Origin of the sequence: Oceanimonas marisflavi, from assembly GCF_003049725.1 — a bacterium.
In the GTDB taxonomy this organism is placed as follows: domain Bacteria; phylum Pseudomonadota; class Gammaproteobacteria; order Enterobacterales; family Aeromonadaceae; genus Oceanimonas; species Oceanimonas marisflavi.
Window position 1 is genome coordinate 57,672 of the sequence record NZ_QAGM01000008.1, and the last position, 81,387, is coordinate 139,058.

Below are 81,387 nucleotides of genomic sequence, written 5' to 3' on the forward strand. Positions count from 1 at the left end.
GCACCGGCTTCACATAGATGCGGGTGGGGGCCATCAGGGCGTCGGCCAGGGTGGCGTCGCCCAGAGGCTGGTTCAGATCTGCCTGGCTCACTTCCAGGATCTTGCGGATCAGGGAATAACCGTTGGAATGCGGGCCGCTGGAGGCCAGGGCGATCAGGGCATCACCTGAGGCCACTTTGGAGCCGTCGATAATGCCGCTTTTCTCAACCACACCCACACAAAATCCTGCCAGGTCGTAGTCGCCGGCTTCGTACATGCCGGGCATTTCCGCGGTCTCGCCGCCGATCAGGGCGCAGCCGCTCAGCTCGCAGCCTTCACCAATGCCGGTGACCACGTCGGCGGCGGTGTCCACGTCCAGCTTGCCGGTGGCGTAATAGTCGAGGAAAAACAGCGGCTCGGCACCCTGCACAATCAGATCGTTAACGCACATGGCCACCAGATCCACGCCCACGCCCTGGTGGCGCTTGAGGTCAATGGCCAGGCGCAGCTTGGTGCCCACACCGTCGGTGCCGGCCACCAGTACCGGCTCCTTGTAACCGGTGGGCAGCTGGCACAGGGCGCCAAAGCCCCCGAGACCGCCCATGACTTCCGGGCGCTGAGTGCGGCGGCTGACGCCCTTGATGCGTTCAACCAGGGCGTTACCGGCGTCGATGTCGACACCGGCGTCTTTGTAGCTCAGGGGTTTGTTCTGCGTCACGTGTTGATACCTTGTCATTGGTGTTGAGCCCGCTCGGTGCTCTTCGGCTCCGTGGCCGGCCCGGGTAAGTGTTTCGCCGGCTATTCTAATTTAATGCGTGGGTCAGTGCCACTGGCAACGCCGTTTGAGGAGCCCTTTGAAACCGTTACAGCAAGCCTGGTCATGACGGGCGCCGTCCCGGCTCCGTGTTTGCTAAAATTGGTGCTGAAAGTATGCCGCCGGGCGCTATTTTATGCTAGAGTTCCGCGGTTTTTTGTGTCCGTTATTTCAGTGGTCGGGAGAAGTTGTCGATGAAAGTCGTTGAGGTCAAGCACCCTTTGGTGAAACACAAGCTGGGTCTGATGCGGGAAGCCGATATCAGCACCAAACGCTTTCGTGAACTGGCGAAGGAAGTCGGCAGTCTGCTGACTTATGAAGCCACTGCCGATTTTGAAACCGAGAAAACCACCATCAACGGCTGGACCGGCGCCACCGAGGTGGATCAGCTCAAGGGCAAAAAGGTCACGGTCGTGCCCATCCTGCGCGCCGGCCTCGGCATGATGGACGGTGTGCTCGAGCATATGCCGAGCGCCCGGGTGAGCGTGGTGGGGGTATACCGGGATGAAGAAACCCTGCAGCCGGTATCCTACTTCAACAAGCTGGTGAGCCACATCGACGAGCGTCTGGCGCTGATCGTGGATCCCATGCTGGCCACCGGTGGCTCCATGATCGCCACCATCGATCTGCTCAAGCAGCACGGCTGCACCAATTTCAAGGTGATCGTGCTGGTAGCCGCCCCCGAAGGCATCAAGGCGCTGGAAGCGGCCCACCCGGACGTGGAGCTGTACTGTGCTTCCGTGGACGAACGGCTCGACGAGCACGGCTATATCATTCCCGGCCTGGGCGATGCCGGCGACAAGATTTTTGGTACCAAGTAAGTTCATGTAAAACCGGCGCAGGCCGGTTTTTTTCTGTTGTTTGAGGTTATAGCAAATGAATCCCGCTGAACGCACTCAGGAGCTGGCGTCCGGCCAGCCGGCGGTGCACACTCCCCTGCGCCAGGCTCTGGCCGGTTCCCAGATGTTGTTTGTGGCCTTTGGTGCCCTGGTGCTGATGCCGCTGATCACCGGCCTGGATCCGAACGTGGCACTGTTCACCGCCGGCATTGGTACTCTGGTGTTTCAGATCTGTACCAAACGCCAGGTGCCCATCTTTCTGGCATCGTCCTTTGCCTTTATCGCGCCCATTCTCTACGGCGTGCAGACCTGGGGCATTCCCGCCACCATGAGCGGCCTGATGGCGGCGGGCATCATGTATGTGCTGCTCAGCCAGCTGGTGCGCTGGCGCGGTACCGCCCTGCTGACCCGGTTGCTGCCACCCGTGGTGGTGGGCCCGGTGATCATGGTGATTGGTCTGGGTCTGGCGCCCATGGCGGTGAACATGGCCATCGGCAAGAGCGGTGACGGCAGCGCCGTGCTGGTGGAGCACGACACCGCCCTGTGGTTGTCGCTGGCGTCCCTGATTACCACTTTGCTGGTATCCACTCTGGCCAAAGGCGTGTTCCGGTTGGTGCCCATTACCGCCGGTATTGCCGTGGGTTACGGTCTGGCGCTGGCTTTTGGCGTGGTGGACTTCACCCCGGTGCGGGATGCGGCCTGGTTCTCGGTGCCCGACTTCGTGGCACCGGAATGGAACTGGCAGGCGGTGCTGTTCATGCTGCCGGTGGCCATTGCCCCGGCCATTGAGCATATCGGTGACGTGCTGGCCATCGGCTCGGTCACTGGCAAGGATTACCTGAAAAAGCCCGGCCTGCACCGCACCCTGCTGGGTGACGGCCTGGCCACCGGCGCCGCCTCGCTGTTTGGCGGTCCGCCCAACACCACCTATTCCGAAGTGACCGGTGCTGTCATGCTGACCAAAAACTTCAACCCGGTGATCATGACCTGGGCCGCCGGTTTTGCCATTGCCCTGGCCTTTGTGGGCAAGTTCGGTGCCCTGATGCTGAGCATTCCGGTGCCGGTGATGGGCGGCATCATGATTTTGCTGTTCGGCTCCATCGCCACCGTTGGCCTGAACAGCCTGATCAAGCACCAGGTGGATCTGTCCCAGGCCCGCAACCTTTGCATCGTGGCGGTGATCCTGGTGTTCGGTATTGGCGGCATGGCCTTTGGCATCGGCGACTTCAGCCTGCAGGGTATCAGCCTGTGCGGCATTGTCGGCATTCTGCTGAACCTGGTGCTGCCCAGGGAGCGGCCCCATTGATTCTGGCATGAGTCCCGGTCAGTGGTTATCATGAGCGCCCGATTTTCGACAATGGTCACGTCATGCTGAAACAACTGCTGCTGTCGCTGATGCTGCTGGGGGTTACCGGTGCGTCGGCCGCGTCCGTGTTTGAGGTACAACTTGATTCTGCCCCCTACAGCCGGGCCCAGGCCCGGGAGCAGGCGGTGGATCTGCTGCTGGATCGTCTGGTGGGCGAGCCGGGCAGGGCGTCCTGGGTGCGTGACGAAATGATTGAGAACTGGTCCCGCTACCGCCAGGACGAACACACCCGGGGCGGCTACCGGGTGCAGTTTGATCAGGCCGAGCTGTTGCCGCTGCTGGACAGCGCCGGATTGCGTGCCTGGACCGGTGAGCGTCCGTCGCTGCTGGTATGGCAGGTGGACGGACAGCATGCTCTTGATGGTATGACTGCCGGCTGGCGGCAGGCGTCGCTGGATTACGCCATTCCTTTGTTGTGGCCGCTATGGGATCTGCAGGAGCATATGCAGATAGACAAGGACAGTCTGGCGAAAGACACCCTGTCCGAGGCCAGTCGTCGATATGGTGCCGCGGCCTGGCTGGCGGTAGTCAAGCAAGACGGCAGGTTGCGCTGGCGCCTGTTCTCGCAAGACAGTGAGCAGGCCCTTGCCCAGGGCGATGCCGGCACCCCGATGGAGCTGCTGGCGGCAGTCAATGGCTACTGGATCAGCCATAAAGGCGCGGAGACGGCAACCCGGCCAGGCAATACGGCCCCGGCCGAGGCATTGCCGGCGGGTACCGATGCGCCTGGTGAGCTGACCATAGTGGTCAGCGGTCTGGAACGCTTTACCGATATGGTGCGGCTGGAGCAGCGCCTTGGCCGGCTTGAAGGCGTCAGTGATATCCGGCTGCTCGACAGTGCCGGCGACCAGGCCCGTTTTCGCCTGGTGCTGTCCACGCCGGTGGTGGAACCAGCCCTGAGCAGCGCCGGCCTGTCATCGCTCGGTGAGCGCCGTTACCGGCTGACGGAGACAGTCCGTTGAGCCGGGACGGCGATGACGAGCAGCAACCGGCCCAGCTGGCGCTGGCGGTGCAGCTGCCCGATGATGAAACCTTTGCCAGTTTCTATCCGGGCGACAATGCCCAGCTGATCACCGCCCTGAAGAATGCGGCTCTGGGGCAGGGCGACGAGGTGATTTATCTCTGGGGTCAGCCCGGCTCCGGTCGCTCCCATCTGCTGCATGCGGCCTGTGCCGACGTCAACGCCAGCGGCGAGGCGGCCACCTGTCTGCCATTGCACGCTTACCGGCGCATGTCACCGCGCCTGCTTGACGGCATGGAGCTGCTGCCGCTGGTGTGTCTCGACAATCTGGATGCCATTGCCGGGGTGGATGAGTGGGAGCGGGCGGTGTTCAACTTCTTTAACCGCCGGCGGGAGCGGGCGGCGGGCAGCCTGGTGATCAGCGCCTCGGCCCCGTCCCGCAATCTGGGGCTGGGGCTGCCGGATCTGGCCTCGCGACTGGACTGGGGGGTGGCCTATCAGCTCAAGACCCTGGACGATGAAGGCAAGCTCAGTGCTTTGCAACTGCGTGCCGAGCTGCGCGGTTTCAAGCTGCCCACGGATGTAGGCAGGTTGCTGCTGAGCCGTTTGTCCCGGGACATGAGCACCCTGCTGGCGGCGCTGGACCTGCTCGACAATGCCTCGTTTCAGGCAAGGCGCAAGCTGAGCCTGCCTTTCACCCGGGAAATATTGGGACTTTAAATCGGGGACTTGGGAATAGGGATTGGGGAGTTGTAAACGCCGGGCCAGACGATTCCCTAATCCCCAGTCCCTATTCCCTCACATCAATCCTTTTTCTTCTTGCGAATGCTCAGGCCCAGCTCGCGGCCGCGCAGCTTGGCGTAGTAGCTGTTGCCCACAAACATGGTGGTGGCGAACAGCAGCTCCACCAGCGCCAGCCAGCGCTCTCCTTCATCCACCCACAGCAGGGTCAGGGAATGAAGAAAGTAGGGCATGATCAGAAATACCGCCCAGGCGTGGGTGTAGGGATTGCCTTTGAGCATGCCCGGCATGGGAATAAACAGCCAGGGCAGCCACATCAGCAGCATAAAGCGGGCACCCAGCTCCGGATGGGGCGAAATCACACCATGCCAGAGGGCGACCCAGGCAATCAGCCCCAGATAGCCGGTCAGTGCCAGTTTGCGGGCAAAAGCGGTGGTCATTCCAGAATATCCAGTACTTGCTCGGGCGGGCGGCCCAGGGCGGCCTTGCCGTTGCATACCACAATGGGGCGCTCGATCAGTTTGGGATTGGCGACCATGGCGGCGATCAGGGCGTCCTCGTCGGTGACGTCTGCCAGCTCAAGGGTTTTGTAGATATCTTCCTTGGTGCGCATCAGCTGACGGGCCGAACTCATGCCCAGCTGCTTGAGCAGGACTTTCAGTTGCGCTGCATCAGGGGGCGTGTCCAGATATTTGATAATCTCGGGCTCAAGGCCTTTTTCCTGCAACAGGGACAGGGTTTCCCGGCTTTTGGAACAGCGGGGATTATGGTAGATAAGCAGACTCATTATTCACTCCTGTGGCGTGGCTGCGGGCATTGTATAGAAGGAAAAGCGCAATGGGCAAACTTCGCATCGGGTTTTTGACGGCGCTGCTGGTATTGGCTGGCTGCCGTGAGGCGGCTACCCTCACCCTGGCCGACGGTGAGCAGCAACGGCTGAAGGATTACCGGGGCGAGTGGCTGGTGGTGAACTACTTTGCCGAGTGGTGCGCGCCCTGTTTGCGCGAGCTGCCGCTGCTGAATGAACTGGGGCAGGCTGCCGGGCCGGCGGTGCTGGCGGTCAGTTTTGATACCATGCCGGCCCAGGCGTTGCAGGCAATGCAGCAACGGCTGGCGATAACGATACCTGTGGTGACCAGTCTGAAGGGCCCCTGGCCCTTTGAGTTGCCCCGGGTGCTGCCCACCACCTTTGTGATCGATCCTGACGGCAAGCTGGCCGCGCGTCATCAGGGCGAGCTCAGGGCCGAGGATATTGCCCGCTGGCGGGAAAACTATTGGGGAAATAAAGGGGGCTCGTAGCTGCCACTTTAGTCGGCAGGGCCTGCGAAGCAGGCCAGATAAGCAGACCTGCTACGCAGGTCCCGCCAGCTGAAGCGGCGGCTACAAGAGGAGGCAGCCCTCATTTTCGCTTATCAGTTCCTCAGCGCTTCCCACTCCTGCTGTTGCTGGCGCAGCTGTTCCAGCCGGGCGCCGAGGCGGGCCCGCTGCATGGCATCCTGTGACAGGGTGGCGGCGAGTTCCATTTGCTGCACGGCCACATCATAGCGGCCTTGCAGTGCGGCCAGCTCGGCCTGAGCCCGGCGAAAGGCTGATTCGTCTCCCAGCGGACGCAGGGACTGGGCCAGCAGCTCCCATACCAGCGCATTGTCACCCTGGCGACGGGCATACTCGTCGAGCAGGATGGCGGCCTCCTGATGTCGCCCGGCCTGCAGCAGGGTATCGGCCAGATTGATGACCACCACCCGGTTGTCGGGCAGGCGCTTGTGAGCCTGCTCCAGCCGCTTGATGGCAGCATCATGGCGGCTTTCGGCGTTATCGAGATCGGTCAGGGCATCGAGTACGAACAGGTTATTGCCATGGCTTTTGGCCAGCTGCGACAGCAGCGGCCGGGCCGCCTCGGGTTTATTGATGGCCATCAGGCCGAGGGCCTGGCCGTAACGGGCGGCATCCGGCAGCCAGGTATTCCCGCTGGCGGCTTCCTTTTCAAAATATTTGTGCAGTTCCCGTGTGCTGGCCTGCTGCAGGCGCACCATAATACGGGCTTTGGCCAGCTGAAAGTTCAGGGACGGCGGCAATGGGCGTACGGCGTATTCCGCCGCCCGGCTGCGGGCCTCGGCAATCCGGCTGGCGGGCAGAGGGTGGGTAAGCAGTATTTGTGGCGGTGTGCTGGCAAACTGGTACTTGTCGGCCAGTTTCTGAAAGAAGCTGGCCATGGCGTTGGGGTCAAAACCGGCGTTGTACAGTAACCGCAGTCCCAGCCGGTCGGCCTCAAATTCGTTATCGCGGGTATAGTTGATGGCAGACTGCATTTTCAGACCGAGGGTGGTCTGCAGCGCGGCCATACCCGCCTGAGGGTTAACCACCGCCAGTGCCACCGAGCCGACCAGGCCGGCAATGGTCAGCGGCGTACTACGGGACTGGGATTCCAGGTAGCGGGCAATATGGCGCTGGGTGACATGGGTAATTTCGTGAGCCATGACCGAGGCCAGTTCACTTTCGTTTTCTGCGTACAGGAACAGACCGGTATGCAGCTGCACCACGCCGCCCAGAAAGGCACTGGCGTTGATGCTGTCGTCCCGGATCAGCAGAAAGCGAAACGGAAAGCGTACCGAATCGGCCTGAGAGAGCAGTTTCAGTCCCAGATCGGTGACGTATTCATTCAGTACGGGATCGTCCACCACCGGCTGGTTGGCCCGGGCAAAGCGACTGAAGGCGTCGCCAAAACGCACCTCCCGCTCTACCGACATGGCGCTGACCCCGGCGGTGCCGATATCGGGCAAACTGTTGTCGGCCCGGGCGGTCAGAAGCGTGGGCAGAACGAGAGCCAGTATCAGGGGCGCGGAGCGTAACCTCATGGGGTAAACCTTTTTGCCGGTGTGGGGCTGGCAGAATAACCGGCCGTATCGGGCGTCACAAGCATTGTTTGCGGACCACAGGAGGGGGATAATACTTTCTTTTTTCAGGGTATAAGGAATGGATCAACTGGATGTCAGCACTCTGCGCTGCCCCCTGCCATTGCTTGAGGTCAAGCTCTGGCTGAAGTCGGCCGAGGACGGCCGCCGGCTGTGGCTGGTGCTGGCCGACCCCGGCTCACGCCAGGATATACCCGCCTATCTCGAGCGCATCGGGCAGGGAGTCGAGGTGGTAAAGGAGACTTCGCACCGGCTTGAACTCATCGTAACCAAACACCCATAAGGACACTCTGCATGTTGGATGTAATCAAGCGCTGGTATCGGCAGCGGTTTTCCGATCCGGGAGCGGTTGTGCTGTTTTTGCTGTTACTGTTCGGCTTTGTGGTGGTGTATTTCATGGGCCATATACTGGCGCCATTTTTCGCCGCCATCGTCATTGCCTACCTGCTGGAGTGGCCGGTGGGGCGACTGCGCCGGCTGGGACTGGGCAGAGGGCCGGCTGCGGGACTGGTGCTGCTGATGTTTGCGATGCTGCTGGTGCTGTCGCTGGTGAGCCTGGTGCCTTCCATTCTGACTCAGAGTGCCAATCTGGCCCGGGAAATTCCCGCCATGATCAATCGGGCCCAGGAGGTGTTGCTGACCCTGCCCGAACAATATCCGGAGCTGGTGGATGTGACCCTGATGCAGAATTTGCTCAACGATCTGCGGGGCCGGCTGGTGGGCTCGGCAGACGCCATTCTAAGCGTGTCCATCAGCTCGCTGACCAATGTGGCGGTGCTGCTGGTGTATCTCATTCTGGTGTCGGTGCTGGTGTTTTTTATGCTCAAGGACAAGCCGGCGCTGCTGCACAGCATGAGCCGCTTTCTGCCGGAAAACCGGGAATTGATCTCCCGGGTCTGGCACGAGATGAACGTGCAGATCGCCAACTATGTGCGTGGCAAGGTCATTGAAATCCTGATCGTCGGTGGCGTCAGCTATGTGACCTTTGCCCTGCTGGGGCTCAACTACGCGCTGTTGCTGGCGGTGCTGGTGGGGTTTTCGGTGCTGATCCCCTATATTGGCGCCGCCGCCGCCACCGTGCCGGTGGCCATGGTCGGGCTGTTTCAGTGGGGCTTTACCCCGGCGTTTTTCTATCTGATGGTGGCCTACGCCATTATTCAGGCGCTGGACGGCAACGTGCTGGTGCCGGTGCTGTTTTCCGAGGCGGTCAACCTGCATCCCATCGCCATTATTGTGGCGGTGCTGGTGTTTGGCGGCTTCTGGGGCTTCTGGGGGGTATTTTTTGCCATTCCCCTGGCCACCTTGGTCAAGGCGGTGATCAACGCCTGGCCTCATCACGATACGGCCCCCGCCGGGCCGGCCTGATTCAACCATCAAGATAATTCAAGGAATAAAGAGTGAGAGAACATTTCGCTTCCCGCTTCGGGTTTATCATGGCGGCCGCGGGAGCAGCGGTAGGACTGGGCAATATCTGGGGTTTTCCCACCCAGGCGGCCAGCAATGGGGGAGGGGCCTTTCTGGTGGCCTATCTGGTGCTGGTGCTGATCCTGGCCTTTCCCATGCTGGTGATGGAAGTGGCCATCGGCCGCCATGGCCAGGCCAACCCGGTGGACTCGGTGCGCAAGCTGGGTAAAAGCCCGTTGCAAAAGTGGCTGGCTGGTCTGGTGGGCTATGCCGGCATGCTGGTACCCAGCCTGGTACTGTCGTTTTACGCCATAGTGGCCGGCTGGCTGCTGGCTTTTCTCGCCGCCAGCGTCACCCGCATGCTGGGCTGGCAGGCGGCCACCGACTGGCTGGAAGCCTTTGGCCTGGGCCGCAATATCGTCTGGACCCTGGTGTTTTATCTGCTGACCATTCTGGTGGTGCAGGCCGGGGTGCGGCGGGGCATTGAGCGCTGGTCGGCCCGGCTGATGCCGGCGCTGTTTGTGCTGTTCCTGCTGCTGTTCTGCTACATCCTTACCCAGAATGGCGCCATGGCAGGGCTGCGTCACTATCTGGTTCCCGACTTCAGCAAGGTGATGGATGGCCAGCTGTTGATCAGCGCCATGGGCCAGGCCTTTTTCTCCCTTACCATAGGTGGCTGCTCCATGCTGATGTACGGCTCCTACCTGAGCCGTCAGGAAAGCATACCCACCACCGCCTTTCAGGTGACTCTGATCGACACCGGCGTGGCCTTTCTGGCGGGCCTGGTGATTTTGCCGGCCATGTTCGTGGCCATGCACAATGGCGTGACCATTTACGGGGAAGACGGCAGCCTGCTGAGCAGCGACACCCTGGTGTTCCAGGTGTTGCCGGCGCTGTTCGACACCATGGGACCGCTGGGCCTGGTGATGGCGCTGGTGTTCTTTGTGTTGATGGGCATCGCCGCCCTGACCTCGTCCATTTCCATGCTGGAAGTGCCGGTGTCCTACGCCACCGAGCGTTTCGGCACCTCGCGACCGCGCATGACCTGGCTGCTGGGCGGTGCTCTGGCGTTGTTCAGCGTGGTGATCTGCCTGAATTTCGGCAGTCTGTTCGGCTTGGTGATTCGGCTGTCCACCCAGAATATTCAGCCTCTGGTCGGTCTGGGGTTCTGTGTGCTGGGCGGCTGGATGTGGGGCCGCGCCAAATTGTTTGAGGAGCTGGTGAAGGGCACTCCGGCGCTGGCCGACAGCCTGTTCTGGCGTATCTGGCCCTGGTATGTGCGGCTGGTGTGCCCGCTGCTGGTGGTGCTGGTGATCGGCGCCAGCTGGTAACCCCCTTCGGGGAGCCGTAAGCTGTCAGCTTTAAGCTGTAAGTAGCCCGGCGTTGACTGGCATCATACAGACAACGTCGGTGTTGCCCGAAGAAGAGTAGGTTGGGATGAGCAGCGCGAATCCCAACACTGTCACGGCTTGCTCGATTGTTGGGACTCGCTTCGCTTATCGCCAACCTACAATATCCCGAGTCCCTGGTCCCGATCAGTACAGCATGCTGTACAGCTTGCGGCGGTAGCGGGACGCCACCGGATCGGCGCCCATGCTGGTGAGCATGTCGAGCAGATGCTTTCTGGCTTCGCCAAAGGACAGATCTTTTTGCAGGATCTCGGTCAGCAGCTGCAGCGCTTCTTCCTGACGACCGGCCTGAAAATACTGTACCGCCAGCTCTTCCTTCAGCTCCAGATCGTCGGGAGAAGCCGCCAGTTTCTGCTCCAGCTCTCGCAGCTCGGGGCTGTCGGCGGCTTCTTTCGCCAGCTCCAGCCGGGCCAGTACATGCTGATACTGGCTGTCCTGATCCGCCATGCCGATGGTATCCAGCAATTGTTGTGTTTCTTCCAGCTTGTTCAGGGCCAGGGCGGTTTCGGCCAGGGTCAGGCGAATGGCCGGGGTGTCTTCCAGGGCTCTGGCCTGCTGCAGCAGGCCGTAGGCGGCTTTCGGATCCATGCCCAGCATCTGCTTGGCCTGATCCAGCAGCAACTCGGCCTCATTGGGCAGGTAGGGCTTGAGAAAGGTTTTCAGGGCGGCTTCGTCCTGAGGGCCTTCCAGCATGTCCACCGGCTGACCCTCCTTGAAGGCCACGAGTGCCGGCAGCGCCTGCAGGCCCAGCTGCATGGCCAGGCTCTGCAGTTGCGGATCCGCCACGTCCACCCGGGCCAGATCCACCTGGCCATTATCGGCACCGATCAGCTGCTCTGCCAGCGCACTCATGGGTTTGCACTCGGGCACCTGGTCGGCGTGGAAGAAAATCACCACCGTCTTGCTCATGGAAGCCTGGATCAGTGACTGCTGAAAGTTTTCTACCGTAATATCAACGATCATTAAAAACGTCTCTTTATGGGTTTATGGCTAGATTGGGTTGCGGTCCCGTGATTTCAAGCTCAGCGCTGCAATCTGCCGGGGTCAGCCGGCGCAGCCGGCAGTGTCGGGCTGCTATCGCCAGCGTCAGGCTGGCGGCTTCAAGTCTGCCCTGGTAAAGCCGGTAGTGAAGACCGTTAAAGCGAGCCTCGGGCTGGCCAGGATGCCATTCAACCCGGTCGAGGTTGTTGGCGATGCCGCTGCCGTCGGCCTTGAGCACGGCCTCCTTGATAGTCCACAGTTGCTGAAAGTCGTTACCGGGCTGAGGACTGCTGGCAAGCCAGTGTTGCTCTTCGGCGGTCAGGTAACGCCGGGCCAGCCGGTCGATGCCATTGCGCTCAAGTTTCCGGCTTTCCAGATCCACGCCCACCGGTGCCTCGGGGCTGATTGCCAGGGCCAGCAGGGAGCTGCTGTGACTCAGGTTGAACTGCCAGTTGCTGCCGGCAAGCCCGGGTTTGCCTCTGGCGCTCAGGCCAATCTCGAGGGCCGCGGGGGATTTTCCGAGCAATATCCCCAGACGCTGGCGCAACAGGTAGCGTCCCAGCAGAAACAGCTGGCGCTGAAGCGGGTTGGTCATGCGCTCCAGGCGTTGCCGTTCGGCTTCGGAGAGGATTTTATACGCAATTTCCGGCGGTTTTATCGCCATGGCGTCGCAAATCAGCAACTCGGCAGTAATATCGTTGTTTTCACTCATTTTTCGCTTTGCAAAATACTCCGGAACTGGACTATGCTGAGACCCATTCTTCGGTTGCCATTATTCATAATGCTTAAACATATCATTGTTGTCGGCAGTCTGCTTGTGATGGCCGGATGCACTACTGTTTCCGATCACAAGTCAGGCAAAAGGATGACTGGTAATAAGCCGTCCTCTTCCCTGACTTACAGCATCAGCACCGAGCCCATGAAGCCCAAACGCTCGCTGGCCACGATCAGTGACTTGCAGCAGGTCTATCAGCGCTGGCGTGGTGTTCCCTACCGGTTTGGCGGTGAAAGTGAGCAGGGCATTGACTGCTCTGCTTTTACTCAGGCCCTTTACCAGGAAGCCTTTGGCATGGATCTGCCGCGCAGCACTTATGAGCAGGTGCAGCTGGGGCGGGAAGTGGAGAAGGACGAACTCAGGCCCGGCGATCTGGTGTTTTTCCGTACCGGACGCAGCATGCGCCACAATGGCGTTTATGTTGGCAATGGCAAGTTTGCCCATGCCTCATCCAGCGTGGGAGTGACCATCTCCAGCCTGGACAATGTCTACTGGCGCAGCCGTTACTGGCAGGCCAGGCGGGTACTGGACTAAAAGCAGTATCCGGAGAGCAGCAAATTCGGGGTAGGTTGGAATGAGCGAAGCGAATTCCAACATTTGGCTGCCGGCGTCGCCAGTGTTTGTTGCGATTCGCTGCGCTCATCACAACCTACAACCGTATTATTTACCAGTCCCCAGTCCCCAGTTACCAGTCCCGGTTATTTCCCCTGAAACCGGTTCAGCTCGTTCATCACCTGCATCAGCAGGGTCAGCTCCGGGTTGCTTCCTTCCCGCTCATGGTAATCACCGGCACTCAGCAACTGCAGATCCCCGCGCCGGTTGAACAGGGTGATGTCATCATTCTGGTAAATGGCATACTCCTCTTCATCGGAAGCCAGCCGCCAGCGGTTTGGACGTTCGCTGAACAGCGACTGGCCGCTGGCATAGCTGCGCAGCGGGTTTCTTACCCCCAATGCCTGTTGCAGCAGGGTAGGAGCCAGATCCAGGTGGCTGGTAGGGTGCGTAAAGCGCTCCGGCATGGTTCTTCCCGGCCAGGCGACCACCAGCGGCACCCGCAACTGGGCCGGTGAATAGGCATTGCCAAAACCCCAGGTGTTGTTGCCACTGTCGTTAAATTCGATGCCGTGTCCCGAGGTAATGACCACGATCGTATCCCGTTCAACTCCCTGCAGCAGGCCAAGCAGACCGCCCAGCAACTGATCGGTATAAAACACGGCATTGCGGTAGCGATTAAGCAGGGCGTCGTGCTGCTCGCTGTGAAAGGGCGCCGCCGGATTCAGCTGTTTCAGCGAGGGCTGGAATGGCCCGCTCATGCCCTGGGGTAATGACAGGGTGTTGAGCGCATCGAGATAGACATAGGAAAACCAGGGGCGATCGTCCGGCTGCTCACTCAGCCAGCCGGCAAAACGGCTCAGTATCTGGCGATCGCCGTCGGCACCGCCGGGAGCAGCTTGCATGCCCGGGTTGCGCAGGGTGGTAAAAATGGTGTCCTTGTACAGGGCGGAGTCGGTGCCACCGCTGACAAACAGTCCAAAACGGTAGTCCTGGCGCTGAAGCTCGTCGACCAGCACAGGGGCGGTCCGCTCCAGCTCGGCTTCGCGCCGGTAGTGAGCGGGCAGACTGTAGAACAGGCTGAACAGCGCCGGCTCGGGCCGGTTGCCGGCGCTGAGGTGATTGTCAAAGCGCAGGTGGCGGTCGGCAAAGCGGCTCAGATTGGGCATGGTAATGGCATCGAGCTGATCGGCGCGCAGGCCGTCTGTCACCACCAGCAGAATATTGGGGGCCCGCTCCGGCGGCTGCACCGACAGGGAGCGCAGCGGATAGTTAAGCCGCTGTTGTGGTTTGTCGGCCACGCGCTCCGAACGCTCCCGGTATTCTTCTTCATCCAGCCAGCCCTGCTTGATCAGAAAGCTTTTGGCGGTCATGGGATAGGACAGCGGAAAGTTGGCCTTTTGCAGGGTTATCGGCGTATACAGGGTGGCATCGGCCCAGATGTGCACACTGTGGGTCAGGAAAAAGCACACCAGCAGAGGCAGGGTCAGCGGACGCGACAGGCTGCGCGAGCGCCCCCGGCTCCAGCGCCACAACCAGGCCCCCAGCCACAGCTCCACCAAAAACAGCACAGGTACCCAGGCGAACAGCCAGCCCCAGCCCGGCGCGCTTTCTGCCTGGGCCTGATCCAGCAGCAGCCGCCACACCGAAGGATTAAGGTGAAAGCCAAACAGGCTGAACACCTGAGTATCCACCAGCAGCAGGGTGAGCGCGCTTGTCGCCAGCCCGGCTCCGAGGAATTGTACTGCCCTGAGTCTGGGAAACAGAAACGTCAGCGGGAACAGGGTCAGCAGGTAGGTGCAGAAGGTGAGAAAGGCAAAATGCCCGACCCAGCTGACCAGCATATAGCCAATACCGAGGAGAGTATCGGGCAGGCCGGCCGCAAACAGATAGCGGACAGACACCGCCATGGCCAGAAGAATGTTGAAAAATACAAACCAGTGGCCCCAGCCGATCAGGCGGGATACATGGTCACGATACTGGGGGCCGGTTTCAACCATGAGGGTGGTGGATCTCGGTGAATGAAAGGGCGCTCAGTGCGCCCCTTTTTGTGTGTCGACGGAGGAGGTCAGCACACTGGCAAACTTGTCGGCAATGGCCTTGCGCTGACCGGGTGCTATCTGGTGATTGATGATATGGGTGGCCAGGTTGCCCAGTACCATGAGTCGCAGATCTGCCGGGGCCTGGTGTTTGTCCATCACCGCCTCCAGCTCACTCAGCAACTGGTCGAATTGTTTGTCGTACTTGGAAATAACAGGCATGGGCGTTCAATCGTTTAACTTGATAACAGGGCGTCTATAATACCCCACCCCATTCGGCAACTCTATGGCAATCTGACATGAGCCTGGACATCGAACACATCATAGTGCATTCCCTGTTTCTGAATGAACAGGGGCAGACCGAGCTTGCCAAGCGCGACGACGAGCTGGCCACGGGCTCGGCGGTGACGCAGCTGATGAGCGAGCTGCACCATATTTACAATACCAAGGCCGGCAAGGTGTTTGGCTATTTCAGCGACGAGGACACCGGCTTTCGCGATCTGGTGCGGCGCATGGAAGATCAGAGCCTGGGCTTTGCGCCTTTTTCACACCAGGCCGCCGAGCGGTTGCTGGGCGAGCTGAACCGGCTGGACATGCAGGAAGAAGGCGTGCTGCTGTTTGTGCGTTATCAGTGGCTGGGGGCCCGTTATCTGCTGATCGCCCTGCTCGATAATAAAGACAGCGTGACCGTCACCGAGCAGCTGGATGTGAGCCGGGCCAGTTATCTGGACCTGGGACGCATGCAGCTGGCGGCGCGGCTGGATCTGACCGAGCTGCAGACCCGGCCCGAGTCAAAGCGGTACTTTTCCTTTATCAAGGGCCGGGCCGGTCGCAAGGTGTCGGATTTCTTTCTCAACTTTCTGTCCTGTGTCGAGGGCATGGATCCCAAGGCCCAGAGCCAGGGACTGATGAAAGCGGTGGATGAGTACTGCGATGCCCGCCAGCTGAGTCAGGAAGAAAAACTGCAGAGCAAGGCCACCATCAGCAAGTATTGCCGGGAGCAGTTAAAGGAAGGGGAAGAGCTGGAGCTGCGCGAGCTGTCGGCGGAGCTGGGTACCGACGACGACCTCGACTTTTATCAGTTTGTGAGCGAGGAATACGCCCTGGAAGAGCGTTTTCCGGTGGATCGCTCGTCTCTCAAGGGCCTGACCAAATACGTGGGCTCCGGCGGCGGCCTGACCATCAGCTTCGATCAGAAGCTGCTGGGAGAGCGTATTGACTACGATCCGGCCACCGATACCCTGACCATCAGGGGCACCCCGCCCAACCTCAAGGCGCAATTGCAGAAAGGCTGAAAAATCGTGAGGAGTAAGGTGTGAGGAGTGGAATCGCCTCACCCCTCGCCCCTCACGCTGTTACGAGCGGATCAGGTGATCAAAGGCCCCCAGGGCGGCGGTGGCGCCGGCTCCCATGGAGATAATGATCTGCTTGTAGGGCACGGTAGTGGCATCGCCGGCGGCAAACACGCCCGGCATGGAGGTGGCCCCCCGGTTGTCGATGATCACCTCGCCAACGCGGCTCAGCTCCACACTTGAGCCCTGCAGAAATTCTGTGTTGGGCACCAGGCCAATCTGCACAAAGATGCCCGCCACATCGAGCCGCTTGCTTTCACCGCTGCTGCGATCGGTATATTGCATGCCGGTCACCTTGTTGCCGTCCCCCAGCACCTCGGTGGTCCGGGCATTCATGATAATATCGATATTGCCCAGTGAACGCGCCTTGCGTTGCAGTACCTCGTCGGCACGCAGACTGTCGGCGAATTCCACCACGGTGACGTGCTCGACGATGCCCGCCAGATCGATGGCGGCTTCAATGCCGGAGTTGCCGCCGCCCACCACGGCCACCCGCTTGCCCTTGAAGAAGGGGCCGTCACAGTGGGGGCAGTAGGCCACGCCCTTGTTGCGGTACTCGGCTTCGCCGGGCACCTTCAGCTCGCGCCAGCGGGCGCCGGTGGCCAGAATGACCGACTTGCTTTTAAGCACGGCACCGCTTGCCAGCGGCACTTCAATCAGCTCGCCCTGCTGAATGCCGGCGGCGCGCTGACTGGTGACAAGCTCGACGTCATATTCCTTTACATGCTGCTCCAGGCTGGCGGCCAGTTTCGGGCCTTCGGTATAGGGCACGGAAATAAAGTTCTCAATGCCTACCGTGTCCATCACCTGACCACCGAAGCGCTCGGCCACCAGGCCGGTGCGCACCCCCTTGCGGGCGGCATAGATGGCGGCTGCTGCGCCGGCGGGGCCACCGCCCACCACCAGTACATCAAAGGGATCCTGTTCGCCGAGGGCGGCGGCCTGACGCTCGGCGGCACCGGTATCCAGCTTGCCGGTGATTTCTTCCAGCGTCATACGGCCCTGGCCAAAGTGTTCGCCGTTCAGATAAACCGCGGGCACGGCCATGATCTGGCGCTCGTTCACTTCATCCTGAAACAGGGCGCCGTCGATCATCACATGGGTGATATTGGGGTTCAGGGTGGCCATCAGGTTCAGCGCCTGCACCACATCCGGGCAGTTCTGGCATGACAGCGATACATAGGTTTCAAAGTGGTATTCCCCCTCGAGGTTGCGGATCTGCTCCTGCAGCGCCGGATCGGCCTTGGACGGATGACCGCCGGTCTGCAGCAGCGCCAGCACCAGGGAGGTAAACTCGTGTCCCAGGGGAATACCGGCAAAACTGATGCGCGGGGCCTGGCCGGCAGCGGCCATGCTCATGCTCGGTGTACGGCTGGCGCGGGCTTCCATGAGTTCGATCTTGCCGGACAGCTCACTGATTTCAGTGGCCAGCTCCAGCAATTCCTTTGATTTCGGACTGTTATCACCGGACACGCTGATCGCTACCGGCGAGACGATGTGCTGCAGATAGGTGTCCAGTTGCTTTTTAAGATTGGTATCTAACATGGGCGTGTCCTGTGCTGAATGTGAGGTACAAAAAACCCGGCCCGCCGACCGGATAGGGAGGTTATCGCGGCGGGCCGGGGAAGTGCGTTCAGATCTTAGATTTTGCCAACCAGATCCAGAGACGGGGCCAGGGTGGCTTCGCCTTCCTGCCACTTGGCGGGGCAGACTTCACCCGGATGGGCAGCCACATACTGGGCGGCCTTGATCTTGCGCACCAGATCGGAGGCGTCACGGCCAATGCCTTCGGCGGTGATTTCCATGGCCTGGATCACGCCCTGGGGATCGATGATAAAGGTGGCGCGGTCGGCCAGGCCCTGACCTTCGCGCATCACGCCAAAGTTGTTGGTGATGGTGCCGGTCTGATCGCCCACCATGTAGTAGTTGATCTTGCCGATGGTCTCGGAGCTGTCGTGCCAGGCCTTGTGAGTGAAGTGGGTGTCGGTAGACACGGAATACACTTCCACACCCATGCTCTGCAGCGCTTCGTAGTGATCGGCCAGATCACCCAGCTCGGTGGGGCACACAAAGGTGAAGTCGGCGGGGTAGAAGAACACCACGGACCACTTGCCCTTGAGATCGGCCTCGGTCACCTGCACGAAGTCGCCCTTGTAGTAGGCCTGGGCGGTAAAGGGTTTGATTTCGGTATTGATGGAAACAGCCATGAATAGCTCCTTTGGGTTGTCGGTAAATGTGTGTCTCGAACGCCGTTCATACTAGGGTCTGTCTTTTGTTAGTTAAAATCATTTATTTCTACTTTATTGATTGGTTTTATCAATCAGTTGGATCCGAAAACACTCATCCACCAGAAAAAAATTTCTGCCGTTGTCAGTCACTCATGCTGCCTTTTCCACCCTGCCGAATAGGGGAGCCTCAGGGTCCGATGGCACAGTGGGGCAGCAAACCTGAACATGACAAAACAACGACACCAGCGAGGAAATCACGGTAAGGGGATGTTGGGTTTCATGATTTTTTTTTGCGTTCGCAAAAAAATCTGCCCGAGAGCGCAGTGCCCGATGAGGCCGCTTCTGAGCTTTGCTGGTGCAGGTCTTTCGGGCTGGCCCAATAAAAACACAAAGATTGGACTTAACTTTAATCTATATCGGTTTTTTGATTTTATTTTACGTAATTAAATTACATTTATGGCGTTTTAAGCGTGTTTTTGATCCTGGTAAATGTGGCTTTTTTCAATGGGGTGAAAGGGGTAATGCTTTGGTCTAAGGCCGGCGAGGGAATGTGATGCATGTTGTGTTTTAGTTAAATTGGATCTTGATCGAACCGGTTTTTTTGCGCAACGTAATAGCCACACCGCAACACGAAAGGAAAAGCGGCAACTGTTCGGTAAAACCACTTTGCTGTAACAAGCCAAACAAACGGAAACGAGCTGCAGTGCAGCTTTAAACATAAAAACAACAAAGTACTGCCAAGCCAGCCGAACGGCGGTGTCAACGCTGGTTTGACAGGGATGTGTAACGGTTTGAGACACACGATTGCTCAACAACAACAAGACAGGACTGGAACCATGCCATACGCCAACGAGATCGATACCCTGACCACGCTGCTCAAGCAGAACCCGACCTGGGGTGCCATTAAACCCGAACATGCTGCCCGCATGCGCGTGCAGAACCAATTCAAGACCGGCCTCGATATCGCCAGATACACCGCCAAAATCATGCGCGAAGACATGGCCGCCTACGATGCCGACCCGGCGCAGTACACCCAGTCTCTGGGCTGCTGGCATGGCTTTATCGGTCAGCAGAAGCTGATTTCCATCAAGAAGCACTTTGGCAGCACCAAGCGCCGTTACCTCTATTTGTCCGGCTGGATGGTGGCCGCGCTGCGCTCCGAGTTCGGTCCGCTGCCGGATCAGTCCATGCACGAGAAAACCTCGGTACCCGGCCTGATTGAAGAGCTGTATACCTTCCTGCGTCAGGCCGACTCCTGGGAGCTGAACCACCTGTTCCGTGCCCTGGAAGATGCTCAGCAGGCCGGTGACACCGCCAAGGCCAGGGAAATTGAAGCTCAAATCGACAATCACGAAACTCACATTGTGCCGATCGTGGCCGACATCGATGCCGGTTTTGGTAACGCCGAAGCCACCTACCTGCTGGCCAAAAAGATGATTGAAGCCGGTGCCTGCTGTATTCAGCTGGAAAACCAGGTATCCGACGAGAAGCAGTGTGGCCACCAGGACGGTAAAGTGACCGTGCCTCATGCCGACTTCCTGGCCAAGATCAACGCCGTGCGTCTGGCCTTCCTCGAGCTGGGGGTGGATGACGGTGTGATTGTGGCCCGTACCGACTCTCTGGGTGCCGGTCTGACCAAGCAGATTGCCGTGACCAGTGAGCCGGGGGATCTGGGCGACCAGTACAACAGCTTCCTTGACGGCGACTACATCAACAGCGCCGACGAAATCGACAACGGCGATGTGGTGATCAAGTCCAACGGCAAGCTGAAAAAGGTCAAGCGTCTGGCGTCGGGCCTGTTCCAGTTCAAGGCCGGCTCCGGTGAAGACCGGGTGGTGCTGGACTGCATCACCAGCCTGCAGCACGGTGCCGACCTGCTGTGGATTGAAACCGAGAAGCCCCATATCGGCCAGATCAAGGGCATGGTGGACCGCATTCGCGCCGTGGTGCCCGATGCCAAGCTGGTGTACAACAACAGCCCGTCCTTCAACTGGACCCTGAACTTCCGTCAGCAGGTGTTTGATGCCTGGGCCGCCGAAGGCAAGGATGTGTCCGGCTACGATCGGGATCGCCTGATGAGCGCCGACTACGACGCCACCGAGCTGGCCCGGCTGGCCGACGAGAAGGTGCGTACCTTCCAGGCCGATGCCGCCCGGGAAGCCGGCATTTTCCACCACCTGATCACCCTGCCGACCTACCACACCGCGGCCCTGTCTACCGACAACCTGGCCAAGGGCTACTTCGGTGACGAAGGCATGCTGGCCTATGTGGCGGGGGTACAGCGTCAGGAAATTCGTCAGGGCATTGCCACCGTCAAGCACCAGGACATGGCCGGCTCCAACATCGGTGACGATCACAAGGAATTCTTTGCCGGTGAAGCCGCCCTCAAGGCCGGTGGCAAGGACAACACCATGGGTCAGTTCGAAAATATCTGAGTCTCTGAGTCGTCCATAACAATAACATTGCAAGGTCCATCTCGTTTTTGGCAGCCCGTGAGGCTGCCTTTTTTCGTTTTGGGCTCAACCCGGGCCGCTCGACTAGACTTAGCCTCGAGGTTCCAGTCTGGACTGTGAGGGCGGCATGACCAATCCCAATAACGCCACCATTACCCTGGTGCACCGGGCCCGGTTCGTGGACGGCCACGGCCTGACCATTCCCACCTTTCGGCTGTTAAAGGACGACGGCCACCTTTACGCCGATGCCACGGCACCGGAGCTCGACAAGAAGCAGGCCCTGGCCATGTATCGCAGCATGGTGACCACCCGCTTGCTGGATGAGCGCATGCTGGCGGCGCAGCGCCAGGGGCGCATCAGCTTTTATCTGCAAAGCCTGGGGGAAGAGGCCCAGGCGGTGGCCAGTGCCGCAGCGCTGGCACCGGAAGACATGATCCTGGCCCAGTACCGGGAGCAGGGCGCCCTGCTGCACCGGGGCTTTACCCTGGATCAGTTTATGAACCAGCTGTTTTCCAACGAAGACGATCTGGGCAAGGGCCGGCAGATGCCGGTGCACTACGGCTGCCGAGAGCTTAACTTTATGACCATTTCCTCGCCTCTGGCCACCCAAATTCCCCAGGCCGCCGGCTACGCCTATGGCCAGCGGCTGGCCGGCGATGACGCCATTACCCTGTGCTATTTCGGAGAAGGGGCGGCCTCGGAAGGGGACTTTCATGCCGGGGTGAACATGGCGGCAGTGCTGAAAGCGCCGGTCATCTTCTTTTGTCGCAACAACGGCTATGCCATCTCCACCCCGGCCAGCGAGCAGTTTGTGGGCGATGGTATTGCCAGCCGCGCCGTGGGCTATGGCATTCGTACCCTGCGGGTGGACGGTGCCGATGCCCTGGCGGTGTATGAGGCCACGCGCCAGGCCCGGCAGCTGATGCTGGAAGATCCCCAGCCGGTGTTGATTGAAGCCATGTCTTACCGGCTGGGGGCGCATTCGTCCTCGGATGATCCCAGTGGCTACCGCTCGCAGCAGGAAGAGGAGCGCTGGCGCAAGCGGGATCCCATCGGTCGCTACCGGTTGTGGCTGCAGCATCGCGGCTGGCTCAATGAAGACGAGGATCGCCGGCAGCATGATGCCCTGCGCCGGCAGATACTGGAGGCCCTGAAACAGGCCGAAAAAAAGCCAAAACCGACTCTTGAGAGCCTGGTGGAGGATGTGTACGCGGCGGTGCCAGTCCACCTGCAGCGCCAGCTGGAAAGGCTGAAAAAGCAGGATGGGGCCAGCCGGAAAAGGGAGCGCTCATGAAACAGATGAACCTGTTGCAGGCGGTCAATCACGCCCTGGATCTGGCCATGGAAAGAGAGCAGGAAGTATTGTGCTTTGGTGAGGACGTGGGCCACTTTGGTGGCGTGTTCCGGGCCACCAGCGGGCTGCAGGACAAATACGGCGAAGACCGCTGTTTCAATACGCCGCTGACCGAACAGGGCATTATCGGTTTTGCCAATGGCCTGGCGGCAAAGGGACTGAAGCCGGTGGCGGAAATTCAGTTTGCCGATTACATCTTTCCCGCCTTTGATCAGCTGGTGAATGAAACCGCCAAGTTCCGCTACCGCTCCGGCAACCAGTTCAATGTGGGTGGCCTGGTGGTGCGGGCGCCTTACGGTGGTGGCATTGCCGGCGGCCATTATCACAGTCAGTCGCCGGAAGCCTATTTTGTGCATACCCCCGGATTGCGGGTGCTGGTGCCCCGCGGCCCGGTGCAGGCCAAGGGGCTGTTGCTGGCGGCCATCGACTGTCCGGATCCGGTGATCTTCTTTGAGCCCAAGCGGCTGTACCGGGCGGCGGTGGCCGAGGTGGACGAAGGCTATTATCAGCTGCCCCTGGACAAGGCCGAGGTGGTGCGGGAAGGCTCGGATATTACTCTGCTGGGGTGGGGCGCCCAGATGGAGTATCTGCAAAAAGCGGCGGAAATGGCGGAAAAAGAGGGCGTTTCCTGCGAAGTGATCGATCTGCAAAGCCTGCTGCCCTGGGATGAAGACACAGTGGTGGCCTCGGTGCTGAAAACCGGACGGCTGCTGGTCAGCCACGAGGCGCCGCTCACCTGTGGTGTGGGAGCGGAGATCGCCGCCACCGTGCAGGCGCGCTGCTTTTTGTATCTGGAAAGTCCCATCGCCCGGGTATGCGGGCCGGATACGCCCTTTCCGCTGGCGCTGGAAAAAGTATATATGCCCGATCAGCACAGAATTTTCGATGCCATTAACGCCACCGTGAACTTTTAGGAGTGCGCCATGAAAAAGGACTTTCTGCTGCCGGATATCGGCGAGGGCATAGTGGAATGCGAGCTGGTGGAGTGGCTGGTGGCCGAGGGCGATCGGGTGGAGGAAGATCAGGCCATCTGCGATGTAATGACCGACAAGGCGCTGGTGCAGATACCGGCGGTGGATGCCGGCATCATCACTCGCCTGTATGTAAAAAAGGGGGACATGGCCCGAGTGGATGCGCCCCTGTTTGAAATGGCGCTGGCGAAGGAAGACGAAAACGAAAAAAATGCCGGCGCTGAGCCAACATCCGAAGTGATACCGGAGCCGGAACCAAAACCCGAGCCAAAACCGGAGCCGAAGCCAGCAGTGACATTCACACCGGCAGCCAGTACCGGCCAGCGCGCCGTGGCCAGCCCCGCGGTGCGCCGGCTGGCCCGGGAGCACAATGTGGATCTGATGCAGGTGCCCGGCTCCGGCGACAAGGGCCGGATCTACAAGGAAGACGTGGAAGCCTGGCTCAGGGCACGAAAAACATCTTCGGCAAGGCAGGAATCGGCCTGGCGGGAGCCGGTAACGGGGGTGCGTGCCGCCATGGCCCGGCACATGACCGAGAGTCTCACCGTTCCCCGCTTTACCTACTGCGAGGAGTTTTGTCTGGATGAGCTGGTGGCGCTCAAACACCGGCTGGCGCCCGAGTTTGAACAGGAAGGGGTAAAACTGACCCTGTTGCCGTTTTTTATCAAGGCGCTGTCCCTGGCGTTGTCGGACTATCCGCTGCCGGGCGCTCATCTGGAAGACGAAGGGCATACCCTGGTGTATGAAGACGGTCACCACGTAGGGGTGGCGGTGGACACGCCCGCCGGCCTGCTGGTGCCGGTGCTGCACCATTGTGAAGACAAGTCGTTGCTGACCCTGGCGCAGGAGCTGGCCCGGCTGACCGAGGCGGCCCGGGCCGGCCGGCTGACTCAGGCCGAGCTCGGCGGGGCCGGCATCACCCTGTCCAATATCGGCGTGCTGGGGGGCACAGTGTCCACCCCCATCGTCACGCCGCCGCAACTGGCCATTGCCGCTCTGGGGCGGCTGCAGCGGTTGCCCCGCTTTGACGAGCAGGATGCCGTGGTGGCCCGGCACATCATGACGGTGTGCTGGTCAGCGGATCACCGGGTGATCGACGGCGCCAGCCTGGCCCGCTTTAACCGCTGCTGGCAGAGTTATCTGGAGCAGCCAGGTCGCATGCTGGCCCGGCTGCACTGACACCGGCCATGGATGCGCTGGGCAACTTCTATATTCCCGAAGAGCAGTCCATCTACCTGCTCAGTGCCAATGATGCGCAAAAACTGAAAGACTGGATTGCCCTGTGCATTACCGAGCTGGAAAAGCTCGGTTACCGCCATATCAGTCTGGTGGGCAAGGGGGTTTACGGCTTTACCTTTGCCGGCACCGGCGAAAATGGTGAGCAGGTGGCGTTCAAGTTTTCCCGACTCGACCTGCCCGAGGCGGTGCGGGAACGGCTGGCCGATGAGGCCTATATGCTGTCCTGCGTACAGCATCCGCTGGTGCCTAAGTACCTGGCCTATGCCCTGCGCGGCCGTCAGGGCATATTGCTGATGAGCCGGGCGCCGGGAGAAGATCTGGAGCACTACAGTCTGCGCCAGGGCCGGCTCTCTGCCCGGGAAGTCATCGATATTGCCGCCCAGCTGGCGGACATACTGCAGGCATTGCGTGAGCATACTCAGGGCGGCGAGCCGGCCCCCGTGGTGCACGGCGATATCAAGCCGTCGAACATCATGTATGAGCCTGAAAGCGGGCGCATCAGCCTGGTGGACTGGGGCTCGTCGGTGTTTGCCCAGCTGGACGCCGCAGGCAACTGGACAGGGCCTCAGGGGCTGGCGCTGCTGTCGGGAGATCTGCAGCAGTCCAATGCCCGTATGGGGGATGTGTATTTTATCGGCCCGGAGCAGCTGGCCGGGGCGCTTTCGAGCCCCCGCTTTGACGAGCAGGGCGTGGCCGGCACCCTCTATGCCCTGGCCTCGGGCCAGGCCTGCCGCTTTGGCCGCAGGGTCATACCCGCCACCAGCCTGGGGCTGCCGAAAGAGTTTGCCCGGTTGCTGGATGCCCTGCTCGATGACGACCCCGACCATCGCCGCCGGGCCGGGGATTACTGGCTGAAGGCCATGCCCCGGCTCAGGCAACTGGTGCTGCCCGAGCTGCCGCTGTTTGACGACAGTCCGCAGTTACCGGTGTGGCCCGGCAGTGGCGGGCGGGATATCGATACCGTGGTGTATTCCTCGCGCAAGTCGTTTTTGCGCGAGCACAGCGAGCAGGAAGGCATTCATCAGGTGGCCGACGCCCAGCTGGAGCGTTACTACAAACAATATCTCGAAGGCATGGGCGAGACCGAAAAGGCCTTTGTGGCGGCAGTGAGCCGGCTGGGGCGCTATCCGGTGATGGGGGGGCTGGCCATTCACTGGCGCGAACAGGGCGTGGACATCGACTCCAGCCTTAATCTGTACGATGACAGCCTGCTGCCGGCCTTTGCCGTGGCGATCAACAACGTGGTGACCCTGGCCCGGGCCATTACCAAAACCGGCGTGTTCAAGGCCTGCCTGTTCAATGCCCGCAATACCCTGCATCTGAGTCGCAGCGGCCCTGGCCAGCCCTTTGTGCCGCCAGCCGGTATGGTTATTCCCTACCGGCTGGCGGACCGGCCCGATACCGTCGCTGATCGTCAACCCCATTCCTATTTTGAAGACGGCCGGGATCCGGATGAACAACTGGTGCTGCCCGCGGAGATCATGGCGGTGATCGCCAGACTGAATCACATTCATCACAGCGGCTGCATCATTTTTGAAGTGACGCCCGAGCATCTGAAACTGCACAGTTACTACCGGCTGCTGGACGCCGCCGCCGAGGCCGGGTTCGCCGCCCTGCTGGCGCAAATTGTCGAGCATATTCCGCTGATCACCGATCAGGGGGTGGGCGGCTTTATGAAACTGCCCTGCAAGAACACCCGCTTTTTTACTCACCAGCCGGTGCAACCCGACTGCTTTTACCCCGCGAACCCCCGGGCCTGGCGCAAAACGTAGTGCTGCAACTCGGGATAAAAAACCAGAAAAGCCTGTTCAAAGCCGGTGTAATGCTTCTCCAGCAGTGGCCGGCAGTAAGGCAGGGGCGTGGGCCGTTTAAAGCGCCGGTCGATACGGGTGAGGGCAGTGATAATGCCGTCAAACTCCCGGTAGTGCAGCAGCAGCCCGCTTTGCTGCATGCGGGTGACCAGCAGCACCATGGCCTCGGGCCAGTGCCGGTCTGGCTGAAGTTCGGCATGAGCCTGCTGCACAAAAGTCTCGAGGGGCAGGGGATGAAAGCGCGGCCAGTGCCGGGCCAGACAGTGATCGAACATCATGTCGGTAATAATGCCGCCAAAGCGGCGAAAGGGGGGCGGCAGGGCGCGCACTCTGGCCGCATGCAGCGGGTGGGCGTCGGTAAAGCTGTCGATACGCCGGTGCAGCACAATGCCGGTTTGCAGCCGCTGCGGCAGAGTCGTATCCACTGTGCCCCGGGCATATTCTCCCAGCAGGGCGCCGGCCAGGCTGGTGTTGCTGATGTCGGCCAGGTGCAGATGAGCCAGGTAATTCATTCAGCGAGGGGAATCATCCCGGTACTCAAATTCATCGGACTCGGCCTGCAGCTCGTCGATTTCGCTGGCGTCGGGTTCGTCGTCCTGCTCGTCCAGCTGATTGTCGAGCACTTCCAGCAGGTGAATGGCCACCGCCACAAAGTCGCTGTCGGTAACAATGCCCACCAGTTTGCCCTTGTCCACCACCGGCAGACAGCCGTACTTGTGCTTTTGCAGATACAGGGCCGCCTCGCGAATGCCGGCTCGAGGGCTGACCGTGGTGACCCCGGTTTTCATGATTTCCGACAGCCTGTGCTGCTCCAGAAACTGGCCGTTTCGGCCCCGCTCCAGGCTGGACTCCTGAGCGGCCAGAATGTCCCGCTGGCTGATCAGTCCCACCAGTTGTTCATGCTCCAGCACCGGCAGGTGGCGAATATGATGGCGCTGCATCAGGGTGCGGGCTTCGGCCAGGGTGGCGGAAGGAGGCAGCCCCAGAACGCGGGATGACATTATTTCGGAAACAATGGCCGGCATGATGGTTCTCCTCTTTTTATATCAAGATAGCCCAACAGAGTGTGCCAGTAACCTGAGCGGGATCATGCTTGTGGCCACAATTGCGCATTTTCCCCGTCCACGGGTAAATTGCTTCAACATCGAATTGCCTTGATCCCTCGAGGGGCCCTCACTAGACTAGCGCTCGTCCGACACAGAGGTAGTTATGCAGGTCCAAGATTTTTCCTTTGAGCTTCCCGATGAGCTCATTGCCCGTCACCCCATGCCCGAACGTACCGCCAGCCGGTTGCTGCAGCTGGACGGTAATTCCGGAAACCTGGTTCACGGCCGTTTTGGCGACATACTGGACCTGATCAATCCCGGCGATCTGCTGGTGTTCAACAATACCAGAGTCATTCCGGCCCGGCTGTTTGGCCGCAAGGCCAGCGGTGGCAAGCTGGAAGTGCTGGTGGAGCGCATGCTTGACGACAAGCGGGTGCTGGCCCATGTGCGTGCTTCCAAGGCGCCGAAGCGGGGTACCGAGCTTGTTCTCGAGCCCGACGTTCGCGCCACCATGGTGGCCCGTCACGACGCCCTGTTTGAAATTGAATTCCACGACGACCGTACCGTGCTGGAGATCCTGGAGGCGGTGGGCCATATGCCGCTGCCGCCCTATATCGACCGGCCCGACACCGACGCCGACAAGGAACGCTACCAGACCGTTTACAACGCAAAGCCCGGCGCCGTGGCGGCGCCCACCGCCGGTCTGCACTTCGATGAGCCGCTGCTGAACGCCATTCGCGCCAAGGGGGCGGAACTTGCCTTTATTACCCTGCATGTGGGCGCGGGCACCTTTCAGCCGGTGCGGGTCGACAACGTGCTCGAGCACAAGATGCACGCCGAGTACATCGAAGTGCCCCCCGAGGTGGTAGAGCAGATCGACGCCACCCGCGCTCGGGGCGGCCGGGTGATCGCAGTGGGCACCACCTCGGTGCGCTCCCTGGAAAGCGCCGCCCAGGCCAGCCTGGCCAAAGGCGAGCCACTGGCGCCCTTCTATGGCGATACCGACATCTTTATCTACCCCGGCTACCGTTTTCAGCTGGTGGACGCCATGGTGACCAACTTTCACCTGCCGGAGTCGACCCTGATTATGCTGGTCAGCGCCTTTGCCGGCCGGGATCATATTATGGAAGCCTACCGGACGGCGGTGGCCGAGCGTTACCGTTTCTTCAGTTACGGCGATGCCATGTTTATTACTCGACAGCAGGGAATGGGGACTGGGGAATAGGGACTGGTTAAGGGGTTTGTAGGCCCCACTTTAGTGGGGCGAAGTGGCAGCCGCCAACGGTATTGCCCGAATAAATTCGGGCCTACAGACACCCATAACTAATCCTGGCTCCCTAGTCCCCAATCCCTGATATTAAAGGTCGGACTGTTTCTCCGGCCAGTGAGGTAAAGAATGAAATTTGAACTGGATACCACAGACGGACGCGCCCGCCGTGGCCGGCTGATCTTTGACCGGGGCGTGGTGGAAACCCCGGCCTTTATGCCGGTGGGCACCTATGGCACCGTCAAGGGCATGACCCCGGAAGAAGTGGCCGCCACCGGCGCCCATATTCTGCTGGGCAATACCTTTCACCTGTGGATCCGTCCCGGGCAGGACGTGATGAAGCTGCACGGCGATCTGCACGACTTTATGAACTGGCAGGGGCCCATCCTCACCGACTCCGGTGGTTTTCAGGTGTTCAGCTTAGGGGACATTCGCAAGATCACCGAAGAAGGCGTGCATTTCCGCAATCCGGTCAACGGCGACAAGATCTTCCTGTCGCCGGAAGTGTCCATGGAAATTCAGTTCGATCTGGGCTCCGACATCGTGATGATCATGGACGAGTGCACCCCGTATCCGGCCACCTGGGAAGAAGCCAAGAAGTCCATGGAAATGTCCCTGCGCTGGGCAAAGCGTTCCCGGGATCATTTCGACAAGCAGGGCAACAAAAATGCCCTGTTCGGCATTATCCAGGGCAGTGTTTACGAAGATCTGCGGGATCAGTCCCTCGAGGGCCTGCTCGAGATCGGCTTTGACGGCTATGCCGTGGGCGGGCTGGCGGTGGGTGAGCCCAAGCACGAGATGCACAAGGTGCTGGAGCACACCTGTCCGAAAATTCCCGAAGACAAGCCCCGTTACCTGATGGGCGTGGGCAAGCCGGAAGATCTGGTGGAAGGGGTGCGCCGGGGCATCGACATGTTCGACTGCGTCATGCCTACCCGCAACGCCCGCAACGGTCACCTGTTCACCACCGACGGTGTGGTCAAGATCCGCAACGCCAAACACAAGACCGATACCGGTCCGCTGGATGCCGACTGCGATTGCTACACCTGTAAAAATTATTCCCGCGCCTACCTGTACCATCTCGACAAGTGCAACGAGATCCTGGGTGCGCGTTTAAACACCATTCACAACCTGCGTTTCTATCAGCGGGTGATGGAAGGTTTACGCGGCGCCATTGAGCAGGGTAAATTAGATGACTTTGTGGCAGAGTTCTATCGCCGGCAGGGCAAGCCCGTGCCGCCGCTGGACCAGCCTGAGCAAGCAGGCGCATAACGGTTTTTAACCATCAACGAGGAAACTGCAAGAATGGATATTATCTCCAACGCTTACGCCCAGGGTGGCGGTGCCGCCGGTGGCGGTATGGAAATGATCATCATGCTGGTCGTGTTCGGCCTGATCTTCTACTTCATGATCTTCCGTCCCCAGTCCAAGCGGGTCAAAGAGCACAAGAACCTGATGTCCTCCCTGAGCAAGGGCGACGAAGTACTGACCAACGGTGGTCTGGTGGGCAAGATTGCCAAAATCTCCGCCGAAAACGACTATGTGGTACTGAGCCTGAGCGAGCAAAACCAGGTGACCATCAAGAAGGACTTCATCACTGCCGTCCTGCCCAAGGGCTCCATTCAGTCCCTCTAATTCTTTCCTGTCGAGGAGCACAGCGTGTTAAATCGATATCCGCTGTGGAAATACTTGATGGTGGTCCTGGTGATCACCATCAGTTTTCTTTATGCAGCACCCAACCTGTTTGGTGAAGACCCGGCACTTCAGGTGTCCGGCAGCCGCGGTACCCAGGTTTCTTCCGACATCCTGGTCAAGGCCCAGCAAAGCCTGACTCAGGCCGGCATCGATGTAAAAAGCGCCGCCCTGGAAAACGACCAGCTTCTTATTCGTTTTCGTAATACCGATGATCAGCTCAGAGGCAAGGACCTGGTTGCCGATGCCCTGGGCGACAATTATGTCACCGCGCTTAACCTGGCACCGTCCACCCCTGCCTGGCTGGAAGCCATCGGCGCCGGGCCGCTCAAGCTGGGGCTGGATCTGCGGGGTGGTGTGCACTTCCTGATGGAAGTGGACATGGACGAGGCCCTGAACCGGGTGCAGGAGCAGACGGTACAGGACTTTCGTACTGAACTGCGTCAGGAGCGCCTGCGCTATTCCGGTGTGCTCAACCGTGATGGCGGCACTCTGGTGATGTTCCGTGATGAAGGCACCCGGGACAAGGCCATCAGTCACCTGCGCCAAAAGAACCCGGATCTGGTGTTTACCACGCAGGACAATGGCGACAGCTTTGGTCTGCTGGCGGTGATGAGCGAGCAGCGGCTGAAGGAAGTGAAGGAATATGCCCTGCAGCAGAACATCACCATTATCCGTAACCGGGTGAATGAACTGGGTGTGGCCGAGCCGCTGGTACAGCGTCAGGGTGCCGACCGCATCGTGGTGCAGCTGCCGGGCATTCAGGACACCGCCCGCGCCAAGGAAATTCTGGGTGCCACCGCTACCCTGGAATTCCGTCTGGTGGACGAGCGCGCCGATGCCGCCGCAGCGGCCGCAGGCCGGGTACCGCCGGGCTCCGAGCTGTTTACCGATCGCAGCGGCCGTGCCGTGGTGCTGCAAAAGCGGGTGATCCTCACCGGTGAACATATCGTTGATGCCAACTCCGGCATGGACGAGTTCAGCCGCCCGCAGGTGAACATCAGCCTGGACGCCCCCGGTGGCAGCCGCATGGCCGACTTCACCAAGGACAATGTGGGCCGTGCCATGGCCACGGTGTTCACCGAATACAAGCCCGGTGACGAGCCCGGTGCCGATGGCAAGCCGACCCTGCGCAAGGAGCAGGAAGTGATCAACGTGGCCACCATTCAGTCCCGGCTGGGCCGCAGCTTCCGTATTACCGGTATCGACTCCATGGCCGAGGCCCAGAATCTGGCCCTGCTGCTGCGGGCCGGCGCCCTGATTGCGCCCATTCAGATCGTGGAAGAGCGCACCATAGGTCCGAGCCTGGGCCAGCAGAACGTGGAAAACGGCCTGATGGCCATGATCTACGGTCTGCTGGCGGTGGTGCTGTTTATGAGCATCTACTACCGCAAGTTTGGTCTGGTGGCCAATCTGGCGCTGCTGGCCAATCTGGTGATCATTATCGGGGTCATGTCCATGGTGCCGGGGGCAACCATGACCCTGCCGGGCATCGCCGGTATCGTGCTCACCATCGGCATGTCGGTGGATGCCAACGTGCTGATCTTTGAACGTATTCGCGAGGAATTGCGGGACGGTCGCAGCATTCAGCAGGCCATTCACATGGGCTATGAAAAGGCCTTTGGCACCATTACCGATGCCAATATCACCACCTTTATTACCGCCATCATTCTGTTCGCGGTCGGCACCGGTCCCATCAAGGGCTTTGCCGTGACCCTGATGATCGGCATTCTGGCCTCCATGTTTACCGCCATTGTCGGTACCCGGGCCCTGGTCAACCTGCTCTGGGGCGGCAAGCGCCTCAAGAAGCTGTCGATATGAGGAGACTGAGCGATGTTTGAGATCCTCAAGACCAAAGAGCCGCTGCCCTTTATGCGTTTTTCAAAGGGCGCGACCGTGCTGTCGCTGGTGCTGATTGGCCTGTGCTTTTTCAGCCTGGCCACCCGGGGGCTGAACTGGGGCCTGGACTTTACCGGCGGCACCGTCGTGGAAGTGGCCTTTGAACAGGCGGTGGAACTGGACGGCGTGCGCGAGCAGCTGGACGGCGCCGGCCTGAGTGGGGCCACCGTGCAGCACTTCGGCACCAGCCGGGATCTGCTCATTCGCATGCCGCCCCAGGAAGGCGCCAATGTGCAAGAGCAGGGTGACGCCGTGCTGGCCGCTATGCAGCAGCTGTCGGCGGACGCCGAAATGAAACGGCTGGAGTTCGTCGGCCCGTCCATCGGCAAGGAGTTGGCGGAGCAGGGCGGTCTGGCCATTCTGGTGGCGCTGCTGTGTATTCTTTTTTATGTCGGCGTACGCTTTGAATGGCGACTGGCATCCGGCGCCGTGCTGTCCCTGGCCCACGATGTGATCATCACCCTGGGGGTGTTTTCCTGGCTGCAAATCGAGGTGGATCTCACCATAGTGGCGGCTTTGCTCACCGTGGTGGGTTATTCCCTCAATGACACCATAGTGGTGTTTGACCGGGTGCGGGAAAACTTTCGCCGGGTGCGCGAGGCCACCACGGCCCGGGTATTTGACGAGGCCATTACCGATACCCTGAGCCGGACCCTGATCACCTCGGCCACAACCCTGGTGGTGGTGGTGGCGCTGTTCCTCAAGGGCGGCGCGCTGATCCACGGATTTGCCACCGCACTGCTGCTGGGCATCGGTTTTGGTACCTATTCCTCCATCTATATCGCCAGTGCCTGGGCCATGATGCTCGGGGTAAAGCGGGAGCACATGCTGCCGCCGCCGGTGGAAAAGGAAGGAGCGGATCAGGAATCCCTGATGTAAGCACCGTCATACAGAAAAGAAGCCTTCGGGCTTCTTTTTCTTTTTAAGTCCCTTTCTGGTGATTGATTGCATTTGCAGCATGACAAACGCGCTGCGGCTGCATAACATGGGGACATAGAACAAGACAAGTTCGGAGCCGACTTGAAACACAGATTTTTGCCTGGTGCGCTGGCCTTGCTGGGCATGATGCTGACAGGATGCAGTGCGCCCAAGGTCGTCACACCGACTCTGGTACTACCTGTGCCCATGCAGGTGTCTTACCAGAGTGAACTGGGGATTGCCCGTCTGGGGCAAATGCTGAACGCCCCCGGGCTGACCCCGGAGCAGCGTGCCGAGCTGTTCTTTCAGCGCGGCGTGGTGTTTGACCGGGTGGGGCTGCGGGCCATGGCCCGGCTGGACTTCAACCGGGCGCTGCGGGAGCGGCCGGACTTTGCCGATGCCTATAACCTCAACGGCGTTTACCTGACCCAGAATCAGGAGTTTGACGAGGCCTATGAGGCCTTTGACTCGGCGCTGGAGCTGGCACCGGACTATGTTTACGCCAACCTTAACCGGGGCATCGCGCTCTATTACGGCGGCCGCCCCGAGCTGGCGGCGCGGGATCTGAAAATCTTTCTGGACGAAGAGCCCGGCGATCCCTACCGCCTGTTGTGGTGGTATCTGGCGCTGGAGCAGATTGATGCCGACATGGCGCAGGAACGCCTGGCCGCCCATCGCGCCCAATATGGCGGCGAAGAGTGGGCCTGGGATATTGTGGATGTATATCTTGGCACCCTGACGCCGGAAATGCTGCTAAGCCGGATTTCCGAGCGCAGTCAGGACAATCAGGAGCTGGCGGAGATGCTGTGCGAGGCCTACTTCTATCTGGCCAAGCGGGCCCAGCGCAACGGCGAGCCGGAGCAGGCCGAGGTCTACCTCAAGCTGGCGCTGGCCACCAATATCTACGATTTTGTCGAGCACCGCTACGCCCTGCTGGAGCTGGATCTTATCGGCCAGCAGGCCCGCCTCAAACGCTGACGGGCCACTCCTTTCTTTCGGTCAGGCTTCAATGCTGGCGGGAGCCGGCAGCCACTCCATGCCCGGCAGCTGGTTCCAGTAACCGTTGCAATAGCGGGATGCCAGCGGCCAGGGCTTCCCGTTGGGAGCCTTGAAGCGGGCAATCCATTCCAGGCACGCCGGACTATGGGCGCTGATGCGAACCGCGTCCACCCAGCCGGCCATGCCATCCCGATCGTTAATCAGGTTATAGCAGTAACCGGACTGGGTCTGAATGCCGTTCAGGTTGAATGCCGGCTGGCCTTCCTGAGTGTTGGCGCGAAGCCCGCCAGGGTACTTGATGCACACCAGCTCGCACTCGTCCTTGGGCCGGTTTTCTGCCCGGGCGGTAAAACAGCGTGCCGACCAGGCTAGAGGCAGGTGGCCGTAGCCGAACACTTCCAGCTGAAAACGGTCACGTACTCCGGCCGCTTCCGCCGCCCGGTGAATGCGTAACAGCCAGTCCCGGGACAGTTCCACCGGCGGTACCCAGGTGGTCATGCCCTTGTCCAGCAAAATGCGCAGTGTGTCCAGGTTGTAGACGTTAAGTGCCGGTCCGCCCACAAAGGGCAGGCCGTGCTCGTGGGCCAGCTGCACCGCGCCCAGATCATTGGCTTCAATTTGCAGCTCGCCCTGTTCGCACAGTTTTTTGATGATGCTCAGCTCGGCCGGTGCCTGGATCAGCGTCAGGGTCGACAGCACCACCTCCTTGCCGGCGGCGGTCAGCGCCTGAGCCAGGGCCAGCCAGTCGCCGGTTTTCAGCTCCCGGCGTTTGGGACAGACGGTTTCTCCCAGATAAATACGCTGGCAGGGCGTCTCGAGCGCGGCACGGTAAAAATCCTCAACCTGCTGGCGGGGCCAGAAAAACAACAGTGGGCCCAGATGAACGTTCATGCGTACTCCTATTGCCATTTACGGTGATAGGCACCCAGGGTGGTCTGGCTGCCTTCCGACAGGGCACCGAGCTGCTGTTGCCAGGCGGGCTCGATTTGAAAATCCCCGGCATTGCTCAGGCAGGCATCCAGCGCCTGGCGCCAGACCCGGGCGACCTTGCCGGCGTAGGCCGGGCTGCGCTGCCGGCCCTCAATCTTGACCGACTTGACCCCCAGCCGGATAAGCTCGGGCAGCAGGCTCAGGGTGTTGAGGCTGGTGGGCTCTTCCAGAGTGTGGTAGGGGCGGCCGTCCACCTCAAAACGCCCCTTGCACAGGGTGGGGTAGCCGGCCTGTTCGCCGTCGGCAAAGCGGTCGATAAGCACATTGTTAAGGCGGGACTCGAGCTGTCCGTCTTTTTCTTCCCAGCGCACAAAGCGGGCGGGAGAGCAGGCGCCCACGGTATTGGGGCTTTCACCGGTGAGATAGGAAGACAGGTAGCAGCGGCCTTCTGCCATGATGCACAGGCTGCCAAAGGCGAACACCTCCAGCTCGGCGTCGGTTTCCTTTGCTATCTGGCGTACCTGCTGAATGGACAGTACCCGGGGCAGCACCACCCGCCGTACCCCGAAGTTCTCCTGAAAAAAGCGAATGGCGGCGGCGTTGGTGGCGCTGGCCTGCACCGACAGGTGCAGCTCGGCCTCGGGATAGCGGCGGGCGGCGTAGGCCAGGATGGCGGTATCGGCGATGATAAGGGCATCGGCGCCCAGCGCCATGGCCTGATCCACCGCTCCCTGCCACACCGCCTCCTTGCCCTGATGGGCAAAGGTATTGATGGCCACATGCAGCTTTCGGCCATGGCGACGCAGATAATCCACGCCTTCGCGCAGCCCCTGAGGCGTGAAGTTAAGGCCGGCGAAATGACGGGCGTTGGTCTGATCCTTGAAACCGATGTACACCGCATCGGCACCCTGATCGACCGCAGACTTCAGTGCCGGCAGGCTGCCGGCAGGACAGAGCAATTCCATGATAATGGCTCCCTGGTTCAGAAGGGCGCCAGTGTAGATGGGATGGCGTCACGGGAGTTTGATTTGAAACAATTGCGGCCGATTTGATTTGGCGCAGGAACCGGCCGGTCATGGCATGGTGAGATAAGGCCTTTTACAAGGGAGACGTTATGTTGCCTGTTATTTGCCAACAGCTCAGTCAGCGAGGACCCGGCTGGCTGAAAAGACCGCTTGCCCATATGCCGGTATGGCTTCATGCGCCCTTGCTGGAGCCGCTGCTGCGCCGGGTGCTGGCCGAGCCCCTGCACCAGGGTGAACTGGGGTTTCTGGAAGGGCGCCGGCTGCAGATATTGGTGCCGGATATTGAATACCGGCTGACCCTGACGCTGGCCGGCAACACCCTGCGGGTGCTGCCCGATGCCAGTGCCGATGTGGTGATTCGGGCCGCCTTCAACGATCTGATCCGGCTCAGCAACCAGGATTGTGATCCGGATACGCTGTTCTTTCAGCGCCGGCTGCTGATCACCGGCGACACCGAGCTGGGCCTGGAGTGCAAGAACCTGCTCGACCGGCTGGAGCCCGGGCTGCAGCCGGTGTGGTTTCGTCGTTTGCTGGCACTGATGGCCAGGGTACTGCAACAGGCCGAGCAACGGCCTGTGCGCCAGTCCACAGAGCTAGAAGGATAAAACCTGATCCAGCCATACGACTGTGTTAAAATCCTGCGCCCTGAGCGCAACGGAACTAAGTGAACATGCTTGAGCAAGTACGCATCGTGCTGGTAAACACCTCTCATACCGGCAATATGGGATCTGCGGCCAGGGCCATGAAAACCATGGGCCTGAGCGATCTCTGCCTGGTGGATCCGGTCAGCCCGCCCGATGGTCAGTCGGTGGCGCTGGCCGCCGGCGCCAGCGATATTCTGGCCAATGCCCGCACTGTGCCGACGCTGGCCGAAGCGGTGGCCGACTGTGGTCTGGTGATCGGCACCAGTGCCCGTTCCCGCACCTGGTCCTGGCCCATGCTCAATGCCCGCGAGGCAGGGGAAAAGGCGATGGCGGAAGCGCCCAAACACAAGGTGGCGCTGGTGTTCGGCCGGGAGCGCACCGGCCTGACCAACGAAGAACTGCAGCTGTGCCACTATCATGTGGCCATTCCCGCCAACCCGGAATACAGCTCACTGAACCTGGCCATGGCGGTGCAGACCCTGAGTTATGAAGTGCGCATGGCCTGGCTGGCCGGCACCCAGGAGCAGCCGGTGGCAGAAGATTACCCGCTGGCGTCGGATCTGGAACGGTTCTATGAGCATCTGGAACAGACCCTGCTGGACACCGGCTTTATCATCAAGCCTCATCCGGGGCAGGTGATGACCAAGTTGCGCCGGCTGTTCAACCGGGCCAGGCCGGAAGATCACGAGCTCAATATATTGCGCGGTATCCTCACTTCGGTGCAGCGTCGCATTGTGAAAAAAACCACGGAATAACCGACTGCTGCGCTGGGTTAAATACTTGACTGAAACACTCGGGTATGACACCCTGACGCCATGTTCGAAAACGGTTTGAATCCATGAGACTGACATCGAAAGGGCGTTATGCGGTGACCGCCATGCTGGATGTGGCGCTGCATGCCAATGGAGGTCCGGTATCCCTGGCCGACATCTCGGAGCGGCAGGGCATTTCCCTGTCCTATCTTGAACAGCTGTTCTCCCGTCTGCGCAAGCAGGGGCTGGTGAGCAGCGTGCGCGGCCCGGGTGGCGGCTACCTGCTGGGACAGGACGCCGGCGATATTTCCGTGGGCGCGGTCATTGCCGCCGTGGACGAGTCGGTGGACGCCACCAAATGTCAGGGCAAGGGAGATTGCCATGGCGGTAACCAGTGTCTGACCCACTCCCTGTGGTGCGCCCTGAGTGAGCGGATCAGCAACTTTCTCGATGCCATTACCCTGGCCGAGCTGGTCAGCCAGAACGAAGTCCGGCGCATATCCGGACAGCAAGACAAACATCTGAGCATGCTGAACCTGGAAGAGAATCAGGATCGGTCTGTGAGCGTTAAAGTTCAACTTTAAAATGTCGATGACAAGACTGCCGTACAGGGCAGCGTTGGAACGGAGAATATGATGAAACTGCCCATTTATCTCGACTATGCGGCTACCTGCCCGGTAGACCCTCGCGTCGCCGAAAAAATGATGCAATACCTGACCCCGGACGGCTTTTTTGGCAACCCGGCTTCCCGCTCCCACCGGTTTGGCTGGCAGGCGGAAGAGGCGGTGGATATTGCCCGTAACCAGATTGCCGATCTGATCAATGCCGACCCGCGGGAAATCGTGTTCACCTCCGGTGCTACCGAGTCCGACAACCTGGCCATCAAGGGCATTGCCCACTTCTATGGCAAAAAGGGCAAACACATCGTGACCTCCAAGACCGAGCACAAGGCGGTACTGGATCCCTGCCGCCAGCTGGAGCGGGAAGGCTTTGAAGTCACCTACCTGGAGCCTCAGCCCAACGGCCTGTTCACCCTGGAACAGATCGAAGGCGCCCTGCGTGACGACACCGTGCTGGTGAGCATCATGCACGTTAACAATGAAACCGGTGTGATCCAGGACGTCAAGGCCATCGGCGAGCTGTGCCGCAGCCGCAAAATCATGTTCCACGTGGATGCCGCCCAGAGCGCCGGCAAGATCCCGGTGGATGTAAAAGACATGAACATCGATCTGCTGTCCATGTCCGCCCACAAGATTTACGGCCCCAAGGGCATCGGCGCCCTGTATGTGTGCCGCAAGCCGCGGGTGCGTCTGGAAGCCCAGATGCACGGCGGCGGCCACGAGCGCGGCATGCGTTCCGGCACCCTGCCTACCCACCAGATCGTGGGCATGGGCGAAGCCTTCCGCATTGCGAAAGAAGAAATGCAGGCCGAGGGCGAGCGTATTCGCGCATTGCGTGACCGCCTCTATAACGGCGTGAAGGACATCGAAGAAGTCTATGTCAACGGCGATCTGGAGCAGCGGATACCCGGCATCCTCAACATCAGCTTTGCCTATGTGGAAGGCGAGTCACTGATGATGGCGCTGAAAGATCTGGCGGTGTCCTCCGGCTCGGCCTGTACCTCCGCCAGCCTGGAGCCTTCCTACGTGCTGCGTGCCCTGGGCCTGAACGACGAGCTGGCGCACAGCTCCATTCGTTTCAGCATCGGCCGCTTCACCACCGAAGAAGAAGTTGACTACGCCGTGCGTCTGGTTAATGAGGCTATCGGTCGCCTGCGGGAAATGTCCCCCCTGTGGGAGATGTTCAAGGATGGCGTGGACCTGGAAAAAGTTGAGTGGGTACACCATTAAGGTGTCGATGGACTGCAGAGGAATTGAATCATGGCTTACAGCGAAAAAGTAATTGATCACTATGAAAACCCCCGCAACGTGGGTGGTTTTGACAAGAATGACCCGAGTGTGGCCACCGGCATGGTGGGTGCGCCGGCCTGCGGCGACGTGATGAAGCTGCAGCTGAAGATCAGCGAAGAAGGCATTATCGAAGATGCCAAGTTCAAGACCTACGGCTGTGGCTCCGCCATCGCCTCCAGCTCGCTGATCACCGAATGGGTGAAAGGCAAGAGCCTGGACGAAGCCGCCAGCATCAAGAACACCGACATTGCCGAAGAACTGGCCCTGCCGCCGGTGAAGATCCACTGCTCCATTCTGGCGGAGGATGCCATCAAGGCGGCCATCGACGACTACAAGCAGAAAAAGAACCTGGCGTAAGACGGAGACATTATGGCGATCACCATTACCGACGCGGCCGCCCAGCGGGTGCAGACCTTTCTCAACAACCGGGGCAAGGGCCTTGGCTTGCGGCTGGGGGTAAAAACCTCCGGGTGCTCCGGTCTGGCCTATGTGCTGGAGTTCGTGGATGAGCTGTCCGAAGGGGATCAGGTGTTCGAGCATGGCGAGGTCAAGGTGATCGTCGACAGCAAGAGTCTCGTTTATCTGGATGGCACTGAGCTGGATTTTGTCAAGGAAGGCCTGAATGAGGGCTTTCGCTTCAACAACCCCAATATCACCGGGGAGTGTGGCTGCGGCGAGAGCTTTAACGTTTAAGGAAAGCGGCATGAACTATTTTGAGCTGTTTGATCTGCCCGCACAGTTCCAACTCGATGGTCAGGCCCTTTCCGGGGCCTACCGCCGGCTGCAGATGCAGTTCCATCCCGACAAATTCGCCTCCCGCCCCGAGCGGGAGCGTTTGCAGGCGGTACAACAGGCCGCCCGCATCAACGACGCATTTTCCACCCTCAAGGCTCCCCTGAGCCGGGCCGAGTATCTGCTGTCCCTGCAGGGCGTGGATATTCGCGGCGAGCAGCAGACCCTCAAGGATCCCCTGTTTCTGATGCAGCAAATGGAGTGGCGCGAGCAGCTGGAAGATATTTCCACCGCTGCCGACGTGTTTGCCGCCATCATGGCCTTTGAGCGGGAGCTGAAGCAGGCTTCTGACGATTATTACCGCGAGCTGGAGCAACAGCTTGACGCCGGTCACTGGGAACAGGCCGCCGATACGGTGCGCAAACTCAAATTTATGGCCAAGCTGCACGCCGAGCTTGAGCGAGTGGAAGACGCCCAGCAGGAATTCTGAATCTCATGGCATTGTTACAAATTTCCGAGCCGGGCCAGAGCGCGGCTCCGCACGAGCACAAGTGGGCCGTAGGCATTGATCTCGGTACCACCAATTCACTGGTGGCCGTGGTGCGCAGTGGTCTGGCCGAAACCCTGGCCGACGAGCAGGGCCGTGATCTGTTGCCGTCCGTGGTGCATTACACCGCCGATGGCCTGCGGGTGGGCTTTGACGCCAAACACGAAGCCGAATTCGATCCGCAAAACACCATCGTCTCGGTCAAGCGGCTGCTGGGCAAGGCCCTGGCCGATGTGCCCCGCCACCGGTTGCCCTATGACTTTCGGGATACCGACGCCGGCATCATCGAGCTGAATACCCCGCAAGGCGCCGTCAACCCGGTGCAGGTCTCTGCCGAAATACTCAAAACCCTGGGAGAGCGGGCCGAGTCTGCTCTGGGCAACCCCATTGAAGGCGCGGTGATCACAGTGCCGGCCTATTTCGATGACGCCCAGCGCCAGGGCACCAAGGACGCGGCTCAACTGGCCGGTCTGAATGTGCTGCGGCTGCTCAATGAACCTACCGCCGCCGCCATCGCTTATGGTCTGGATTCCGGTCAGGAAGGGGTGATTGCGGTTTACGATCTGGGCGGCGGCACCTTTGATATCTCTATTCTGCGCCTGCACAAGGGGGTGTTTGAAGTGCTGGCCACCGGCGGCGACTCGTCGCTGGGCGGAGATGACTTTGACCACGCGCTTGGCGACTGGATTCAGCAACAGGCCGGTGTGGCCGAGCTGACCCCGGCCCGGCAGCGCAACCTGCACGATGCCGCCACCGCCGCCAAAATTGCCCTGACCGACAGCGACAGTGTGACCGTCAGCTGGGAAGGCTGGCAGGGCGAGCTCAGCCGCGACCAGTTCAATGCCCTGATCCAGCCCTGGGTCAACAAGACCCTGATGGCCTGTCGCCGCGCCCTGAAAGACGCCGGCGTGAGCCAGGACGAGGTGCAGGAAGTGGTGATGGTGGGCGGCTCCACCCGGGTGCCCCTGGTGCGGCAGCGGGTAGGGGAATTCTTTGCCCGCGAGCCACTGACCAGCATTGACCCCGACAAGGTGGTGGCCATCGGCGCCAGCATTCAGGCGGATATTCTTATCGGCAACAAGCCCGACAGCGACATGCTGCTGCTGGACGTGATCCCGCTGTCTCTGGGCCTGGAGACCATGGGCGGTCTGGTGGAGAAGGTGATTCCGCGCAACACCACCATTCCCGTGGCCCGGGCCCAGGAGTTCACCACCTTCAAGGACGGTCAGACCGCCATGGCCATTCATGTGGTGCAGGGCGAGCGCGAGCTGGTGGCCGACTGCCGCTCCCTGGCCCGCTTCGAACTGACCGGCATTCCGCCCATGGCTGCCGGCGCCGCCCATATACGCGTGACCTTTCAGGTGGACGCCGACGGCCTGCTGTCGGTGAGCGCCATGGAGAAATCGTCAGGGGTACAGGCCAGCATTGAGGTCAAGCCCTCTTATGGCCTGAAGGAAGAGGATATTTCCACCATGCTCAAGGCTTCATTTGAGTATGCTCAGGAAGACATTGCCGCGCGCATGCTGGCGGAGCAGCGGGTGGAAGCGGCCCGGGTGGTGGAAAACATCATCAGTGCCCTGCACGCCGACGGCGACGAGCTGCTCAGCGAGCAGGAGCAGGCCGAGGTGGTGGCCAGCCTGGAAGCACTGCAGCAGGCGGCACAGGGGAATGACCCGGACGCCATCAAGCGCGCCATTGAACAGACCGACAAACAAACCGCCGACTTTGCCGCCCGCCGAATGGACGCTTCCATTCGCAAGGCACTGGCCGGCCAACGAGTGGACAAGGTGTAACAATGCCGAAAATTGTATTTCTGCCCCATGCCGATCTTTGCCCCGAGGGCGCAGCCGTTGAGGCCGAAACCGGGGAAACCGTGCTGGATGTGGCGCTGCGCAATGGTATCGACATTGAGCACGCCTGTGAGAAGTCCTGTGCCTGCACCACCTGCCATGTGATCGTGCGGGAAGGCTTTGACTCGCTGGAAGAAAGCACCGAGCTGGAAGACGACATGCTGGACAAGGCCTGGGGCCTGGAGCCGGAGTCCCGCCTGGGCTGTCAGGCCAGGGTCGACGATGAGGATCTGGTGGTGGAGATCCCGCGGTATACTGTGAACATGGTGTCTGAAGGCCACTGATCACGGAAAAGTTGACGTGGAGGCGAAACCCATGAGCCTGAAATGGACCGACAGTCTGGACATTGCCCTGGCGCTGATGGAGCAGCATCCTGAGGTGGATCCCAAAACCGTGCGCTTTACCGATCTGCATCAGTGGATCTGCGAGCTGGACGAGTTCGATGATGAGCCCGAGCATTCCAACGAGCGCATTCTGGAAGCGGTGATCCTCGCCTGGATGGATGAGTACGATTAACTGAAAGCTGTCAGCTTTAAACCGTAAGCGTTAAGCGGGGGTAGGTTGGGATGAACGGAGTGAATCCCAACAAGCCGCAGCCGTCTGCTTGTTGGAATTCGCTTCGCTCATTCACAACCTACACAGCTGATAGCTCACCGCTTATAGCTTTATTGAGAGCCACAGTGATACTGTGGCTTTTTCCGTTTTTGACGAGCAAACAAGGAGTCATGATGTCCGCGACCATGAAGGTAATGCTGACCACCGATGCCGCCCCGGCCTGCTGGGGCGACAAGGCGCTGCTCAGCTTTCAGAATGACGAGGTGCGGGTGCACCTGGGTGAAAACGGAGATCCGCTGCGCCGGGTGCAGCAGGCGGGGCGCAAGCTCGACGGTATGGGCATCAAGAACCTGGCCTTGTGTGGTGACGACTGGACGCTGGAAAGCCGCTGGGCCTTTGCCCAGGGCTTTTACAACGCCAAGGGCGGCCAGCAGCTGGAGCTGGGCGAAATGAGCGCCGACGAGCAGGCGGAATTTGACGCCCGCCGCACCGCGATCAACTGGGTGCGGGAAATGATCAACGGCACGCCGGAAGACGTGTATCCGGCCTCCCTGGCCACCGAGGCCGGCAAGTTTCTGCAGTCACTGGCCCCCGAGGCGGTGAGTTACCGCATCTACAGCGGCGAGCAGCTCAAGGATCTGGGCCACGTGGGCATTTACGAAGTGGGACGGGGCAGCAGCCGTCCGCCCACGCTGCTGGAGCTGGACTTCAACCCCACCGGCAACGCCGATGCCCCGGTGGCGGCCTGTCTGGTGGGCAAGGGCATTACCTTTGACTCCGGCGGTTACAGCATCAAGTCGTCCGATGGCATGTCGGTAATGAAGTCCGATATGGGCGGCGCCGCCACCGTCACCGGTGCCCTGGCCCTGGCCATTCAGCGAGGTTTGAGCCAGCGGGTAAAACTGTTTCTGTGCTGCGCCGAAAACCTGGTGTCGGGCCATGCCTTCAAGCTGGGTGACATTCTCACCTACCGCAACGGCCTGAGTGTGGAGATCCTCAATACCGACGCCGAGGGCCGGCTGGTGCTGGCCGACGGCCTGCTGGCGGCCTCGGCCACCGGTGCGCCCTTTATTCTGGATGCCGCCACCCTGACCGGCGCCGCCAAAATGGCCCTGGGCCGGGACTACAATGCCGTGTTCAGCATGAACGAGGAGCTGGCGCTGCAGACGGTGCAGGCGGCCAAAGAAGAGGGCGAAAAGGCCTGGCCGCTGCCCCTGGAACCCTTCCACCAGGGGCTGCTGACCTCGGCCTTTGCCGACATGGCCAACATTCACGGCGGCGAAGGTCAGGCCGGGGCGTCTACCGCGGCGGCGTTTCTGTCGCGCTTTGTGCCCGACAACGGCCGTAACTGGGTGCACATGGACCTGTCCGGTTCCTATCAGAAGGTGCCCAGCGATCTCTGGGCCGCCGGTGGCAAGGGCCACGGCGTGCGCACCATTGCCGCCATGCTGGCCCGGGTGTGTCAGGGCTGAACAGCAAGAAAAATACCTGCAGGCGGTGTTAACTCGCCGCCGCTTTTCGTATAATCCGCGCGTTTTTACTACCGAAAACAGAACCTGTTGATTTAAAGGATACCCCTATGGCTATCGAACGTACCTTTTCCATCGTCAAGCCCGACGCCGTTGCCAAGAACCTGATCGGTGCCATCTACGGCCGTTTTGAGTCTGCCGGCCTGAAAATCGTTGCCTCCAAAATGGTTCACCTGAGCCGCGAGCAGGCCGAAGGTTTCTACGCCGAGCACAGCGAGCGTCCCTTCTTCAAGGCCCTGGTTGACTTCATGACCTCCGGTCCGGTGATGGTTCAGGTGCTGGAAGGTGAAAATGCCATTCTGCGCAACCGTGAAATCATGGGCGCCACCAACCCCGCCGACGCCCTGGCCGGCACCCTGCGCGCCGACTACGCCGACAGCATCGACGAAAACGCCGTGCACGGCTCCGATGCTCCCGAGTCTGCGGCTCGTGAAATCGCCTATTTCTTCAGCGACGAAGAAATCTGCCCGCGCACTCGTTAAGTTCGAGTCAAACGGCAATAAAAAAGGCGCTTCGGCGCCTTTTTTATGGTCTGAAGAAAGCTGTTCAGCCACTGAGTGTTATTTCGGTATACACAAAATGTAAATATTGTTCACATTGACTGCAACAAAAAAGCTGATATCGTCCTTGTTGTTGTATACATCGATTAACATTTCAGGGAGTGAACATGAGCACAAAACCTCAGGGCAGCGCTGCCGGCCCTCGTCCGGAAGATGAAAATCTCGGTATCGCAGCCAATATCGCCTATGGCTTTCAGCATGTGCTGACCATGTATGGCGGCATTATTGCGGTGCCGCTGATCGTGGGGCAGGCCGCCGGTCTGCCCTCGGCGGAAATTGGCATGCTGATCGCCGCCTCGCTGTTTGTGGGCGGGGCCGCCACCCTGCTGCAGACCCTGGGTATTCGTTTCTTTGGTTGTCAGCTGCCCCTGGTGCAGGGCGTGTCCTTTGCCAGTGTGGCCACCATCGTTGCCATCGTCACCTCCGGCGGTGGCCTGCCGTCCGTGTTTGGCGCCGTGATCGGCGCGGCCCTGATCGGTCTGCTGATCACGCCCGTCTTTTCCAAGATCATCAAGTTCTTCCCTCCGCTGGTGACCGGTGCGGTGATCACCACCATCGGTCTGACCCTGATGCCGGTAGCGGCCCGCTGGGCCATGGGTGGCAACAGCAAGGCCGAAGACTTTGGCAGCATGACCAACATCGGCCTGGCCGGTGCCACCCTGGCCATTGTGCTGCTGCTGAGCAAGCTGGGTAACGCGGCCATCAGCCGGCTGTCCATTCTGCTGGCCATGGTGTTCGGCACTTTGCTGGCCTGGTCCATGGGGCTGGTGGACTTCTCCCGCGTGCTGGAAGGTCCCATTTTTGCCTTTCCCACGCCGTTCCATTTCGGCATGCCGGTATTTGAGCTGGCCGCCATTATCTCCATGCTGATCGTGGTGCTGGTGATCCTGGTGGAAACCTCCGCCGACATTCTGGCGGTGGGCGATATCATCGACACCAAGGTGGACTCCCGTCGTCTGGGTGACGGCCTGCGTGCCGACATGATCTCCAGCGCCATCGCCCCCATGTTCGGCTCCTTTACCCAGAGCGCCTTTGCCCAGAACGTGGGCCTGGTGGCGGTCACCGGCGTGAAGAGCCGTTACGTGGTGGCGGCAGCCGGTGTGATCCTGGTGACCCTGGGTCTGATGCCCATCATGGGCCGGGTGATTGCCACCGTGCCCACCGCGGTGCTGGGCGGCGCCGGTATCGTGCTGTTTGGCACGGTCGCAGCCAGCGGCATTCGTACCTTGGCCAAGGTGAACTACACCAACAACATGAACCTGATCATCGTGGCGACCTCCATCGGCTTTGGCATGCTGCCCATCGCCGCGCCCAGCTTCTATCACCACTTTCCGGACTGGTTTGCCACCATCTTCCACTCCGGCATCAGCTCCACCGCCATCATGGCCATTCTGCTCAACCTGCTTTTTAACCACCTGAGCTGGGGCAATTCCGACAGGCAGTCGGTGTTTGCCGCGGGCACCGAACGCACCATTCGTCAGGAAGACATCGCCTGCCTGAACGACGGTGACTACTTTATGGACGGCAAGCTGTTCGATGCCGAAGGCAACGAGGTGACTATTGAAGTGTGCAAGGGCCGCTCTTCCGGTAAACAACCCGAGCTCAAGCCGCTGGCCCACGGGCATTAACCGGACTTGAGAGGGACATTCAGGCCGCCTTCAGGGCGGCCTTTTTTTGAGGCTCGCACAGCGCCGGATCAGGCCGGCACTGGCAACCGAATGCTAAACTCTGTACAATTTCGCGCCCTGTGGGCTCTGGTCATAACGCGTGAGGCAACCGATGAGTGAAACCAAAATAAATCTGCTGGATCTGGATCGTGACGGCATGCGAGAACTCTTTCAGGAAATGGGAGAGAAACCCTTTCGGGCCGATCAGGTGATGAAGTGGATTTACCATTTCGGTTGCGACGACTTTGATCAGATGACCAACATCAACAAGGTATTGCGTGGCAAGCTCAAGGAGCGGGCCGAGATCCGCGCGCCCGAAATCAGTGTGGAGAAAAAATCCGCCGACGGCACCATCAAATGGGCCATGATGGTGGGCGGCCAGGAGGTGGAAACCGTCTATATTCCCGACGGCGACCGCGCCACCCTGTGTGTGTCATCCCAGGTGGGCTGCGCCCTGGACTGCAAATTCTGCTCCACCGCCCAGCAGGGCTTTAACCGTAACCTCAAGGTGTCCGAAATCATCGGTCAGGTGTGGCGCGCCGCCAGCCGGGTGGGCTTTGTGCGCGATTCGGGCCGCAAGCCCATTACCAATGTGGTGATGATGGGCATGGGCGAACCCCTGCTCAACCTCAACAATGTGGTGCCGGCCATGCGGCTGATGCTGGAGGACTACGGTTTTGGCCTGTCCAAGCGGCGGGTGACCCTGTCCACATCCGGTGTGGTGCCCGCCCTCGACAAAATGGCCGGCATGATTGACGTGGCCCTGGCAGTATCTCTGCATGCCCCCAACGACAAGCTGCGTTCCGAGATCATGCCGATTAACGACAAGTACAATATTGCTGAATTGATCGCCAGCATTCGTCGTTATCTGGCGGTCTCGAATGCCAACCACGGTAAGGTGACCATCGAGTATGTGCTGCTCGATCACATCAACGATGATATGCAGCATGCCCACGAGCTGGCCGAGTTGCTCAAGGACCTGCCCTGCAAGATCAACCTGATTCCGTTTAATCCGTTCCCGGGCAACCCCTATGGCAAGCCCAGCAACAGCCGCATTGACCGTTTCAACAAGGTGCTGATGCAATACGGCAATACCGTCACCATTCGCAAGACCCGGGGCGATGATATCGACGCCGCCTGTGGTCAGTTGGTAGGCGATGTGATCGACCGTACCAAGCGCACCATGAAAAAACGGATGCAGGAACAAAATATATCCGTCACAATGGTTTAACTTCAAAAAACACTGGCGGGGAAGGGAATGGGAAAGGCCGTTCTGTTACCGGCAATGCTGATGGTCAGTGCTCTGGCCGGCTGCGTAAGTGAAACCGTTTATCTGAGTCAGGGCAGAAAGACCGGGGAGGTGATGTTTCAGCCATCCCAGGCCGCTCTGACGCGAATGAATCTTGGGTTGGAATATTTACGCCGGGGAGATACCGGTCAGGCCAAATTCAATCTGGAGCGCGCCTTGTCTCAGGATGGGCGCAATCCCGATATTCATCTGGCATTGGCTTACTTTTTTCAGTCGGTATCGGACCACGATAAAGCGGAACAGCATTACCGGCAGGTGCTGCAACTGGACCCGCAACATGGTGACGGACTGAATAACTACGGCGCCTTTCTGTGCGATCGGGAACGATTTGATGAAGCCGATGTCATGTTCAGGAAGGCAATTTCGGTGTTTGGCTATGCCAAGGTGGCGGATACCCTGGAAAATGCGGCCCTGTGTGCCCTTGAAGGCGGCCAAAGTGAGGCGGCGCAGGGGTATTTTCAGCGTGCTCTGGAATACAGCCCAAACAAGCCCCGGGCTCTGCTTGGCATGGCCGGGCTGGAGCTGGAGCGGGGCGATCCGGTGTTTGCCCGGTTGTACCTCGACCGCTACCGGCAACGGCATTCACCCAGTGCTCAGAGTTTATGGATGACAGTGCGTACCGCCCGGGCGCAGGGCCTGGAGTCAGAGGCTCAACAGGCTGGAGCCGAGCTGGTACATTTATTTCCGGATTCAGAACAGGCCAGGCGATTCCTGACACATGACTATTAATGAAGAACAGCCCCAAAACGGGGAAAACCTTGATATTACCGCCAGTGAAGGCCCTGGCATTCTGCTGCGTCAGGCGCGTGAAAGCAGAGGCTGGAGTCAGCATGATGTGGCGCGCCGGCTCAACCTGAGAGTGGCGGTGATCGAGGCGATTGACGGAAACCACTACAAGGCCGGCGTAGCGCTGACCTTTCTGCGTGGCTATGTCAAGGCCTATGCCAAACTGGTTGGGGTGAGTGAGCAGCAGGCGCTGGCCGCCTTTGATGGCATGGCGGGAATCGAGCAGATGCGCAGTGCCGGCACGGCGCCCATGCAGAGCTTTTCCAGGAAAACCCGTCAGCAGGCCAGCGACAAGTGGCTCAAGCGCATCAGCTGGCTGGTGCTGCTGGGGTTACTGGCTTCTCTGGTGTTCTGGTGGTGGCAAAACAGCGGTGTTGGCTATGTGGAGCGCAGTGAGCCCATGCCGCCGGCGCAGGAAGTGTCTGAGCCGGCGCCGGCAGCCGAGCCAGCTTCTCTTCCGCCGCTTCCGGCCACCGAAGAGACCGCCGGAAACACCGGCCCTGCCGAGGGCGCCGGCCAGGCTGCCGGAACGCCGCCAGCGGCCGAGGCGCCGGCGGCGACTGCACCGGTTGTGGCAGAAGAAGTCGCCGAAGCAGAGCCGGAGCCGGTAGCGGAACCCGAACCTGAACCCGACCCTGAGCTGCTGGTGCTCAGCTTTACCGCCGACTGCTGGATCAAGGTCACCGATGCCCAGGGCAGGGTGCTGTCTGAAGGGGTGAAAACCGCCGCTGACCGCCTTGAGCTCAAGGGCAAGCCACCATTCCGGCTGGTGCTGGGTGCCCCTCAGGCAGCCAGCATTGAGTATCTGGATAAACCGGTGGATCTGTCCGCGTTCCGTGCCGGCCGGGTGGCCCGCCTGAGCGTGCCGCAATCCTGATGTAACGAACAAGAGCAAACCATGTCCCAACACGAATCACCCATTATTCGCCGCAAGTCCAAGCAAATTCGTGTCGGCTCCGTGCTGGTGGGCGGCGATGCCCCCATCAGCGTGCAGACCATGACCAACACCCTGACCACGGATGTGGAGGCCACCCTGGCCCAGATTCAGGCGGTGGAAAAGGCCGGTGCCGACATAGTGCGGGTTTCCGTGCCCACCATGGAAGCGGCCGAGGCCTTCAAGGCCATTCGCGCCGGTACCAGCATGCCGCTGGTGGCGGATATTCACTTCGACTATCGCATTGCGCTGCAGGTGGCGGAATACGGGGCAGACTGCCTGCGTATCAATCCGGGCAATATCGGCCGGGAAGACCGCATTCGTGCCGTGGTGGACTGTGCCCGGGACAAGGGCATTCCCATTCGTATCGGGGTGAACGGCGGCTCGCTGGAAAAGGATCTGCAGGAAAAATACGGTGAGCCCACGCCTAAGGCACTGGTGGAGTCGGCGCTGCGTCATGTGGATATTCTTGACCGGCTCAACTTCGATCAGTTCAAGGTCAGTGTAAAAGCTTCTGACGTGTTTCTGGCGGTGGGCGCCTACCGGGAGCTGGCCCGTCAGATAGAGCAGCCCCTGCATCTGGGCATTACCGAGGCCGGTGGTTTTCGCAGCGGTGCGGTCAAGTCGGCCATTGGTCTGGGCATGCTGCTGGCCGAGGGCATCGGTGACACCCTGCGCATTTCCCTCGCCGCCGATCCGGTGGAAGAGGTCAAGGTCGGCTTTGACATTCTCAAGTCGCTGCGCATTCGCGCCCGGGGCATTAACTTTATCGCCTGTCCGTCCTGCTCCCGTCAGGAGTTTGATGTGATTGGCACCGTCAACGCGTTGGAAAACCGGCTGGAAGACATCACCACCCCCATGGATGTATCCATTATCGGCTGTGTGGTCAACGGCCCGGGTGAGGCGCTGATCTCCGATCTGGGCCTGGCCGGCGCCCAGCGCAAGAGCGCTTTTTACGACGGCGGCGAGCGGGTAGGGCGACTCGATAACACCGATCTGGTGGATGCCCTTGAAAGTCGCATTCGCGCCAAGGTCGCCATGATGGATCCCGCCGCCCGCATTCCGGTGCAGGACAAGGACTGACCCCGCTTTTTACCTATCGATTCAGAACAGAGAACTTTTTGTGGCCAAACAAATTCAAGCAATTCGAGGAATGAACGACTGCCTGCCGGAGCAGACTCCGGCCTGGCAACAGGCGGAAGCCGTGCTGCGCAATACCATGAGCGCCTATGGCTACAGCGAAATTCGTCTGCCCATCATGGAAGTGACCGGCCTGTTTCAGCGCGCCATCGGTGAAGTGACCGACGTGGTGGAAAAGGAAATGTATACCTTTGAGGACCGCAGCGGCGACAGCCTGACTCTGCGCCCCGAAGGCACTGCCGGCTGCGTGCGTGCCGGCATTGAGCATGGCCTGCTTTACAACCAGGAACGGCGCATGTGGTACATGGGGCCCATGTTCCGCTACGAACGTCCGCAAAAGGGCCGTTACCGCCAGTTTCACCAGTTCGGGGTGGAAGTGTTCGGCCTGCATGGCCCGGATATCGATGCCGAGCTGATCATGCTCACCGCCCGTTTCTGGAAGGCCCTGGGCGTGACCGAGCATCTGACCCTGCAGCTCAACAGCCTGGGTCAGCCGGAAGAGCGGGCCCAATACCGTCAGGCCCTGGTGGACTTTCTGCAGCAGCACGAGGAGCGTCTCGATGAAGACTGCCGCCGGCGCATGCACACCAACCCGCTGCGGGTGCTCGACAGCAAGAATCCCGAGGTGCAGGCGCTGCTGGCCGATGCGCCCGTGCTGTCCGACTACTTTGGCGAAGAGACCAGAGCCCACTTTGACGGCCTGCAGGCGCTGCTGAGCGCCGCCGGCATTCGGTTTGAAATCAACCCCCGGCTGGTGCGTGGCCTGGATTATTACAACCTCACCGTGTTTGAATGGGTGACCGAAAGCCTGGGTGCCCAGGGCACCGTGTGCGGCGGCGGCCGCTACGACGGTCTGGTGGAGCAGCTGGGTGGCCAGGCCACCCCGGCGGTGGGCTTTGCCATGGGCATGGAGCGGCTGGTGCTGCTGCTGGAAACCCTGAACCAGGTATCTGAACAACCGGCCCAGGCCGATGTGTATGTGGCCATGATGGGCGATGCCACCAGGGCGGCGGGCTTTGCCCTGGCCGAGCAGCTGCGGGACCAGCTGCCCGGACTCAGAGTGATGAGTCACTGTGGCGGTGGCAACTTTAAAAAGCAGCTCAAGCGCGCCGACAAAAGTGGGGCGGCCGTGGCGCTGATCCTGGGGGAAGACGAAGTCGCCCAGAGTCAGGTCACGGTGAAATTCCTGCGTGGTCAGGGTGAACAACAAACCCTGGCCCAACGCGAGCTGGTTGAACTACTCGAACAAAAGGGGATTTGAGTTGGACGTATACAGCACGGAAGAGCAACAGATTGAAGCCATCAAGCGCTGGTGGCAGGAATACGGCAAGGCCATCATTCTGGGCTCCGCCATCGGCCTGGCCGGCCTGTTTGGCTGGCGTTATTACCAGACCCATCAGCTCGAAACCCGCGGTGCCGATGCCGAGGCGTTTGAGCAGGTAAGCCAGGATCTGGCCACCCAGGGCAGCGCCGCCTTTGACCGCGTTGCGGCCTTTGTGAGTGAAAACCAGGGCAACAGTTATGGCGAGCTGGCGGCGCTGCTGCTGGCCGCGGAAGCGGTCAAGGCCAATGATCTGGCGCTGGCGCAACAGCAGCTGGAGCAGGCTCTGGCCGGCACTCAGGATGCGGCCCTGGCCAATACCGTGCGCCTGCGTCTGGCCCGGGTACTGATCGCCGGCGAACAGCTTGATGCCGCACAAAGCCGGCTCGATGAAGTGACCGGCGATGCCTTTGCCAGTCAGAAGCACGAGATACAGGGGGATCTGTATCTGGCCCGGCAGCAGCCCGCCGAGGCCCGTGCCGCCTACGAGCAGGCCCGAGCTGCCGGTGGCGTTAATGAAAATCCGGCGCTGACGCTTAAGCTTGACAACCTGGCTGCCCGGCCGGCACAGGGGGAATAAAAATGATGTCCCCCCTGAACAAGCTGTTGCCTCTGGCATTGGTGCTGGGCCTGACTGCCTGCGCCAGACAGGCACCGGTAGCACCGCCCAGTCCGCTGCCCGAGATTGACAATGTCTTTGATAGCGAGTCGCGCTGGTCCGCCTCCGTGGGCAAGGGGGTGGGGGATTACTATTCTCAGCTGCGTCCTGTGGTGGACGGGGACCGTCTGTTTGCCGCTTCCCGGGACGGTGTGCTCAAGGCCTTTGACCGCGTCACGGGTGATGAACAATGGAAAGCCGAGCTGGATGAGCTGGATATCAATAAAAACCAGCGCAGCCCGCGCATTGCCGGCGGCCTGACCGCTGCCTATGGCAACCTGTACTTTGGCTCGGAAAATGGTGTGGTCTATGCCGTTTCCCAGGCCGGTGGCGAGCTGCTGTGGGCGCAAAACGTGCCCGGTGAAGTGCTGGCGGCCCCGGCGGTGGATGAAGGCAAGGTGGTGGTGCATACCAGCGCCGGCAACCTGGTTGCGCTCGATGCCCAGAGTGGTGACCAGCAATGGCTGCTGCGCAATGAGCAGCCCAGCCTGACCCTGCGCAGCATGGCCACGCCGATTACCGCCGGCGGCGCCGTGCTTTATGGCCGGGCCGACGGGCGGCTGGGCATTGCCCTGCTGGACAGCGGTCAGCCGGTACGGGATACCCGCATTGCCAGCCCCCGCGGCGCCACCGAGCTGGAACGTATGGTGGATGTGGCCGCAAAGCCGGTGATCCTGGGCGATATTTTGTTCACGATCGCCTATAATGGCCAGCTGACTGCACACCAGCTGATATCCGGCCAGCAATTGTGGAAGCGCCAGTATCAGGGCTCGGAAGACCTGAGTACCGATGGCAGCCTGTTGTTTATTACCGACAGCCGCAGTCACCTGTTTGCGGTAGATGCCCGCAGTGGCAGCGAAGTCTGGTCCAACACCGGGCTTGAAAACCGCCGGTTAACGGCACCGGCCGTATTTGGTGATTATCTGGTGGCGGGAGATGGCGAAGGTTATCTGTACTGGCTGGATCGCAACACAGGTAAGCTGGTGTCGCTGGAGCGCATTGACAGCGCCGGTCTGTATGCGGCCCCCGTGGTTGCCGGAGATACGCTTTATGTGCAAAGCCGTGATGGCGAGCTGGTGGCGATAGCCCGCCCCTGAGTGAGTGACACGGCATTGCCTTCGGCTCCTGATCCCAACAATCAGGAGCCGTTATTGTTTTTTGGAGATGTTTTTTATGATGCCAGTAGTGGCTCTGGTGGGGCGCCCCAATGTGGGCAAGTCCACCCTCTTTAACCGTCTTACCCGCACCCGCGATGCGCTGGTGGCGGACTTTCCCGGCCTGACCCGGGACCGCAAATACGGCCAGGCCCGCTTTGGCGAGCTGGAATATATCGTGGTGGATACCGGCGGCATCGATGGCAGCGAGGAAGGCATTGAGCTGAAAATGGCGGCACAGTCACTGGCGGCCATCGACGAGGCCGACGTGGTGCTGTTTATGGTGGACGCCCGTGCCGGTCTGACCTCAGCAGACGAGGCCATTGCCGCCCACCTGCGCCGCTGTCAGAAGAAAACCCTGCTGGTGGCCAACAAAACCGATGGCATCGACGCCGACTCGGCGGTGGGTGAGTTCTACCTGCTGGGCCTGGGCGACATTCATCAGATCGCCGCCGCCCACGGTCGCGGTGTGCTGACCCTGCTGGAAACCGCACTGGCGCCCCAGCTGGAGGCGCTGGCCGGAGAGGCCGGTGATCAAGGCGAGAACGAAGCGACGGACGAAGACGAGCTTGAGTTTGATGAGGCCATGCTCGAAGACGCCATGGCGGCCCTTGACGAAGTGGCTGATGAAGAAGCCATGCCCTTTGAGGATGCGCCCATCAAGCTGGCCATTGTCGGTCGTCCCAACGTGGGTAAATCGACCCTGACCAACCGTATTCTGGGAGAAGACAGGGTGGTGGTATACGACATGCCAGGCACCACCCGTGATTCTGTCTATATTCCCATGCAGCGGGATGAGCAGGACTATGTGCTGATCGATACCGCCGGTGTGCGTCGCCGGGGCAAGGTACACGAGGCGGTGGAAAAGTTCTCTGTGGTCAAGACCCTCAAGGCCATTGAAGATGCCAACGTGGTACTGCTGGTGCTGGACGCCCGGGAAGGCATTTCCGATCAGGATCTCAGTCTGCTGGGCTTTGTGCTCAATGCCGGCCGCAGTATCGTGCTGGCGGTCAACAAGTGGGATGGCCTGAGCCAGGACGTGCGTGACGACATCAAGCGCGAGCTGGACCGGCGTCTGGGCTTTATCGATTTTGCCCGTCTGCACTTTATCTCGGCGCTGCACGGCAGCGGTGTAGGCAACCTGTTTGAGTCGGTAAAAGAGGCCTATGCGTCGGCCACCAAGCGGGTAAGCACCTCCATGCTGACCCGTATCATGCAGATGGCTCAGGATGATCACCAGCCGCCCCTGGTCCGTGGTCGCCGGGTCAAGCTCAAGTATGCTCACGCCGGGGGCTACAACCCGCCGCGCATTATTGTGCACGGCAATCAGGTTAAGGATCTGCCCGACTCCTACAAGCGCTACCTGATCAACTACTTCCGCCGTTCACTGCAGATCGTGGGCACACCCATTCGGGTGGAGTTCCAGGAAGGGGATAACCCTTATGCCGGCCTCAAGAACAAGCTGACCGCCAGCCAGCTGCGCAAGCGCAAGCGCTTGATGAAGCACCTCAAGAAAAAGTAAATCCCGATATAAAAACGCCGGCTCAGCCGGCGTTTTTTTTAGTCATTTGAGCCTCATTATTTTGCGCACTCCAGTACTGCCGCCTAGGCTTGTTATGCATTCCCGACTATTGATTCCATGGAGGAAGCATATGTACAAGTCTCTGCTGGTTGCGGTAGACGGCTCCAAACATGGCCGCAAGGCACTGGAGCTGGCCTGTCATCTTGCCAAGGTGGATAACGCCGAGCTGCATATTCTGCATGTTCCCGAGGTACTGCCCCACGAGGCAACCCTTATCTGGGGCATTGGCGCGGTCGCCATTAGTGACGAGCTTGAGGAAATGGAAGCCCTGGGCCGGCGTATTATTGCAGGCGCCGAGGCGGAAGCCCGTAAACTGGGTGTGAAGAACATGCAGGCCCATATCAGCAAGGGTGAGCCGGCCCGAACCATTATGAAGCAGGCCGAGGCTCTGGGCGTTGAAGTGATTGTAATGGGCACCCGTGGTCTGGGGGATCTGGCCGGGCTGGTGCGGGGCAGTGTGTCTCACAAGGTGGCCAACAGCGCCAAGTGTGGCGTGATCACCATTCGCTGAGCCTGAAGGAATGCTCAACGGTGGCAGACACTATTCAAAACCGGCCTGGGTCAGAAAATAGGTTACATTACGGCGCAATATCTTGCGCCGTATATCATTCATCATGATTTTGCGGCGGGTAGCGCCCAGTGGTTTGCGCTGTTTCAGCGCGATGCGTCTTCTTTTCAGCATGGCTTTCTCTCATCTTTTACGGGCCGCATGCTGCGGCCTTTGTGCCTTGATATCAGCTTGTGATAACAGGGTAAAGTGACAATGTTATTAATATGTTGGATCTGTCGGGTGAGTCTCAGCCTGAGCGGTAGCAAGCCCGGTATCCGTGGCTGGCTTGTACAGCCACTGCAGGCTCTGATAGTACTGCCGAATATTGTTCACGAACTTCTGGGCCTCTCGGCCCCGGGCATAGCCATAGCGGGTCTTCCGGTGCCATTTGGCTTGATGAAGCAGTGGCAGGTTGTCCTTGACCGCCGCCCAGGCATCGGGATCCTGGCCCCGCAGCCGGGTAATGCGACGGGCATCCAGAAGGTGACCCAGACCGATGTTGTAGGAAGCCAGCGCAAACCAGATGCGTTCTTCTTCGGGAATGCTGTCGGGCAGACGTTCAATCAGGGAGGCCAGGTAGCCGGCCCCGCCGCGAATGCTCTGCTCCGGATCCAGCCGGTTGTCAACGCCCATCTGCCGGGCGGTGTCTTCGGTCAGCATCATCATGCCCCGCACGCCGGTATAGGACTGGGCATCGGGCTCCCAGTGGGATTCCTGGTAGCTCACCGCCGCCACCAGGCGCCAGTCCAGACTGCCGGCATGACGTTCAAACAGCGGGCGGTACTGAGGCAGCAGATCCTCCGCCCGGCGTAAAAACGTGCGGGTATCGACATAATCGAAATCCTGTATATGGCCAAAGTATTTTTCATTGAGGCGGGCCAGTACGCCCGCTTCCCGCTGCCCGGAAAAGTAGGCCAGCATGGCCGCCAGCAGGCTGTCGTCATCGCGCCGGTCCATGACCCAGGCCACCGGTCGGGAGCTGGGCAGGCTGAAGGCGGCGTCCACGTTGGGATAATAGCGCTGGGTGCGGGCCAGCAGGGTATCTTCCACCAGGGTATGGTCGGTGCGGCCTTCGGCTACCTGGCGCAGCAGATCTTCCGCATCCGTGTCCTTGCGGAGCTCCCATTGCAGCCCGGGCAGCTTGTGTGCCATGCGCTGCAGCCATTCCGCCTGGCTGGAGCCAGCCAGTACCCGGATGGTACCGGAGACCTGCTCCAGCCCCTTGGGCCGGGGTTCTCCCTTGCGGTAAACCAGAGTCTGAGCCACTTCGTACAGGCTGGGGCCAAAGCGGTAATGCTCACGGCGCACCGGCGTATCGATAAGGCCGGCAGCCAGCATGTCGACCTTGCCGGCGTCAAGCAGGGCAAACAACTCATTCAGACTGTAGGCCGGCACCATGGTGAGCTCAACCCCGAGGTACTCGGCAAAGCCCCGGGCCAGCTCGTAATCAAGGCCTTCTTCGCGCTCGTTGCGCAGAAAGTAATAAAGCGGATGATAGAGGGTGCCTACCCTCAGTTCTCCCCGGGCCTGAATGTGTGACTGCTGGTTGGCGGTATTATCGCGCTGGATATCACAACCGCTCAAGGTCAGCAGTCCCAGCAACAAGGCCATTCCGGCCAGCGTACGCATGGTATGCAATGGCAGCTCCTGATATGAAAACACCGGCATTTTATAGCAAAAGCCGGCGCATTCGTCAGGTTATTGCCGATATTTACGGCGCTGGCGCAGCCAATGCTGCGGTAAATCGGCGTCGACAGGGCAGGGGCGTAAACCTATAATACCGCCAGTTTGAGAACCCCCCATACACTCACGCTTTGAGAATTAGCCACTATGGAAATACTGAGAGGCTCACCGGCCTTATCCGGTTTCAGAACCCAGGCGATCATTCGTCGTGCCGAAGCACAATCTCTGCCGCTGTCCGCCATTGAAACCGAGTATGTGCACTTTGTTGCCCTGAGCGCCGAACTCGACGACGCAGGCCGGCAGACCCTGGCCCAGCTGCTCGACAGCCCCGCTGAGGGCATCACGCCTGCCGCCGGCAGCCGCCTGGTGCTGGTGACCCCCCGTCCCGGAACCCTTTCTCCCTGGTCATCCAAGGCCACCGACATTGCCCGCAACTGCGGCCTGGCCCAGGTCAAGCGCATCGAGCGCGGCATCGTTTACCATCTGAGCTTTGAGCGTGAGCCCTCCGAGGCCGAGCTGGCGGCGGTGCGTGCCCTGCTGCACGACCGCATGACCGAAGCCACCTTTGCCAGCCTGGCCGAGGCCGAATGCCTGTTTGCCGAGGCCGAGCCGGCGCCGCTGACCTCGGTGGACATTCTTGGCGGTGGCCGTGAGGCCCTGGCCGAGGCCAACGTGCGCATGGGCCTGGCCCTGGCCGATGACGAAATCGACTACCTGTTCGAGGGCTTCAGCAAGCTGGGCCGCAACCCCAACGACATCGAACTCTACATGTTCGCCCAGGCCAACTCCGAGCACTGTCGTCACAAGATTTTCAACGCCGACTGGACCATAGACGGCATCGAGCAGCCCAAGTCGCTGTTCAAAATGATCAAGAACACCTTTGAGCAGGTGCCCGAGCACGTGCTCTCCGCCTACAAGGACAATGCCGCCGTCATGACCGGCTCGCCGGCGGGCCGCTTTTTCCCCAGCCCCGAGTCCGGCGAGTACCGCTATCATCAGGAAGACATTCATATTCTGATGAAGGTGGAAACCCACAACCATCCTACCGCCATTTCTCCCTATGCAGGGGCGGCCACCGGCTCCGGCGGCGAAATCCGCGACGAAGGTGCTACCGGCCGGGGCTCCAAGCCCAAGGCGGGCCTGGTGGGCTTCAGCGTATCCAACCTGAAAATCCCCGGCTACCAGCGTCCCTGGGAGCAGGATTTCGGCAAGCCCGAGCGCATTGTCAGCGCCCTCGACATCATGATCGACGGCCCTCTGGGCGGTGCCGCCTTTAACAATGAATTCGGCCGTCCGGCCCTGCTGGGTTATTTCCGTACCTATGAAGAGCAGGTATCCAGCTTTAACGGTGAGGAAGTGCGCGGCTATCACAAACCCATCATGATCGCCGGCGGTCTGGGTAATATTCGCGGCGAGCACGTGGAAAAGGGCGAGATCCCGGTGGGTGCCAAGCTGGTGGTACTGGGTGGCCCGGCCATGAACATCGGCCTGGGCGGCGGTGCGGCCTCGTCCATGGCCTCCGGCCAGTCTTGCGAGCAGCTCGACTTTGCCTCGGTACAGCGGGACAACCCGGAAATGGAGCGCCGCTGTCAGGAAGTGATCGACCGTTGCTGGGCAATGGGCGACGACAACCCCATCGTGTTTATTCACGACGTGGGTGCCGGTGGCCTGTCCAATGCCATGCCCGAGCTGGTGAACGACGGTGACCGCGGTGGCCGCTTCTACCTGCGCGACATTCCCAACGACGAGCCGGGCATGAGCCCGCTGCAGATCTGGTGTAACGAGTCCCAGGAACGCTATGTACTGGCGGTGGCCGACGACCGGCTGGCCGAGTTTGAAGCCTTCTGCCGCCGGGAGCGTGCGCCTTATGCGGTGATTGGTGAAGCAACCGCCGAGCGTCACCTCAGCCTGCACGACGAGCACTTCGACAACCAGCCCATCGACATGCCCCTGGACGTACTGCTGGGCAAGCCGCCCAAAATGCAGCGGGACGTGGAAAGCAAACAGCATCAAAGCCCGGCGCTGGATCTGCACGGCATCAACCTGAAGGACGCCGCCGAGCGGGTGATGACCCTGCCCACCGTGGCCGACAAGGGCTTTCTGATCACCATCGGCGACCGCACCGTGACCGGTCTGGTGGCCCGGGATCAGATGGTGGGCCCCTGGCAGGTGCCGGTGGCCGACTGTGCCGTGACCGCCGCCGCCTACGACACCTACGCCGGTGAGGCCATGTCCATGGGCGAGCGCGCCCCGGTGGCGCTGCTCGACTTTGCCGCCTCTGCCCGTCTGGCGGTGGCCGAAGCCATCACCAATATCGCCGCCACCGAAATCGGCGAGCTCAACCGCATCAAACTGTCCGCCAACTGGATGTCTGCCGCCGGTCATCCCGGTGAAGACGCCGGTCTGTATGAAGCGGTCAAGGCCGTGGGCGAAGAGCTGTGTCCGGTGCTGGGGCTGACCATTCCGGTGGGCAAGGACTCCATGTCCATGAAGACCCGCTGGCAGCAGGACGGTGAAGACCGCAGCGTCACCGCACCGCTGTCGCTGGTGATCTCCGCCTTTGGCCGGGTGACCGACGTGCGCAGTACCGTCACGCCCTGGCTGCGTACCGATATGGGCGAAACCGACCTCATTCTGGTGGATCTGGGTAACGGCAAGAACCGCCTGGGCGCCTCGGCACTGGCTCAGGTTTATCGTCAGCTGGGTGACAAGCCCGCCGATCTGGACGATGCCGAGCAGCTCAAGGGCTTCTTCAACGCCATGCAGGCGCTGGTGGCCGAGAAGAAACTGCTGGCCTACCACGACCGGGGCGACGGCGGTCTGTTCGTGACCCTGGCGGAAATGGCCTTTGCCGGCAACACCGGCCTGGACGTGGAGCTGGATCTGCTGGGTGGCGATCACCTGGCGGCGCTGTTCAGCGAAGAGCTGGGCGCCGTGATCCAGGTACGCCGCGAAGACAAGGAAGCCGTGCTCACCTGCCTGGCCGGCCACGGCCTGGCCGCCTGCACGCACGTGATTGGCGAGCTCAACCAGGACGACACCCTGCGCCTGCTGGCCGACGGCAAGGAGCTGTATGCCGAGTCCCGCACCGAGCTGCGCCGGCTCTGGTCCGAGACCAGCTACCGCATGCAGGCCCTGCGTGATAATCCCGAGTGCGCCAAAGCCGAGTTTGAGGCCAAGCTTGAAAGCAACCCGGGCCTGTCTGCGTCCCTGACCTTTGATCCGAAGGAAGACATCGCCGCGCCCTATATCGCCAAAGGCGTGCACCCCAAGATGGCCATTCTGCGTGAGCAGGGTGTCAACTCCCACATGGAAATGGCCGCCGCCTTTGACCGGGCCGGTTTCAGCGCCGTGGACGTGCACATGAGCGATCTGCAAAGCGGTCGCCTGCGGCTGGACGAGTTCGCCGGCCTGGTGGCCTGTGGCGGCTTCTCCTACGGTGACGTGCTGGGTGCCGGCGGCGGCTGGGCCAAGAGCATTCTGTTCAACGAGGCCCTGCGCGCCCAGTTCGAGGCCTTCTTCCAGCGCGACGACAGCTTTGCCCTGGGCGTGTGTAACGGTTGCCAGATGCTGTCGCAACTGCGGGATCTGATCCCCGGTGCGGCCCACTGGCCCGACTTTGTACGCAACACCTCCGAGCGCTTTGAAGCCCGCTTCAGCCTGGTGGAAGTGCAGGAGTCACCCAGCCTGTTCCTGTCCGGCATGGCCGGCTCCCGCCTGCCCATCGCCGTGTCTCACGGTGAAGGCCGGGTGCAGCCCAAGCGCGCCGACATCGCCACGCTGGAAGCCAGCGGCACCATCGCCCTGCGCTTTGTGGACAACCATGGCCAGGCTACCGAGCGCTATCCGTTTAACCCCAACGGCTCTGCCAATGGCATTACCGGCCTGACCAGCGAAGACGGCCGGGTCACCATCATGATGCCGCACCCGGAGCGGGTGTTCCGTACCGTGGCCAACTCCTGGCACCCGGACAACTGGGGTGAGGACAGCGGCTGGATGCGCATGTTCCGCAATGCCCGCAAGCAAATCGGCTAAGTTGCCATTTGTCCTGCTACAGAAAAGCCCGCGCAAGCGGGCTTTTTATTTCCGTTTGCTGCAATTTATTGCAGCCCTTCCAGCGTCAGTTGCCCCGGACTGATGGTCAGGGTAAGCGCACTGTCCTTCAGGCGTTTTTGCAAGGGATCCTGCTCATCCAGCCGGTAAACCGGGTAGCGGGACAGGTAATCCGCCAGGCTCTGCAGCAGCAGCGGCAGCACAAACCCGGCCTGAGGGCTGGCATCGCTGTTGTTGAGGCGATACTCGAGCAGCTCGAACTCGTCCAGATAGAGGGCTCCCTGCTCTCTGTCAAAACGTGGCCGGGCACTGAAGTCACCACTGATGTCCCAGTCATACCGGGTTCCGCCCTGCTCCAGAAGGACGACTCCCCGTCCTGATACCCGGGCCTTGTCGGCTTCCTGGCGGCCCAGTGCCACCTGCATTTCTGCAATACGCACACCGGCTTTCAGCCAGTCACCCAGAGTGACAGGAAACTCCTGCCCCAGGCGAGTGGCCAGCTGTCGGTTGAGCTGTTGCTCGGTGAGCGTCAGGGTCTGTGCCGAGAGCGCCGTACTTATCCCAAAAAGAATGAAAAAAAGTATACTTTTCATAATGCTGTACTCATGATGCGAGGAGACGTCTGCTACAGTCTGCCCCGTCTCTTGAACAAGGAGCAAGGCGTTTTTGAGCGATTATATCTATACCGTTGCCGGCTGGTTGCTGTTTGCGGCCCATACCAGTCTGGTGGTGGGCGTCACCTTCAGGGTCATTATGAAGCGCCGGCCGGTGGGTGTATCCCTGGCCTGGCTGGCGCTGATCTTTGCCATTCCGGTGCTGGGGGCGGCGACTTATATTTTGTTTGGCGAGGTACGTCTGGGGCGCAAGCGGGCCGAGCGGGCGCGGGCCATGTACCGCCCCCATGCCGACTGGATCAACGTACTGGTCACCCGCTTTCCCGGCCAGCAGTTCGAGGTCAACGATCAGGTCAGGCCCATCTATGAGCTGGTAAAAGCCCGGTTCAATATGCCCATGCTCAGCGGCAATGGCATGACCCTGCTGCAACAGCCGGCGAACATACTGAGCTCGCTGCGCATGGATATAGAGCGGGCACGCAGCTCCTGTTACCTGGAATTCTATATCTGGCATGAAGGCGGTATGGCCGATGCCATCGCTCATGCGCTGATGGCGGCGGCCCGGCGCGGCGTGGACTGCCGGGTGCTGCTGGACTCGGTGGGCAGCGCCGACTTCTTTCGCAGCCGCTGGCCGGCCCGGCTGAAAGAGGCCGGGGTCAAGGTAGTGGAAGTGCTGCCGGTGGGTGCCTTTCGTGTGCTGTTTGAACGACAGGATCTGCGCATGCACCGTAAGCTGGTGGTGATCGACGACGATGTGGCTTATACCGGCTCAATGAATCTGGTGGATCCTGCCTGCTTCAAGCAGGATGCCGGTGTGGGTCAGTGGGTGGACATCATGCTGCGCATACGGGGTCCTATCGTGCCCATTATCTGGTCGCTGTTCGTCTGGGACTGGGAGATGGAAACCGGTGAGCGGCTGCTGGAGCAGCTGGAATATCATCCCATCAGCTGCCTGGATAATCAGCTGAAACTGCAGCTGTTGCCGTCCGGCCCCTTTATGGGCGGAGACGCCATTTCCCAGAGCCTGCTCAGTGCCGTGTATCAGGCCCGGCGCCGGCTGGTGCTGATCACCCCCTATTTTGTGCCCGACGATCCCCTGGTGGCGGCGCTGTGCTCCGCCGCCGACCGGGGCGTGGAGGTGCAGCTGCTGTTGCCGGCGAAAAATGACTCGCGCATGGTCAACCATGCCTGCAACGCCTTTTTTGACGAGCTGCTGCACGCCGGTGTGGAAATTCATCTTTATTCCGCCGGACTGCTGCACACCAAGTGCGTGCTGGTGGATCACCAGTTTGGTCTGGTGGGCACGGTAAACCTGGACAGGCGCAGTTTCTGGCTGAACTTTGAAATGACCCTGCTGATAGACGACGGTCAGGCCATGGGGGAGTTGCTGCAGCTGGCGGATGGCTACCTGGCGGACGCCAGACCCCTGTCGTGGCTGGAGTGGCGCAAGCGGCCGCTGCGCAAGCGGCTGCTGGAAAACCTGTTTTATCTGCTCAGCCCGTTGCTTTAAAAACAGGGAATAGGGAGGAACGATTCCCTAATCCCTAATCCCTAATCCCTAATCCCTAATCCCTAATCCCTAATCCCTAATCCCTGGGGTTACTGCTTGTAATGCTTGAGGAAGCGGGCAATACGGCCGACGGCGTCCTCGATGTCGTCGACCCGGGGGAGGGTGACCAGGCGGAAGTGATCCGGCTTGGGCCAGTTAAAACCGGTGCCCTGTACGATCAGCATTTTTTCCTGCAGCAGCAGGTCATACACCATCTTTTGATCGTCCTTGATGTTGTACACCTTGGGATCCAGCCTCGGGAACATATAGATGGCGCCCTTGGGCTTGACGCAACTCACACCGGGGATCTCGTTCAGCAACTCCCAGGCCCGATCCCGCTGGCGGCGCAGCCGGCCGCCGGGCAGCACCAGCTCGTTGATGCTCTGATAGCCGCCCAGGGCCGCCTGAATGCAGTGCTGCATGGGCACGTTGGCGCACAGCCGCATGGAGGAGAGCATCTCCAGCCCTTCTATATAATCCCGGGCCTGGTGCTTGGGCCCGCTCAGCATCATCCAGCCCTGGCGGAAGCCGGCGGCCCGATAGCTTTTCGACAGGCCATTAAAGGTGGCCACCAGCACATCGTCACACAGGGTGCACACCGAGTGGTGGGCCACGTCGTCGTAAAGAATCTTGTCGTAGATTTCGTCGGCAAAAATAATCAGCTTGTTCTGGCGGGCGATTTCAATCACTTCCAGCAAAAACTCGCTGCCATACACGGCGCCGGTGGGGTTATTGGGGTTGATCAGCACTATGCCCTTGGTACGCGGGCTTATTTTGGATCTGATGTCGTCCAGATCCGGATACCAGTCGGCCTGCTCGTCGCACATATAGTGCACCGCCTTGCCCCCGGACAGGGTCACGGCGGCGGTCCACAGCGGGTAGTCGGGCGCCGGCACCAGAATTTCATCGCCGTTGTTGAGCAGGGCCTGCATCGCCATCACGATCAGCTCCGACACGCCGTTACCGATATAGATATCGTCCAGATCCGTGGTACGCAGCCCTTTTTGCTGGTAGTACTGCATTACCGCCTTGCGCGCCGAAAACAGCCCCTTGGAATCGCAATAGCCCTGGCTGGTGGGCAGGTTGAGAATCGCGTCTTTCAGCAGCTCTTCCGGCGCATCAAAGCCGAACGGCGCCGGGTTGCCGATGTTCAGTTTGAGAATACGGTGTCCTTCGTCTTCAAGGCGGCGGGCTTCCTTGTGAACGGGTCCGCGAATGTCATAACAGACGTTGTCCAGCTTGTGGGATTTTTCTACGGAATGCATGGGTGTTTACGGCCTCGGAATCATACGGCTGCCCGGCGGGGTGGAAAACCGGCAACAGCCGGTCCGGCCCCGGTTTTAACGGAAGTCCGGTCCGTTTGCGGGCAGTACCATTCAGGTAATGGAGTCCATGATGGAGCTTTGGCTGCCGAATGAAAAGAGGAAAAAGGGGAGCTTGAACGAAAAAAATTCTGAAAACGGTGATTTTTCAGCAAGGTTGGCGTGAAAGTCACCAGCAGGGCGGCCTCTCGGCCGCCGGAAAGCCACTTACTGGTACAAGCCCAGATGTTCCTTGGCGTGAGCTTCAAAGTCGGTAAAGCCGCCAATATGCTGCTGGTCGAGGAAGATCTGCGGTACGGTTGCCACCGGCTTGCCCACGGTCTTTTCCAGGTCTTCCTTGGAAATGCCTTCGGCGTGAATGTCCACATAACGGTATTTGAAATCTTCCCGCTCGGCGGTGAGCTTGTCCGCCAGCTCTTTGGCGCGAACGCAGAAGGGACAACCGGGACGACCAAAAATCACTGCAAACATGCTGTTCTCCTTTGTTGTTGACGGGCGCCAGTATAGGGCAAGCCGGCACTGCCGTAAAAATCGTTAATTGTTGGGTTATTGATTGGTACTGGCAATGGATGCCCGTTGCATGATTCCTTCCAGCCACGCCTGTTCAAAGCGCCGGGCCGGCCATTCCAGTTTGCCGTCAGCCATGTCCTCGGCCTGCTCCGGGCTGATGGACAGACCGTTTTGCAGCAGCACAAAGGCCTTGCGTTCGCCGTTGCCGGTGTCGATAAATCCGGCCAGATTCTGCACATGGGCAATGGTGCCGGTTTTGGCGGTGATCCTTCCCTTCAGCGTCGGGCTCAGCACGCTTTTGCGATAACGCAGGGTGCCGCTTTCGCCACTGACCGGCAGCGCCGCCATCAGCCACTGGGCACGGGGATCCCGGGCCATGGTCAGCAGCACCGCCAGCAGATCTTTCGCCCGCAGCAGGTTGTGGGCCGAGAGCCCGGAGCCGTCGGCCAGCCAGGCCGGACCCAGATCGATACTGGCCTGCTCTTTCAGAATGTCACGCACCGCCTGGGTGCCATTACGAAAGCTGCCGGGCTGATGGAAGTGCGTGGCCCCAAGAGTGCGCAGCAGGCTGTCGGCATAGAGATTGTCGGAGTGCACCAGAATGCGTTCGGCCAGCTCGGCAAAGGGGGGTGAGCTGTGGCTGCCCAGCTTCGGCCAGTCGGTGGCGTTCAGGCGGCTTCCCTCGATATGGCCCGAGAGAGTGATGCCGGCCTGCTGCAGTGCCCAGCCGGTGAGTTGCTCGCCCCAGGCGGTGACGTCCTGAATGGCAAAGCGCAGCGGCCAGGGATCCTTGCGCGGGCCGATACAGCCGGTGAGGTGATAGCGGTTGGGCGGCGTCATCTCCAGCTCCAGCGCGCAAAATCGTTGCTCCCGCCCGGCCTTGTTCAGCACGGCCACGTCGGCGCTGACGCTGATCGGCTGGTGCGAGGGCACGGTGGCCCGGGCCGGACTGCCTGAGCGAGCGTAAAGCGCGCCCTGCACGCAATTGCGATCCAGAATAAGGGCTGCCGCCGGCGCCGCGTAGCAGACGCCCAGATCGTTCCAGGACCAGCCGTTGCCCCGGTCGTAACCGGCAAAGTGGTACTGGTTGAGCAGCACCCGGCCGCTGACATGGCGAATGCCGCTGTGGCGCAGCAGTCCGGCCAGCTGCTCCCGGGTGAGAGTGGGGTCGCCGGCAAAGTCGATCAGCAGATCACCGTTCAGGCGACCCTGCTGCAGCTCACCCCGGTAGCGCAGGCTGGTGGTATAGCGCCAGTCCGGTCCCAGCGCCAGGGCGCCGGCCAGCACGGTGACCAGCTTCTGGGTGGACGCGGGTTTCATCAGTAACTCCGGCTGATGGCTGAGCTCCACCTTGCCACTGGTCGCATCGGCCAGCACCCAGGCGCTCTGGCCATTTGCCGGGGGCGTGGCGGCCGATACTGTGGTGACAAAGGCGGTGGCCAGCACGGCGGTAACAAGGGTTGAAAGCAGTTTCATGGCTTCTCTATAACGCATGGGCGGTACGAAACCGACCCTGATAATCAAAAATGGTTTCCCTGATTTGCCAGCCCCGCTTGTGAGCCCGGGCAATCACAAAGTCCGGGTGGCGAAAACGGGGGGCGGTGGCCAGCACCTGCTCCAGGCTGGCGAAGCCGGGCTCGGTGCCCGGTGCCGGCCAGTGCGGGCGCACAAATTCCCGGTAAAAGCGGCCCTTGGGGCCCTTTGCGTCAAAAGCATACCATTTCTGCAGCTCGGTGCCGTCCTCGTCGTGGTAGGTGACCTTCAGTGCCGGACCATACTTGCCGCTGGCGCTTTCAAGGCTGAGACCGGCACAGCGCAGCACCAGGGCATCCTTCAGCGCCAGGGCGTCTTTCAGTTTTTTGTCCGGATCCACCAGCACCTCACCGCAGTCATGGCACTGGCGGGCGGCGATGTCGTTTTCCGCCGAACACTGAGGGCAGCTTTTAAAACGAAAGCGATAGCCGCATTCTTCCCGCTCGCCGTCATCGTCTTCAAAAAAGCCCTGGCAGCGGCGACCAAAGTGCTCCAGCACCCGGCCCTCGGCGTCGGTCTTGCCCCAGAAGATATTGGCAAAGCCGCAGGCGGGGCAGGGCACCTGTACCTGAGTGGTGTCGGCATTGGGTCTGGGCTCGCCCACTTCCGGAGCGAAAATGTCCATGTTGTTGCCGGCATAGTCCAGCACCAGGCAGTCGGTCTTGCCCGGACTGAGCCGCAGACCCCGGCCGATAATTTGTTGATACAGGGCCACCGACTGGGTGAGACGCAAAATGGCAATCAGGTCCACATGGGGAGCGTCAAAGCCGGTGGTGAGCACCGCCACGTTCACCAGAAACTTGAGCTCTTTGGCCTTGAAGCGGGCAATGATGGCGTCTCGCTCCGGCCCCGGCGTGTCGCCGGTAACCAGGGCGGTTTGCCCGGGGGGCAGCAGGCCGGCCACCTCGGTGGCGTGGCGCACGGTGGCGGCAAAGATCATTACGCCTTCACGGTTTTCGGCGTAGTCCCTGATCTGCTCCACCACATGGGGCGTGACCCGGGGCTGGCGGGCCAGCTCCCGCTCCAGCGCCTGCTCGGTAAACAGCCCCTGCTCATACAGCCGGGAAAAGTCGTAATGCACCACGGGGGCGTCCACCAGCTCCGGCGGGCACAGGTAACCTTGCTTGATCATCAGCCGCAGGGGCAGCTCGAACAGGCAGTGTTCAAAAAAGCGCGGCTTGCGGCTGCGCACCATGCCGTGGTGATGGCTGCGGTAAATCCAGCCCAGCCCCAGCCGGTAGGGGGTGGCGGTCAGCCCCAGCACCTTGAGCGCCGGGTTGCTGGTACGCAGATGGTTAATCACCTGAGCGTACTGGCTGTTATCGTCGTCGGAAACCCGGTGGCATTCGTCGATGATCACGAGATTAAAGCCGCTGAAGGCCCCCAGATTGCGGGCCACCGACTGTACCGAGCCAAACACCACCTGACGTTGGCTTTCCCGCCGTTTGAGCCCGGCGGAGAAAATATCCGCTTCAACGCCGTAGGCCTGATACTTGGCGTGGTTCTGCTCCACCAGCTCTTTAACGTGGGCCAGCACCAGCACCCGGCCCCGGGCCAGGCGCGCCAGCTCGGCGATCACCAGACTCTTGCCGGCGCCGGTGGGCAGCACCAGCACCCCGGGCTCGCTGTGGCGGCGAAAATAGGCAAGGGTGCGGTCAACCGCCTCCTGCTGATAGGGACGTAATGTAAACATTGTTCTCACTAAAGCTTGAAAGCCCGGTCAGCCTGCAAGGTCGTGCATCATCGTCGGCCAAAGGGCACTACTTCGCCGACACGCCGTAAACCCATCCATGGGGGCTCCGCTGCGCCATCCCTGGCGCAGAGGGTGCGGCGAAGCAGATACCCTTTGCCCTCCTGATAAATACCGTGTCGTCAGAAGATCTCAAACCGGCGGCACCGGAGTCAGGTGATGCAGCAGCAGGGATTGCCGGAGCCGACCGTCAAATGTCAGGGATGACATTTGCCGAGCGTCCCACGGATGGGCTCGAAGCGTGTCGGCGCAGGTAACCCTGCTGCTGCATTGCAAGACAGGTAGCAGACGGGCAATTCGGGCCTCACATTTGCCCCGGAATAGGGTATCTTTAGCCACTATCGTTTGTAATAACCGAGGCAACCATTTCTATGATCATCAAACCCAAGGTTCGTGGCTTTATCTGCACCACCACCCACCCGGTCGGCTGTGAGGCGAATGTACGTGAGCAGATCGCCTACGTCAAAGGCAAGGGCAAACTGGAGCAGGGGCCGAAAAAGGTACTGGTGATCGGCGCGTCCACCGGTTACGGCCTGGCTTCACGCATCAACGCCGCCTTTGGCAGCGGCGCCGCCACCATCGGCGTCTTCTTTGAAAAGCCGGGCACCGAGAAGAAGCCGGGCACCGCCGGCTGGTATAACGCCGCCGCCTTTGACAAGGCCGCCAAGGAAGAAGGCCTGTACGCCAGGAGCATTAACGGCGATGCCTTCTCCAACGAATGCCGCGAACAGGTCATCGAGCTTATCAAGCAGGATCTGGGCGAAATCGACCTGGTGGTCTATTCCCTGGCCTCTCCCGTACGCAAGCTGCCGGATACCGGTGAAGTGGTGCGCTCCGCCCTCAAGCCCATCGGCGAACCCTACAAGTCCACCGCCCTGGACACCAACAAGGACGTGCTGGTGGAAGCCGTGGTCGAGCCCGCCAACGAGCAGGAAATTGCCGACACCATTCAGGTGATGGGCGGCCAGGACTGGGAACTGTGGATGAACGCCCTGGAAGAGGCCGGTGTGCTGGCCGAGGGCGCCAAGTCCGTGGCCTATTCCTACATCGGCACCGATCTCACCTGGCCCATCTACTGGCACGGTACTCTGGGCAAGGCCAAGGAAGATCTGGACCGCGCCGCTCACGCCATCGACAGCAAGCTGAAAGCGCGCGGCGGTGACGCCCACGTGGCGGTGCTGAAGTCTGTGGTAACCCAGGCGTCTGCCGCCATTCCTGTGATGCCACTGTATATCTCCATGGCCTTCAAGGTGATGAAGGAGCAGGGTATTCACGAAGGCTGCATCGAGCAAATTCAGCGTCTGTTCTACGATCGCCTCTACAGCGGTCAGCCGGCCCCGGTAGACGAGCAGAACCGTCTGCGTCTGGACGACTGGGAGCTGCGCGACGAAGTGCAGAACGCCTGCCGCGAGATCTGGAAACAGGTGCAGGACGACAACATCTACCAGCTCACCGACTATCAGGGCTACAAGGAAGAATTCCTGCGCCTGTTCGGGTTCGGCCTGAAGGGTGTGGATTACGACGCCGACGTGGACACCAGGGTCGACTTTGATGTGATCGAACTGGCCTGAGCCAAATCATGACATAACGCCAAAGCCCCTTGACGGGGCTTTTTTTGTGCCCGCATTCGACAATATCCGTCCCTGCCGGCATGGCCGGGTATGGCCATACCGCCGGGCCGGCGCTAGGGTTAATGACATATTCACCGGCAGGAGACCCGCCATGAACAAGCATACCCTGATCGCCTCCCTGCTATTGGCCGGGCTGGCATTGCCGGCCCAGGCCCAGCCGCCCGAAGGCAAGGGGCCGGACCATGCTCCCGGCCGGCACAAGGAGCCGAAATGGCAGCAGGATGAAGATGAGCATCATCGCGACAGGCGCGAATATCGTTATGAGCGGGAGCGGCACCATGATCGTGAGCTGCATATCGACGAGCTGTTGCTGCGGCGCCTGTTTCGTGAGCACAGAGACTGGCTGCATGACGACGACCGGCGCAGCCTGCCGCCGGGAATTGCCAAAAACCTGCGTCGGGGCAAGCCCTTGCCGCCGGGTATTGCAAAACGCTTTGATCCCAGGCTGAGGGCGCGCTTGCCTTACTACGAAGGCTACGAGTGGCGGCGGGTCGACAACAAGGCGGTGCTGATCGATCTGGCCACTGAGAATGTCCGCTACATACTGGAAGATATTCTCAACTGAAACCAAATGCTGTCACAAAGGCAGGGCGGGAGCTCCATGCCCGCTTGTACAGTGTCCCACCAGATTTTCCTTGTGCAGGTGCCTGAATGCAGCGGCCGGTGTATGCTTCTGCCGGCTGCTGATATGGCAGCGCGGTTTGCACTGCCGGCAGCCAGGCTAGATTAGCCTCTGAGCAATAAATAACCGTTTTATAATCAACCTGTTATATTGTGAATTACGGTTAGCTGACCCATATTGAAAGACATGGAGCGTCGGCTCGCTGCAAAGGAAAATAAGTTAACGATGCGGGATTTTTTTACTCTTGCTCGCTGGATGCCCGGCCTGGTGATCCTGTTGGCCTATCGCCGCGACTGGCTGGCGGCGGATGTACGGGCCGGCCTGTCAGTGGCGGCGGTGGCGCTGCCGGTGGCCATTGCCTACGCCGAGCTGGCGGGGGTGAGCGCGGTGGTGGGGCTGTATTCCTGTATTCTGCCGATGATCGCCTATGCCCTGTTCGGCACGTCACGGCAGCTGATCGTGGGGCCGGATGCGGCCACCTGTGCTGTTATTGCCGCCGTGGTCACCCCGCTGGCCGCCGGCGATGCCACCCAGCACTGGCAACTGGTGATGACCATGACCGCCATGACCGGACTCTGGTGTCTGGCGGCCAGTTATTTTCGTCTCGGGGTGCTGGCGGACTTTCTGTCCCGCCCCATTTTGCTGGGCCTGCTCAACGGCGTGGCGATCACCATTATGGTGGGTCAGCTGTCGCGTATTTTCGGTTTTACCTTTGACGAGTCCCAGCTTATCGAACGCCTTGCCGCCACCCCCGATTACCTCACCCTGGTGCACTGGCCCACCCTGGGAGTCAGTGCGCTGACACTGGTGATTATGCTGCTGTGCCGCCGCTTCCGCCCGCTCTGGCCCAGCAGCCTGCTGGCGTTGATCGCAGCCGCAGGCCTGTTGTGGCTGTGGGGCACCGACAGGGCCGGGGTGGCCGTGGTGGGCAGCCTGGCCGGTGGCATTCCCGAGCTGCAGTTGCCGGAATTCCCTCCCGGGCTGATGCGGGAGCTGGTGATGCCGGCCCTTAACCTGGCCATGGTGAGCTTTGTGTCCATGATGCTCACCGCCCGCAGTTTTGCCGCCCGTAACGGCTACGACATTGACGCCGACCGGGAGTTTCGGGCGCTGGGGGTGGCCAACCTGGCTTCGGCCATTTCCCAGGGCTTTGCCATCAGCGGGGCCGACTCCCGTACCGCGGTCAATGATGCCAATGGCGGCAAAACCCAGATGGTGTCCGTGGTGGCCGCCGGGGTGATCGCCCTGGTCACCTTCTTCCTGACAGCGCCATTGCAATATATTCCCAATGCGGCCCTGGGGGTGGTGCTGGTGATGGCGTCCTGGTCGCTGATCAACCTGCGGGGGCAATGGCATTTGCGCAAATCCGACATGCCCGCCTTCTGGCTGGCCTGGATCACCTTTGTCAGCGTGCTGTTTATGGGGGTGATTCCGGGCATCACCCTGGCGGTGCTGCTGGGTCTGTTCCAGTTTTTGCGCAATGTGATGCGACCGACCGATCAGCTGATGGGCATGAACGAGGAAGGGGTGGTGCATACACTCGGCCGCAATGAAGAAGTGAAGGCCATTGCCGGCGTGCTGATTTACCGCTTTAACTCACCGCTGACCTACTTTAACGCTTCCTATTTCAAGCGCCGGGTACTCAGTTTGCTTGGTAACGAGGAGGCACAGCCTGAGTGCCTGATCATCGACGCCGTGTCCTGTTTTACCCATCAGGATATCAGCGTAATGAGCGTGGTGGGCGAGCTGCACAAGGAGCTCAGGCGCCGAGGCATTCATATGGTGATGGCGGGTCGGCGCGGCCAGATGACCCACTGGCTGCAGCAGGCGGGTATTCGCGTGGGGGAAGACGGTATTCAGGTATACCCGGATCTGTATGCGGCCCTGCGCATGACCCGTCGTCACCTGATGCAGGACCAGGCGGCCAAAGCACCGCAGCCAGCAGCCGACCCGGTGGTTGGGAGCAAAACATGAGCCCACCCCGCTGTCTGCTGTGGCTGCCGCCCCCCGCCGTGGCAGCCTTGGTGGCGGGTCTGATGTGGCTGAGCATAGGCTGGTTGCCCGGGCTGACCGCCTTCTGGCCGCGTTGGCTGGCGTGGCTGCCGTTGCTGGCCGGAATCATGTTGATGGTGCTGGCGGCCTGGGCCCTGTACCGTGCCGAGACCACCCTGCTGCCCTTTGCCCCCGAACGTACCCGCCGGCTGGTGACCACAGGCGTGTTTGCCCGCTCGCGCAATCCCATTTACCTCGGCGATGCGCTCTGGTTGCTGGCTTGGGCACTCTGGCTGCAAAGCTGGCCGGCGTTGCTGGGGCCGGTATTGTTTGTGGCTTATATGAACCGGGTGCAGATAAGCGCCGAAGAGCGCGCCCTGGCCCTGCGCTTTGGACCAGCCTATGCCGACTATTGCACTCGGGTTCGGCGCTGGCTTTGACACCTTGTCTGTAAGCCGCTGCCGCTTCGAGGAATATCGGCGTTGCCTGCGTGAGCTCAGTCAGCGCTGAGTGTTCTGAGGAGGGCAAAGGGTGTCTGCTTCGCCGTGCCCTTTGCGCCAGGGATGGCGCAACGGAGCGTATAAGGATGTATTTACAGCGTGCCGGCGAAGTAGTGCCCTTTGACCGACGAATGTGCACAAACGTACAAGCGATACGGCTTCCTCTCACGAAGCGACTGCCAGCCCTTGCGGGGTGGGGGCCTGCGCCTTACACTGGCGCGGTTTAGCCAGGCCTGCTCTTTTCAGCCTTCGCCCGGCTGTGTTTCATAACCACCGGTAAGGAGCTGCCATGACAGACACCCCTCTTGATACCCGCCTGAACAAATTCATCAGTGAAACCGGCATCTGTTCCCGTCGGGAAGCCGACCGGCTGATTGAGCAGGGCCTGGTGCGGGTAAACGGCGAAGTGGCCGGCATGGGCGTGAGGGTCAGCGATGCCGACGACATCACGGTGCGCGGCAAGCCGCTGCGGGCCAAGCCCAAAGCCGTGTATCTGGTGTACAACAAGCCCATCGGCATTACCTGCACCACCGACCGCGCCATTCCCGACAATATCGTGGATGCGGTCAACTACCATGCCCGCATCTTTCCCATCGGCCGGCTCGACAAACCGTCCTGCGGGCTGATTTTGCTGACCAATGACGGCGATATCGTCAACAAGATACTGCGCGCCGGCAATGCCCACGAGAAAGAATATATCGTGTCCATGGACAAGCCGGTCACTGATGACTTTGTCGCGAAAATGTCGGCGGGGGTGCCCATTCTCGATACCGTGACCAAGCCCTGCAAGGTGCGCAAAATCGGCCCCAGAACCATCAATATCATTCTGACCCAGGGGCTGAACCGCCAGATACGGCGCATGGCCGAGTACCTGGACTATCGGGTGACCAGCCTGAAGCGGGTTCGCATCATGAACATTCAGCTGGGCAACCTCAAGCCGGGTGAGTGGCGCTATGTCAGTGAGGACGAACTGGCCCTGATTAACCGCATGATTGCCGGTTCCAGCAAAACCGAGGAAGCCTCTGTGCTGGAGCAGCCAAAAGCCGCCCGCAAGGGGCCGCGCAAGCCTGCCGCTCAGGGCCAGCGTCGCCCCGCCAGCAATGAAGAGCGCAAGCCAAAGCAGAAAGGGGAGCGGGGCGCTGCCCGCAATCAGCGCCGTGAAGCTCCCGGCGGCAACCAGCCTGGTGGCTCCCGTATCAAGCGCTGGAAAGCGCCGTCATCGGGGCAGGGCAAAAAGTCCTGAGGTAACGTCTTTACCTGAAGATGTCCAGACGTCTTTCGATGCTCGCTCAAAAGTGGCGCCGGTGTATAATGACCGCCACTTCGGGCGATATCGACAAGGACAAAGGGGACGCAGGTCATGATCCCAAGGTTAGCGCTGCAGCAGCAGACAACCCCCACCTATTATTCATTTCTTGAGGCGCTGGCCGACAGCGGCTTTCGCGGCGACATAGAGCGCAGCTACGCCAGCCGGCTGGCGGTGGCCACCGACAACAGCGTGTATCAGTGCCTGCCCCAGGCGGTGGTGTTTCCGCGTTCTTCCCAGGATCTGGTGGTGATGCTGACCCTGGCCGCCAAAGACGCCTACAGGGACATCCGTTTTTCTCCCCGGGGCGGCGGCACCGGCACCAACGGCCAGTCCCTGAACGACAATATCGTGGTGGACCTGTCCCGGCACATGACCCAGCTGCTGACCATGGATGCCGACGGCCGCCGAGTGCGCATTCAGACCGGCATGGTCAAGGACAGGCTCAACCAGCTGGTCAAGCCCCATAATCTGTTCTTCTCACCGGATCTCTCCACCAGCAACCGCGCCACCGTGGGCGGCATGATCAATACCGATGCCTCCGGCCAGGGCTCGCTGGTGTATGGCAAAACCTCGGATCATGTGCTGGGGGTCACCGCCGTACTGGTGGACGGCACCCTGATTGAAACCGGCCCGGTGTCCGGCGAGGCGCTGGAGCAAAAGCTGGAACAAGACAGCCGGGAAGGGGAGCTGTATCGCTGTGTGTATCAGAGCGTGACCGGCAACGCCGGCGAAATTGAGCAGCGCTTTCCCAAACTGAACCGCTTTCTCACCGGTTACGATCTGCGCCACGTTTACGACAAGGTCACCCATACCCTGGATCTGACCCGCATTCTGTGCGGCTCGGAAGGGTCGCTGGCCTTTATTACCGAAGCCTGGCTGGATCTGACTCCCATTCCCAAATTCCGTACCCTGGTCAACGTCAAGTACGACAGCTTTGAGTCGGCCCTGCGCAATGCGCCCCTGATGGTGGAAGCCAAGGCCCTGTCGGTGGAAACCGTGGACTCCAAGGTGCTGAATCTGGCCCGGGAAGACATCGTCTGGCATTCGGTGAGCGATCTCATTCAGGACGTGCCCGGCAAGGTCATGGACGGCCTGAACATGGTGGAATATGCCGACGAGGATGAAACCGCCCAGCGGGAAAAAGTGGACGCCCTGTGCGCCCGGCTTGACGGCCTGATTGAACGGGGCGAGGCCGGGGTGATCGGCTATCAGGTGTGTGACTGCCTGGCGTCCATCAACCGTATTTACGGCATGCGCAAAAAGGCGGTGGGTCTGCTGGGCAATACTCAGGGCCGCAAAAAGCCGGTGGCCTTTGTGGAAGACACCGCCGTGCCCCCGGAGCATCTGGCCGATTACATCATGGAATTCCGCCAGTTGCTCGACGACCACGGCCTGCAATACGGCATGTTCGGCCATGTGGACGCCGGTGTGCTGCATGTGCGCCCGGCCCTGGACATGACCGACCCGGAGCAGGAAGTGATGCTGCGGCGCATTTCCGACCAGGTGAACGCCCTGACCGCCAAATACGGCGGCCTGATGTGGGGCGAGCACGGCAAGGGCTTTCGCTCCGAATACAGCCCCACCTTCTTTGGCGAGGTGCTGTTTACCGAGCTGCGTCGCATCAAGTCGGCCTTTGACCCCTTTAACCGGCTGAATCCGGGCAAGATCTGCACGCCGCTGGACAGCCTGGAGCAGCTGGTATCGGTAGACGCCACCAAGCGCGGCTATTTCGACCGGCAGATCCCGGTGCATGTGCGCGACGGCTTTACCCAGGCCATGGACTGCAACGGCAACGGCCTGTGCTTTGACTTTGACGTGCGCTCGCCCATGTGTCCGTCCATGAAGCTCTCTGCCGACCGCCGCCATTCCCCCAAGGGCCGGGCCGGCTTGGTGCGGGAATGGCTGCGCCAGCTGTCGGCTCAGGGGTTTGATCCCATGGCCGGCGAGGCCGCAATCATGAGCCGTAGCACCAGCGTCAAAAACATGGTGTTGCGCATCAAACACACCCTGGACAAACGCCGGGGTGAGTATGACTTCTCTCACGAGGTGAAAGAGGCGATGGACGGCTGCCTGGCGTGCAAGGCCTGCTCCAGCCAGTGCCCGATCAAGGTGGATGTGCCCACCTTCCGCGCCCGCTTTCTGCAGCTGTATTACCAGCGCTACCAGCGCCCACCCCGGGATTATCTGGTGTCCTGGGTGGAGACCTATACTCCCTGGATGGCGAAAGCCCCTGGGCTGTTTAATCCCATCATGAAGCACAAGTGGGTCAAGGGCAGCACGTCCTCCTGGCTTGGCATGGTGGACATGCCCGAGCTTAGCCAGCCCACGCTGAAAAAGCGCCTGGGCAAGGGCCCGGCGGCGCAGTTCGATCTGGAACAACTGCAGGCGCTGAGCGAGCAGGAAAGGGCGAAAACCCTGCTGGTGGTGCAGGATCCCTTTACCTCCTTTTACGATGCCGGCGTGGTGCACGATCTGGTGCGCCTGGCCACGGCGCTGGGCTTTAACCCCGTGGTGCTGCCGTTCAGACCCAACGGCAAGCCGGCCCACGTAAAGGGCTTTTTGCGCCGCTTTGCCGGCATGGCTGCCGACAGCGCCCAGTTCCTTAACCGGCTGGCCCGGCTCCATATTCCCATGGTGGGGGTGGATCCGTCCCTGGTGCTCTGTTACCGGGATGAATACGCCAAGGTACTGGGCCCGGCCCGGGGCGATTTTGAGGTGCTGCTGCCTCAGGAATGGCTGCTGACCGTGCTGGATCGCGTGCCGGCCCGTGAAAGTAGCGGCGAGCCCTGGCACCTGTTTGCCCACTGCACCGAGAAAACCGCCAAGCCCACCACCCATCAGGACTGGAGCCGTATCTTTACTCATCTGGGCGCGACACTGGAGGCCGTGCCCGTGGGCTGCTGCGGCATGGCCGGCACCTATGGTCATGAGCGGGAACACGCCGATGGCTCCCGCACCCTGTTTGCCATGAGCTGGGCCGAGCCCCTTGGCAAACTGCCCCGGGAACGCTGTCTGGCCACCGGCTTTTCCTGCCGCAGCCAGGTCAAGCGCATCGAGGGTGAAGGGCTTCGCCATCCGGTGCAGGCGCTGCTAAGCTTGTTGGCCTGACACCGGGTGTGAGGAGTGAGGGGATAGGTGTGAGGGGGACACCTCACCCCTTACCCTTCACTCCTCACCGGATAAGGAGCGTGTATGGGATTACTCTGGGGATTGATTATCGGTGGTCTGGCCGGCTGGATTGCCGGCAACCTGACCAGGGGCGGCGGTTTTGGTCTGCTCGGCAATATTGTGGTCGGCCTGGTGGGCGGCTTTCTCGGCGGTGTGCTGTTCCGCCTGCTGGGCCTGGCGGCCACCGGCATGATCGGCTCGCTGGTGATGTCGGTGATAGGCGCCGTGCTGCTGATCTTTATCGTCGGCAAGATAAAAAGCCGAAGGTAGCAAAGGCGTAGCTGCCACTTTAGTCGGCAGGGCCTGCGCAGCAGGCCTTTTTGCTCTTCTATTCCCTATTCCCCAATCCCTGGTCCCTGCAGTTAAATATGTGGAAACGTGAATTTACGCTGGACAGTTTGAACCAACTGTCGGAGAATACGCTCGCAGCCCAGTTGGGCATGACCTTTTGTGAAGTGGGTCACGATTATCTGCGCGGCAGCATGCCGGTAGACTACCGTACTCATCAGCCTCTTGGCATGTTACATGGCGGCGCGAGTGTCGCGCTTGCCGAGACCCTGGGTTCAGTAGCTGCCAATATGTGCGTTGAAGCGGGTTTTTATTGCGTTGGGCAGGAAGTTAACGCAAATCACGTCCGCGCCAAACGAAGCGGCCTGGTAACAGGAACCGCACGTCCCCTCCATTTGGGCGCGACGACACAAGTCTGGCAGATCGACATCCATGACGAGCGCAATCGCCTGGTATGTACCAGCCGGTTGACCATGGCGGTGTTGAGACAAAAACGGCCAGATTAGCCTTGTGTATTCATGTGTGACACCTTGCGTGTGAAGGAAAGCCCTCACTTCAAGTGAGCCGGGCTGTCCTCGGCCTTTTACTGTATCAGTCCGCCGACATTTTATTTTTTCGGAACTGTTAAATGACAAATACCTCTGTAGTACCCGCTTTTGCTGATCTCGGGCTGGCGCCTGCCGTTCTTCAAGCTCTGACCGATGCCGGTTATGAGCAGCCTTCTGCTATTCAGGCCGCCGCCATTCCGACTCTGCTGACCGGGCGCGACGTGCTGGGCCTGGCCCAGACCGGTACCGGCAAGACCGCCGCCTTTGCCCTGCCGATGCTGAGCCGCATCAGCGGTGGCAACGCCTACCCGCAGGTGCTGGTGCTGGCACCCACCCGGGAGCTGGCTATTCAGGTGGCCGAGTCCTTTGAAAACTACGCCAAATATCAGAAAGACATTCGCATTGTGTCCATCTACGGTGGCCAGGCCTACGACAGCCAGATCCGTGCCCTGCGCCGTGGCGTAGACATCGTAGTGGGTACTCCCGGCCGGGTCATGGACCACATGCGCCGTGGCACCCTCAAGCTCGACAGCCTGCAGGCCCTGGTGCTGGACGAAGCCGACGAAATGCTGCGCATGGGCTTTATCGACGACGTGGAATGGATCCTGGAGCACACTCCGGATACCCGTCAGATCGCCCTGTTCTCGGCCACCATGCCGCCGGCCATTCAGCGCGTGGCCCAGAAATACCTGAAAGACCCGCAGGAAGTGCGCATCGCCAACAAGACCCGCACCAACGCCAGCATTCGCCAGCGTTACTGGTTTGTGCGCGGCATGCCCAAGCAGGAAGCCCTGTGTCGCCTGGTGGAAACCGAAGACATGGACGCCTGCCTGGTGTTTGTGCGCACCCGTAAGGACGCCGAAGACGTGGCCGAAATGATGACCCGCGAAGGCCATGCCTGTGAAGCCCTGCACGGTGACATTCCTCAGAAGCTGCGTGAAAAAGTGGTGGATCGTCTGAAAAACGGTCGCCTTAACGTGCTGGTGGCCACCGACGTGGTTGCCCGTGGTCTGGACGTGGAGCGCATCAGCCATGTTATCAACTACGACATGCCCCACGACAACGAGTCTTACGTGCACCGCATCGGCCGTACCGGTCGTGCCGGCCGCGAAGGTGACGCCATTCTGTTTGTGACCGGCCGTGAAAAGCGCAGCCTGTACAACCTGGAGCGTCACACTCGCCAGCCCATTGAAGAAATGAGCATGCCCACCGCCGACGAGATCAACAAGATCCGCGCCGAGCGCTTCAAGGCCCGCATTCGCACCAGCGTGGATGCCGATGAAAAGGCCCTGGCCCCCTTCGTGGAAATGGTCAACGAGCTGCAGGCCGATGGCATGGACACCGCGGCGCTGGCGGCCGGTCTGGCCCGCCTGCTGCAGGGCGATCGTCCGCTGTTTGTGGAAGACAAGCCCATGGCTGCCCGTCGCCCGGACGTGCGTGAAGCCCGTGAGCCCCGTGGTCGGGGTGATCGTCCCGAGCGTGGCGAACGTCCCCGTCGTGGCGGCAAGGACGAGGTGTCCGGCGTGACCATGGAAACCTTCCGCGTTGACGTGGGCCGGGTGCATGGCGTCAAGCCGGGCCACCTGGTGGGTGCCATTGCCAACGAAGCGGATCTGGAGTCCCGTTACATCGGCCAGATCCAGATCCACGACGACTTCTCCACCGTGGATCTGCCGGAAGGCATTCCCGCCGAGCTGCAGCAGGTACTGCAGAAGGTGCGTGTCTGTCAGCGTCCGCTGAACCTGGCCAAGTACGAAGGTGGCCCGCTGCCCCGTCGCCAGTTCCGCAACAAGGATGACCGTGGTGGCGAGCGTGGCAAGTTCCGCCCCCGTCGCAACGACAAGCGCCTGAACGGCTAAGCCCCGCTTCACGCTGAACTGAAAAAGCCCGCCGGCAAACACCGGCGGGCTTTTTGTTTGTGTGTGAGACGAAAGACGTTGGGCGAAAAACGTGAGGTGTGAGGGGGGAGGTGTGAGGGGAGTGGAGCGCGGGCATCCGGTGACGATGTTTTGTAGGCCCGGTTTTAACCGGGCGAGGAAGCTTGCCCCACTGACGGCGTTTTTCAAGGTAGTTGTCGCGTTCTTCATTTTACGCGGCTGCTTTTTGTGTTTCGTCCAATCGCTCTGGGTTGAGTGCCACATCTCCTGCCGGCGTCCAGTTGCGTGTTGTTCCTGACCAC

General features: G+C 60.6%; 75 protein-coding genes (1 of these 75 cut by a window edge). 54 read left to right on the forward strand and 21 right to left on the reverse strand.

Translation table 11 applies throughout. The annotated features are described in order from the left end of the window. Positions 1-697 carry the 5' portion of a phosphoribosylformylglycinamidine cyclo-ligase gene (purM, locus tag DA373_RS06970; RefSeq protein WP_232821215.1) on the reverse strand. Its footprint begins 341 nt before the window's first position, so only the first 697 of its 1,038 coding nucleotides appear in the window; its start codon is at positions 695-697; its stop codon lies beyond the left edge, outside the window. Between the two features lie 290 nt (positions 698-987). On the opposite strand from purM, the gene upp reads away from it, so the two are divergent. The 4 genes from upp to hda all read left to right on the forward strand — a co-directional run bounded on the left by upp (position 988) and on the right by hda (position 4,679). Beyond that, positions 988-1,614, forward strand: a complete 627-nt coding sequence (upp, locus tag DA373_RS06975) for a uracil phosphoribosyltransferase (protein WP_107851601.1) — start codon at positions 988-990, stop codon at positions 1,612-1,614. A gap of 55 nt (positions 1,615-1,669) precedes the next feature. Beyond that, positions 1,670-2,938 carry a uracil-xanthine permease family protein gene (locus tag DA373_RS06980; protein WP_107851602.1) on the forward strand — a complete coding sequence of 423 codons (1,269 nt, stop codon included), beginning with the start codon at positions 1,670-1,672 and terminating at the stop codon, positions 2,936-2,938. A 62-nt stretch (positions 2,939-3,000) separates the two neighbouring features. Beyond that, positions 3,001-3,960, forward strand: coding sequence for a DUF2066 domain-containing protein (locus DA373_RS06985; protein WP_107851603.1), 960 nt, complete (start codon positions 3,001-3,003; stop codon positions 3,958-3,960). After that, on the forward strand, positions 3,957-4,679 hold the full coding sequence (gene hda, locus DA373_RS06990; protein ID WP_107851604.1) for a DnaA inactivator Hda: 723 nt from the start codon (positions 3,957-3,959) through the stop codon (positions 4,677-4,679). Before DA373_RS06985 ends, hda begins: the two co-directional genes overlap by 4 nt. An 83-nt stretch (positions 4,680-4,762) precedes the next feature. On the opposite strand, the gene DA373_RS06995 is transcribed toward hda, so the two are convergent. Beyond that, on the reverse strand, positions 4,763-5,140 hold the full coding sequence (locus DA373_RS06995) for a DUF2069 domain-containing protein (protein ID WP_107851605.1): 378 nt from the start codon (positions 5,138-5,140) through the stop codon (positions 4,763-4,765). Next, positions 5,137-5,490 carry an arsenate reductase (glutaredoxin) gene (arsC, locus tag DA373_RS07000; RefSeq protein WP_408635762.1) on the reverse strand — a complete coding sequence of 118 codons (354 nt, stop codon included), beginning with the start codon at positions 5,488-5,490 and terminating at the stop codon, positions 5,137-5,139. Before arsC ends, DA373_RS06995 begins: the two co-directional genes overlap by 4 nt. 47 nt (positions 5,491-5,537) lie before the next feature. Between arsC and DA373_RS07005 the strand changes: the two genes are divergently transcribed. Next, positions 5,538-5,999 carry a TlpA family protein disulfide reductase gene (locus DA373_RS07005; protein WP_107851607.1) on the forward strand — a complete coding sequence of 154 codons (462 nt, stop codon included), beginning with the start codon at positions 5,538-5,540 and terminating at the stop codon, positions 5,997-5,999. A 113-nt stretch (positions 6,000-6,112) separates the two neighbouring features. On the opposite strand, the gene bepA is transcribed toward DA373_RS07005, so the two are convergent. Then, complete coding sequence (gene bepA, locus DA373_RS07010) at positions 6,113-7,555, reverse strand: beta-barrel assembly-enhancing protease (RefSeq protein WP_107851608.1); 1,443 nt, start codon at positions 7,553-7,555, stop codon at positions 6,113-6,115. Positions 7,556-7,673: 118 nt separating this feature from the next. Between bepA and DA373_RS07015 the strand changes: the two genes are divergently transcribed. The 3 genes from DA373_RS07015 to DA373_RS07025 are packed head-to-tail and all read left to right on the forward strand — an operon-like array spanning position 7,674 to position 10,347. Further along, positions 7,674-7,895, forward strand: a complete 222-nt coding sequence (locus tag DA373_RS07015) for a sulfurtransferase TusA family protein (RefSeq protein WP_107851609.1) — start codon at positions 7,674-7,676, stop codon at positions 7,893-7,895. A gap of 11 nt (positions 7,896-7,906) precedes the next feature. Beyond that, a complete protein-coding gene (locus tag DA373_RS07020; RefSeq protein WP_107851610.1) occupies positions 7,907-8,977 on the forward strand; it encodes an AI-2E family transporter in 1,071 nt (356 codons plus the stop codon). A 32-nt stretch (positions 8,978-9,009) separates the two neighbouring features. Continuing rightward, the gene (locus tag DA373_RS07025) at positions 9,010-10,347 is read left to right on the forward strand and encodes a sodium-dependent transporter (RefSeq protein WP_107851611.1); all 1,338 of its coding nucleotides are present in this window, start codon (positions 9,010-9,012) and stop codon (positions 10,345-10,347) included. A 204-nt stretch (positions 10,348-10,551) separates the two neighbouring features. On the opposite strand, the gene DA373_RS07030 is transcribed toward DA373_RS07025, so the two are convergent. After that, positions 10,552-11,388, reverse strand: a complete 837-nt coding sequence (locus DA373_RS07030; protein ID WP_107851612.1) for a tetratricopeptide repeat protein — start codon at positions 11,386-11,388, stop codon at positions 10,552-10,554. A 13-nt stretch (positions 11,389-11,401) separates the two neighbouring features. Next, positions 11,402-12,118 carry a 4'-phosphopantetheinyl transferase family protein gene (locus DA373_RS07035; protein ID WP_107851613.1) on the reverse strand — a complete coding sequence of 239 codons (717 nt, stop codon included), beginning with the start codon at positions 12,116-12,118 and terminating at the stop codon, positions 11,402-11,404. A 153-nt stretch (positions 12,119-12,271) separates the two neighbouring features. Here DA373_RS07035 and DA373_RS07040 point away from each other — a divergent pair, with 153 nt between their 5' ends. Continuing rightward, entirely contained in the window at positions 12,272-12,715 is a 444-nt protein-coding gene (locus DA373_RS07040; protein WP_198650260.1) for an NlpC/P60 family protein, read from the forward strand. Between the two features lie 164 nt (positions 12,716-12,879). On the opposite strand, the gene DA373_RS07045 is transcribed toward DA373_RS07040, so the two are convergent. Both DA373_RS07045 and DA373_RS07050 read right to left on the reverse strand, forming a co-directional pair. Then, complete coding sequence (locus DA373_RS07045; protein WP_107851615.1) at positions 12,880-14,733, reverse strand: DUF3413 domain-containing protein; 1,854 nt, start codon at positions 14,731-14,733, stop codon at positions 12,880-12,882. 33 nt (positions 14,734-14,766) lie between these two features. Continuing rightward, on the reverse strand, positions 14,767-14,994 hold the full coding sequence (locus tag DA373_RS07050; protein WP_107851616.1) for a YejL family protein: 228 nt from the start codon (positions 14,992-14,994) through the stop codon (positions 14,767-14,769). 77 nt (positions 14,995-15,071) lie between these two features. On the opposite strand from DA373_RS07050, the gene yejK reads away from it, so the two are divergent. After that, the gene (gene yejK / locus DA373_RS07055; RefSeq protein ID WP_107851617.1) at positions 15,072-16,067 is read left to right on the forward strand and encodes a nucleoid-associated protein YejK; all 996 of its coding nucleotides are present in this window, start codon (positions 15,072-15,074) and stop codon (positions 16,065-16,067) included. 60 nt (positions 16,068-16,127) lie between these two features. On the opposite strand, the gene ahpF is transcribed toward yejK, so the two are convergent. After that, positions 16,128-17,669 (reverse strand): alkyl hydroperoxide reductase subunit F, encoded by a 1,542-nt coding sequence (gene ahpF, locus DA373_RS07060; RefSeq protein ID WP_107851618.1) that lies wholly within the window; start codon positions 17,667-17,669, stop codon positions 16,128-16,130. A 95-nt stretch (positions 17,670-17,764) separates the two neighbouring features. Continuing rightward, positions 17,765-18,331, reverse strand: coding sequence for an alkyl hydroperoxide reductase subunit C (gene ahpC / locus DA373_RS07065; protein WP_107851619.1), 567 nt, complete (start codon positions 18,329-18,331; stop codon positions 17,765-17,767). Between the two features lie 857 nt (positions 18,332-19,188). On the opposite strand from ahpC, the gene DA373_RS07070 reads away from it, so the two are divergent. From DA373_RS07070 to DA373_RS07090, 5 genes are all read left to right on the forward strand, one after another. Then, entirely contained in the window at positions 19,189-20,787 is a 1,599-nt protein-coding gene (locus DA373_RS07070; protein ID WP_107851620.1) for an isocitrate lyase, read from the forward strand. Positions 20,788-20,932: 145 nt separating this feature from the next. After that, positions 20,933-22,099, forward strand: coding sequence for a thiamine pyrophosphate-dependent dehydrogenase E1 component subunit alpha (locus tag DA373_RS07075; protein WP_107851621.1), 1,167 nt, complete (start codon positions 20,933-20,935; stop codon positions 22,097-22,099). Beyond that, positions 22,096-23,073, forward strand: coding sequence for an alpha-ketoacid dehydrogenase subunit beta (locus tag DA373_RS07080; RefSeq protein WP_107851622.1), 978 nt, complete (start codon positions 22,096-22,098; stop codon positions 23,071-23,073). The genes DA373_RS07075 and DA373_RS07080 overlap by 4 nt, the downstream gene beginning before the upstream one ends. Before the next feature lie 9 nt (positions 23,074-23,082). Beyond that, positions 23,083-24,309 carry a 2-oxo acid dehydrogenase subunit E2 gene (locus tag DA373_RS07085; protein ID WP_107851623.1) on the forward strand — a complete coding sequence of 409 codons (1,227 nt, stop codon included), beginning with the start codon at positions 23,083-23,085 and terminating at the stop codon, positions 24,307-24,309. 8 nt (positions 24,310-24,317) lie between these two features. Next, positions 24,318-26,141, forward strand: coding sequence for a serine/threonine protein kinase (locus DA373_RS07090; protein WP_107851624.1), 1,824 nt, complete (start codon positions 24,318-24,320; stop codon positions 26,139-26,141). On the opposite strand, the gene DA373_RS07095 is transcribed toward DA373_RS07090, so the two are convergent. Beyond that, positions 26,105-26,692, reverse strand: coding sequence for an acyl carrier protein phosphodiesterase (locus DA373_RS07095; protein ID WP_107851625.1), 588 nt, complete (start codon positions 26,690-26,692; stop codon positions 26,105-26,107). The two genes, DA373_RS07090 and DA373_RS07095, sit on opposite strands and share 37 nt — an antisense overlap. Beyond that, positions 26,693-27,205 carry a CBS domain-containing protein gene (locus DA373_RS07100; protein WP_107851626.1) on the reverse strand — a complete coding sequence of 171 codons (513 nt, stop codon included), beginning with the start codon at positions 27,203-27,205 and terminating at the stop codon, positions 26,693-26,695. It abuts the gene before it with no gap. A 184-nt stretch (positions 27,206-27,389) separates the two neighbouring features. Here DA373_RS07100 and queA point away from each other — a divergent pair, with 184 nt between their 5' ends. From queA to nlpI, 6 genes are all read left to right on the forward strand, one after another. Then, entirely contained in the window at positions 27,390-28,451 is a 1,062-nt protein-coding gene (queA, locus tag DA373_RS07105; RefSeq protein WP_107851627.1) for a tRNA preQ1(34) S-adenosylmethionine ribosyltransferase-isomerase QueA, read from the forward strand. A 171-nt stretch (positions 28,452-28,622) separates the two neighbouring features. Beyond that, the gene (gene tgt, locus DA373_RS07110; protein ID WP_107851628.1) at positions 28,623-29,765 is read left to right on the forward strand and encodes a tRNA guanosine(34) transglycosylase Tgt; all 1,143 of its coding nucleotides are present in this window, start codon (positions 28,623-28,625) and stop codon (positions 29,763-29,765) included. A gap of 33 nt (positions 29,766-29,798) precedes the next feature. Continuing rightward, positions 29,799-30,128 (forward strand): preprotein translocase subunit YajC, encoded by a 330-nt coding sequence (yajC, locus tag DA373_RS07115; protein WP_107851629.1) that lies wholly within the window; start codon positions 29,799-29,801, stop codon positions 30,126-30,128. A gap of 24 nt (positions 30,129-30,152) precedes the next feature. Continuing rightward, a complete protein-coding gene (gene secD, locus DA373_RS07120) occupies positions 30,153-32,006 on the forward strand; it encodes a protein translocase subunit SecD (protein ID WP_107851630.1) in 1,854 nt (617 codons plus the stop codon). A gap of 12 nt (positions 32,007-32,018) precedes the next feature. After that, complete coding sequence (gene secF / locus DA373_RS07125; RefSeq protein WP_107851631.1) at positions 32,019-32,963, forward strand: protein translocase subunit SecF; 945 nt, start codon at positions 32,019-32,021, stop codon at positions 32,961-32,963. A gap of 141 nt (positions 32,964-33,104) precedes the next feature. Next, positions 33,105-33,980, forward strand: a complete 876-nt coding sequence (gene nlpI, locus DA373_RS07130) for a lipoprotein NlpI (protein ID WP_198650261.1) — start codon at positions 33,105-33,107, stop codon at positions 33,978-33,980. A gap of 21 nt (positions 33,981-34,001) precedes the next feature. Here the strand turns inward: nlpI and DA373_RS07135 are convergent, their stop codons facing one another. Then, positions 34,002-34,892 (reverse strand): U32 family peptidase, encoded by an 891-nt coding sequence (locus DA373_RS07135; protein ID WP_107851633.1) that lies wholly within the window; start codon positions 34,890-34,892, stop codon positions 34,002-34,004. An 8-nt stretch (positions 34,893-34,900) separates the two neighbouring features. Continuing rightward, positions 34,901-35,896, reverse strand: coding sequence for a ubiquinone anaerobic biosynthesis protein UbiU (gene ubiU, locus DA373_RS07140; RefSeq protein WP_107851634.1), 996 nt, complete (start codon positions 35,894-35,896; stop codon positions 34,901-34,903). Between the two features lie 218 nt (positions 35,897-36,114). Here ubiU and ubiT point away from each other — a divergent pair, with 218 nt between their 5' ends. The 22 genes from ubiT to DA373_RS07250 all read left to right on the forward strand — a co-directional run bounded on the left by ubiT (position 36,115) and on the right by DA373_RS07250 (position 56,097). After that, positions 36,115-36,561, forward strand: a complete 447-nt coding sequence (gene ubiT, locus DA373_RS07145) for a ubiquinone anaerobic biosynthesis accessory factor UbiT (RefSeq protein ID WP_157953694.1) — start codon at positions 36,115-36,117, stop codon at positions 36,559-36,561. Between the two features lie 65 nt (positions 36,562-36,626). After that, positions 36,627-37,355 carry a tRNA (cytosine(32)/uridine(32)-2'-O)-methyltransferase TrmJ gene (trmJ, locus tag DA373_RS07150; protein WP_107851636.1) on the forward strand — a complete coding sequence of 243 codons (729 nt, stop codon included), beginning with the start codon at positions 36,627-36,629 and terminating at the stop codon, positions 37,353-37,355. 83 nt (positions 37,356-37,438) lie between these two features. Continuing rightward, the gene (gene iscR, locus DA373_RS07155; protein WP_107851637.1) at positions 37,439-37,936 is read left to right on the forward strand and encodes a Fe-S cluster assembly transcriptional regulator IscR; all 498 of its coding nucleotides are present in this window, start codon (positions 37,439-37,441) and stop codon (positions 37,934-37,936) included. 51 nt (positions 37,937-37,987) lie between these two features. After that, positions 37,988-39,202 (forward strand): IscS subfamily cysteine desulfurase, encoded by a 1,215-nt coding sequence (locus tag DA373_RS07160; protein ID WP_107851638.1) that lies wholly within the window; start codon positions 37,988-37,990, stop codon positions 39,200-39,202. 30 nt (positions 39,203-39,232) lie between these two features. Beyond that, positions 39,233-39,619, forward strand: a complete 387-nt coding sequence (iscU, locus tag DA373_RS07165; RefSeq protein ID WP_107851639.1) for a Fe-S cluster assembly scaffold IscU — start codon at positions 39,233-39,235, stop codon at positions 39,617-39,619. 12 nt (positions 39,620-39,631) lie between these two features. After that, positions 39,632-39,955 carry an iron-sulfur cluster assembly protein IscA gene (iscA, locus tag DA373_RS07170; RefSeq protein WP_107851640.1) on the forward strand — a complete coding sequence of 108 codons (324 nt, stop codon included), beginning with the start codon at positions 39,632-39,634 and terminating at the stop codon, positions 39,953-39,955. 10 nt (positions 39,956-39,965) lie between these two features. Next, positions 39,966-40,484, forward strand: a complete 519-nt coding sequence (gene hscB, locus DA373_RS07175; protein WP_107851641.1) for a co-chaperone HscB — start codon at positions 39,966-39,968, stop codon at positions 40,482-40,484. A gap of 5 nt (positions 40,485-40,489) precedes the next feature. Continuing rightward, the gene (hscA, locus tag DA373_RS07180; RefSeq protein WP_107851642.1) at positions 40,490-42,334 is read left to right on the forward strand and encodes a Fe-S protein assembly chaperone HscA; all 1,845 of its coding nucleotides are present in this window, start codon (positions 40,490-40,492) and stop codon (positions 42,332-42,334) included. Between the two features lie 2 nt (positions 42,335-42,336). After that, positions 42,337-42,675, forward strand: coding sequence for an ISC system 2Fe-2S type ferredoxin (fdx, locus tag DA373_RS07185; RefSeq protein ID WP_094200676.1), 339 nt, complete (start codon positions 42,337-42,339; stop codon positions 42,673-42,675). Between the two features lie 31 nt (positions 42,676-42,706). Next, entirely contained in the window at positions 42,707-42,907 is a 201-nt protein-coding gene (iscX, locus tag DA373_RS07190; protein WP_107851643.1) for a Fe-S cluster assembly protein IscX, read from the forward strand. Positions 42,908-43,119: 212 nt separating this feature from the next. Further along, positions 43,120-44,418 (forward strand): aminopeptidase PepB, encoded by a 1,299-nt coding sequence (pepB, locus tag DA373_RS07195; protein WP_107851644.1) that lies wholly within the window; start codon positions 43,120-43,122, stop codon positions 44,416-44,418. Positions 44,419-44,525: 107 nt separating this feature from the next. After that, positions 44,526-44,957, forward strand: coding sequence for a nucleoside-diphosphate kinase (gene ndk / locus DA373_RS07200; protein WP_019934284.1), 432 nt, complete (start codon positions 44,526-44,528; stop codon positions 44,955-44,957). Between the two features lie 185 nt (positions 44,958-45,142). Continuing rightward, on the forward strand, positions 45,143-46,663 hold the full coding sequence (locus DA373_RS07205; RefSeq protein ID WP_107851645.1) for a nucleobase:cation symporter-2 family protein: 1,521 nt from the start codon (positions 45,143-45,145) through the stop codon (positions 46,661-46,663). Positions 46,664-46,814: 151 nt separating this feature from the next. Beyond that, positions 46,815-47,933 (forward strand): bifunctional tRNA (adenosine(37)-C2)-methyltransferase TrmG/ribosomal RNA large subunit methyltransferase RlmN, encoded by a 1,119-nt coding sequence (locus tag DA373_RS07210; protein WP_107851646.1) that lies wholly within the window; start codon positions 46,815-46,817, stop codon positions 47,931-47,933. A 27-nt stretch (positions 47,934-47,960) separates the two neighbouring features. Further along, positions 47,961-48,740 carry a type IV pilus biogenesis/stability protein PilW gene (gene pilW, locus DA373_RS07215; RefSeq protein WP_198650262.1) on the forward strand — a complete coding sequence of 260 codons (780 nt, stop codon included), beginning with the start codon at positions 47,961-47,963 and terminating at the stop codon, positions 48,738-48,740. Continuing rightward, positions 48,730-49,674 carry a RodZ domain-containing protein gene (locus DA373_RS07220; RefSeq protein WP_107851647.1) on the forward strand — a complete coding sequence of 315 codons (945 nt, stop codon included), beginning with the start codon at positions 48,730-48,732 and terminating at the stop codon, positions 49,672-49,674. Before pilW ends, DA373_RS07220 begins: the two co-directional genes overlap by 11 nt. A 21-nt stretch (positions 49,675-49,695) precedes the next feature. Further along, positions 49,696-50,814 (forward strand): flavodoxin-dependent (E)-4-hydroxy-3-methylbut-2-enyl-diphosphate synthase, encoded by a 1,119-nt coding sequence (ispG, locus tag DA373_RS07225; protein WP_107851648.1) that lies wholly within the window; start codon positions 49,696-49,698, stop codon positions 50,812-50,814. A gap of 40 nt (positions 50,815-50,854) precedes the next feature. After that, positions 50,855-52,132, forward strand: a complete 1,278-nt coding sequence (gene hisS, locus DA373_RS07230) for a histidine--tRNA ligase (RefSeq protein ID WP_107851649.1) — start codon at positions 50,855-50,857, stop codon at positions 52,130-52,132. 1 nt (position 52,133) lies between these two features. After that, a complete protein-coding gene (locus tag DA373_RS07235; RefSeq protein WP_107851650.1) occupies positions 52,134-52,772 on the forward strand; it encodes a YfgM family protein in 639 nt (212 codons plus the stop codon). A 2-nt stretch (positions 52,773-52,774) separates the two neighbouring features. Next, positions 52,775-53,947, forward strand: a complete 1,173-nt coding sequence (gene bamB, locus DA373_RS07240; protein ID WP_107851651.1) for an outer membrane protein assembly factor BamB — start codon at positions 52,775-52,777, stop codon at positions 53,945-53,947. A gap of 76 nt (positions 53,948-54,023) precedes the next feature. Beyond that, the gene (der, locus tag DA373_RS07245) at positions 54,024-55,526 is read left to right on the forward strand and encodes a ribosome biogenesis GTPase Der (protein WP_107851669.1); all 1,503 of its coding nucleotides are present in this window, start codon (positions 54,024-54,026) and stop codon (positions 55,524-55,526) included. Positions 55,527-55,656: 130 nt separating this feature from the next. Continuing rightward, positions 55,657-56,097 carry a universal stress protein gene (locus DA373_RS07250; protein WP_107851652.1) on the forward strand — a complete coding sequence of 147 codons (441 nt, stop codon included), beginning with the start codon at positions 55,657-55,659 and terminating at the stop codon, positions 56,095-56,097. Between the two features lie 30 nt (positions 56,098-56,127). Here DA373_RS07250 and DA373_RS16385 read toward each other — a convergent pair whose 3' ends face one another. Beyond that, the gene (locus DA373_RS16385) at positions 56,128-56,268 is read right to left on the reverse strand and encodes a hypothetical protein (protein WP_198650263.1); all 141 of its coding nucleotides are present in this window, start codon (positions 56,266-56,268) and stop codon (positions 56,128-56,130) included. Positions 56,269-56,355: 87 nt separating this feature from the next. Next, positions 56,356-57,765, reverse strand: coding sequence for a membrane-bound lytic murein transglycosylase MltF (gene mltF, locus DA373_RS07255; RefSeq protein WP_107851670.1), 1,410 nt, complete (start codon positions 57,763-57,765; stop codon positions 56,356-56,358). Between the two features lie 201 nt (positions 57,766-57,966). On the opposite strand from mltF, the gene purL reads away from it, so the two are divergent. Next, entirely contained in the window at positions 57,967-61,854 is a 3,888-nt protein-coding gene (gene purL, locus DA373_RS07260) for a phosphoribosylformylglycinamidine synthase (protein WP_107851653.1), read from the forward strand. 65 nt (positions 61,855-61,919) lie between these two features. Here the strand turns inward: purL and DA373_RS07265 are convergent, their stop codons facing one another. Next, positions 61,920-62,465, reverse strand: coding sequence for a DUF1439 domain-containing protein (locus DA373_RS07265; protein WP_107851654.1), 546 nt, complete (start codon positions 62,463-62,465; stop codon positions 61,920-61,922). A 73-nt stretch (positions 62,466-62,538) separates the two neighbouring features. Between DA373_RS07265 and cls the strand changes: the two genes are divergently transcribed. Next, positions 62,539-63,996, forward strand: a complete 1,458-nt coding sequence (gene cls / locus DA373_RS07270) for a cardiolipin synthase (RefSeq protein ID WP_107851655.1) — start codon at positions 62,539-62,541, stop codon at positions 63,994-63,996. A gap of 89 nt (positions 63,997-64,085) precedes the next feature. Here cls and DA373_RS07275 read toward each other — a convergent pair whose 3' ends face one another. The 4 genes from DA373_RS07275 to DA373_RS07290 all read right to left on the reverse strand — a co-directional run bounded on the left by DA373_RS07275 (position 64,086) and on the right by DA373_RS07290 (position 69,093). Next, the gene (locus DA373_RS07275; RefSeq protein ID WP_107851656.1) at positions 64,086-65,300 is read right to left on the reverse strand and encodes a pyridoxal phosphate-dependent aminotransferase; all 1,215 of its coding nucleotides are present in this window, start codon (positions 65,298-65,300) and stop codon (positions 64,086-64,088) included. Between the two features lie 264 nt (positions 65,301-65,564). Next, positions 65,565-65,828 (reverse strand): GrxA family glutaredoxin, encoded by a 264-nt coding sequence (locus DA373_RS07280; RefSeq protein WP_107851657.1) that lies wholly within the window; start codon positions 65,826-65,828, stop codon positions 65,565-65,567. A gap of 75 nt (positions 65,829-65,903) precedes the next feature. Then, positions 65,904-67,343 (reverse strand): D-alanyl-D-alanine carboxypeptidase/D-alanyl-D-alanine endopeptidase, encoded by a 1,440-nt coding sequence (dacB, locus tag DA373_RS07285; RefSeq protein ID WP_107851658.1) that lies wholly within the window; start codon positions 67,341-67,343, stop codon positions 65,904-65,906. Between the two features lie 7 nt (positions 67,344-67,350). Further along, positions 67,351-69,093 carry a DEAD/DEAH box helicase gene (locus DA373_RS07290; RefSeq protein ID WP_107851659.1) on the reverse strand — a complete coding sequence of 581 codons (1,743 nt, stop codon included), beginning with the start codon at positions 69,091-69,093 and terminating at the stop codon, positions 67,351-67,353. A 428-nt stretch (positions 69,094-69,521) separates the two neighbouring features. On the opposite strand from DA373_RS07290, the gene fabV reads away from it, so the two are divergent. The 9 genes from fabV to DA373_RS07335 all read left to right on the forward strand — a co-directional run bounded on the left by fabV (position 69,522) and on the right by DA373_RS07335 (position 81,067). After that, positions 69,522-70,721 (forward strand): enoyl-ACP reductase FabV, encoded by a 1,200-nt coding sequence (gene fabV / locus DA373_RS07295; protein WP_107851660.1) that lies wholly within the window; start codon positions 69,522-69,524, stop codon positions 70,719-70,721. Between the two features lie 151 nt (positions 70,722-70,872). Next, the gene (locus tag DA373_RS07300) at positions 70,873-71,346 is read left to right on the forward strand and encodes an anti-virulence regulator CigR family protein (protein ID WP_107851661.1); all 474 of its coding nucleotides are present in this window, start codon (positions 70,873-70,875) and stop codon (positions 71,344-71,346) included. 282 nt (positions 71,347-71,628) lie between these two features. Beyond that, positions 71,629-73,377 (forward strand): SulP family inorganic anion transporter, encoded by a 1,749-nt coding sequence (locus DA373_RS07305; protein WP_232821216.1) that lies wholly within the window; start codon positions 71,629-71,631, stop codon positions 73,375-73,377. Then, positions 73,374-73,835 carry a methyltransferase family protein gene (locus DA373_RS07310; RefSeq protein ID WP_107851662.1) on the forward strand — a complete coding sequence of 154 codons (462 nt, stop codon included), beginning with the start codon at positions 73,374-73,376 and terminating at the stop codon, positions 73,833-73,835. The genes DA373_RS07305 and DA373_RS07310 overlap by 4 nt, the downstream gene beginning before the upstream one ends. A gap of 349 nt (positions 73,836-74,184) precedes the next feature. After that, positions 74,185-75,138 (forward strand): 23S rRNA pseudouridine(2604) synthase RluF, encoded by a 954-nt coding sequence (rluF, locus tag DA373_RS07315; RefSeq protein ID WP_107851663.1) that lies wholly within the window; start codon positions 74,185-74,187, stop codon positions 75,136-75,138. A gap of 117 nt (positions 75,139-75,255) precedes the next feature. Next, the gene (gene ydiJ, locus DA373_RS07320; RefSeq protein ID WP_107851664.1) at positions 75,256-78,312 is read left to right on the forward strand and encodes a D-2-hydroxyglutarate dehydrogenase YdiJ; all 3,057 of its coding nucleotides are present in this window, start codon (positions 75,256-75,258) and stop codon (positions 78,310-78,312) included. Between the two features lie 84 nt (positions 78,313-78,396). Next, entirely contained in the window at positions 78,397-78,642 is a 246-nt protein-coding gene (locus DA373_RS07325) for a GlsB/YeaQ/YmgE family stress response membrane protein (protein WP_107851665.1), read from the forward strand. A 98-nt stretch (positions 78,643-78,740) separates the two neighbouring features. After that, positions 78,741-79,166 carry a hotdog fold thioesterase gene (locus DA373_RS07330; RefSeq protein WP_107851671.1) on the forward strand — a complete coding sequence of 142 codons (426 nt, stop codon included), beginning with the start codon at positions 78,741-78,743 and terminating at the stop codon, positions 79,164-79,166. Positions 79,167-79,288: 122 nt separating this feature from the next. Continuing rightward, the gene (locus tag DA373_RS07335; protein WP_107851666.1) at positions 79,289-81,067 is read left to right on the forward strand and encodes a DEAD/DEAH box helicase; all 1,779 of its coding nucleotides are present in this window, start codon (positions 79,289-79,291) and stop codon (positions 81,065-81,067) included. Positions 81,068-81,387: the final 320 nt, after the last annotated feature.

What these genes read in the sequence shown, in the direction of transcription:
- upp (WP_107851601.1), top strand. Translation starts at nt 988, where the DNA reads ATGAAAGTCGTTGAGGTCAAGCACCCTTTGGTGAAACACAAGCTGGGT.
- DA373_RS06980 (WP_107851602.1), top strand. Translation starts at nt 1,670, where the DNA reads ATGAATCCCGCTGAACGCACTCAGGAGCTGGCGTCCGGCCAGCCGGCG.
- DA373_RS06985 (WP_107851603.1), top strand. Translation starts at nt 3,001, where the DNA reads ATGCTGAAACAACTGCTGCTGTCGCTGATGCTGCTGGGGGTTACCGGT.
- DA373_RS06995 (WP_107851605.1), bottom strand. Translation starts at nt 5,140, where the DNA reads ATGACCACCGCTTTTGCCCGCAAACTGGCACTGACCGGCTATCTGGGG.
- DA373_RS07005 (WP_107851607.1), top strand. Translation starts at nt 5,538, where the DNA reads ATGGGCAAACTTCGCATCGGGTTTTTGACGGCGCTGCTGGTATTGGCT.
- bepA (WP_107851608.1), bottom strand. Translation starts at nt 7,555, where the DNA reads ATGAGGTTACGCTCCGCGCCCCTGATACTGGCTCTCGTTCTGCCCACG.
- DA373_RS07015 (WP_107851609.1), top strand. Translation starts at nt 7,674, where the DNA reads ATGGATCAACTGGATGTCAGCACTCTGCGCTGCCCCCTGCCATTGCTT.
- DA373_RS07020 (WP_107851610.1), top strand. Translation starts at nt 7,907, where the DNA reads ATGTTGGATGTAATCAAGCGCTGGTATCGGCAGCGGTTTTCCGATCCG.
- DA373_RS07030 (WP_107851612.1), bottom strand. Translation starts at nt 11,388, where the DNA reads ATGATCGTTGATATTACGGTAGAAAACTTTCAGCAGTCACTGATCCAG.
- DA373_RS07035 (WP_107851613.1), bottom strand. Translation starts at nt 12,118, where the DNA reads ATGAGTGAAAACAACGATATTACTGCCGAGTTGCTGATTTGCGACGCC.
- DA373_RS07040 (WP_198650260.1), top strand. Translation starts at nt 12,272, where the DNA reads ATGACTGGTAATAAGCCGTCCTCTTCCCTGACTTACAGCATCAGCACC.
- DA373_RS07045 (WP_107851615.1), bottom strand. Translation starts at nt 14,733, where the DNA reads ATGGTTGAAACCGGCCCCCAGTATCGTGACCATGTATCCCGCCTGATC.
- DA373_RS07050 (WP_107851616.1), bottom strand. Translation starts at nt 14,994, where the DNA reads ATGCCTGTTATTTCCAAGTACGACAAACAATTCGACCAGTTGCTGAGT.
- yejK (WP_107851617.1), top strand. Translation starts at nt 15,072, where the DNA reads ATGAGCCTGGACATCGAACACATCATAGTGCATTCCCTGTTTCTGAAT.
- ahpF (WP_107851618.1), bottom strand. Translation starts at nt 17,669, where the DNA reads ATGTTAGATACCAATCTTAAAAAGCAACTGGACACCTATCTGCAGCAC.
- ahpC (WP_107851619.1), bottom strand. Translation starts at nt 18,331, where the DNA reads ATGGCTGTTTCCATCAATACCGAAATCAAACCCTTTACCGCCCAGGCC.
- DA373_RS07070 (WP_107851620.1), top strand. Translation starts at nt 19,189, where the DNA reads ATGCCATACGCCAACGAGATCGATACCCTGACCACGCTGCTCAAGCAG.
- DA373_RS07075 (WP_107851621.1), top strand. Translation starts at nt 20,933, where the DNA reads ATGACCAATCCCAATAACGCCACCATTACCCTGGTGCACCGGGCCCGG.
- DA373_RS07080 (WP_107851622.1), top strand. Translation starts at nt 22,096, where the DNA reads ATGAAACAGATGAACCTGTTGCAGGCGGTCAATCACGCCCTGGATCTG.
- DA373_RS07085 (WP_107851623.1), top strand. Translation starts at nt 23,083, where the DNA reads ATGAAAAAGGACTTTCTGCTGCCGGATATCGGCGAGGGCATAGTGGAA.
- DA373_RS07090 (WP_107851624.1), top strand. Translation starts at nt 24,318, where the DNA reads ATGGATGCGCTGGGCAACTTCTATATTCCCGAAGAGCAGTCCATCTAC.
- DA373_RS07095 (WP_107851625.1), bottom strand. Translation starts at nt 26,692, where the DNA reads ATGAATTACCTGGCTCATCTGCACCTGGCCGACATCAGCAACACCAGC.
- DA373_RS07100 (WP_107851626.1), bottom strand. Translation starts at nt 27,205, where the DNA reads ATGCCGGCCATTGTTTCCGAAATAATGTCATCCCGCGTTCTGGGGCTG.
- queA (WP_107851627.1), top strand. Translation starts at nt 27,390, where the DNA reads ATGCAGGTCCAAGATTTTTCCTTTGAGCTTCCCGATGAGCTCATTGCC.
- tgt (WP_107851628.1), top strand. Translation starts at nt 28,623, where the DNA reads ATGAAATTTGAACTGGATACCACAGACGGACGCGCCCGCCGTGGCCGG.
- yajC (WP_107851629.1), top strand. Translation starts at nt 29,799, where the DNA reads ATGGATATTATCTCCAACGCTTACGCCCAGGGTGGCGGTGCCGCCGGT.
- secF (WP_107851631.1), top strand. Translation starts at nt 32,019, where the DNA reads ATGTTTGAGATCCTCAAGACCAAAGAGCCGCTGCCCTTTATGCGTTTT.
- DA373_RS07135 (WP_107851633.1), bottom strand. Translation starts at nt 34,892, where the DNA reads ATGAACGTTCATCTGGGCCCACTGTTGTTTTTCTGGCCCCGCCAGCAG.
- ubiU (WP_107851634.1), bottom strand. Translation starts at nt 35,896, where the DNA reads ATGGAATTGCTCTGTCCTGCCGGCAGCCTGCCGGCACTGAAGTCTGCG.
- ubiT (WP_157953694.1), top strand. Translation starts at nt 36,115, where the DNA reads ATGCCGGTATGGCTTCATGCGCCCTTGCTGGAGCCGCTGCTGCGCCGG.
- trmJ (WP_107851636.1), top strand. Translation starts at nt 36,627, where the DNA reads ATGCTTGAGCAAGTACGCATCGTGCTGGTAAACACCTCTCATACCGGC.
- iscR (WP_107851637.1), top strand. Translation starts at nt 37,439, where the DNA reads ATGAGACTGACATCGAAAGGGCGTTATGCGGTGACCGCCATGCTGGAT.
- DA373_RS07160 (WP_107851638.1), top strand. Translation starts at nt 37,988, where the DNA reads ATGAAACTGCCCATTTATCTCGACTATGCGGCTACCTGCCCGGTAGAC.
- iscU (WP_107851639.1), top strand. Translation starts at nt 39,233, where the DNA reads ATGGCTTACAGCGAAAAAGTAATTGATCACTATGAAAACCCCCGCAAC.
- iscA (WP_107851640.1), top strand. Translation starts at nt 39,632, where the DNA reads ATGGCGATCACCATTACCGACGCGGCCGCCCAGCGGGTGCAGACCTTT.
- hscB (WP_107851641.1), top strand. Translation starts at nt 39,966, where the DNA reads ATGAACTATTTTGAGCTGTTTGATCTGCCCGCACAGTTCCAACTCGAT.
- hscA (WP_107851642.1), top strand. Translation starts at nt 40,490, where the DNA reads ATGGCATTGTTACAAATTTCCGAGCCGGGCCAGAGCGCGGCTCCGCAC.
- fdx (WP_094200676.1), top strand. Translation starts at nt 42,337, where the DNA reads ATGCCGAAAATTGTATTTCTGCCCCATGCCGATCTTTGCCCCGAGGGC.
- iscX (WP_107851643.1), top strand. Translation starts at nt 42,707, where the DNA reads ATGAGCCTGAAATGGACCGACAGTCTGGACATTGCCCTGGCGCTGATG.
- pepB (WP_107851644.1), top strand. Translation starts at nt 43,120, where the DNA reads ATGTCCGCGACCATGAAGGTAATGCTGACCACCGATGCCGCCCCGGCC.
- ndk (WP_019934284.1), top strand. Translation starts at nt 44,526, where the DNA reads ATGGCTATCGAACGTACCTTTTCCATCGTCAAGCCCGACGCCGTTGCC.
- DA373_RS07205 (WP_107851645.1), top strand. Translation starts at nt 45,143, where the DNA reads ATGAGCACAAAACCTCAGGGCAGCGCTGCCGGCCCTCGTCCGGAAGAT.
- DA373_RS07210 (WP_107851646.1), top strand. Translation starts at nt 46,815, where the DNA reads ATGAGTGAAACCAAAATAAATCTGCTGGATCTGGATCGTGACGGCATG.
- pilW (WP_198650262.1), top strand. Translation starts at nt 47,961, where the DNA reads ATGGGAAAGGCCGTTCTGTTACCGGCAATGCTGATGGTCAGTGCTCTG.
- DA373_RS07220 (WP_107851647.1), top strand. Translation starts at nt 48,730, where the DNA reads ATGACTATTAATGAAGAACAGCCCCAAAACGGGGAAAACCTTGATATT.
- ispG (WP_107851648.1), top strand. Translation starts at nt 49,696, where the DNA reads ATGTCCCAACACGAATCACCCATTATTCGCCGCAAGTCCAAGCAAATT.
- bamB (WP_107851651.1), top strand. Translation starts at nt 52,775, where the DNA reads ATGATGTCCCCCCTGAACAAGCTGTTGCCTCTGGCATTGGTGCTGGGC.
- der (WP_107851669.1), top strand. Translation starts at nt 54,024, where the DNA reads ATGATGCCAGTAGTGGCTCTGGTGGGGCGCCCCAATGTGGGCAAGTCC.
- DA373_RS07250 (WP_107851652.1), top strand. Translation starts at nt 55,657, where the DNA reads ATGTACAAGTCTCTGCTGGTTGCGGTAGACGGCTCCAAACATGGCCGC.
- DA373_RS16385 (WP_198650263.1), bottom strand. Translation starts at nt 56,268, where the DNA reads ATGCTGAAAAGAAGACGCATCGCGCTGAAACAGCGCAAACCACTGGGC.
- mltF (WP_107851670.1), bottom strand. Translation starts at nt 57,765, where the DNA reads ATGCGTACGCTGGCCGGAATGGCCTTGTTGCTGGGACTGCTGACCTTG.
- purL (WP_107851653.1), top strand. Translation starts at nt 57,967, where the DNA reads ATGGAAATACTGAGAGGCTCACCGGCCTTATCCGGTTTCAGAACCCAG.
- DA373_RS07265 (WP_107851654.1), bottom strand. Translation starts at nt 62,465, where the DNA reads ATGAAAAGTATACTTTTTTTCATTCTTTTTGGGATAAGTACGGCGCTC.
- DA373_RS07275 (WP_107851656.1), bottom strand. Translation starts at nt 65,300, where the DNA reads ATGCATTCCGTAGAAAAATCCCACAAGCTGGACAACGTCTGTTATGAC.
- DA373_RS07280 (WP_107851657.1), bottom strand. Translation starts at nt 65,828, where the DNA reads ATGTTTGCAGTGATTTTTGGTCGTCCCGGTTGTCCCTTCTGCGTTCGC.
- dacB (WP_107851658.1), bottom strand. Translation starts at nt 67,343, where the DNA reads ATGAAACTGCTTTCAACCCTTGTTACCGCCGTGCTGGCCACCGCCTTT.
- DA373_RS07290 (WP_107851659.1), bottom strand. Translation starts at nt 69,093, where the DNA reads ATGTTTACATTACGTCCCTATCAGCAGGAGGCGGTTGACCGCACCCTT.
- fabV (WP_107851660.1), top strand. Translation starts at nt 69,522, where the DNA reads ATGATCATCAAACCCAAGGTTCGTGGCTTTATCTGCACCACCACCCAC.
- DA373_RS07300 (WP_107851661.1), top strand. Translation starts at nt 70,873, where the DNA reads ATGAACAAGCATACCCTGATCGCCTCCCTGCTATTGGCCGGGCTGGCA.
- DA373_RS07305 (WP_232821216.1), top strand. Translation starts at nt 71,629, where the DNA reads ATGCGGGATTTTTTTACTCTTGCTCGCTGGATGCCCGGCCTGGTGATC.
- DA373_RS07310 (WP_107851662.1), top strand. Translation starts at nt 73,374, where the DNA reads ATGAGCCCACCCCGCTGTCTGCTGTGGCTGCCGCCCCCCGCCGTGGCA.
- rluF (WP_107851663.1), top strand. Translation starts at nt 74,185, where the DNA reads ATGACAGACACCCCTCTTGATACCCGCCTGAACAAATTCATCAGTGAA.
- ydiJ (WP_107851664.1), top strand. Translation starts at nt 75,256, where the DNA reads ATGATCCCAAGGTTAGCGCTGCAGCAGCAGACAACCCCCACCTATTAT.
- DA373_RS07325 (WP_107851665.1), top strand. Translation starts at nt 78,397, where the DNA reads ATGGGATTACTCTGGGGATTGATTATCGGTGGTCTGGCCGGCTGGATT.
- DA373_RS07330 (WP_107851671.1), top strand. Translation starts at nt 78,741, where the DNA reads ATGTGGAAACGTGAATTTACGCTGGACAGTTTGAACCAACTGTCGGAG.
- DA373_RS07335 (WP_107851666.1), top strand. Translation starts at nt 79,289, where the DNA reads ATGACAAATACCTCTGTAGTACCCGCTTTTGCTGATCTCGGGCTGGCG.